We start from the raw sequence: 112295 nt of genomic DNA on the forward strand, positions 1-112295 counted from the left end.
ATGATCAGCGTTCCGGCATAGTTGGCGTCGAGATAGCGCGGGTTGGTGGCATGGTGGACGCGGTGGTGGGACGGCGTGTTGAAGATCAATTCGAACCAGCCCCACATCTTGCCGATGGTCTCGGTGTGGATCCAGAACTGCCAGACCAGGTTGAAGCCGAAGGTGAAGGCGATCACCGCCGGATGGAAGCCGAGCAGCACCAGCGGCGCCTGCAGCACGAACATGAAGGTGAACAGCCCGGTCCAGCTTTGCCGGAGCGCCGTCGACAGATTGTAGTGCTGGCTCGAATGATGGTTGACATGCTCGGCCCACACCCAGCGCACCCGGTGCGCAATGCGGTGATAGACATAGTAGCGCAGATCATCGAGCAGGAAGGCGGCCAGGAACACCCAGGCCGACAGGCCGAGATTGAAGACGCGGAACTGCCATACACACAGCAGCGCCCAGTAGGAGACGACACCAAGCAGCAGCCCGGCGACGACATTACCGGTACCCATCATCAGGCTGGTCAGCGTATCGCGCGTCTCGAACGAGCCCTTGGCGCGGCCGCTGCGCACCAGCCAGAGCTCGATCAGGATCGCGGCGACGAAGAACGGAATGGCGAGTTGGGTGACCTGCGGGAAATCATAGCTCTCCGTCACGCGGCCTCCCCAGCGGAATTTGAATGATGCGATCCGAAAGCCATCAGCAAGGCCCGGGCATCGGCGGCACTCGCGAAGCGGAAGCGGCCGCCCTTCCAGGTGAAATCCGTCAGCCGGACCAGAATCGTATGCGCCTCGTCGGCGCCGCAGACCTTTGTGTCTGCAGGCGTGACGATGCGGGTCAAAAACCGATCGCCGATGCCGTGAACAATGCCGACACGCCCTCGCCCAAGATCGATAAATGCCGTCTTGGCATCCGCCGTCAGGCGGACCGTCACAGCCGTCTCGTCAGGATAATCTTCGGCGAAACGGCGCAACGCCTGATCCGGGCCGGCCAGTGTGGCCGTCTTGCTGCCGCCGGTGAAATGCACCGCGGCAACCGACAGCGCAATGCCGAAGGCGACGATCGCGACCAGCACGGGCAAGCTCATGGATTTCCTCCGGGCCGGGCCTGTCGTCTTCGGCGACAGTTTTCGGGGTCCGCCGGATCCTTAACATGATTGACGTTTACGTCAAAGCGCCGGCCAGCCCTTGCTTGCGCGCCGCAACAGGAGCCAATGCCGGCGCAAGGCAGAGAGCCGCGCGACGCTGTCGAGCGGTGAACGGCCCAACCCTTCCATCTTGTCGAGATAGGCGCGCGACAACGCCAGCGGCAGGAATGCCGGGCGCAATGACGCCGGCAACTCCGCGGCGCCCCGCTCGAAGGCTGAAAGGTGTTCGCGTGCCAGCGCGATCATCGCCGCCACGGCGCGCTGCGCTCCAGGCCCGCCATCGCCGGCAACAAACTCTTCCGGCGATGATCCCGCCGCCGCCAGGATGTCGGCCGGGACAAAGCATTGCCCGCGCTTGCGGTGCAGCGGTAACAGCAGAAGCAGGCCGGTCATCGCCTGCGCACAGCCCGCCCTGCCCGCCAATTCCGCAAAGCGCGGCGCGTCGACGGGATCGAGCACCATCGCCGCAAGCTGGATGAGCGCGGCTGCCGTCTCGCCGCAATAGCCTTCCAGATCCGTGCGCGACGGCATCGGATCGTCGTAGAGATCGAAGATGCGCGCTTCGAGCATGTTCTCGAAGGCCAATTTCGGCAGGCGATGGACGGAAATTGTCGCCTTCAGCGCGTCGGCGGTGGGATGACCGATGCCCGCGCCATCATTGTCGGCGGCGATGAGATCGCGCCACCATTGCAGCCGTACCTCACCCGGCAACGCTTCATGGATGCGGTCGCGAATGCCCGCGACCTCGGCATTGAAAGCGTAAAGCGAAAATAGCGCATCGCGCTTGTCGGCCGGCGCGTAGAGCGCCGTGAGATACCGGTCATGGTCGGCGGCGCGCACCGCGTCCATGACGATTTTGGCATTCTGGGACATATCAATCGACGGCGATGAGCGCGGCAGCCACGGCGCGGTCTTCCGCCAGAAGGACATTGTAGGTTCGCACCGCCGCTCCGGTCGACATCGGATCGGACGCTATGCCCGCCTCTTTCAGCGCCGCCCGCAACGCTGCCGGCAACGGCCGGAGATCCCTGCCCATGCCGACCAGCAGGATCTCGACCTTGTCGGCCTCGGCCAGAAGTTTGTCGAAATCCGCCACCGTCAGCGCCGCAGCGTCCGCCGGCTCCCAGCCATGGATGCCGGATGGTAGGCACAGTAACGAGCCGCGATGCGACATGTCGGCAAAGCGAAACCCGCCATTGCCATAGGCCTCGATCGGAGCGCGGCCTGGGAAATGCGCCTCGCGGATGACGATCCCTTTGCCGGTCACCACTCTGTCACCCCTTCGGGGCCGCGCGTCAGGTCGCGACCGCCTTGCCGCCGCCGACCGGCTTCTCCTCGTCGGCCGTGGCCTGCGGCCGCAGCTTGAACAGGATCAGCAGCGGTGCGGCGATGAAGATCGACGAATAGGTGCCGAACACGACGCCGAACAGCATCGCCATGGTGAAGGAGCGGATGACCTCGCCGCCGAACAGCACCAGTGCCAGCAAGGCCAGGATCGTCGTCACCGAGGTCAGCGTCGTTCGCGACAGCGTCTCGTTGATGGCGTTGTTCAACAGCTGCGGTAGCGGCATTCGCTTGTATTTTCGAAGATCCTCGCGGACGCGGTCATAGACCACGATCGTGTCGTTCAGCGAATAGCCGATAATGGTCAGGATCGCCGCCAGCGACGACTGGTTGAATTCAAGGCCGGTGATGACGAAGAAGCCGAGCGTCATGACCACGTCGTGCACGGTCGCAACGATGGCGCCGACCGCGAACTGCCATTCGAAACGGAACCAGACATAGACCAGGATGCCGACCAGCGCGACCAGCATGGCGATGGTGCCTTGCTTGGCAAGTTCGCCGGAAACCGTCGGTCCCACAACCTCGACGCGGCGGAAATCATACTGGTCCTGCAGCTCGCCACGCACCTTGTCGATGACCGTCTGCTCGGCATTCTCGCCGCCATCCTGCGTGCCGACGCGGATCAGCACGTCGTTCGGCGCGCCGAACTGCTGCACCTGCACCTCGCCGATGTTGAGTTCCATCAGCCTGGCGCGGATATCGCCGAGATTGGCGTCGCCGCTCTTGGACTTCACCTCGATCATCGAGCCGCCCTTGAAGTCGATGCCGTAATTGATATCGACCGTCATGAACAGCACCACGGACAACACCGACAGGAAGCTCGACAGCGCGAACGTCCAGCGACGGATGCCCATGAAGGGGATCTTGGTGCCTGGCGGAATGAAGGTCACCGGCGCCTTCGGCAGCTCCTTCGGGCGAGCGCGGCGCAGCCAGATCGATACCAGCAGGCGCGTGAAGGTGAAAGCGGTGAAGACCGTGGTCAGGATGCCGATGGCGTAAGTGATGGCAAAGCCCTTCACCGGACCGGTGCCGAGATAAAACAGCACCACGGTGGCGATCAGCGACGTGACGTTGGAATCGACGATGGTCGCCAGCGCCTTCGAGAAGCCGGTGTCGATCGCCTGGATCACTGAGCGGCCAGCTCGTCGCTCCTCACGGATACGTTCGTAGATCAGCACGTTGGAATCGACGGCCATGCCTATGGTCAGCACGATACCGGCAATACCGGGCAGGGTCAGCGTCGCCCCAAGCAGCGACAACAGTCCGACGATCATCGCCACGTGCACCGCCAGCGCGATGTTGGCGAGGAAGCCGAGGAAGCCGTAGGCGACGAACATGAAGGCAACGACGAGGATCGAACCGATGATGCCGGCGACCTTGCCGGCATGGATCGAATCCTGGCCAAGGCCCGGACCGACAGTGCGTTCCTCGATCACCGTCAGCGTCGCCGGCAGCGCACCGGCTCGCAAAAGCACGGCGAGATCGTTGGCGCTCTGGGCGGTGAAATTGCCTGAAATCTGGCCGGTGCCGCCGAGGATCGGCTCACGGATCTGCGGCGCCGAAATCACCTGGTTGTCGAGGATGATGGCGAACAGCTTGCCGACATTCTGCGACGTCGCCTGGCCGAAGCGCGCGGCCCCCTTGGAATCGAAGCGGAATGAAACCACCGGCTCGTTGTTCTGCGAATTGTACGTCGCTTGCGCATCGACGAGGTTTTCGCCCGAAACGATGACACGGTTTTCAATCAGATACGGAACCGGCGGATCGTCCTGGGAATAGAGCACCGAGGAGCCGGCGGGCGGGCGACCCTTGAGCGCGTCCTGCACCGGCATCGACTGGTCGACCATCTGGAAGGTCAGCTTCGCGGTCTGACCGAGGATTTCCTTCAGCCGCTGCGGATCCTGCAGGCCAGGCACCTGAACAAGGATGCGGTCGTCGCCTTGCCGCTGCACGATAGGCTCGGTGGTGCCGAGTTCGTTCACGCGGCGCTCAACCACTTCGATCGATTGCGCCAAGGCGGTCGACGTGCGGTACTTGATTCCGGCGTCGGTGACGGTGAACTTGAGCAGGCCCGGCTCGGAATCGTCCAGCGACATTTCCTGGATCGACCCGCCGGTGAACAGGCCGGCCGCGACCGGATCGGTCAAGGTCTTCAACGCCTTCTTGGCGGCATCGAGTTGCGCCGGATCCGTGATGCGAACCTGCAAGGTACGCCCCGTGCCGCCAAGGCCGGTATAGCCGATCTTTGCGTCACGCAGCAGCGTGCGGATTTCGTCACGCGTCGTCTCCAGCCGATCCTTGATCAGATCGTTCTGGTTCATCTCGAGCAGGATGTGTGAACCGCCCTGCAAATCGAGGCCGAGCGTCATCTGCCGCTTCGGCACCCAGCTCGGCAGCTGGGCCAGCGTGCTGGCGGAGAACAGATTGGGCGCGGCGAGGATCACTGTGATGGCCACGGCCACCCAGATCAGGATCATCTTGAAGCGCGAAAAATACAGCATATGGCGTCGTCCGTCAGAGCGTGTCCGCGGATCGCTCCGCCTGGAATTAGGTTATTTCTTGGCGTTCTGGTTCGCCACGGGTTCGCCCTTGACGCGTACGTCGGCGATCGTCGAGCGCAGCGCCGTCACCTTGGTGCCGCCGCCTAGGTCGATCTCGAGCTCATTGTCGTCGATCACCTTCGTCACCTTGCCGACGAAACCGCCGCCGGTGACGACAGTATCGCCGCGACGGACCGCCGCCAGCATCTCGCCGCGCTTCTTCAGCTGCGTGCGCTGCGGGCGGATGATCAGAAAATACATGATCACGAAAATCAGGACAAACGGCAAAATGCTGATGAGCATATCGGGAGAGGTGCCGCCGATGCCTTGGGCGTATGCCGGTGTCACGAACATCGAGAGTACTCCTGAATTTTGAAAACAGCCGCCAACCGTCCTGCGGAGTTTGGCGGCCCCTTGAAATTTGGCCGGAATATAGTCGGTAAAGTTGTCAATGCAACTGCGCGGCCGGGCAAATCGGCTGCTTTTCCGGCCTGCCGGGCCGTGTTAGAGCATGATCGCGAAAAGCGCGAGCCGGTTTTCGGAAAAGATCACGCTCGAACAAAAGGTTGGAACCGGTTTCGAACCTGACGGAATCGAACGGGTCCTACCTGCCCGCCCCATGGAAACGAACCAAAAGACCTGAAATGACCGACAGCACCATCGACGCCCTCAACAAGAAACTTGACCGCCTGATCGAGGCCGTCAGCCGCCTCGCCCCGCCGCCCGTGCCCGAAACCGACCTTGGTGAGGCCGATTGCTTCGTCTGGCAGGCGGAGCCGGGCTATCTGGAGCCGGTGCGCAAGGTCAACCGCGTCGATATCGGCCTGATCCGGGGCGTCGACCGTGTCCGCGACATCCTTGTCGACAACACCGAGCGCTTCGCCGCCGGCCATCCGGCCAACAACGTGCTGTTGTGGGGCGCGCGCGGCATGGGCAAATCGTCGCTGGTCAAGGCCGTGCATGCCGAGATCAATGCCAAGGCCAGATCACACAACGCCAAATCCGACCTGCCGCTGAAGCTGATCGAGATCCACCGCGAGGACATCGACACGCTGCCGAAGCTGATGGGTTTGCTGAAGGCAGCCCCCTTCCGTTTCATCCTGTTTTGCGACGATCTGTCCTTCGATCACGACGATACGTCCTACAAGTCGCTGAAGGCAGCTCTTGAGGGCGGCGTCGAGGGGCGCCCGGCCAATGTCATCTTCTACGCCACCTCGAACCGCCGCCATCTGTTGCCGCGCGACATGATCGACAATGAGCGCTCGACAGCCATCAACCCGTCCGAGGCAGTCGAGGAAAAGGTCTCGCTGTCCGATCGTTTCGGACTTTGGCTCGGCTTCCACAAATGCTCGCAGGACGACTACCTCGAGATGGTCAACGGCTATGCCAGCCATCATGGCCTCGACATCGATCCCGAGCAGCTGCGCGCCGAGGCGCTGGAATGGGCGACGACACGCGGCAGCCGCTCGGGTCGCGTCGCCTGGCAGTTCACACAGGACCTAGCCGGCCGGCTTGGCAGGCCGCTGAAGGATTGAGGCATCGCCAAGGCAAATTCCGGGATGTCACTTGGGCAGCCGCGCCCGTCGCAAGTCGCGCGGCGTCTGGCCAATCTCGCGGCGCATCCAGTGCGCCAGGTGTGACTGGTGCGCGAAGCCCGTCAGTTCCGCGACCTCGCTTGTGCTGAGATCGTCCTGCTGCAGCAGAACGCGCGCGCGTTCGACGCGGCGTCGCAACACATAGCGATGCAGGGTGATGCCCATTGCCACCTTGAACCATGTCCGCAAGTGCGAGCTGCTCGCGCCGGCAACCCTGCTCAGGCGATGAATCGAAAGCGGCTCATGGAGGGCGACTTCAATGTGCTCCAGGACGCGCTTGAGCTGGGTATCCGACAGCCGGTTTGTTCGATCGATGTCTGAAACATCAAGGCCAAGCAGCCTGACCGCGAGTGCGGCGCCAATGCTGTCGGCAAACAGAGAGCCGCTCGGCGCGCCGGCATTGAGATCGCTCTGGAGTGCTCGAGCAAGATGTTCGATGCGTTGGTCACGAAGCAAATGGCGTGTGTCGAGCCGCGTTGTCAGCGCCTTGCCGCCAAGTTCCGCCGCCACCCTTTCCATCAGGGCTGGCTGCAAGACAATCTCAATCGTGTCGAACGGGGTTTCAGCCTCGAAGCCGCCCTCCTCGCCAGCCGGCACCAGGTCGATGTCGCCGGCGCGCCTGACGAAATATCGCCCAACCTGATTGCAGTAGGAGCGCGTCGCCGCGCTTGCATGCACCATGATGCGGTGGTGTGGCGCCCGCGGCAGACGATGGACACCGGCCTCGATATGCCGGGAGATCATTGTTACGTCGGAGGAGGATCGGGCCGGAGCGAATTGCGGACGCATGCTCTCTCGATTCATGGCAAAACCTGTCCAAGATTTGGCAATTCCCGCGCGATTTTCAATGCCGGCAACCGGTACTCACGCCTCTCCATCAGCTTGAAGAGAGGTTGCCATGAGTTTCTATGTTGTTGTCGGCGCGGGCCCGGTTGGACGCGAGACCGCTCGCCTTCTTGGCGAAGAAGGACATGACGTCGTGCTCACGAGCCGAAGTGTCGGCTCGAACGCACTGCGCAACGTGCGGGCCATACAGGCCGACGCCACGGATGCCTCGGAACTGGCGCGTATCTGCCAGGGCGCCGAGGCCATATTCATGTGTGCCATGGCCACATATCATCGGTGGCCGACCGACTTTTTCCCCATCATCGACGGCACCGTGCGCGCGGCGGAAGCGGTCGGCGCGAAGCTCATCGTGCTCGGAAACCTCTATGGTTACGGGGCAAATGCCGATAGCCCGCTTCGCTCCGACCTATCTCTGGACCCGACTTCGAAAAAGGGAACCGCCCGGACGATCATGTGGCAGCGGGCGGTCCGCGCCAATGTACCGGCCATCGAAGTACGGTCCAGCGACTATCTCGGACATGGCGCAATCAGCTATTTCTCACTGGTCGCGCTGCCCTCCATCATCGAGGGCAAGCCTACCGCCTTCATTGGAGACCTCGACGCAACCCACGCCTGGGCCTTCACCAAGGACGTCGCCAGGACACTGGTCGCGGCCACCCGCTACACGGGTGAATGGGGACGGGCGTTTCACGTTCCCTCGCAATACGCCTCCCCTCGGGAACTCATCCAGAAAACCGCGGCGATGCTCGGGCAAGAGATCCCAGAGACACGTTCCTACTCCGTCCCCGAGATGGAGGCTCTGGGCATGCACGAACTCATCGAAATGAGCTACCTCTTTGAACGTCCCTTGCTGGTCGACTCCTCGGACGCCGAGACGCTTCTCGGCGTGAAGGCCAGCAGCCTTGAGGAGATGATCGCCGACACGCTCCTTGATCATCTCTGAGGCTTGCGGGCGGGCATTTTTCACAACTGAAAAAGCCCGCTCCTCGCGGAACGGGCTGAGCCGGCGGGCCGGACTGGAGGTCAGACGGCCCGCAAATCGCTTTTTTTATTCTATTCGAGATAGGTCGAAGGATCGACCGGCGCCGAGTTCTTGCGCACTTCGAAGTGCAGCTTCGGCGAGTCCGTCGTGCCGCTCATGCCCGAAAGCGCGATTTCCTGGCCGCGCTTGACCTTCTGGCCGCGCTGCACCTCGATCGAGCTGGCATGGCCGTAGACGGTGACCAGGCCGTTCTCGTGGCGCACCAGCACCGTGTTGCCGAATTCCTTGAGACCGTCGCCGGCGTAGATGACGACGCCGTTTTCGGCCGCCTTGATCGGCGTGCCCGTGGGCACGGCGATGTCGACGCCATCCTTGCCGGATCCGAAGCCTGAGATCACCCGGCCGCGCACCGGCCAGCGCATCTTGCCGATACCCGTGGCGTCGGGCGCCACCGCTTCATCGTCCTCGGCCTGCTGGATGACTTTCGCATCCTTCTTCGGCGGCGTGTAGGACGCCAGCGTTTCCGACGGCGTGGTCTTTGCAGGAGGCTGCGTGGTTGCCGTGGTCACCGGATCGACTTTCGCCGGCTTTGCACTGGCGACCGTCGCCGTTCCGCCGGCCGGCACTTTCAGGGTCTGGCCGATCTTGAGCAAACCGTCCTTCATGCCGTTGGCCTGCTTCAGCGCCACGACGCCAACGCCGGTCTTCCTGGCAATCGAGGACATCGTGTCGCCCGACTGGACCGTGTAGGTGCCGGCGCCGCCGGTTGCCTTGGCCACTTGCGCGGGCTTGGGCTCCTTGGGCTGGCTCGCGGCGGCCGAAGCATCGACCTGAGCGGCGGACTTGCCCTCCTTGAGTTTCGGCTGTTGCGGCAGAACGGCAACCTTGTCCGGCGCGGTGGCCGGCAAGTCGTGCTTGCCATCCTTTACCGGCTTCCCATCAGCGACTTTCGGCTCAGCCTTGCTGGAATAAGCATAGGCCGGGATAACGATCTTCTGGCCGGTCTTCAGCCCCTTGGTCGGGCTCAGGCCATTCACCTTCATGATGACATCGGCCGGCACCTTGTAATGCGCCGCCAGGCCGGAAATGGTCTCGCCGTCCCTGACGACGATCTCGGTCGCATGCGGTGTGCCGGCCTGCGCCATCCTCGGCGCGTCGGGCTGGGCACTCTTGAATGGCTTCGCGGCCGGCTCGACAGTGCTGGTCGTCGTCCTGTCGAGATGAGGAGCGGGCCGAACCATGGCCGGCGCCGATGCGACACGCACGGGATTGGCCGCAGGCGCGAGTGCCGGAGCGGGTTGCGCCTGGGCTGAAACGGGCGGAGGCAGCGGCCGGCTGGAGACCGGCTCTAGACTGGAGCGGCTGACCGACTGCGTGTGGGTGCCGTCGAGCGGGGCTGCCGAGACATCGCCCGGATAGGGCTGCACGGCATCCTGCTTGTTGATGATGGTGCGCTGATTGTTGGTCGAGGAAGTGAAGACGTCGTCGACACTGTTGAACCGCGACGCCTGGGAACTGCACCCGGCGGCCGCGCCTGCAATCATGAGAACGGCGCAGCCCCGCGCCAGATTGCGACCATTTGCCTTCAAAACATTGAGTTGCATCGCACTAACCCGCACAAACTCTGCACCAACTGAGACAGGATTAAAGCGCGTTAATGTTACTGGGCGGTTAACCCATTAGAATCCGACGAAAATTTTCTTAAAACATTTTCGAGTGCGCCGGAGGCGCCTAGATCACCGCGGCGACGCTGCGCAGGATCGGCTGCAGCCGCACGAGACCGATATCCTCACGCTCGAAACGGCTGCCGACCTTGGTGAGCTTGGCCAGCACCTGCTCGCCCTCTTCCGGCCCGATCGGTGCGATGACGATGCCGCCGCTCGACAATTGGTCGAGCAGGAAGCGCGGCAGGCTGTCGAAGGCAGCCCAGGCGACGATGCGGTCGAATGGCCCCTCGGCAGGCAGACCGCCGGAGCCGTCAGCCTGGCGCGCTATGGCGTTGCCGATGCCAAGCGCCTCGAAGCGCTGCCTGGCCTGTTCGACAAGCGTCTTGTAGCGGTCGATGGTGACGATCCGTGCCGCCAGCCGCGACATCACCGCCGCCGTGTAGCCGGAGCCGGTACCGATCTCGAGCACGCGATTGCCGGGCTCGATGGCAAGCGCCGCGATAACAGCTGCTTGCATATCCGCGCCTTCGATCGCCTCGCCGCACTCGATCGGCAGCATGCGGTCGGACCAGGCGATCTGGTGGAACTGCGCCGCCAGGAAACCTCGCCGTGGCGTCGCCTCGAAAGCCGCGATCAATGCCTTCGGCACGGTTCCCCTGCCGCGCAGGCGCAGGAGGAAAGCGGCAAATCCTTCGCGGTCATCGATTGGCAGGTTCATGCAAGCGCCTTGCTCAGCTGGTCACGGATCTCATGCGCGGTGAGGTCGAGCTGCAAGGGCGTCACCGACACCAGGCGATTGCGCAGGGCGTAGAGATCGGTGCCTCGCTTGCCCTCGACTGGCTCGCGGCCAAATCGCAGCCAATAGTAAGGCAGCCCGCGCCCATCACGGCGCTCGTCGACCCACAGGCTGTGCACGAGCTTGCCCTGCGAGGTGACCACCGTGCCGGCAACCTCCTCTGGAAGGCAGTTCGGAAAATTGACGTTGAGCAGCACACCGTCCGGCAGCGGCGTCGCGACGAGCTTCTTCAGCAGTGCCGGCGCCAGCGCTTCGGTGGTCTCGTAGGGGACGACGCGATCCTCGCCGACATAGGAGTAGCCCTGGCTGAGCGCGATCGAGCGGATGCCGAGCAGCGCGCCTTCCATGGCGCCGGCGACGGTTCCCGAATAGGTCACGTCGTCGGCGATATTGGCGCCGGAATTGATCCCGGACAGGATCAGGTCGGGCGCACCGGGCAGGATCTTCTTCACCCCCATGATGACGCAGTCGGTCGGCGTGCCGCGAACGGCAAAATGCTTCTCGCCGATCTTGCGCAGCCGCAACGGCTCCGAGATCGACAGCGAATGCGCATAGCCTGACTGGTCCTGCTCCGGCGCCACCACCCAGACATCGTCGGAGAGCGTGCGGGCGACGCGTTCGAGCGACGCCAGGCCCTCGGCATGAATGCCGTCGTCATTGGTCAAAAGAATGCGCATTATTTCGATTCGATCTTTTCCAGACCGCCCATGTAAGGCCGCAGCACTTCAGGAATGGTTACGCTGCCATCCTCATTCTGGTAGTTTTCGATGACAGCTATGAGAGCGCGGCCAACAGCGGTGCCCGAGCCGTTGAGCGTATGGACGAAGCGATTGCCCTTGCCATCCTTGTCCTTGTAGCGGGCGTCCATGCGGCGCGCCTGGAAATCGCCACAGACCGAGCAGGACGAGATTTCGCGATAGGCGTTCTGGCCGGGCAGCCAGACCTCGATGTCATAGGTCTTGCGCGCGCCAAAACCCATGTCGCCGGTGCACAGCACCATGGTGCGGAACGGCAGTTCGAGCCGCTTCAGCACTTCTTCGGCACACTCGGTCATCCGCTCATGCTCGGCAAGCGATGATTCCTGGTCGGTGATCGACACCAGCTCGACCTTGTAGAACTGGTGCTGGCGCAGCATGCCGCGCGTGTCGCGTCCGGCCGAGCCTGCTTCCGAGCGGAAGCAAGGCGTCAGCGCCGTGTAGCGCAGCGGCAGTTTTTCATGCGCTGTGATTTCCTCCCGCACGAGATTGGTAAGCGGCACCTCGGCGGTGGGGATCAGACCAAGCCTGCCCTCCCCGTGCGGCGTGAAGAACAGATCCTCCTCGAACTTCGGCAGCTGGTTGGTGCCGAAAAGCACCTCGTCGCGGACCATCAGTGGCGGGATGACTTCCTCATAGCCATGCTCGGTCGTGTGCAGGTCGAGCATGAACTGGCCGATCGCGCGTTCCATCCGCGCCAGGCCGCTCTTCAGCACCGTGAAGCGCGAGCCCGACAGCTTTGCCGCCCGCTCGAAATCCATCATCCCGAGCGCTTCGCCGATCTCGAAATGCTCCTTCACCCAGTTCGGCCGCGTCGGCACCTTGCCGACGATGTGCTTGACGACATTGTCGTGCTCGTCCTTGCCGACCGGCACGTCATCGAGCGGCACGTTGGGCAGCACAGCCAGCGCGTCGTTCAGCGCCTTGTCGAGCTCGCGCTCGCGCGCCTCGCCGTTCTGGATGAAGGTTTTTATCTCGCCAACTTCGGCCTTGAGTTTCTCGGCAAGGGCGGCATCGCCCGAACGCATCGCGTTGCCGATCTCCTTGGAGGCGGCGTTGCGGCGCTCCTGCTTGGTCTGCAGCTCGGTGACGTGCTCGCGCCGCGCCTCGTCCCTGGCGATCAAATCATCGACCGTGGACTGCGCCTCCGCCGCCGACCACGAGCGCTTGGCCAGCGCCTCGACAAGGGCCTTCGGGTTGTCGCGAATCCATTTGATGTCAAGCATGGTCTATCCGTCCTCGGGTGGCATGTCGCCCAAAAGTGCGCAGCGGTTTGGGACAACGACATGCTCAAAACAAAAACTGAAACGCACCGCCTTGATGGCGATGCGTTTCAGTCAGAGGGCGTAAACCGCATCCTTGATCGATGCAAGATGAGGCTGGGCGGCGGTTGTCGTTTTCCGCGGCAGCCGATGTCTTACGAGGCTGCCGGCGCCGGAGGTTCGTCCGGTGCCTTGTCCGCCACGGTCTCGCCGGCTTCCTGTTTCTCGCGTGCCAGGCGCTCGCGCTCTTGGCTGCGCTCGATCAGCCGGGCCGACCAGATGGCGACCTCGTAGAGCAGGATGGTCGGGATGGCGAGACCGATCTGGCTCATCGGATCGGGCGGCGTCAGCACCGCCGCGACGACGAAGGCGATGACGATCGCCCATTTGCGCTTCTCGGCCAGCGCCTTGGACGACAACATGCCGACGCGGGTCATCAGGCTGGTCACCACCGGCAGCTGGAACACCAGGCCGAAGGAGAAGATCAGCGTCATGATCAGGCTGAGATATTCCGACACTTTCGGCAGCAGCGAAATCTGCACCTGCTCGTCGGTACCGGCCTGCTGCATGGCGAGGAAGAACCACATCACCATCGGCGTGAAGAAGAAATAGACCAGCGAGGCGCCCATCAGGAACAGGATGGGCGACGCGATCAGGAACGGCAGGAAGGCGTTGCGCTCGTTCTTGTAGAGGCCGGGCGCGATGAATTTGTAGATCTGCGTGGCGATCAGCGGAAAGGCGATCACCATGCCGCCGAACATGGCGAGCTTGACCTGCGTGAAGAAGAATTCCTGCGGCGCGGTATAGATCAGTTCGACTTTGTGCGGATCGAGACCCGCCCACTTGGTCGCCCATTTGAACGGAACGACCAGAAGGTTGAACAGCTTCTTGGCGAAGAAGAAGCACACCAGGAAGGCGACGAAGAAGCCGCCAAGCGACCAGATCAGCCGGCGGCGCAACTCGATGAGATGCTCGATCAGCGGTGCCGACGACTTCTCGATCTCGTCCTTTTCCTTGTCCGAAACGCTCACTTGGCGGCTCCAGCCGTCTTCTTGGTCGCCGGCTTCTTCGCGGGCGCGGGTTTCGGTTCGGCTTTCGCCACGGCCTTGGCGGCAGTCGCCTTGGCGGCGGCGGGCTTCTTCGCAGCGGCGGTCACAGGCTTTGCTGCTGTCGCGGCCTTTGTCGCTGGTGCGGCTTTTGCCGTCACAGTCTTCGCGGATGTCGAGGCCTTGGCCGGCGCTTTTGCCACCGGTGCCGACTTGGAAGCCTTCCTGGCCGCGGATGCCTTTGGCGCCGCGGCCGCTTCCGTGGGTGCCGATACGACCGATTCATCGGTCATCGCCGGGAAAATCGGTGTTGGCGCCGCGGCTCCCGCCACACTGACGCCAGGCATTTCCGTTGCACCATTCTTCAACGGCTCGGCCGGCAGCGGCGTCGAAGCTGCTGGCGTGGACGGATCGGCGGCAGGCTTCGGCTTCATCGCCGCATCGACGCCGGCGCGCACATCGGCCGCCGCCTGCTCGAACGGGTTGAGCTGCTTCTTGATCTCGGCAATAGGGCTGAGGCCCCTGAGTTCGTCGACCGACTTCTTGACGTCGTCGAGCTCGGCTTCCTTGAGCGCGTCGTTGAACTGTTTCTGGAAATCGGCCGCCATGGCGCGCAGCTTCGCCGTCGTGCGGCCGAAGGTGCGCAGCATATTGGGCAAATCCTTCGGCCCGACGACCACGATCATGACGATCGCGATCACCAGCATTTCGGTCCAGCCGACTTCAAACATGGCACTTTGTTCCGACTAGAACTTTTTGGCTCAGCTCTTGCTGGCTTTTTCCTTCACGGCCGAAACGGTCTCGTCGGCACGGTGTTCGACGGTACGCTTGTCGTCGGCGACGTCATCGTCGGCCATGCCCTTCTTGAAGCTCTTGATGCCTTTGGCCATGTCACCCATCAGCTCGGGAATCTTGCCGCGGCCGAACACCAGCAGCACGATCACCAGCACGATCATCCAGTGCCAAATCGAAAATGAACCCATAGCAAATCTCTCTCGAATGTTTTCCCTGGCGATGATCTATGCGTTTTCGCGTTGGGATTCAAACACAACAGCGACAGAGTTTATGAAAGGGTGACGGATGTCACGCTTTTTCGACTCACTGGCCCGCTACCAATCGGCGCATCTACGATCTATCGGCGCGCTTGGACAGAGCGCCAGTGGTCAATCTTCCGTGACGCGCGGCGTCAGCAAGCCGAGTTCCTCGAGGTCGATATCGGTCAGCGGATCCTCGTCCTCGGTGAGCGTGTCGGGGTCGGCCGGCGGCTGCGGAATGGAGAAATTCGACGGCATGCGGCCCGAAAGCAGGCCGGCGCCCTTCAGTTCCTCCATGCCGGGAAGATCGCGGATTTCCTCGAGCGCAAAATGGTCGAGGAAGGTTTCGGTGGTGCCGTAGGTGACGGGACGGCCGGGCGTTTTGCGACGGCCGCGCATGCGCACCCATTCCGTCTCGAGCAGCGTGTCGAGCGTGCCCTTCGAAGTCTCGACACCGCGGATATCCTCGATCTCGGCGCGCGTCACCGGCTGGTGGTAAGCGATGATCGCCAGCACTTCGAGCGCCGCGCGCGACAACTTGCGCTGCTGCACCGTGTCACGGCTCATCAGGAAGGCGAGATCGCCGGCGGTACGGAACGCCCAGGCGTCGCCGACCCGCACCAGATTGACGCCGCGCCGGGCGTAGATCTGCTGCAACTCGTCCATTGCGAGGGCGATGTTGATGCCGTCGGGAAGGCGCGCGGCGAGCTGCTTTTCGCTTACCGGTTCGGCGCTGGCGAACACGATCGCCTCGGCCATGCGCACGGCCTCCGACATATGCAGGCGCTCGGCCGGATTCTGGGGCTGATTCTGGGGCGAAGCCTGGTCGAGATCGCCCTCATCCGGCCCATCATCCACCTTGAAGGGGATAACCGAAGCGTTGGCGCGTTCGCTCATGATGCAACCTCGACTGCCTTGATTGCCGGTGCGCGGTGATCGCGCAGATAGATCGGCGCGAACACTTCGTCCTGCCGGACATCCATCTTGCGCTCGCGCACCAATTCCAGTGTCGCCGCGAATGAGCTGGCGATCGCCGTGCGCCGCTCTTCAGGGCTGGTCATATATTGGATGAGGAAGCTGTCGAGAGCCGTCCAGTCCCGCAACGAGCCGATCAGCCGGGTCAGGATGTCGCGCGCGTCCTTGAGCGACCAGACCCCGCGCCTGGCGATCGTCACATTTGTGATCGCCTGCTTCTGCCGCTGCTGGGCATAGGCGGTCAAGAGGTCGTAGAGCGACGCCGAATAGGTGTTGCGCTTCTCGATAATGACCATTTCGGGCATGCCGCGCGCGAACACGTCTCGACCGAGCCGGTTGCGATTGACGAGACGCGACGCCGCGTCACGCATGGCCTCTAGCCGCTTCAGGCGGAATTGCAGCACCGCCGCCAGTTCCTCGCCGCTTTCGCCCTCTTCGCCAGGCTGCTTGGGGATCAGGAGCTTCGACTTCAGGAACGCCAGCCACGCCGCCATCACCAGATAATCGGCGGCAAGCTCGAGGCGCAGCGTCCTCGCCGTCTCGACAAAGGCCAGATATTGCTCTGCCAGCGCCAGGATGGAAATGCGCGCCAGGTCGACCTTCTGGTTGCGGGCAAGATGCAGCAAGAGATCGAGCGGACCTTCGAAGCCGGCGACGTCGACGACCAGCGATGGGTCGCCGGTCAGCCGTGAATCATCGTTCTCGGCCCACAGGCGGTCCATCGGTGCGGCCTTCGCGGCCTTGCTCTCCAATGTTTCCGCCACAGCCTTGTCACTTCCTTGTCGTTAGGCCACCGCATCGAAATAGGTGGCGAATTCGGCGCGTATCTCGTTTTCCTCGGCCGCGTCGCATTTCCTTATATAGGTCAGAGCCCGCTTTGCACGCTCCAGAGACTTGCCTTCAAGCCCCGTGGTGCGCGATGCGATGCCCACCATCTCCTCGAAAACGCCGTTGCAGTGAAGGACCAGATCGCAGCCCGCCGCAAGGATCGAGGCCGCCTTTGTCGGGAAATCCCCAGAAAGTGCCTTCATCGAGGTGTCGTCGCTCATCAGGAGCCCGTCAAAGCCGATGTCGCGGCGGATGATCTCGTCGATGACCTTGCCCGATGTCGTCGCCGGGTTCTTCGGGTCGATGGCGCTATAAACGACATGCGCCGTCATTGCCATCGGCAGGTCGTTGAGCTCCCGGAACGGCGCAAAATCATGCCGCTGCAGATCGCTGAGCGAAGCATCGACCGTCGGCAGCTCGAAATGCGTGTCGGCAAAGGCCCGGCCATGCCCCGGAATATGCTTCATCACCGGCAGGACCCCGCCTGACATCAGGCCTTCGGCGGCGGCACGACCGAGTTCGATGACCGCGCGCGGCTCCTTGCCATAGGCGCGCGCGCCGATCACGTCGCTGGCGCCTTCGATCGGCACGTCGAGCACCGGCAGGCAATCCGCCGTGATGCCGTAGCGCAGCAGGTCGAAGGCGTGCAGGCGCGCCATCAGCCATGCGGCACGGGCGCCGGCGTCGTGATCGTCGCGCCACAGCGCGCCAAGCGCCCCGCCGGCCGGATAGTTGGGAGCCAGCGGTGGCCGCAGGCGTTGCACCCTGCCGCCCTCCTGATCGATGAACACCAACGCGTCGGGGCGTCCGATGCAATCACGCATCTCGGCGACCAGATCGCGGATCTGCTCGGTCTCGCCAATGTTGCGGGCAAACAGGATGAAGGCCCACGGGCATTCATTGCGATAGAAATTGATTTCTTCGCGGGTGAGCGATTTCCCGGCACAGCCGAGGATCATGGATTTTGATTCGGTCATGTCAGGAGTTTAGGGCTTCGCGCGATCAAAGGGAATCGCTTGCGATCACATGCGGCCCAACGCCGGAACTGCTTCCACATGAAAGCGCTGGGCACATGAAAACGCTGGGCGCATGAAAACGCTGGGCGCATGAAAAAGCCGGCGCGGTCAAAGACCACGCCGGCTTGATTGATTGATCGGCGCCTAGCGGGAGACGAAGCAGTTGCCGCCAGCCGCCTTGTAGCTGGTGCACAGGTTGATGGCATCGTTGCGCGACTGGGCCGCGACGCGGACACGGTAGAACGTGCCCTTGCCGGCGATCTCGGCCTTGACGATGTTGGCGGTGCGGCCGGCAAGCACGCTGCCGTAGCGGCGCTGCAGATCCTGGTAGGTCGACTGGGCGCTTTCCACCGTCGGCTGCGAAGCAACCTGCATCGACCACGAACCGCCACCGGTCGCCGTCGTTGCCGGATCGATGGAAGCGACCTGATCGGGCTTAACCTCGCCGACGACGTCGACCGGCTGGTCGGACGGGCGCTGCGGTGCGATCGCAACCTTGGCCGGGGTGTTGGCCGACTGCGCCTTGGCCGGTTTGGCCGCCGGCTTGAGGGCCGGCTCGTCGCCCGACTGGGCGGCGGCAGGCGCCACGGTGCCGGTCTGATCGGTATCGGCAGAGGGTGCGACATGCTGCGGCGCCGGATCGGTCGGCTCAGCGGCCGCGACCTGCGGCGCGGCCGGCGCCGGGTCCTCGCGCGGCACCAGCGAGCCATCCGACTTGACAACCATGGTCCTCACCTTGCGCGGCGCGACGGCGACGACATCGGTGTTGGTGCCCTTGTCGGCATCCTGCAGCACCTGCGCGATGCGATCCTCGGACTTGGGCGCCGGCGCCGCATTGGCGGCCGGAGCCGCATTGGCGGTTGGGGCCGCATTGGCGGTGGGCGAGGCGTTGCCGTCATCGGCTCCGCCAACGGCGGCACTCTGGTCAGGAGAAAGATCTATGGCGCGAGCCGGATCCTTTGCCTGCACGTCCACTGGCACCTCGGTGTTGGTGACAAGCTTCTGCTGCACCGGTTCGGCGGGCTTCGCGCCCTTGACCACCGCGTCGTAAACCTTGTTGTCCTGGTTCGGCACCACGGTGCCGCCCGGATTTTCCGGCTTGACCTTGATCGGTGAATTGTCGGCCTTGACGATCACCGGAGCTTCGCTGCCGCCCTTGCCGCCGAAGGACAGCGCAAAGGCGCCAAGACCGCCCGCGACCGCAACGGCGCCGACGATCGCGGCGATGAACAGGCCGCGGCGGCCCGACGAGCTGGCCGCTTCGCGCTCGCCGAGACCCGGAACGGACATCGCCTCGTCCAGTTCAGGATCATAGTCGAGTTCATCGACGGTGAAATCGTCCGCCTGCGAGACCGGCTGGTTGCCGGGCAAATTGTCGAGGTCGAAGCCGTCCGCGGCATCGGCATAGCCAGTGTTCGCGGCCGCACGAGCAGGCGTTTCGGTCGGCCGCGCCGCATAGGTGCGCGCTTCAGGCTGGTAGGCAGGCTTGGGCTCTTCGTATGCCGGCGCCTGGTATCCCGCGTTAGACTTCTCATATCCCGGATTGAGACTCCCATATCCCGGATTGAGCCCCTCATATCCCGAACTGTATCCTGCATTGTAGGATTCGTCGGCGTAGGCAGCGCTGCTTGCGGGAGCAGCTGGAGCAGGCGCGACTTCCACCGAATTCATTTCCGTCAGAAGGCTGGCGAACTCGGCGTCGAGATCGTCATAGCCAGGCGCGGCCGGCTCGTCTTCCTCGAAATGCAGTTCCGGAATGTCGAGATCGTCCGCCAGCGCCACGACGCGCTCCGGCACATCGACCGTTTCGACATCAGGCATCTCCTCATAGCGCGACGGCTGTCGCGGCTGCAGCGCTGATACAGGGGCCGCATGGGGAGCAGCCGCAACCGGCTCGGGTGCACGATAGGTCGGCACCACAGCCACTGCCGGGGCCACTTCCGGCGCGGCGGCCCTGGCCGCCATCGAAGCGGCCGGCTGCGTGGCAAATGCCGGCTGCTGGGGAACCGGTGTCACGCGGCTCCACGAACGGGTTGGCTCCGTCGGCGCCGAGCGTTCGGCCAACCAATCGAGGGAATCGGCCCGATCCTGCTGGGAAGCCGTCTCATGGCGCGCATCGAGACTCCTGGCAAGGGCCGCATCGAACGCATCATCGTCGAGATCGATATGATCCGCGGCATCCGAACCAAGATCCTGGTCCTGAAGTTCGTCGAGCTGCAGATTGTAGAGATCGGCATCGGCGGCGTGGGCGGCACTCGAACGATGCGGATCCTCGGGCGCATGGTCGTCGAGATCCCAGTCGAGATCGCCAACGAGATCGGCATTTTCCTCCGCGCTCTTCGCCGGTGCGGCGGCATGGACCTGGGCGGGAGCAATATCCGGTTGGGCTACAACAGGCCGAGCAACGACAGGCTCGTTGACCGCCGGCGGCGTGCGCGCCGTCATGGCGCCCAGAAGCGCGTTCAATTCGTCTTCGAGGCTCCGTTCGTCCGCCGCGTGGGCCCGCACGGGCTCGGCGATGACCGCTGCCGGAGCCATCGGCTGGACCGCAGCCGCAACCTCGGCGACCGGCTCTTCGGCAGGCTCGGCGAACGCATCGCCCAAATTCAGGTCGAAAGCGTCATCATCCGAAGCGGCATCGGGGCTTGAGAACTCCCCTTCCGTGTCCACGGCATCGGCGAGCACGTCGTGCGCTTCCGCTGCATCAAAGGCCACCGGCTCGTCTGCCTGAACGTCAAAATCCATATCGACATCAGCCATGGCGTCGTCGAAATGACCCGCGAAATCCTCGTCGGAAGTCGCCTGGACCTCATTCGCAACGGCCAGTGCCGGCTCAGGATAGTCGACGGCGGATGCGGCCACATGGCGCTGATCCGCCGGATGGTCGTCAAGCATCAACTCGTCTTCGAGCGAAAGCGCGACCGCATCGTCGAATTGATGATCGGGCTCGACAGCCGCCGGCGCTTCGGCCACCGCGTGCCGAGCCTCGACGGTATCGCCCTCGATGTGGAAATCCTGATCGAGCGACGCGGCAAGCTCGTCCTCCATCGGCAGATCGTCTTCGAAGGGCGAAACGTCTTCGAGCGAACTGGCAACGGCATTGTCGAAATCGGCGTCGAAGGCAGGTTCGACGGATGGCGTGGCTTCGGCAGCGTGAGGGTTGGCATGGCTGGCGACCAGCCCCTGATCATCGGCACCCGTGAAGTCCAGATGGAAATCGTCGTCGAGGGACAGCGCAAGATCATCGTCGGCCGCGTGCGTGGCCGCCGTTTCGAATGCCGGCTCATGAACATCGACGGATGGAGCGGCCGCACCGTCGCCGGCGTCGAACTCGCCCATCAACTCCTTTTCGAGGTCGATATTGAAATCGTCCTCCTGCACGGGCTGGCTGGCGACAGGAGCCTGGGCCGGCGCCGGTTGCTTGACCGGCTGGCGCGGGTCGAATCCCATGATCCTGGTCAGTTCCGCGAACGGATCATCGTCAGCGATGTCGTTGTTGTCGGCTACTCTCAGCTGGGTTCTGTCTGCCATTATTGTTCCCGAACTCGCACTCATTCGGACGCCATGGACGTCGCGCAGGGTTGGCCCTTACCAGCGCAATGTGGGCAAAAGGTGACAGGTTTTTTAGTCAAACCTAACGCATTTCGGTGGGCGCTGCCGCTCCGATCAACGTCAGGCCGGACGTCAGAACGTCCGAAACAGCCTGCACCAGCCCTAGTCTGGCATGCGTCAATTGTCGGTCGTTAACCTTAACAAAACGTAAGTCCGGATTATCCGTGCCCCGGTTCCAGTGTCCGTGGAAACTGGAAGCCAGATCATAGAGGTAAAATGCCAGCCTATGCGGCTCCAGCGCAAGAGCGGCGGATTCGATCAGGCGTGGATATTCGGCGAGTTTGCGGATCAGGCCGATCTCGCCCTCGTCGGTCAGCGATGCGACGGCGGCCGCCAGGCTGTTGCGGTCGAAATTCGCCTCGCCCAATTGCTCGCTTGCCTGCCGGAACACCGAATGGCAGCGCGCCGAAGCGTACTGCACGTAAAACACCGGATTGTCCTTGGACTGCTCGGTCACCTTGGCGAAGTCGAAATCGAGCGGCGCATCGCTTTTGCGGTAAAGCATCATGAAACGGATGGCGTCGCGGCCAACCTCTTCCACCACTTCCCGAAGCGTGACAAAATCACCTGACCGCTTCGACATGCGGACCGGCTCGCCGTCACGAAACAGCTTGACCAGATTGCACAACAGGACGGTGAGCTTGACCTCGTCGCCCGCGATGGCCCGTGCCAGCGCCTCCAGCCGCTTGACGTAACCGCCATGGTCGGCGCCAAGCACATAGATCAGGTCGACGAAGCCGCGATCGACCTTGTCCTTCAGATACGCCACGTCGGCGGCGAAATAGGTGAACGCGCCATCGGACTTGACCAAAGCCCGGTCCATGTCGTCGCCGACCGCGGTCGAGCGGAACAGCGTCTGCTCGCGGTCTTCCCAGTCGTCCGGCTTCTCTCCCTTGGGCGGCGGAAGCTTGCCCTTGTAGATATGGCCCTTCAGCGTCAGGTCGTTGATCGCCGAGCGGATCTTCCTGGCATTGTCGGCATGCAGCGTGCGTTCGGAGAAGAACACGTCGTGATGCACGTTGAGCAGCGCCAGATCCTCGCGGATCATCGCCATCATCGCGTCAATGGTCCGGTCCTTGACGATGGCCAGTGCTTCGTCATCCGGCATCTGCAGCAGCGAACGGCCGAACTCCTTGACCAGCGCATGACCGACCGGGACCAGGTAGTCGCCGGGATAAAGCCCGGGCGGAATCTCGCCGATATCCTCGCCAAGCGCTTCGCGGTAGCGAAGGAAGGCCGAGCGTCCGAGCACATCGATCTGCGAGCCGGCATCGTTGATGACATATTCCTTGGTCACGTCGTAACCGGCAAACGCCATCAGATTGGCGAGCGCGTCGCCCACCACGGCGCCCCGGCAATGGCCGACATGCATCGGCCCCGTCGGGTTGGCCGAGACATATTCGACATTGGTTTTCCGGCCGGCACCGACCGTGGAGCGGCCATAATTGCGTCCCTCGCCCAGAAGGGCCGCCAGATGGGCCTGCCAGAAGCCGTCCTTGAGGCGGAGATTGACGAAGCCAGGGCCTGCAACTTCGGCGGCGGCGACATCCTTGTCGTCGCGCAGCGCCAGCGCCAGCCTTTCGGCCAGCGCACGCGGGTTCTGGCCGGTGGGCTTGGCCAGCACCATTGCCGCATTGGTCGCGAGGTCGCCATGGCTGGCGTCGCGCGGCGGTTCGACTGCGATGCGCGACAGGTCGGGCGAAACGCCATCCTTGTCTTTCAGATCGAGCGCTTCGACAGCCTTTGTGACTCGCGCGGTGAAATCGGCGAAGATGTTCATGGGTATTGCTCTGGCGGCTTTATGGCGAATCCGGCTCGTTGGCCGGCAAAATCGCGCCCGCCCTAGCTCAAATCCGGGGTGCGGTCAAACAAACGCCGATGTTCCTTGAGTGCGTAGGTATCGGTCATCCCTGCCAGGAAATCGGCCACGCTGCGCGCCTTGATGCGATCCTCGGCCCGGTCCAGCCCCTCGCGCCAGCCGTCGGGCATGGCGCGCGGGTCGGCGAAATAGACATCGAACAGGTCCCTGACGATCTGCTCGGCGCCGGCGCGCACCCGCATCACCTCCTTGTGCCGATAGAGGTGCTTGTAGAGAAAAGCCTTGAGTTCCTTCTCGGCCGCGGCCATCTCGGTGGAAAAGGTCACCATCGTCTCGCCGGCCGCCCTCACCGCATCGGCGCTGCGTGGGGCGATACGCTCCAGATTGGCGGTCGCGGAAACGATGACATCCTCGACCATCGCGGTGATCTGCCGCCGCATCAGTTCGTGGCCGGTGCGCACGCCATCAAGCGCCGGATAGCGTTGGCGCACGCCCCGCAGGATCGCTCCCGGCAGCGAGACGTCCTCCAGCATGTCGAGCGTCAGCAGCCCTGCCCGCAAGCCGTCGTCAATGTCATGTGTGTTGTAGGCGATATCGTCGGCGATGGCGGCGCATTGCGCCTCGATGCCGGCGAAGTGGTCGAGTTCGAGATCCTGCAGCTCCGAGTAGTCGCGGATCGCCTGCGGCACCGGCCCTTTCAGGCCCTTGCCGCGGCTGTCCGTCAGCGGGCCATTGTGCTTGACCAGGCCCTCCAATGTCTCCCAGCTCAGGTTCAGCCCGTCGAATTCGGCGTAGCGCGCTTCCAGCCGGGTCACGATGCGCAGCGATTGCGCGTTGTGATCAAAACCGCCCCAGGCAGCCATCTTGTCGTTCAGCGCGTCCTCGCCGGTGTGGCCGAAGGGCGTGTGGCCGAAATCATGCACCAGCGCCACAGCCTCGGCCAGATCCTCGTCGCCGCGCAGCGCCCGCGCCAGGGCGCGCGCGATCTGGGCCACCTCGATCGAATGGGTCAGCCTTGTGCGGTAGTGATCACCTTCGTGGGCGATGAAGACCTGGGTCTTGTGCTTGAGCCGCCGGAACGCCGTCGAATGGATGATGCGGTCGCGGTCGCGCTGGAACGGCGTGCGGGTCGGGCTTTCGACCTCGTCGAACAGCCGGCCGCGCGAGCGCGCCGGATCCGTGGCATAGGCCGCGCGCGGCCGGTAGCCGAATCCGATGTCGCCCAACTCGTTGGTCATGGTCGATGCCGCAGGTTGACTGGTCTAGTTGACTTGGCCGCTTGCGCTTCATACCTATCATGTGAAACCGAAAGCAAGGTGACGCCCATGGGCGCGGATGCCAAGACTGCCATGAAAGTCGATATGACCGAGGCTGCCGCCAAGCGGATCGCCAGGATTGTCTCCAACGAAGCCGGCAAGACGGCGTTGCGCGTTTCCGTCGAAGGCGGCGGCTGCTCCGGCTTTTCATACAAGTTCGATCTGGTCGATACGCGCAACGACGATGACGTCGCCATCGAGAAGGATGGCGCCACTGTGCTGATCGACGATTTGTCTCTGGTCTATATGGGCGGGTCGGTAATCGACTTCGTCGACGATTTGATGGGCCAGTCGTTCCAGATCCGCAATCCGAACGCGGTCGCCTCCTGCGGCTGCGGCACCAGTTTCTCCATCTAGCGGCATGCCTGCCGTCGGCGCGGTCCGTCAGGTCGCGCTGTCGGCCGGACGCGATCTTGATTCGACGCTCGCCTTCTGGCGCGATGTGCTCGGCATGAATGTGCACGCGCGCTTCGACCCACCGGGTATCGCCTTCATCATGGCAGGCAGCGTGCGGCTGCTGTTCACCGACGGCATACCGGCCGGCACCGTCTATCTCGACATAACGGGCCTCGAAGCCTTCCACGCCGGGGCGAAAGCCGCGGGAGTCCCCTTCACCGCGCCGCCGACGCTGGTGCATCGCGACACGGAGGGCCAGTTCGGTCCGGCGGGGGAAAGCGAGTGGATGGCCTTCCTAAAGGACCCGGCAGGCAATACGATCGGCCTGGTCGAACGCCACCCGCCTCAGGAAGAATAGACCGTCATGAAAATCGTCACCTGGAACATCAACGGCGTCCGCGCCCGCATCGGCAACCTCACCCACTGGCTGACCGAAAGCGCGCCCGACATCGTCTGCCTGCAGGAGATCAAGACGGTCGATGAGCAGTTCCCGCGCGCCGAGATCGAGGCGTTGGGCTACAATGTGGAAACCCATGGCCAGAAGGGTTTTAATGGCGTCGCCATCCTGTCGAAGCTGCGCTTTGATGAAGTGAACCGCGGCCTGCCGGGCGACGACACCGACGAACAGGCGCGCTTCATCGAAGGCGTATTCTCGACCGACAAGGGCGCGCTGCGCGTCGCCTCGCTTTATCTGCCGAATGGCAATCCGATCGATGACGACAAGAAGTTTCCCTACAAGCTGTCCTGGATGGCCCGGCTGGAACGCTGGGCCGAGGAACGGCTGAGGCTCGAAGAAGCACTGGTGCTGGCCGGCGACTACAACGTCATTCCCGAGCCGATCGATGCGCGCTTTCCGGAGAACTGGCTGGGCGACGCGCTGTTCCAACCGCAGACGCGGCAGGCCTTCCGGCGGCTTCTCAATCTCGGCTTCACCGAAGCGGTGCGCGCGGTGACCGATGCGCCCGACACCTACACCTTCTGGGACTATCAGGCCGGCGCCTGGCAGAAGAACAACGGCATCCGCATCGACCATCTGCTGCTGTCGCCGGAAGCCGCCAACCGATTCTCGTCGGCCTCGATCGAAAAGCATGTGCGCGCCTGGGAAAAGCCATCCGATCACGTGCCGGTGGCGATCGATCTCGCGCTGCAGCCAGCCTGACCGGCCCCTTCCGCCGTCGAATCGCCGGGCTTGTTTCGCCACGACGACGTTGTGTCGCCACAAATCAGGCTCATGATCGAAAATCATCATGGCGGCCGGGGTTCCCATGACTATTCGATTTGTTGCTTGTCCGATCGGCCTGGCATTCGCCACGGTCGTCATGCCGCCGGCCTTCGCCGCTCCGGAATGTCTCGCCAATGGAAAATCCTATCCGGTCGGTCAGGTCGCCTGCCTGACTGTTGGCGACCAGAGCCATCTGGCGCGCTGCGACATGGTGCTCAACAACACGTCATGGACCAAGGTCGGCGACAGCTGCCCCGAAAACAAGGTGGCGCCACATCTGCATGTCACGCCGATCTCGACACCCGCGCCAAGCATGGTGCCGACCGAACCGACCGAGAACTGATTTTCTCATCAGGCTATCGACCTCGCCGCCGACTATTTTCATCGTTATGTCTTATGTTAAAGACGCAGACCTCGGATCGGTACAAGGTGCGCCAGTCAGCGGCCAGTTAAATGGGCTCCGCTGCTTGGGAGCGACCATCGCACTCTCGCCCTTACCGGAGCGTAGAGATGTTTGGACAAGACAGCAGCCAAATTCTGTATCCCGAGGATATCGACCGTCTTTGTGCCGTGTTTGAGGCTGTGTGTGACCGTTACCGGATTTTGCCGGATCCCGAAGCCGCTCTCGACCTAGCCGCGGATTTGGTGCGCTTGTTCCAGTCCGGCATGACAGGCGAAACGGCGCTCAGAATTGCGGCGGAGGCGCGCCTCACGGAACCCTATCGTCTCGCGGGCTGATCTGGCGTCGGCTGCTGGTGACTTCCATGATCACCGCCCGCCGTTCGGCCTCGACCTGGGCGACGTTGACCAACGTGTCTATGTCCAACATCTCATGAAGATGACCGGATTGCACAACCATGTTTCGAACGGTTTTCAACGTTTCGCTGGTGGCTCGAAGCGTCGCGGCGAGCGTAGGCATGTCAGTCATTTGCTACTCCCGGAGAAATCACGCGTCGAGACAACCACTCAACCATAGATAGATCTCCACATAAAGTTCAACCGCAGGTTTATTCATTATCGGCCATCGCTAATTTCACAATTCAGGCGCAGCCGCTTGCGCAACCGTGCGGCATTTTATTTGCCAAAATTGGCTCTGATATTTATCAGCCCGCGACGAAGCCAAGTCCGCATCGTGTTTATCGGCACGTCATGACGCTCGGCCAATTGCGCGTAAGAGAGGCCCTCGATGTAAGCGCCTCGCACGGCTTCCGCCTTTTCCCTTCCCAGTGCATCGATGCATCGATGCACGCGCTTCGTATCGTCGGCTGCGATTAGCAAAGCTTCGGCCAAAGGGGTCGGATCGGCGACATCGTCCGCGGCAGCGAGGTCGGCGGTAGCTGGCCGGCGCGACCGGACCCGATCTATCGCATGGTTGCGAGCGATTGCCGCAAGCCATGAAATGGGACTGAGTTCCGAAATCACGAAGCGGTCTGCTTTGGACCAGATCTTGACGTAAACCTCCTGCAACGCCTCCTCCGCTTCGCACCGATGACCAAGTATGCCCAAGCAAATTCCGAATAGTTTCCCGCTCGTATGCCGATAGAGAAGATCGAACGCGGCCCGGTCTTGCATGCTTGTCCGCAGGATCAGCCTTGATATGTCATCACGATTCATCACGGGAATCGCTCGATCTCGACCGGAGGTGAAACAACCTTGGATCCGCGCGCGCCGCAAAAATCGCTTGGAAATGCCGAGTTGGGAATGTTCCTTACAGAAGATCTCCAGTGACCGTCGATTTTAGAGAGAGAGACTCCATCGAAGTCCGAGATACTTTCCCAATACCGCCCATTTTGGACAAAATAGCCAAGCTCACTTTCGAGCCTGATGGCGTTCTCCATCGACGTATCGTCGATCGCCGATCTGAACTTCGCCCTGATGGCTTTGATGCGGGCGGAGGTAAGCCGCTCGATTAAAGGCAGCGTCACGCGCGGTAGGGCAAGACGCGTTACCGGAAGCTCAGACAGGTTGAGGCACAGCGTTCCGTGACGCAGGGCTTGGGCGAACAGCCTTGCCGACTTCGCCTTCAGATCCCTCAGAGTTACGTCGTTCCTCAGCGGATCTGCCGTGCCAACCCCGTAGAAGTGCGTAGGCGCGTTCGCGGGATACACCATATCGCAGCCTAAAAAGGCTATGATGTCGGGCTTCAGCGCCTTCAGCGCCCAGTAGCCCGCGGTAAATGCCATTGTCCCGCCGGCGTAGACGAATCCACCGAACAGGTTCTGCGCGGGCACGAACTCGGCGGATGTTATGATCGATGCAAACCGCGGGCTCGGGCTATCCGGCAACCGTCCCTCGGGAAAATCGTCTGGGTGGATCAGATAGTCCCAATCGGGCCGCACGGCCCAGGCGTTGTTTATCGCGACGATGTCGGTGAAGGCCGAGCGATCCCAGTCCCTGGCCCTGACCGCGTCGGGCGCGCTGCCGATTATCAGCGAGATCTTAGGCATCTCACGCGGGCTCCTGACTGCTGGTCGCTTGCGAAGCGATTGATTTGTTCTGGTTACGGCTCAAGAACCGAATTGGATCACTGCCGATCAAACGAACAAAAATCATTTTGCCTGGGAATGTGATCCGAACCCGCGCGCAGTTCGTAAAAAGACCAACGACCCAAAGAGCTGCCTGGTCAGCCGGAGCAAGTTTGAGCGTATACTGCAAGGCGATGGTTGAATTCGATCCAGCCTGGTTAATCACTCGCGTTGCGGCAACCCAGGATCGGGATGCTTTCGTGAGCCTATTCGAGCACTACGCGCCACGCGTGAAATCCATGATGATCCGACGCGGCGCAAGCCCCGACCGTGCGGAAGACCTCGCGCAGGAAACCCTGCTCAGGCTCTGGCGAAATGCCAGCCAGTTCGACCCCGGACGCGCTACGGCATCGAGCTGGGTCTATGCCATCGCGCGCAATGTAGGCATCGATCTCGGCCGTCGTGACCTTCGAGCCGCCAAATGGTTGGAAGACGAAGCCGTTCAGGAAGAGGCAGATCCGGACGAGCCAGAAGGGCAGCTTCTCGCGGCCGAGCGCGAAGACCTGGTCAGGACCTCGATCGCAACGCTGCCCAGCGACCAATTGCGCGTTGTCCGATTGTCGTTTTTCGACGGCCTGGCGCATGCCGAGATCGCCAAACTGCTTGGGATACCGCTCGGCACCGTAAAGTCGCGGATGAGGCTGGCTCTGCATCGATTGAGAGGGAAGCTTAGTGAGCTGAGATGACGAACGACATTACCCACCATCCGAGCGACGAGACTCTGGCCGCCTTCGCCTCCGGCACGCTTGATGAAGCGCGTAGCCTGGTCGTCTCGATCCATCGATCCTTGTGCGCCGCCTGTGGCCACGCGGTCGATCAATATGAAGCGATCGGTGGAGCGCTCCTTGAGCAGGCATTGCCAGTGTCGATGAGGCCCGGCGCGCTCCAGGCGGCGCTGGGATCGATCGGTACGAGCGCCCAGGGCGCGGAGATCGCATCCGAGCAGCTGCTCGACCGTCATAAGCTCGGTCCATGGCGCCGGGTGTGGCCCGGTCTGCAGCAACGCGCCGTCTCCGTCGCCGGCGATTCCGATATCAAGGTCTTCATGCTGAAGGCGGCACCCGGAATCACGCTTCCGCACCACAAGCATACCGGTGACGAATGGACGTGTGTTCTGGAGGGCGCTTTTGAACACCAATTCGGCCGTTACGGTCCTGGCGACTTCGACGAGGCGGACGAAACCGTCGACCACAAGCCACGCATTTGCAGTGACGTGCCCTGCGTCTGCATAGTCGCGCTTCAAGGAAGCATCAGGCTTCAAAGCTTTTTGGGCCAGTTGATACAGCCAATCCTCAGGTTCTGATCGCTGCTGGGAGTGCGGCAATCGTTACCGTTCGCGGGCCTGATGCATGTCGCCCAGAAGTGTGCAGCGGTTCTGGGACGACGACATGAACCAAAACAAAGACTTTAAGGCGCGTCGCCTGAATCGGCTTCAGGGCGACGCGCTTTAAAAGCCGCGACCCGGCCTTTGTCGCATCGAACGCAATCGCCATCTTACCGACGAAAGAATCGAAGCAAGGATCAGGAGAATAGGGTGTGGGCGTGCCGCAACGGTGCTCGACAGCTTACCGGGAAGAAGAGTAGGACCCAGGTGTCCGGATTGCACCAGAAACAGCACCTTCTGATCGGTCGTCATGCCATTTCCTTCTGCCACCTCTCGAAGTTGCGGATCGCTGAACATGACCATGAGGACACCATTGAGAACTCGATGTCACATAACGTGATCGAACCTCACGCGTTCCAATCATTTGTGATGTCAGGGAGTTCGCCAACGTGAACGGAGGGCGCGAAAGGTCGCTACCTCGAGCCAAGACGCGGTCAGCCGCTATTGGTCGGCGTTGGTGGAGCCCTTGGTAAGGATGTCATCCGCCAGCGAAATCGCCGTGCGCCGGTCGGCTTCGCCGGCCGCGGCGAAAGCCTCTTCCTGCATGCCTCGGATCCAGGGCTGGTCGGCCGGCGACGCGCGTTCGAGCGCCGCGGTCATCATCGCCAGGCCGCGAACGATCTTGCCGCTCTGGAACAGGAGATGGCCGAGCGTCGCCTGCGCGCCGGCATGGCCCTTCTCGGCGGCGAGCTGGAACCAGCGCCCGGCCTGCTTGACGCTGGCCTTCACGCCGCCCTCGCCTTTCAGGAACATCTGCCCCATCTCGAACTGGGCGTTCGGGTTGCGATAGTTGGCGGCGGCGCGCATGTAATATTCCTGGGCCGCCACCTCGTTCTCGGTGACCGGACTGCCGGGAATGCCCTTGCGCAGATAGTCGCCGAGCGCCACCAGCGCGTCCGAGACGTAGCTTTCTTCCGGAGAACCGGGCTCGACATCCTGGTCGACGATTTCCGAGAAGAACTTGAACGCCTCATAGTCGTCGCGGGCCACGCCATCGCCCTCGGCATACATGCGGGCAAGCTTCCAGGTGGCGCCGATCTGGCCGTTTTCGGCGGCGTATTTATAGGCCTCGGCGGCCTGTTCCTTGTGGCCGTTCTTGTAGGCGGAGAAGCCAAACTGGAACACCGCCCAGGGACTGGACTGCGGCTTCACGCCGGTCTTGTCGTCGAACACCTTGTCGTCGAAGGCCAAAGCCTGGCCCACGGCGCCAAAGATCGCAACAGCGACCAGTGCCGGAAGGACAGATGACCTCAACAACTCTGGTGTTGACTTCAACAACTCAGATATCCGCATAACAGTGTGTTTCTTTCGCACCGCCCGGATGGGTGACAGCACCATCCCTGGCAGACCCGACCGTCTGTGCGTATTTCCATATCGCGCCCGACTGGTAGTCGGTCGTGCGCGCCTTCCATGTCTTTGCCCGCGCCGCCAGTTCGGCGTCGGTCAGCCCCACTTCGATCGTACCGTTCACGGCATCGATCGAGATCACGTCGCCATCCAGGATAAGACCGATCGGACCGCCAACCGCCGCTTCCGGCCCGACATGGCCGATGCAGAAGCCGCGCGTCGCGCCCGAGAAGCGGCCGTCGGTGATCAGCGCCACCTTGCCACCCATGCCCTGGCCGTAGAGCGCCGCCGTCGTCGACAGCATCTCACGCATGCCCGGGCCGCCGCGCGGCCCTTCGTAACGAATGACGAGAACCTCGCCTTCCCTGTAGTTGCGATGCGTCACCGCCTCGAAACATTCCTCTTCCGAATCGAAGCAGCGCGCCGGGCCGGAGAATTTCAACTCCGCCATGCCCGCGACCTTCACGATCGCGCCTTCGGGGGCAAGGTTTCCCTTCAACCCCACGACACCGCCGGTTTGGGTAATTGGTCTGTTGGCCGGGCGGACCACATCCTGGTGTTCATTCCAGGCAACGTGCTCCATGTTTTCGGCCAAAGTACGGCCAGTGACCGTCAGGCAATCGCCATGCAGATAGCCGTGGTCGAGCAGCGTCTTCATCAACAGCGGAATGCCGCCGGCCTCGAACATGTCCTTGGCGACATATTTTCCGCCGGGCTTGAGATCGGCGATGTAAGGCGTTTTCTCGAAGATTTTCGCCACGTCGAACAGATCGAACTTGATGCCCGCCTCATGCGCGATCGCAGGCAGATGCAGCGCTGCGTTGGTCGAGCCGCCGGTGGCCGAAACCACGGTCGCCGCATTCTCCAGTGCCTTCAGCGTGACGATGTCGCGCGGCCGGATGTTCTTGGCGATCAGTTCCATGATCTTTTCGCCGGAGGCGAAATTGAAACGGTCACGCATCTCGTAGGGGGCCGGCGCGCCGCAGGAATAAGGCAGCGCCAGGCCGATCGCCTCGGCAACGGTAGCCATGGTGTTGGCGGTGAACTGGGCACCGCAGGAGCCGGCCGAGGGACAGGCGGCCTGCTCGATCTCGAGCAGTTCGGCATCACCGATCGTGCCGACCGAATGCTGGCCGACAGCCTCGAACACATCCTGCACGGTGATCTGGCGGCCGCGATAGCTGCCGGGCAGGATCGAACCGCCATAGATGAAGATCGATGGCACGTTGAGCCGCACCATAGCCATCATCATGCCTGGCAGCGACTTGTCGCAGCCGGCGAGGCCGACCAGCGCATCATAGCAATGGCCGCGCATGGTGAGTTCGACCGAATCGGCGATGACCTCGCGCGACACCAGCGAAGACTTCATGCCCTGGTGGCCCATGGCGATGCCGTCGGTGACAGTTATGGTGCAGAATTCGCGCGGCGTGCCGTTGGCGGCCGCCACACCCTTCTTGACCACCTGCGCCTGGCGCATCAGCGAGATGTTGCAGGGGGCGGCTTCGTTCCAGCACGAGGCTACGCCGACCAGCGGCTGTGCGATCTCGGCGGCGGAAAGCCCCATGGCATAGAGATAGGACCGGTGCGGCGCGCGCGCCGGACCGACAGTCACATAGCGGCTAGGGAGCTTAGCCTTTGAAATGACCTTGGCGTCCATTCTCATCCTTGCCGCGGGCGGTGCGGCCTGCCTCGTCACCGGGCCTTCTTGGCACGTGTCCCGAGACAGGTTCGAGGTGCGCCGGGTTTATGGCGGGAAATAGGCAATTTCCCCGGCCTGACTTTTAGCGCGGGGGTTGTTCAGAAAGTGTTGCCAAAACGTCACAATTGCACGAGGCAGTCCCAGTGCGGCTTATATGCAACGCAGCTTGGATAGCGGCATCGCCAACAATGCCCGCCCAAACGAAGAAGGCCGGGCAATGCCCGGCCTTTTGCCAGTATTTTCATAAGCTTAGAACTTGATCTTGAGGCCGCCCGAAATCGCGGAGACCAGATCGTTCCCGAAGTCGTAGCTGACGTCCGTACCGGCTTGAAATCCGTTCTCACCGTTCACAACACCCGAGTGGCCGCTGGTCAGCACGCCGATCGCGCCGGCCAGGCGCAACTCGATGTTGGGCTTGGGGGTGTAGGCGATGCCGCCACCTATCGTCCAGGTATCGGTCTGGTCGCCATAGCCATGCGAGGTCCCGCGGTCCCATGAAATCTGGGCCGCGCCGCTCCACTGTTCGTTGAATTGGTGGCCGATGCCGCCGGTGACCGTCCAGCCGTCCCGATACATCAGATCCAGCGAGGTCACAGCCGCCGCCGAACCCGTAACGCACACGGAAGCCGGAACCCCCTGCGGGCAGATCGGGATGCTTTGCAGCAGGCTCCAGTTGACCCACTTGATTGAACCGAATGCGAGCCAGCCGGGCGCGATGCCCGATTGCAATTTCAGTTCCAGCGAATCCGGCATCGACTGCGTTGCGCCGTATATATCGCCGACAATATTCAAGGTGCCCGCGATGTTGTCGAGTTTCACCTGCGAATTGTAGACGAGGCTGGCGCGCAGCGCGATATCTGGAATTTCGTAGGCGACGCCAACGCGCCAGCCCCAGCCGCTGCTGCTCAGGTCGACACGGCCGATTGTGGTGCCCAAGGCCGGGTTCGCATAGCTCTCCTTGAAGCCGTAGACTTCCTGATAGAAAACGCCGCCGATGAAGCGAAGCTGCCCCTTGCCGACATCCATCTTGTAGGAGCACGTGCCGGCATAGTTGTTGCTTTTGATCTGGGTGTTGATGTTGGAATAGGAGCCGTTCCAGATACCGGGGTTTGAACTCGCACCCCATGGCTGCGAATAGTCAAGCATGCAGTCAACGCCATGGCCAACCGTTGCCTTGACGCCGACATACGGCACCCAGTAGCCCTCGGCGTTACGGGCGGTACTCTTGCCCGTTAGCCCGCCGCCGGACGTGTCCGTCGCGTTCTTGAGATCGCGCTGCGGCATGACATAGGTTCCACTGACGTCCGAAGCGAAGGGGCCCGGATCGAACAACAGGTCGATGTCGTAGCCGCCGCGCTCCAGGCCACCAGCATGCGCCGTGTCCATCACCGTGCCTATCAAAGCAAGCGAAAAGCACCCCGCCCCCAGCAGCGCTTTCAGACGCACATCGAACATGAATCTCCTCCCCGGATTCGAGTACAACCAAGCAAGACCGCTTTGTGCTGGTAGTGCAACAGCGATTTCGAGGGTGTACATGTACATGTTTTTCTTGGTGCCTTCTCCGTCGAGCCGCTTAAGGCCCTCACCGTCATAAAAACAGCCAATCTGCGTGCGCCAATTCGAAAAACCCAAAAAAACAGCCAACATCTTCGCAAAAAATAGCGTCCTGACGGCCGGTCTGCCCGCTGTTACATTACAGCAACATCGCGGCAGAAACTTCCGTTTACGTCAACGACAACATTTGCGCGCAAGCTAATGTATTGCCACGGAGTACGTGGTCCACGGGAAAGACCTGGCCACCCAAAAAGGCCGGGCATTGCCCGGCCTTTTTTTGGTCGACAGTGTAAGGACTTACCACTTGACGCTGTAGCCACCCGACAGCGCGTAGCCCCAATCGCCCTGAACGGTACGATTGAGCAAAGAAGGCGTGTACTGGGTCTCGGACACCGATGCGAGATAGATGGCGGCAACGCCAAATCGAAGCTCCCCACCGAGCTTGTCCTTAAGCGCAACGCCGGTACCGATCGTGTAGGTGTCTCCGGTCAAATCCCAACCCGTGCTTACGCCCCGGTCATAGGAAGCAAACACAGTTCCGGACAACTGATCATTGAACTTGTGGCCAACACCGCCAGTGACGGTCCAGCCATCGCGCCAGAAATAGTCGTTGCCGTTCTCGATGCCCAAGGACGGGATATGAAGATTGAGCTGCTTGGTAACCGACCAGTCAGTCCACTTCACACTGCCATAGACCAACCAGCCTGGTGCGACACCGGTCTGAGCCTTGAACTCCAGCGACTGCGGGAACTTCGTGTCACCCGTCGCGTCCACCGTGACCGGCCCTGGGACCGGGAATGGAATCAGAGCTGGACTTGCGACCGCAGACCCGGACGCGTCGATGGACACACCTGAGCGATACATCAGCTGGGCGCGTAACGCGATCTCGGGGATCTCGTAAGCAACGCCTGCACGCCACCCCACATTGCTGTCTTTCAGACCGACATCAAGCAATCCTGCGACCGCAAGAAGGTTGTAGTCAACATCCTCATGGTAGACGCCACCGAGTATCCAAATGCGACCTTTGCTCAAATCGAATTTTATGCCGCAGGTGACAGCACCTTCGTAGATTGTGAAATTTTCTCTCAGCTTGGCAAGAGTCCCACTCGGCGAGGGCCATGTCGCTCCGCCACCATAAGACTCTGTGTAGGTACCTGCGCAAGACAGGTTGTCCGACAGCTTGAATTTTACCGCGGCCGAAGGGACAGCGTAGCTGTCGGAATAGTTCACGCCCACCAAATTGGGATTGAGCTGGTCCACCGAATATTTTCGCGTGGGCGCGACATAGGTCACGCTGGTGCGCATGTTGAAATTGCCGTCTTCAAAAAGAATATCGGTATCAGCCGTGCCGCGCGAAAAGCCGCCAGCGTGCGCCGAGCCCATCAAAGCAAGTGAAAAGCACCCCGCCCCCAGTAGCGCTTTCAGTCGCAGATTGGTCATGAATGTCCTCCCCGAATTCGAGTGCATCAAGCTAGAACCAATTCAGGTTAACGGCGCAACAACGAATTAGCGGGCGTACATGTACATGCTCGGCGAACGCACTTTCGACAAAATGCAGATAAGCACCGTAAGGCCGAAAAACGGATCGAGGCGTGCCTGTCCGAACAGAAAATAACCAAAATTCGCCCCAAAAGGCTCAAAGACAGCCACTTTTAAGGGGGCTATGGCCCCATTGTTACATTATGGCAACAATGGACGCAAAGTTTCCGTTTACGTCAAAATTAACGTAGCGGAATGCCTGTTTTCGAGGCAGCTGACGTTTGGGCACACCCCTCATGTCCTGCACGAATCTGTCCTTCAACCGGCGTCGCGAACCCTGGTCAAAGCCACCGAAAGCTTGTCCTGCGCATCGCGGTATTCGGCGAGCTTTTCGCGCTCGGCCTCGACAATCTCGGCCGGCGCGCTGGCAACGAACCGTTCGTTGGACAGCTTCTTGTGCAAGCGCGCGATTTCCTCTGTGACCTTGGCCAGTTCCTTCTGCAGCCGCGTGGCCTCGGCGGCGAGATCGATCAAGCTGCCAAGCGGCAGGCAGATCGTCGCCTCGTTGAGCACGATCTGCGCCGCGCCCTTGGGCGCTGCATCGGCGAGCGAGATGTCACCGACGCGCGCCAGCCGCTTGATCGCCGAGTCCTCGCGAACCAGCCGCTCACGCGTGAGATCGTTGGCGCCGACCACGACCAGCGGCGCGATGGCCGCCGGCGGCACATTCATTTCCGAGCGCACCGAGCGGATGCCGGAGACGAGGTCGACCAGCCAGTTGATGTCGGCGGCGGCATCCGCGTCCTCGAAATCCGGCGCCGGCCAGGCGGCGTGGCAAAGCAGCGACTCGCGCTCCTTGCCCTCTCCCGCCGTCTGCGCCCACAGCTCTTCCGTCATGAACGGCATCATCGGATGCAGAAGCTTGTAGATCTCGTCGAGCACGAAGGCTACGCAGGCGCGGCTTTCGGCCTTGGCCGCCTCGTCCGTGCCCATGAACACCGGTTTCAGCAGCTCGAGATACCAGTCGCAGAACAGGTTCCAGACGAAGCGGTAGGCCGCCCCGGCCGCTTCGTTGAAGCGGTATGAGGTGATGCCGTCCGTGACCTCGCGCGCAGCGCGTGTCAGTTCGGTCAGGATCCAGCGGTTCACCGCCAGCTTGGCATCGTTCAGCCAGAAATCGTCATTGCGGGCGACTTCGTTCATCTCGGCGAAGCGCGTTGCGTTCCACAGCTTGGTGCCGAAATTGCGATAGCCGGCGATGCGTGCCGGATCGAGCTTCACGTCGCGCCCCTGTGCCGCCATCACCGCCAGCGTGAAACGCAGCGCGTCGGCGCCGTACTCGTCAATGAGGTCGAGCGGGTCGATGACGTTGCCTTTCGACTTCGACATCTTGGCGCCGTTCTTGTCGCGAACCAGCGCGTGCACATAGACGGTATGGAACGGCTCCTCGTCCATGAAGTGCAGTCCCATCATCATCATGCGGGCAACCCAGAAGAAGATGATGTCGAAGCCGGTCACCAGCACGTCGGTCTGGTAGTAGGTTTTCAGCTCCGGCGTCTGGTCAGGCCAGCCAAGCGTCGAGAACGGCCACAGCGCCGAGGAGAACCAGGTATCGAGCACGTCCTCGTCGCGGGTCAGGATCTCGCCGGGCTTGAAGTTTTCCAGCTTGTCCTCGACCCAGGCCTTCCACGGGCCTTCAAGCGCCAGATAATATTCGATAGCCGCACTCAGCGCCTCTTCTTCCGACTTCTCGACGAAGACGCGTCCGTCCGGCCCGTACCACGCCGGTATCTGGTGACCCCACCACAGCTGACGCGAAATGCACCAGGGCTGAATGTTCTCCATCCAGTCGAAATAGGTTTTTTCCCAGTTTTTCGGCACGAAGTTGGTGCGGCCCTCGCGCACCGAGGCAATGGCCGGCTTCGCGAGTTCGGCGGCATTGGCATACCACTGCTCGGTCAGGAACGGTTCGATCGGCACACCACCGCGGTCGCCATGCGGCACGGCATGGCGATGCGGCTCGACCTTGTCGAGGAAGCCGCCGGCTTCCATCAGCTCGACGATCTTCTTGCGCGCGACGAAACGGTCGAGCCCTTCAAGCTCGGCCCAGACAGCCTGGCGTTCCGGCGTGACCTGGAGGCCGGCGAGGAAGTCCTCATTGTCCTTCAATTTGATGGCGGCTTCGACGGTCAGGATGTTTATCGCCGGCAATTTGTGACGCTTGCCGACCTCGAAGTCGTTGAAATCATGCGCTGGCGTGATCTTGACCGCGCCCGAACCCTTTTCCGGATCGGAATATTCGTCCGCCACGACGGGGATTTTTCTGCCGACGATCGGCAGCACAACGTTTCTGCCGACCAGATGCCGGTACCGCTCGTCGTCCGGGTGCACCGCGACGGCCGTGTCGCCCAGCATCGTTTCGGGCCGTGTCGTCGCCACGGTGATGAAGGTCTTCGGATTTTCCGGGTCGAAGGTCTCGCCCTCGATCGGGTAGCGGAAATGCCAGAGGTTGCCGTTGACCTCCTGCTGCTCGACCTCGAGGTCGGAGATCGCGGTCAAGAGTTTCGGGTCCCAGTTCACAAGGCGCTTGTCCTTGTATATCAGGCCTTCCTTGTAGAGGGTGACGAAGACTTCAAGCACGGCCTTGGACAGGCCTTCATCCATGGTGAAGCGTTCGCGGGACCAGTCGGCCGAGGCGCCGAGCCGCTTCAGCTGATTGAAGATGGCGCCGCCGGATTCGGCCTTCCACTCCCAAACCTTCTCGATGAATTCCTCACGCGTCAGGTCGCGGCGATGGATCTGCCTCTCCATCAGCTGGCGCTCGACCACCATCTGCGTGGCGATACCGGCATGGTCCATGCCCGGCTGCCACAGCACGTTCTTGCCGCGCATGCGCTCGAAGCGGATCAATATGTCCTGCAGCGTGTTGTTCAGCGCATGGCCCATATGCAGCGAGCCGGTGACATTGGGCGGCGGGATGACGATGGTGAAGGCCTCGGCCCCCTCCTCGGCGCCGGCGCCGGCGCGAAACGCGTCGGCCTCTTCCCACACTTTGGCGATCTTCGGCTCGACGGTCTTTGCGTCGTAGGTCTTTTCAAGCATGGGAAAACGGTCCGCGCTGTCGGGATTTTTGCTGGTTCGGTGTAAATCGGAAGGTCTTGGCCAAGTCAACCGCAAGGGCCGCTTCGGTTCATGAGAAGCAGATAGGCGCGGCGGTGTTCATTTCAACGGGAGCCATGCCGCACGGCACCGCGCCTTGACCCGCGGCCGTCCCGGCAATACCTTGTCGATGCTGCTGTAGGGCGCATCGGCTTCCGGCCGGAGGGGCATTGCCCGCCTACGCCACCTCAACCCCACAGTGCGCCCATGCCGACTCTCGAACACCACAAGAAACAGGCCAAGCTCTATCTCAAATGGCACCGCGAGCGGTATTACCCCGTCGCCGCTGTGATTGGATGGCTCTTGCCGCGATTTCGCCATTTCAGCGACAGCCAAATCCTCGATCACGACTTCAAGCTGACCGATGCCCAGGAACTCGTCGCCAGGAAGTCAGGTTTCGAGAGCTAGCAGGCGCTGAAGGAAGGCCTTCAAACCGTGACCGATCATGCAGCAACAGACGCCGCAAAACCGCATCTCGCCTTTGCCGAGCCACAGCTCTTTGTCTGCGACATCGCAGCGGCCTGTAATTTCTACCGGGAAAAGCTTGGCTTCGAGACGCGCTTCACATATGGCGAGCCGCCCTTCTACGCCCAAATCATTCGCGATGGCGCACGGCTCAACCTGCGCCATGTCGACAAGCCTCCACTCGCCGCCAATTCGACCGATGACCTGCTGGCGGCGACGATCGTCGTCGACAACATCAAGGCTCTGTTTCTGGAGTATCAGAAGGCCACGGCCCCGTTCCATCAGACATTGCGGACCGAACCCTGGGGGGCCCGCACGTTCATCGTCACGGATCCCGACGGCAACCTTGTCTGCTTCGCGACCAGCGCGGGCTGACCTCATCGACAAAAACGCCGCCTCATGGCGGCGTTTCGAAAATGATCGTTGGAGGAGATTACTGCGCGCCGCGTGCGACGCGCTCGATTTCTTCGCGCACCAGGCGCTCCACCAGCGTCGGCAGATTGTTGTCCAGCCAGTCCTGCAGCATCGGCCGCAGCATCTCCTCGGCCATCTCGTCGAACGTTTTCTTGCTGCGGCTGGCAAAGGCATCGGACAGCTCGCCAAAGGCCGCGGCGACCTGCCGGCCCGTGTGTTCGGAAAGAATTGCCGGACGAGCCGAAGGCGCTTCATTTGTCGCCGCATATGCCTGAGCGGCGCCGGCCGAAGCGTCGCTTGAAGAAGGCTGTCCGAACGCGCCCTCAACCACCGATTCGCTCGCCGGGGCCTCGGGCTTGCGGATGCTCCTGTCCGGCATCGCCTTCGCCTGCTCTCCAACCGCGGCGATCTCGCGCCGCCAATCGGCAACGATGCTATCGCTTGTCGCGCTGGCCTCTGGCGCCGCTGGCGCGTCGATCCTGGCGACAGGCGCCGGCTCGGCGGCGACCCTGGCACTGACCTCCGCAAGCGTCATCGAAGGCCTGGCCGGAACGGGATCGGCGCGCGTCTGCGATTCCATGCGCGCGATCACCGGCTCTGGCGACGGTGCCCGGACTTCCGCGAGCGCGACCTGCGTCCTGACTTCGGGGGCAGCATGCAGTTCGGCGCGAAACGCATCGACGTCCGCCGCCGGAGCTTCGCCCGGCGACGGCTCCAGGTCCTGCCGCAGCTCATCGGTCTCGCCCGGCTGCTTGCGGCCGTTATCGCTATCCTCGATGATCCTCCTGATGGAAGCCAGTATCTCTTCCATGGAAGGTTCGCGCTGTGCGCTGCTTGCCGTTGCCATCGTCACATCCGCCGCCCTGGTGACCCTGCAGATTTCCACTCCGGCAAAGCCGGATTCGAATCATGGCGACAGCGTAACCGACGGATCGCCGAACGAGAATCCCCAATCTGGGGACACGTGGGATTTCAACAGATTAGAGCGTGAAGCCGAAAAAAGCCGGACGGGGTTTTCAAAAAATCCCGTCCCGGCGGAAGGCGAGAATTCCAGCCGATGGCCTTATCGGCCATCCGGCGTCCGCACGCCGATCCACTTGTCCTTGACGGCGTTGTAGTGCTCTTCGGGCTTGTACTTGGTCACCGGCAAGCCAAGCCGGTCGACCGACAGGCGGCCCATCGCCGACAGGATGGCATAGCTTGCCACGACCACATCGTGTTCGGAATTGGCCTGGTTGATCTTGGCGGTGATGACGGCGGCCTGCGCGTTGAGCACGTCGAGCGTGGTGCGCTGGCCGACATTGCGCTCCTCGATGACGCCGTTCAGAGCCAGTTGCGCGGCATCGATCACCTGCTTGTTGGCGGAGACGCTCTGCTGGGCGGCGGTGTATTGCGACCATGCGGTGGCAACGGCCTGGCGCACCTGGTCACGGCTGACATCGACCTGGATGCGGGCCTGGCCAAGCGATTCCTTGTTCTGCCGCACCACCGCCGATGTCCGCCCGCCCGAATAGATCGGAATGGTCAGCGTCGCGCCGATATTGGCCGACGTCGAATTGCCGTTCGTTCCGACGTTCGGATTGCGGTTGAGATAGTCATCCGAGATGCCGGCCGATGCGGAAAGCTGCGGCAACAGCGCGCCTTCCGCCGACTTCACCGAAAACGCGGCCGCGTCGACCAGATGCTGGGTGGCGAGGATGGCCGGATGTTCGGCCGAACCAATGGCAATCGCCGAATTGAGGCTCGCCGGCAACAGTTTCCCCAATGGCGAAGCGGGCTTGAGCTTACCCGGCTCGTCGCCGACCACCTGGTGATAGGTTGCAGCGCTCGCCAACGCCTGCGCGCGGGCGGCACTGAGCGAGGCCACCGCCGAGGCGCGCGACGCGTCGGCCTGGGCGACATCGGTGCGCGTACCCTCGCCAACCTCGAAACGCGAGCGCGCGGCGCGCGCCTGTTCGGTCAGGAACTGCAGGTTCTGTTCGGTCAGCACGGCGATCTGCCGATCACGGATCACATCCATATAGGCCGTGGCCGCGCTGAACAGCGTGTTCTCTTCGGTGTTGCGCAGGCTCTCCACCGACGCCTTCACCTGGGATTCCGCGGCCGCCACATTGTTCCTGGTCTGAAAGCCGTCGAACAGGGTCTGGTTGATGGTGATGCCGACGCTGGCCGACGACGTCTTGCTGTTGGCACCGCTGGCGCGCGTGTTCACATAGTTGGCGTCGGCGGACCCGGCGATGGTTGGACGCCAGCCGGACTTGGCGATGGCCACGCCTTCATCGGTGACGCGCACGCCGGCACGGGACGCATTCAGCGAGGAATTATACTGATAGGCCTTGGCGAGGGCGCCGGTGATGGTTTCCGCGGAGGCGGTCAGTGGAGACAGCGCGGTCGCGGAAACAAGGACAGCGGCAAAAAGGATCTTGGATACAGACGGCACGGGTATATCCCTCATTCGTTTTCCATGGGAACCGCGCCGCGCCAGCTTCTCGCTAGAGTAGCCGGAGTGACGTGTTTCGATGTTCCCTGTCGCTCGGTCCCAAAGTGCCCCCAGTCCGGGATCAGCAACGATTGTTCAAATGCAAGCGACCATGACAAAGCCTTTGCTGCAAGGCCAAACCATTCAGAATTCGAAAGCATGCTCACGTTCGAATCCGGGTAGTGGCTTAATTGCCGCATTAAATGCCCGTCTCCCGGTTGCAACCCCCCCAGCCTTGAAAAAAAGTCGCGCCACGCCGGCATTACCCTGCCCTTCGACCGCGACGAGTCGGCCGCCATCGGCGAGCTGATCGAGCAGCGGCGCCGGCACTTTCTCGACACTGCCGCCGATGAAGATGACGTCATAGGGGGCCTTGGCCGCGTGACCTTGCGCCAGCGCGCCCTGGACCACGGTCACATTGCCGCAGCCCAGGCGGGAAAGGGTCGACGCCGCGGTTTGCGCCAACACCGAATCGCTTTCGAGCGCAACGACGGATCTCGCCAGCCGCGACAGGATGGCCGAGGCATAGCCGCTGCCGCTGCCGACATCGAGCACCGAATCGGTCGGGTTGATCTCGGCCAGTTGCATCAGCTTGGCCAGCGGCGATGCTTCCATGAGATAGCGCGCGCCATCGGCGCCGCCGCCGATGCGGATGTCCTCATCGATATAGGCGAGATCGCGCTGTTGGTCGCCGACGAAGAGCTCGCGCGGTACGGAAAGCAAGGCTTCCAGCAACGGGGCGCTGGTCACGTCGGTGGTGCGAACCTGGCCGTCGACCATCTTTACGCGAAGCTCGGAGAAATCAGCGCTCATGTCCCAACCAATCCGCTTGCCGCGTCAAGAACGCGGCTCATTTCGACTGGAACTTCAGCCCCCGGCGCTTGTGCGCGGGAGCCTGGGGCATTGGAGGCCTCGCCCGGAATCGAACCGGGGTGCAAGGATTTGCAGTCCTCTGCGTAACCACTCCGCCACGAGGCCTCATTGCTCCCGGCGTTCCACCCGGTTCCAATAGGTTGCGGCGAAAATGGCGTCAAGCGGCCTCCATGCATTCCTCGCGGTTTCCTCTGAATGAATCCTTACCCCCGTATCGAGCGTCGCGGCCGCGATGACCACGACGCATATTAGCATGGCATTAGGTATAACAGCAGATCACGCGAAACTCCACGCCCCGGCCGCCGTTGGGAAACGGGAGGACTGTTCCATGCGGTCTGCAAGCCCGAACAACGGAATGAACGCCTCGGACGGCTTGTCGCGATCGGGATGCGACGCATTGCTGCGGCATGCCATCGACTGCCTTGCGATAGACGGCGCCGCCAAGCTTTCACCGCGTGACCGCGCGCGCCTCGCCTCGGCCGCCGCCATTCTCAGGGAAATCCGCGAGGACCTGGAAAGAAGTGCGGACCGACGAGCGGATTCGCGAAAATCCGAAACTCGAACAAGGGCATGACGCGCCTGCAAGACCCGATCAAGGACACGGCTGGTGGCGACGTTCAGTCCGGACGCCGCCGCCGCTCCCACCAGACGACGAGGCGACGGCGATGGCGCCGCACCATGGCGAATTCATAAGAAAGCACCAGCAGTCCGATCGGAACCATCCAGAAGCCAAGAATCGGCAGAAACCCGAGAATGCCGCCGATGGTCAAAAGAATGCCGATCGTGATCCTGAGGCCCCGCGATTGCGGCATGGTGAATTCGCGCCCGAAAATCGAGATCTTTCGTGCCGGTATCCGGTTTTCGTCTGCTGCCGTCATCGCGAATGGCTGCCCATCTGGTGGCTCGACAATGTCAGTTTACGAAAGCCGCGACCGCCCTATCGGTTCCGCGCCCGTCGCCAAGACGGCTAATATGAGGACTGACACCGGCGATTGCGAGAAACCGCCGCGCGAAAAAGTCTCGGAAAAATACGAAATGCTTCTTTGCAAAGCCGAAAGGGGTTTGCTATAGGCTGCGCCACTTGCTGAAAGAGCCTCCGTTCCCCGGTAGCTCAGTGGTAGAGCAACCGGCTGTTAACCGGTTGGTCGCTGGTTCGAATCCGGCCCGGGGAGCCAATCATTTCCATGCACTTGTGATATTTTAGCGCACACAACAGTGCCAAGCTCTGCCTTGGGCAACAATCCAGTGCCGGCGCGAGAGAATCGACCAGTTTTCAGGGTACTCACCGTTACCCGAAACGTCAGGCGTCTCACTCTACAACGACACCAAGCACTGCCGCCTTCTTCAAGATCAGAGCTTTCAGATCCGCATCAGAACGTTGCGTTCCAGTCCTTTGGCGCAGCAATTCGATAAATTCGGCCATGGATTGGAGGTCATGTTCACCCAGCATCGTCTCGACCACCATGGCCACGTCGACTGTGTCGGGTCCAACCGCTGTTTCCATTTGCCACCTCCGCACAAGGTTGCATTAGCGATCAGTAAACTTCGAACTCCCGCTTCCGTTCCTATCGGCGCGATGTGACGCCTTGCATTTTAGCCAAATTAAATGTGGGAGATGGTCATGGAATTTCGAGCGGGGGCTCATGACCACAGACCTGTTTCTCGCCGCTGTCGCGGCATTCGCGATTCTCGTCCCGCTTTACTTCATCCTCAAGTGAGGCGTTAGGCCTCCGCCAGCCTCGCCAGCGCGCGGGATCGACCGTCGCGGCGTGTCGTGAGTTGATGCCGTCGCGCGCCATTCCGTCGAGACAAGCCCACGGGACGCATCGAGGGCTTCGATCTCGATCACCGAAGCCCTCGCGCTCAGCCGCTTGGCAGCTCAGACTTGCGCCAAGCCTCCGTCGACGAACACCTCGCCGCCGGTCATGAAACTGCTGTCCGAGGATGCAAGAAAGGCGGCCACGGCGCCGGTTTCCGACGGATCGCCCATCCGCCCGAGGACCGTGCTGGCCCCCAGAGCGGCTATGCCTTCGTCGCCCAGCACTTCCAGTGCCAGCTCCGTCGTGGTCGGTCCCGGCGACAGGACGTTGACGCGGATGCCCGTGCCCTTGAGGTCCAGCGCCCAGCTACGCGCCAGATTGCGGACAGCCGCCTTCGTTGCGCTGTAAATGCTGAACGCCGGGGTCCCCATCACGCCCGTGCTGGAACCTGTCAGGATGATCGACGCCCCCTCGCCCATCAGCGGCAGAGCCTTCTGCACCGTGAAAACCAGCCCCTTTACATTCAGATCGAAGATCCGGTCGTAGTGCTCGGTCGTGATCTCGCCGAGCGGCGCGAACGCTCCGGTCCCGGCGTTGGCGAGCAGGATGTCGAGGCCGCCCCGCTCCGCCTTCACCGTCTCGTACAACCGATCGAGGTCAGCCTGATCGGTTACGGACCCGCCCACCGCCCGCGCATTGGGGCCCAGCTGCTCCAAGGCCGCGTCGAGCGTCTTCTGCCGCCGCCCGAAGATGTAGACGAATGCGCCTTCATCGACGAACCGTTTGGCGGCGCCAAACCCGATGCCGCTTCCGCCGCCCGTCACCACGGCCGTCTTACCCTGTAGTCTGCTCATGATGTGCTCCTTCATTGAGGTTACACAGACTTGGCGACATACCCACCTATTGACAAGTATGCACCTTTTGGTAAGTACTATGGAATGTCGTTAGATCGCTCAGACCCAACCTCGTCGCCGATCGAGATTCTCTCGTCGGCCCAGAATTGCACGCCGACATTGCCAGGCTTCACCTGCGGCCTCGATGCCACCCTGAGAGTCATCGCGGGCAAGTGGAAGCCGCTGATCCTGTATTTCCTCGCGCAGGGCGGCCCCATCCGCTATGGCGCGTTGCGACGAGCCGTGCGCGACGTGAGCGACAAGATGCTGATCCAGCAGCTCAAGGAGCTGGAGACCGACGGCCTCGTGAAGCGGACCGACTACAAGGAGATCCCTCCTCGGGTGGATTACAGTCTGACCCCGCTCGGCCTCAGCCTGGCAGAGGCCCTCGTGCCGCTATGCATCTGGGGCACGGAAAACATGGCTGAGGTCACGCGCGTCTTCGCCCTGCGCGAGGCGTTGAACGGCAAGATACGGTGATCCTTCTTGGCGGAGACGATGGCCATCCGCTTTGCTCGGCGCGCCTTCAACAGCGCGGGTCGATGTCGTCGGTAGCCGACTCGTAATTCTCTGCTTCGTCGGCTCCGGCGCGCCGGCATTTCCAAAGGCCCGATCCGGAATATCCGCCAACGTCTGGCGGCGCTTGCGCGCGGTTGTCCGCCGCGCGATAGATGCGTCGGTTCAGGGAGGAATCATGCGGAAGATCCTGGCATCGGCGCTGCTGTCCGCAGCCGCACTTTATGCAAATTGTGCTCTCGCACTCGACAGCAGCGGCACGCCTGTCGTGGTGACACCGCTTGCATCGCGCACGACAACCGCGTCCGGCCAGCCGATCACGCTGCCGCAAAAGAATGTGCAGGTGCTGGTATCGACCTATGATATCGCGCCGGGCGCGACCTTGCCGGTGCACCGGCACCCCTTCCCGCGCTATGCCTATGTCGAGGCCGGAACGCTGAAGGTCACCAATGTCGAGACCGGCAACAGCAACACCTACAAGACAGGCGATTTCATCATCGAAATGATCGGGCAGTGGCATCAAGCCACCAATATCGGCGATGGCCCGGTCAAGCTGCTGGTGATCGATCAGGTCGAGGAAGGCGCCAAGAATACGGAATTGCGGCAGTAGCCGCCCATGCCTGAAAAGCGGAAAAGCAATCCGCTTTCCCCCGCCGTCGCGGACACCACCCTGCCCAAGCGTTTCAAAGAGCGCTCAGCTCCAGCTTCCGACCATCTGACGAGTCGTCGCGTTCAGCCGATTGAAGGCGTTGATCAAGGCGATCTGGACAACCAGGGCGGCAAGCGCCTTTTCATCATAGTGCCTGGCGGCTTCGTCCCAGACATCGTCCGGCACGGCGTCCGGGCGGTCGGCGAGCCTTGTGCCTGCCTCGGCCAGCGCCAGGGCCGCCCGCTCGGCTTCGCTGAAGTACGGCGTCTCCCGCCATGCGGCCAGCGCAAAGATGCGCTCGTCCTTTTCACCGGCCTTTTTCAGTTCGCGCGCGTGCATGTCGACGCAGACGGCGCAATTGTTGATCTGGCTGGCGCGCAGATGAATGAGCTTGCGCGTCACATAAGGCAGGTCGACCGCCTCCGTCGACTTGTCCAGGGCCAGCAGCGCTTGCAGGGCGCCCGGGATGAGCATGACCGGGTTCTTGATTCGAGCTTGCATTGTCTTTCTCCATTGAAGGCATTTCGCGGGCATGTCTTGCCGAGCCCGGATGCCGCGCATCCAGCTTCGACTCGATGGGATTTTCGGCTGCCGCCGCATCGCTGACGATCAATCGATAACCCTTCAGCTATGGGTTTAATTCATAACTACACGGTTATAAGACTGTCAAGCCGGGAAATGGCGCCTGGTCCAAATGGCTTTGTTTCGTTCACGCTTTCGCGTCAGCCGCTCGGGTGCTAGGGCATTGCCACCATCATGGACAGGATCGCCCCTTGACCACACAACCCCGCCCACCGCTGATCGAAATATGTGTCGAAGGCATCGATGGCCTGCTCGCGGCGCAGGCTGCCGGCGCCGATCGGGTCGAACTGTGCGCCAGCCTGGTCGAAGGCGGCATCACGCCGAGCCTGGGCATGGTGCGCGCGGCCCTGGACCAGGCGACGGTGCCGTTTCATGTCATGGTGCGGCCGCGCGGTGGCGATTTTCTTTACAGCGAGACCGAATACGGCTCGATGCTCGCCGACGTCGCGTCGCTGCGTGATCTCGGCGTGGCCGGCGTGGTGTTCGGCTGCCTGAACGCCGACGGCACCATCGACGAAAAGCGCATGGGCGAGCTGACGCAGGCTGCCGGGTCCTTGAATGTGACCTGCCACCGCGCCTTCGACATGACACGCGATCCCAGCGCGGCGCTGGAAGCGCTGATCCGCTGCAAGGTCGGCCGCGTGCTGACCAGCGGCCAGCGAGACACCGCGATCGAAGGCCTGCCATTGCTGGCCGATCTGGTGCGGCAAGCGGGCGACCGCATAATCATCCTCGGCTGCGGCGGGCTCGATCTCGCCAACATCGCCGAGGTGCGCAAAAAGACCGGCCTGGCGGAGATGCATTTCGCGGCGCTGAAGGATGTGCCAAGCGCCATGGGTTACCGCAATCCCAAGGTCGGCATGGGCGGCTCCGATCTCGACCGCGAATACCGCAACACATTGACCGACACACCGCTGGTGGCAGCGACGATCGCGGCGGCCAAGGCATGACCTCTCCGATAGACCGCATAGCGCAGGACGACGAAGCGGCCATACTGGCGCTCAACAACGAACATGCGGCGGAACTCTCCTGGCTCGAAGCCGAGCGGCTGTCGTTCCTGCTTGGCGAGGCATTCTACGCGCGGCGCATCGGCGATCTCGAAGCCTTCATCATGACCTTCGACCAGGACGCGAACTACGACAGCCCGAACTTCGTCTGGTTCCGCGAACGCTACGAACGCTTCATCTATGTCGACCGCGTGGTCGTGGCGGCGCACGCAAGGGGCCGCGGCCACGCGCGCCGGCTCTATCAGGATCTGTTCGACCATGCCGAGCGCGCCGGCTACGCGCTGGTCACCTGCGAGGTCAACATCGACCCGCCCAACCCGGCCTCGGATGCCTTCCACGCCGCTCTCGGTTTCGCCGAAGTCGGCGACGCGGTCATCCATGGCGGCAAGAAAGCCGTGCGCTACTACGTCAGGCGGATCGTCGCCTGATCCGCTGGCGCTGGCCACATGAAAAAGCGACAACTAAGATAGCCGTTCCGCCAACCAGGGGAACCGCGATGCCAAGCTGGCGCGATCGGCACCGCTCTGAATATCTCCGCCGGTTGATCTAAGCGGGCCTCAGAGTCTTCTCACGCTGACCACGAAGCGCATTCAAAAGCGGCTTCTCGACCCTGGTGTGAACCGCCCATCCAAAGAGCACACAGGCGAGCGTCGACAGGATGATGATCAGGTCCGGGGCGATCGGGAAAGCAAGCCAGAATTGCAGTAGGGTCAACAGGATCAGGATGTGCGTGAGGTAAAGCGAATATGAGGCGTCGCCTTGCGCAGTCCAGAAACTAGGGCCAGCCTTGATTTGCATCGTCCCATACACGATCAACGCTGCCGGGATGCCGTAGATCAGCAGCCGCGGTCCTACGCCAACGCCAACCAGATAGTCGATAGGATCGCCCGAGGGGGCGAACCCGATTGGGCCGGCCAGCACGATCATCCCCGCGCCAACGACTATAGCCCATCTGGCCGATCGCCACTCCGGCAATCGAGCGATAGCGACACCGAGCAGAAATTCCAGAATGATCGGGTTGCCGAGGAACTGGAACACCGGACCTATCGGGCGAAGCAGCATCGCGCCGATGAATAGTCCGAGCAGGACATAGAGCGCGTTTCGGTTCCAGAGCACCAGGGTTGCCGCAGCATAGAACAGCGTTTCGAAACAAAGGGTCCATGCGACCGTCAACAGGGGCGCTGTCATTACGTCGGTCGCCGGCCAAAGCAGGAATGTGGCGAGCACATCGCGCCAGCCGAAGCCATCCTTGGCCGCGATCACAACCGTTGGAACGCAGGCGACGAAATAGATCGGGACAACGCGGCGGAGTCGCCGCCACGCGAATTCCTGCCACGACAACCCGATCGATACCCGGCTGATGATGACGCCGGAAATGACAAAGAAGATATCGACACCGGCCCGTCCGACCATCTGTACGCTCAGGGGCAAAAGGCCATTCGATCTCGTCACCTCGACGGCGATCTTCACCGAATGGGAGTAGACCACCATCAGCGCCGCGACAAAGCGAAGGATCTGCAACGACCAAATCATAGCCGCGCCAGTCGGACCGGCCAGATAAGACCGTCAATCAGGCATTCGCCGAATATCCTCGCCACGAACGATGCGCGCGCCGGCACCATGCTGGCCGCCGCCACGCTCAATGCCCATGCTACCAGGGCACTCATCGCGTAGACGACGATGACCAAGGTCAGTCGCTCGCGCCATGCTCTGTTCAGGATTGGCTTCAAAAGAACCCCCGCCAAAATCAAACCACTCCTCCGCCGGTCGCGCAAGGACATGGTTTCCGAGCGGTTAACGGGGGAGCGCAGGTGAAGGTGGACGCTTAACGGTTGGTGCGAAGCATGCCGCTAGCCCCGGCGGCCGCCAGGAACGCCTTCCGGCTTCGCTTGACCGCAACACGAAATTTGGCCGGCCGGTTGCAGTCACCATGTCCGCTCCGCCGCAACTGCGTTGCCGTACTCACCAGTTGCGGTTGAGCCATTCGCGCGCCGGGCGCTCGATGAGGTAGTAGCTGCAGAGCGCGCAGGCAAAGGCGCCGGCCAGCATCGGCCAGGGGTTGCTGCCTTGCTCATAGACGAATTTGTAGAATGGCTGCTGCCACAGATAGAGCGAATATGACCACAGGCCCAATGTCGTCATTGGCCAGGACGACAGCAGACCGGAAAAAAGCCGGTTGCTGAAATCGAGCGCGTTGACGGCCAGCGCCAGCAGGGGCGTGGCCAGGAGATAATGGATCGGCGTCGGCATCGGGTCCACGAACAGGAAAACCGCGCCAACCGCCGCTGCAAGGGCGACATAAGGCCCTTTCAGCACGTCCGGCAGCCTGCCCTCGGCCTTGAGCAGGCAGATGGACGCCGACAGCAGGATTGATGCGATGTGCACATCCGTGCGCCAGTAAGTGGCCTCGTAGTCCAGGTTGAAGACCCAGTACGACACCGCGCCATTGGCCATGGCAAGCAAGGCCAGCGCTACCAGCAATGGGAGGACGCGGTCGCGGCTGACGACCGTGGCGCTGATCAGCGCCAGGATGACATAGGCATGCTCCTCGACACAGAGCGACCAGATATGGTCAAGCGCCCCGGCGCGGGTGACGAGGATGCCCGCGTAATTGTAGGTGAATGTCAGCGCCGTCAGCGCCGCCTTCCACTTGAAGGCGATGAATGTGCCGGACAGCGCGATCATGGCAATGATGACGAAAACCAGGAGCGCCGGATAGATGCGCGAGAAACGGCGCTTGAAGAACTTCTTCAGCGGATACCGTTCGATGAACAGGATCTCGGCCATCAGCCGGCCGCTGAGCACGAAGAAGAACTCAACGCCGAGCACGCCGAGGTTGATTCCGGGGACCGGGAAAAAATGGCCGATCAACACCAGGGCGATCGACAGGCCGCGCCAGCCATCGAGATAGGCCAACCTTGTCCTGGCCGATCTGTCTACGACGGCCCGGGACGGAACCATGTGGGTCGCGGAAATTTCGGACATGCCGATCCTTTCGCATTGGCATGCGAAAGGGCACGGCGGTACGCATTCCGAACCCGGCTCGCATTCCCGCCCCCGTCCATACTGCAGTGCAATATAAATTTGTGCAAGTGCGAGATTGCCGCCGACACGGTTTTCAGGCGGTATGGCCCGGAATTGCTTCAAGCAAGGGATGTTGCGCTGCGGCTGAATCCATCAGCAAGTGGCCACTACAGGCCACCACGAAAAAGGGGCCGCCATGGCCCCTTTCCGTGAAACCATGAAACGCGCCGGTGTCAGGCGTTGGCGGCTGCCACGGCGCGCTTGGCCATGACCGCGATCAGATTTGCGCGATAGTCGGCGGAAGCGTGGATGTCGCTCATCAGGTTCTTGGCCGGCACCTTGACGCCGGCAAGCGATGCGGCGTCGAAATTCTTCGCAAGGGCCGCCTCGATTTCCTTCGAGCGAAAGACACCGTCATCGCCGGCGCCGGTGACGGCAACGCTGACGCCATCCTTGCCCTTGGCCACGAACACGCCGACGATCGCGTAGCGCGAGGCCGGGTTGCGGAATTTCTCGTAAGCGGCCTTTGCCGGAGCGGTGAAGCTGACCGCGGTGATGATCTCGCCGTCCTTCAATGCCGTTTCGAACAGCCCCTTGAAGAACTTGTCGGCTGATATCTCGCGCTTGTTGGTGACGATGGTGGCGCCCAGCGCCACCAGGGCCGCCGGATAGTCCGCCGCCGGATCGTTGTTGGCGATCGAGCCGCCGATCGTGCCCTTGTAACGCACCGCCGGGTCGCCGATCAGCGACGCCAGATGGGCAAGCGCCGGACACGCCTTCCGCAGCTTCTCGTCATTGGCGACATCATAGTGGGTCGTGGCGGCACCGATGGTGACCGTCTTGCCCGACACCTTGACGCCATGCAGTTCCTTGATGCGCGAGAGGTCGACGAGATCCGAAGGAGCCGCCAGACGCGTTTTCATGGCGGGGATCAAGGTCATGCCCCCCGACAAAAGCTTGGCGTCGCCGCTCTTCACAAGCTTGGCGGCTTCAGTGACCGAGGCGGCACGGTGATAGTTGACCGAGTACATGTTTGTTCCTCCTCAGTGCTTCGTCGCGGCGCGGATCGCGGCCCACACGGTGGACGGCGAAGCGGGCATGGCGATATCGGCGATGCCGATGGCGTCGGTGATGGCGTTGATCACCGCCGGCGGCGAGCCGATGGCGCCGGCCTCGCCGCAGCCCTTGATCCCAAGTGGGTTGCCCGGGCATGGGGTGTTCGAGGTCGAGACCGTGAACGACGGCAGATCGCCGGCGCGCGGCATGGTGTAATCCATGTAGCTCGCCGTCAGCAGCTGTCCGCTGGCGTCATAGTGGGCGCCTTCCAGCAGTGCCTGGCCGATGCCTTGCGCCAGTCCGCCATGCACCTGGCCTTCGACGATCATCGGGTTGATGATGTTGCCGAAATCGTCGGCCGCAACGAATTGAACAATCTCGGTCAGGCCGGTTTCCGGATCGATCTCGACCTCGCAGATGTAGCAGCCCGCCGGGAAGGTGAAATTCGACGGATCGTAGAACGCCGTCTCCTTCAGCCCGGGCTCCATGCCGCCGGGCAGATTGTGGGCGGTGTAGGCGGCGAGCGCCATCTGGAACCACGGCACGTTCTTGTCCGTCCCGGCGACTTTCAGCGCACCATTCTCGATGACGATATCGCCCTCGTCTGCTTCGAGCAGATGAGCCGCGATCTTCTTGGCCTTGGCTTCCACCTTGTCGAGCGCCTTGACGATGGCCGACATGCCGACCGCTCCCGAGCGCGAACCGTAGGTGCCCATGCCCATCTGCACCTTGTCGGTGTCGCCATGGACGATCGAAACCGAATCTATCGGCACGCCAAAACGCTCGTTGACCAGCTGCGCGAACGTCGTTTCGTGGCCCTGGCCGTGGCTGTGCGAGCCGGTCAGCACCTCGATCGTGCCGACGGCGTTGACCCGCACCTCCGCCGATTCCCAAAGACCAACGCCGGCGCCAAGGCTGCCTACCGCCGCCGACGGCGCGATACCGCAGGCCTCGATGTAGCAACTCATACCAATGCCGCGCAGCAGCCCCTTCTTGGCGGCAGCAGCCTTGCGCTTGGCAAAGCCGGCATAATCCGAAGCCTTCATGGCCGCGTCGAGCGAAGCCGCATAGTCGCCGGCGTCATAGCACATGATGACCGGCGTCTGGTGCGGGAACGAGGTGACGAAATTCTTGCGCCGCAACTCGGCCGGCGACACGCCGAACTGGCGAGCGGCGGTTTCCATCATGCGCTCCATGACGAAGGTCGCTTCTGGACGCCCCGCTCCGCGATAGGCGTCGACCGGCGCGGTGTTGGTGTAGATCGCCTTCACATTGGCGTGGATCGCCGGAATGTTGTACTGGCCCGACAGCAGCGTCGCGTAGAGGTAGGTCGGCGTCGCCGACGAGAACAGCGACATGTAGGCGCCGAGATTGGCTTTGGTCTCGACCTTCAGGCCAAGTATCTTGTGGTTCGCATCAAAGGCCATTTCGGCATGGGTGTGATGGTCGCGGCCATGCGCGTCGGTGAGGAAGCTCTCCGTGCGGTCGGCTACCCATTTGACCGGCACACCGGTCTTCTTCGACGCCCACAGGCAGACGATCTCTTCGGGATAGATATAGATCTTGGAGCCAAAGCCGCCGCCGACATCCGGTGCTATGACACGCAGCTTGTTCTCCGGCGCGACATTGTAGAAGGCGCTCATCACCAGCCGCGCGACATGCGGGTTCTGCGACGTGGTCCAGCAGGTGTAGTGATCCTCGGCCTTGTCGTAGTGGCCAAGAGCCGCCCGCGGCTCCATGGCGTTGGGAACCAGCCGGTTGTTGATGATGTCCATCTTGACGACATGGGATGCTTTCTTGAAGGCAGCCGCCGTCTCGTCGGCGTTGCCGATGTCCCAGTCGAAGATCAGGTTGTTGTCGGCCTCCGGGTGGATCTGCGGCGCGCCCTTGTCCATCGCCTTCGAGGCGTCGACGACCGCCTTCAGTTCCTTGTAGGTGATCTCGACCGCTTCGGCCGCATCGCGTGCCTGGCCCTTGGTCTCGGCGACGACGATGACGACCGCGTCGCCGACATAGCGAACCTTGTCGAAGGCCAGCGGCGACCATGCGCCCATCTTCATCGGCGAACCGTCCTTGGAGTGGATCATCCAGCCGCAGATCAGGTTACCGATGCCATCGGCCTTGAGCTCCTTGCCGGTCAGCACCCCGATGACGCCGGGCATGGCTTGCGCCTTCTTGACGTCGATCTTCTTGATCTGAGCATGCGCGTGCGGGCTGCGCACGAAGGCCGCATGCTTCATGCCGGGCACCACCATGTCGTCTACATAGCGGCCGGCGCCGGTGATGAATCTTTTGTCTTCCTTGCGCGCGACCCGAGCGCCAACACCTTCAATGCCCATAGAAATTCCTCCCGAAATGGTGAGTATGAAGTAGCGAGTACCTGAATAGTGAAGATCGCCGCCGGTTCAGACCGGCAACTGACCACTCACTACTCTACCGCTCACTCTTCACGCAGCCTGCTTCGCCTTGCCCTTGGCTCCCTTCGACATCGTCTTCGATGCGGCGAGGATCGCCTTGACGATGTTGTGGTAGCCGGTGCACCGGCAGATGTTGCCTTCCAGTTCGGCCCGCACCGTCGCCTCGTCGAGGCCTTCGGGGTGGCGGTTGATCATGTCGGTCGCAGTCATGATCATGCCTGGCGTGCAGAAACCGCACTGCAGCCCGTGATGTTCCTTGAAGGCCGCCTGCACCGGATGCAGGTCGGCGCCGTTGGCGAGACCTTCGATCGTCACGACGCTCGAGCCGGACGCCTGGACCGCAAGCATGGTGCAGGACTTCACCGCCTTGCCGTCGACATGGACGACGCAGGCCCCGCATTGCGAGGTATCGCACCCGACATGAGTGCCTGTAAGGCCGAGATTCTCGCGCAGGAAATGGACCAGAAGCGTTCGATCCTCGGCAACGCCGCTGACGCGCCTCCCGTTCACAACAAACGAAACGTCCGACATGGTCCCTCCCTGGGTATCAACCTTGGTCCTCACCTGCCGACACGCCGCTGGCGCTTCGGCCATGCGTTATTCGTACACCGCACAACGCACAAAAAACAGCGCGACGGAAAAGGCGGATCATTGTACTTTCGGTCATGGCCAAGGCCAAAGGCGCACTCCCCTCGCCCCCATTGCCAAAACGCCTATTGGAAGCAACAATATCTTCGACGCCGCGCGCCAGAAGCTTGGTAAAAACAGCCGCGCATAAAACAGCGTTGGAGGAAGTGCGGGAGGACGCCGCTGACCAGTTCACGGACGCGCTACGCATGCGGCTTGTCGGCGCTGACCACGGACGAGCCCAACCCGGATGTTTTCGCGCGCGCGGTGGCCGCCGAGGCCGCCGCAATCAACGCCGGCTTTGCGCTGCTGTTCTTTTCCCAGAGCCTCGTCGAGGCCGGTGCCTTGTCGCGGGCGCTTTCTGCCCACGCGCCGGGGCTCCATCATGCGGGCTGCTCGACAGCCGGCGAGATCACGCCGCAGGGGCTCGAAGAAGGCCATATGCTGGCAATGCTGCTGCCGTCGGCGTCGTTCACCGCGGTCAGCACCATGGTCGGCAACCTGTCCACATCGGGCATGGACAGGATCACCGGCGAGGTCGAGGCCTTGCGGCGCACGCTGCGCGGCCGGCTCGGCGGTGAGCAGACCAGGAACACCTTCGCGCTCTGTTTCATCGATGGGCTATCCTATGCCGAGGAAGCGGTAAGCTCCGCCATCCACTGGGGACTTGACGACATACCGCTGCTCGGCGGGTCGGCCGGCGACGATCTGAAGTTCGAGACCACACGCCTGATCTCGAACGGCAGGGTCACCTCTGACAGCGCCATCATCGTGCTGATCGCCACGGAGATTCCGTTCCACGTCTTCAAGACCGACAATTTCGTTCCGACCGACGAAAAGCTGGTGGTGACGGCGTCCGATGCCGATCACCGCATCGTGCGCGAATTCAACGCCACCAATGCGGCCGAGGAATATGCCGCTTCCGTTGGAATCGTCGCGCAGACCCTGACGCCGCTGAGCTTCGCCTCGCATCCGGTGGTGGTGAAGGTGGGCGGCGAATATTATTGCCGTTCCATCCAGAAGATGCACCCGGACGGTTCGCTATCGTTCTTCTGCGCCATCGACGACGGCGTCGTGCTGTCGATCGCCCAGCCCAAGGATATGGTGGAATCGACACGCGCCGCCCTGCGCGAGGTCGAGGAGAGGCTTGGCGGTATCGACATGATCCTCGGCTTCGACTGCGTGCTGCGCCGGCTCGATGCACGCAACCGCCAGGTCTTTCGTGACATTTCGGAGCTCTACCGGGTCAACAACGTCATCGGCTTCGGCACTTATGGCGAGCAGTACCGGTCGATGCACCTCAACCAGACCTTTACCGGCATCGCTTTCGGCGAACGGCAAGCGGCAGAATAGGGCGGCGAAATAAGATGCCGCTCAGGGACATAAACGATCTCGAAAAGCTGAAGAAGATCAACGCCGCCCTGGTCAGCCGCGTCGAACGGTCGATGGACCAGCAAGGCAATGCCTTCTCGCTGTTCCAGACCGCGATCTCGCTCGAAAACCGCGTGCGCACGCGCACGGAGGAGCTGCACTCGACCTTGCGACGGCTCGAGCAGTCCAACATAGATCTCAGTGCCGCCAAGGAAAACGCCGAACTGGCGAACCTGTCCAAGACAAGGTTCCTCGCCGCCGCGAGCCATGACGTGCTCCAGCCGCTGAACGCGGCCCATCTCTCCGTCTCCGCACTCGCCGAGGTGCAGACCAGCGACGAGGGCAGGAAGCTGGTGCGGCAGGTCGAGCGCTCGCTGGAAACGATGGAGGACCTGCTGCGCACGCTGCTCGACATTTCCAAGCTCGATGCCGGTGTGGTGCAGCCCGACATTGGCGATGTCAGCCTCGAGGCGCTGTTCTCGTCGCTGCGCTCGGATTTCCAGCCGGTCGCGGAAATGAAGGGGTTGTCGCTGAAATTCCGGCCGGTCAACGCCGTCGTCCGCTCCGACCGGACGCTGCTGCGCCGCATCCTGCAGAACATTCTCTCCAACGCACTGGGCTACACCCGCTCGGGCGGCGTCCTTGTCGGCACCAGGCATCGCGGCGACACGATCCGCATCGATGTCGCCGATACCGGCTGCGGCATTCCCGAGGACCAGCGCGAGGCGGTTTTCGAGGAGTTCCATCGCGGCACTTCGCCGACCAGCGCCGAACTCGACGGCGGCGGCCTTGGGCTCGGACTTGCCATCGTGCGCCGCATGGCCGGCGCGCTCGGCCACCCCGTGACTTTCTCGTCGAAGGTCGGGCGCGGCACGATCTTCCACATCGATGTCCCCGTCGGCATCGGGGCGCCCGCCGACGCCATCGCCAGCGCCACCGGCCTTGAGCGGTCGCGCGGCTACGGCCTGTTCGGCACCAAGGTGCTGCTGGTCGAGAACGACATCGAGGTGCTGGAGGCCATGACCTTCCTGCTCGAGCGCTGGCAGTGCCTGGTGCGGGCCGCGACCTCGACCGACGATGCGCTCGACCTGCTCGGCGACACCGACTGGGTGCCGGACATCGTCATTGCCGACCAGCATCTCGACGGCGGCGATCTTGGCACCGCAACCATATCGGAAGTCCGCGATTATCTCGGCCGCGCCGTGCCGGCGCTCATCGTCACCGCCGACAGTTCCGAAGCCGTCGCCAAGGCGGCACGCGCCGGCGGCATCGAATTGATGCGCAAACCGCTGAAACCGGCGCAGCTGCGCGCGCTTCTGGCGCATTTGCTGGCTTAGGGGTTTACCCTCCCCTTGATAGGGAGGGTAAAAGCTCAAAAACCCGCCTGATCCCTGAACAGCTCCGCATTATCCAGCTTCGAAACCTCGATCACCGCTTGCGTGCGGCTGTAGACATTGAGCTTGCGCAATATCTCCGAGACATGCGCCTTGACCGTGGTCTCGCCGACCTGCAGTTCGTAGGCGATCTGCTTGTTGAGCAGGCCCTGGCGCAGCATCTGCAGCACGCGCAGCTGCTGTGGCGTAAGCTTGGACAGGCGCTGGACCATGTCGGCGCGGTCGATGCTGTCGGCGTCCGCCGGCTGGCCCTCATAGGTTTCCGGCACATAGATCGCACCGTCCATTACCGACCGGATGGCGGCGGCCAGATCGCTTTTGCGGGCCGATTTCGGGATGAAGCCGGCGGCACCATAGGAAAGCGCTTCGGAAATGATCCTTGGCTCCTCATATCCAGACACGATCACCACCGGCAGGCGCGGATAGCGGGTCCTGAGCTGGAGCAGGCCCTCGAAACCGTGCACGTCGGGCATTGAGAGATCGAGAAGCGCAAGATCGAACGGCTTGGCGCCCGCCAGCAATTCCACCGCCTCGGTGATCGAGCGCGCTTCCACCGTATCGACTTCCGGATAGGCCATCTGGACGGCGCTGTGCAGCGCCTCGCGAAACAGCGGATGGTCGTCGATGATCAGGAACCGGGCGCGATCGTTGGGTGCTGTCATGTGGCTCGTTCCGGTTTACCCGCCACACCATAGTCCCGCGACCATGGCCGGATTATTGGCAAATAGTCTATCGCCAATTGCCAGGATGCACCGCTGTAAAAGCAATGGAAACCCTGAATTCCTCATACAGCCCAGGCAAAGCCCTTGCTTTATGAAAGGCGACGCCTTGCCCGCCCCCCGAAATCGGTCGAAGGTACCGCCATTCATCCCGATATCCAAACGCAGAGACCACCATGACCGCCTTTGTCCTTCCCGTGCCGCCAACACCTTCCGTCGCCGTCAGCGGATCGGCCGAGCGCTTTGCCGTACGGCGCATTTTCTGCGTTGGCCGCAACTATGCGGCGCACGCGCGCGAGTTCGGCAACGACGAACGCGATCCGCCCTTCTTCTTCACCAAGCCCGCCGACGCCGTGGTCGATTCCGGAACCGATATCCCCTACCCGCCGCTGACGGCCAATCTGCACCACGAAATCGAACTGGTGGCCGCGATCGGCAGGCCTGGCTTCCGCATCGCGCGTGACCAGGCGCTGGATCATGTCTGGGGTTATGCCGTCGGCATCGACCTCACCCGCCGCGATCTCCAGGATGAGGCCAAGAAGGCGGCGCGGCCGTGGGACTGGTCAAAGGCCTTCGACCGTTCAGCCCCTTGCGGCCCGCTGGTTCCCGCGCAGAAATCCGAGCACCCGACGAAGGGGCGTATCTGGCTCGCCGTCAACGGCGCGGTGAAACAGGATGCCGACCTCGCCGAATTGATCTGGCCAATCGCCGACATCGTCTCGATCTGCAGCGAAGCAGTCGAACTGCAACCGGGCGACCTGATCTTCACCGGCACGCCTGCCGGCGTTGGCGCGGTCAAGCCCGGCGAGACGATGACCGGCGGCGTCGACGGCATCGGCACGATCGAAGTGACGATCGGCCAGCCGCAATCTTGAACGACAGAGCCATGAGCGACATCGTCCTGCACAACTACTACCGCTCCTCCACCTCGTATCGGGTGCGGATCGCGCTGGAGATGAAGGGGATGAGCTACGACTACGTCCCGCATCATCTGCGCCATGGCGAGCATCTTGAGCCGGCCTATCTCACGGTCAACCCGCAGGGGCTGGTGCCGGCATTGGTGCTCGACGACGGCACGCTTTTAACGCAGTCGCTGGCCATCATCGAATATCTCGACGAACTCCAGCCCGCGCCGCCGCTGCTGCCGAAAGACGCACTTGGCCGGGCGCGCGTCAGAATGCTGGCACAGACGATCGCCTGCGACATCCACCCGGTGAACAATCTGCGCGTGCTGACCTCGCTGCGCACTTTGTTCGGCGCCGGCGACCAGGACATCACCAACTGGTTCCGCCACTGGGTGAACGAAGGCTTTCAGCCGCTTGAAAAGATTCTGGCTTCGTCGCCCGATACCGGAACTTTCTGCCACGGCAAGGCGCCGGGGCTGGCCGATATCTGCCTGGCCGCGCAGGTCACCAACAATGCCCGCTTCGGCGTCGACATGGCGCCTTACCCGACAATCGCCCGCATCCATGCCGCCTGCATGGCACTGCCAGCCTTCCAGAAAGCCGCGCCGCAGAACCAGATCGATGCCGAATAGGGCCTCTACCGACCCACGCGCAGCGTGAGCGCCCAGAAAGCCAAAGCGAACAGGCCGATGCCCACCCCAAGCAGACAGACGCCGCTCCAGCCAAAGGCGCCGTAAGTCATGGTCGAAGCGATCGAGCCGAGCGCGCTGCCAAGCGAATAGAAGATCATGTAGCCGCCGACCAGCCGGCTGCGCGCATCCGGCCGGCGCGAAAAAATCAGGCTCTGATTGGTGACATGGACGGCCTGGATCGCCAGGTCCAGCATGACGATGCCGGCGACAAGCAACCACAGCGACAGACCCATGAAGGCGATCGGCAGCCAGGCGGCCGTCATCAGAAGCAGGCTGAGGCCGGTGACCAGGTGCCCGCGCCCGCGATCGACCAAGCCTCCCGTCCAGCGCGCGCCCAATGCGCCGGCGACGCCGGCAAGGCCGAACAGCCCGATCTCGGTATGCGAGAGTGAAAATGGCGCAGCGCTCAGCGGCAGCACCAGCGGCGCCCACAGCACGTTGAAAGTGGCGAAGATCAGCATGGCCAGCACCGCACGCACGCGCAGCAGCGGTTCCTGCACGAACAGCAGCACCACCGAGCCCAGCAGGCGCGGATAGGATGTGTGGGGCCGCGCCGCCTCGTGGCGCGGCAGGATAAGGTAGAGAACCACCGCCATGACGAGCGTCAGCGCCGCCGAGACAAGATAGACCCAGCGCCAGCCGGCGAAGTCGGCGACGACGCCGGCGACGAAGCGTGCAAGCAGGATGCCAAGGATGACGCCGCTGGTGACGGTGCCGACCGCCCGCCCCCGCTCGGATGGCACGGCGAGATCGGCGGCGTAAGCCACCAGCACCTGCACCACTACCGCAAGGAGCCCGACGATCGCGAGGCTTGCCAGCAGCATCGCGGCGCTCGGCGCGATTCCGACCGCACCCAGCGCCACGGCGGAAAGCACCGCCTGCCCGGCGATGAGCTTGCGGCGATCGAAGAGATCGCCAAGCGGCACGATGAAGAACAGGCCGAGCGCGTAGCCGATCTGCGTGACCGTCACCACAATGCCCACCGAGGCCGGCGCGATGGCGAAATCATGCGCTATGGCGTCAAGCAGCGGATGGGCGAAATAGACGTTGGCGACGCTCAGGCCACAGGCAATGGCGAAGACCAGCGCCGTCATTCCCGACAATCCCGGTGGCGAAGCTGGTATTGCCCGCGGCAGCCTGTCAGCCCGCTCCGCTCCTGTTGCCACGCCGTTCACAACCTGCAGATTCATGTCGCTCTCCACAATAGGTTTCAACTTGAAACCACTTGCTGGATAGCCAAATCAGTTTTATCTTGCAACCGACATGATTGTTCTGGACCAACGACTGCCATGGTGAAACGAACGAGCCACCACCAAGCGGATTGCCTGATCGCGCGGCCGCTGGATGCGATCGGCGACTGGTGGTCTCTGCTCATCGTGCGCGACGCCTTCGACGGCTTGCGCCGCTTCGGCGAATTCCAGAAGAGCCTCGGCGTCGCCAAGAACATCCTGTCGGCGCGGCTGCGCAATCTGGTTGCGCACGGCATTCTCGAGACAGTGCCGGCTCCCGACGGCAGCGCGCACCATGAATATGTGCTTACAGAAAAGGGGCGCGGCCTGTTCTATGTCCTGGTCGCCCTGCGGCAATGGGGCGAAACCTATTTCTCCGGACCGGGCGAGCCCTATACTTTCATGGTCGATACGCGGAGCGGACGGCCGATCAGGCGCTTGGAAGTGCATGCCGAGGATGGTCGGGTGCTTGTTCCCGGGGACACCAGACTTGCCGATTTCCGCGACCGCGAAAACGGCTGAGCGCCCGGGCTGGTTCGGCGGGCTGGCAAGGCTGGCGGAATCGATTTCCGCTTGACCGGACAGGGAATCGGCTATCGTTTCCACGGACAGTACGCAGGGTGGAGTGACCGATGAAAGCCGTCGTCTTCGAGAAATTCGGCGAAGCGCCGACGATCCAGACCGTCCCAGATCCGAAGCCGGCCGCCGATGGCGTCGTGATCAAGGTCGAGGCAACCGGGCTCTGCCGCAGCGACTGGCATGGCTGGATGGGCCATGACGATGATATCCGGCTGCCGCATGTGCCGGGCCATGAATTGGCAGGCGTCGTTGTGGCGGCCGGCAAGCGCGTGACGCACTGGAAGGCAGGCGACCGGGTCACGGTGCCTTTTGTCGGCGGCTGCGGCCACTGCTTCGAATGCACGTCCGGCAACCATCAGGTCTGCGAGCATCAGTTCCAGCCCGGTTTCACCGCCTGGGGCTCTTTCGCCGAATATGTCGCCATCGACTTCGCCGACACCAATCTCGTACGCTTGCCGGAAGAGATGGAATTCGCCACCGCTGCCAGCCTAGGCTGCCGCTTCGTCACGTCGTTCCGGGCGATCGTCGACCAGGGACGGGTCAAGCCCGGCGAATGGGTTGCCGTGCATGGCTGCGGCGGCGTCGGGCTTTCGGCGATCATGATCGCCAGCGCCATGGGCGCCAATGTCATTGCCATTGATCTCACCGACGAGAAACTGGAGTTTGCCCGCAAGATCGGCGCGGTGGCGACCATCAACGCATCGACCACCCCCAATGTGGTGAAAGCGGTCAAGCAGCTCACCAATGGCGGCGTTCATATGTCGATGGACGCGCTCGGCCATCCGACCACCTCGTTCAACTCCATCTCGAACCTGCGCCGGCGCGGCCGCCATGTGCAGGTCGGCCTGATGCTGGGCGACCATGCCAAGGCTGCGGTGCCCATGAGCAAGATCATCGCTTTCGAGTTGGAGATCCTCGGCAGCCACGGCATGCAGGCTTACCGCTACCAGGCGATGATGGAGATGATTCGCACCGGCAAGCTCAAGCCCGAACTGCTAGTCGGCAAGAAGATCAGCCTCGACGAAGCGCCCGCCGCCTTGATGGCGATGGGCGGTTTCGAAGGCATCGGTATCGGCGTGGTGACGAAGTTCTAGAGGCGGGCGTCGTTTGCCGAACTAGCGCGCGAACTTCTTCGCCCCGAACACGCACGCCACGACGCCCAGCGTGACTACCACCATCAGCGGGCTGACCTGCTCGTGCAGCAGGCTCGCCGCGAGCGCCAGGCCGAAGAAGGGCTGCAGCAATTGCAGCTGGCCCACCGCGGCAATGCCGCCTTGCGCCAGCCCCCGATACCAGAACACGAAGCCGATCAGCATGCTGAACAGAGAGACATAGGCGAGCCCGATCCAGGCGTGGGCGCCGACGGCGGCAAAGGACGGCGGCAGCGTCGCGAAAGTCAGCACCAGCATGATCGGCAGCGACAGCGTCAGCGCCCAGCAGATCACTTGCCAGCCGCCGAGCCTGCGCGACAGCGCGGCGCCCTCGGCGTAGCCCAATCCGCACACGACGATGGCGCCCAGCATCAGGCTGTCACCGAGCGGTGACGCGGTCACGCCTTGCATCAACGCAAAGCCAGCGACGAGCGCGCTGCCGATGCACGAAAACAGCCAGAACGCCGGTCTTGGCCGCTCGCCGCCGCGCAGCACGCCGAAGATCGCCGTTGCCAGTGGCAGCAGGCCGACGAAGATGATCGAGTGGGCTGAGGTGACGTGCTTCAGCGCCAGCGCGGTCAGCAAGGGAAAGCCGACCACCACCCCAAGCGCGACGATCGCCAGCGACAAGAGATCGCCCCGTTCCGGGCGTTTCTGCCGGAACAAGAGCAGCATTGCCAGGCCAAGCAGTCCGGCAATCGCGGCGCGGGCTGACGTCACGAATGTCGGATCGAAATCCATCACGGCAACGCGCGTCGCCGGCAGCGAGCCTGAGAAGATCAGCACGCCGATAAATCCGTTCAGCCAACCGTTCGCGGTCTTGTCCATTCCAGGCTCCATGTCTTTCGCCCTGTATCTGGCAGATGCCATGGCACAGCCAGAGACAATGGGGTACAATTCAGCGAAACTGTAATGGCATCACGGGCAGTACGGATGAGCAACCTCGCCTTGGAAACTGATGGCGCGCGCGCCCTGGGCGCCCCCACTCTGGTCGAAAGCGTCATGGCGGCCATCCGCCAAAGGATCGCCGCGCGCAGCCTGACGCCGGGAGCCCGGCTGCCGTCGATCCGCGCCTTCGCGCAATCCATGCAGGTGTCCAAGTCCACCGTGGTCGAAGCCTATGAGCGGCTGGCCGCCGAAGGCACGATCCGCTCCCGGCCGGGCTCAGGCTTCTATGCCGCCGGCTCGCTAGCGCCGCTGTCGTTGGCCGAGATCGGTCCCCGGCTCGACCGTGCCGTCGATCCGCTCTGGGTCTCGCGCCAGTCGCTGGACGCAGGCGACGAGGTGCTGAAACCTGGCTGCGGCTGGCTGCCGGCCGCATGGATGCCCCAGGCCGGACTGCGTCGCGCGCTACGCACGGCAGCGCGCGCCGATGATGCCGCGCTTGCCGACTACGGCACGCCGCTCGGCCTGCCGCCGCTGCGGCAACTCTTGGCGCGGCGCATGGCCGGGCATGGCATCGACGCCTCGCCTGAACAGATCATGCTGACGGAATCGGGCACGCAGGCCATTGACCTCCTGTGCCGGTTCCTGATCGAGCCCGCCGACACGGTGCTGGTCGACGATCCCTGCTACTTCAATTTCCACGCTTTGCTGCGCGCCCACCGCGCCAAGGTCGTCAGTGTTCCTTACACGCCGTCGGGGCCTGATATCGAGCTGTTCGCGCAGGCGCTCGCCGAACACCGGCCGCGCCTCTACATCACCAACTCCGCCATCCACAACCCGACCGGCGCAATCCTGTCGCCGGTCACCGCGCATCGTCTGCTCAAGCTCGCCGACCAGTCGGACCTGACCATAGTCGAGGACGACATCTTCGCCGATTTCGAGCACACCCCTGCCCCCAGGCTGGCGGCCTTCGATGGGCTGAATCGCGTCGTCCAGATCGGCAGCTTCTCCAAGACGCTGTCGGCCTCGGTCCGCTGCGGTTTCATCGCAGCGCCCCGGGACTGGATCGAGGGCCTGACCGACCTCAAGATCGCCACCACCTTCGGCGGCGGGCGGCTGGCGGCCGAACTGGTGCTGACGCTGCTCAAGGACGGCAGCTACCGCAAGCATATGGATCTGCTGCGCGCCAAGCTTGCGCGCGCCATGGCCGAGACCGGCACTCGCCTGAAGGCGATCGGCGTCACGCCCTGGATCGACCAGCAGGCCGGCCTGTTCCTGTGGTGCGGCCTGCCCGACGGCGTGGACGCGGCCGACGTTGCACGCCATGCCCTGGCCGACAACGTCGTGCTGGCGCCCGGCAATGCGTTCAGCCTGTCGCAGACGGCCAGCCGTTTCCTGCGCTTCAACGTCGCCCAGTGCGAAGACCAGCGGATCTTCAAGGTGCTTGAGGCCGCGATGGCACGCTGATCTCAGCGCCCCGTACAGACCTCCCGCACGCAGTCGCGCATCCAGCGCTGCGCCGGATCGGCATCGAGGCGCGGATGCCAGAGCATCGAAATGGTGACCTCCACGGTGGTGACAGGCAGTGGAAAACTGTGCATGCCAGCGCGCGCGCCGGCCGTGTGCCGCTCGGGCACGCTGGCGATCAGATCCGAGGCGCGCGCCATGGCGAGTGCCGCCGAGAAACCCGAAACCATGCACACGACCGTCCGCTGCAGGCCAAGCGCGCTCAGCGCCTCGTCGATCGGCCCTTTCTCGCGGCCACGCCGCGAAACACTGATATGCCGGCCCGCCGCATAACGCTCGGGCATCACCGTGCCTTCGCTCAAGGGATGCCCTGCTCTAACAGCACCAATGAAGCGGTCGCGAAACAAGGCCTGGATGCGCACTTCGGGCCCGGTTTCGCCGGCGACGCCGATTTCCAGGTCGATCGCCACGTCGCGTAGCGACAGCACATCCTTGTCGGATTTCGGCGCGAAACGCAGCCGTACTCCTGGCGCATCGACCTCGATGCGCGCGACGAGACGAGGACCGAATTCCTCGACGAAACCCTCATTGGTGCGCAGGGTGAAGACCTTGTCCAGGCTTGCGGGATCGAGCAACTCAGCAGGACGCAGCAGCATCTCCGCGTCCTGGACGACGGGGCCGACCTGCCGCCGCAATTCCTCCGCACGCGGCGTCGCCACCAGGCCGCGCCCGGCCCGCACCAGCAGAGGATCGCCCGTTGCCTCGCGCAGCCGCGCCAGCGTCCGGCTCATCGCCGAGGGGCTGAGCCGCAGACGGCGCGCGGCGCGGGCCACGCTGCCTTCCGCCAGCAGCACGTCGAGAGCAAACAGCAAATTGAGATCAGGAGACGCCATCTTTGGATCATAACATGATGTGGCGTTTGACGCATGAATATGATGCAAATGCTGCGCCTTCCGCCATATCAACCACAAGACTAGATCTCCGATGGCTCCGGTTCCGGAGCGAATGAAAGGAGATCGCCATGGCAGTCGCCACACAAGGTCGAGATGGGCTGACATCGGCCCCGCAAGAGAAAGAAGCGGTCGGCTGGGCCTTGGCAAGCCTGTCGCTCGCCACGCTGCTGTCGTCGCTCGGGACCAGCATTGCGAGTGTCGGGTTACCCTCGCTGATGCAGACGTTCGGGGCGTCGTTCCAGGCCGTGCAATGGGTGGTTCTGGCCTACCTCCTCGCCATCACCACGCTGATCGTCAGCGCCGGGCGGCTGGCCGACATGTTCGGACGCCGGCCCCTGCTGCTTGGCGGCATCGCGTTGTTCACATCGGCATCGGCGCTCTGCGGCCTGGCGCCGACGCTCTGGCTGCTGATCGCCATGCGCGCCGTGCAGGGGCTTGGCGCCGCATTGATGATGGCGCTGACGCTGGCCTTTGTCGCCGAAACCGTCAGCAAGGAGCGGACCGGCAGCGCCATGGGCCTGCTCGGCGCCATGTCGGCGATCGGCACCACCCTCGGTCCCTCGCTCGGCGGCCTGCTGATCGCCGGCCTCGGCTGGCGCGCGATCTTTCTCGTCAATGTGCCGCTGGGTCTCCTGACCTTCGCCCTCGCCTGGCGTGGCTTGCCCGCGAGCAACAAGAACGCGCAGACCGCTCAAGGCGGGTTCGACGCGATAGGCACTGTCCTGCTGGCCCTGACCCTGGCTGCGTATGCACTGGCCATGACGCTTGGGCGAGGCAATTTCGGCGCGCTCAACATTGGCCTGCTTGTTGCGACCGGCATCGGCGTTGTTCTCTTCGTCGTCACGCAATCAAGAGTGAAAACCCCGTTGATCCAGCTTGCCAGCTTCCGGGATCCGCAGCTCAGCGCCAGCCTGGCCATGAGCCTGATCGTCGCCACGGTGATGATGGCAACCTTGGTGGTTGCCCCGTTCTATCTGTCGCGAGGGTTGGGGCTCGATGCCGCGATGGTCGGCTTGGTGCTTTCAACCGGGCCGCTGGTCTCGACCCTGTCGGCGCTGCTGGCTGGGCGGCTTTCCGATCGCTTCGGGGCCAACAGGATGATGGTCGCCGGGCTCACCAGCCTTGCCGCGGGCACGTTCCTGCTCTCGCTCGCCATGACGAAACTCGGCATTGCCAGCTATGTCGTTCCGATCACCGTCACCTGCTTCGGCTATGCCCTGTTCCAGACCTCCAACAATGCGGCCGTCATGACCGGTGTCGGCGCCGGCGAACGCGGCGTCATGTCGGGCCTGCTCAACCTGTCGCGCAATCTCGGCCTCATCACCGGCGCATCCCTGATGGGCGCCATATTCGCGGTTGCGTCGGCTGGTGCTCAGAATGTTCTCGGCTCCGCCTCGGCCGCGCGGGGCATGCAGGTCACTTTTGAGACGGCAACGGCCCTGGCGCTGGTTGCGCTGCTGCTCGCCCTGTTCTCGCCCCGCTTTGCCGGCCGTGCCCGTCCCAGGAATTCCTGACCTGCCCGGGCGGTTGCCGAGCCGATCCCGGGCTGTTACTGAACGGCGCGCAGGCGAATGCCTGCAACGTCAATTTCGGGACAGCGGTATGGGAACCACAAAGTCAGCAGACAAATAAGCCGCGACAACATCTCGTTGTTGCGGCCTTCTGCCCCGTCAAATCAGACCATCCAGGAAACGGCAGATCGCCGCCAAATCTCACCATTTGTGCGGATGCTCAATCATGCCTTTTCCAAAGCGCCCGATATGGGCCTATTCCTTGCCGTCAGCGCTGCTGCTGATGGCGCCTTTCGATATCCTGGCCTCGCTGGCCATGGACATCTACCTGCCGGTCGTTCCGCTGATGCCGGAGGCTCTCGGGACATCGCCTTCGGTCATTCAGCTGACGCTGAGCCTCTACATGATCACCCTTGGCCTCGGCCAAATCGTCTTCGGCCCGGTCTCCGATCGGATCGGCAGGCGCCCGGTGCTGCTCGGCGGCGGCCTCCTGTTCGCAAGCGCTTCCATCGCGCTTGCCGGCACGTCACTTGCCATTGCCTTCGTCGTGCTCCGCGTCATCCAGGCCATGGGTGCGTCCGCCGTACTGGTCGCGACCTTCGCCACGGTTCGGGATGTGTACGCGGAGCGATCTGAAGGCACGGTCATCTATGGTCTGTTCAGCTCCATGCTGGCCTTCGTGCCGGCGCTGGGGCCGGTCGCCGGCGCCGTGATCGCCAAGGGTTTCGGCTGGCGTGCGATCTTCGTCACACTCTGCATTCTGGCCACGGCTGCCACACTTAATGCCTGGCTTCGCTGGCACGAGACGCGCGCCCTGAATGACTCCGGAACGCGACCGGCTTTCGGCCCGATCTTGCGCAGCTTTGCCTTCTGGACCTATACGCTCGGCTTCGCCGCGGCCATGGGCACGTTCTTCGTGTTCTTCTCGACGGCACCGCGCGTGCTCATCGATCGTGCCGGTTTCACGCAGGTCGGTTTCAGCCTTGCCTTTGCGACGGCGGCACTGGTGATGATCGCAACCACCCGGCTTGCCAGGCCATTCATCGCGCGCTGGGGCACCGCGGGCAGCCTGGCACGCGGCATGGCGATGTTGCTTCTCGGCGCATCGATGCTGGTGATCGGACAGGTATTCGCCGCGCCCTCTTTCGTCACCTTCGTCCTGCCGATGTGGGTGATGGCGGTAGGCATCGTCCTTGCTGGATCGGTCACCGCGAACGGCGCGCTCGAAGCGTTCGGGGATGTCGCGGGAACCGCTGTGGCGCTCTATTTCTGCGCCCAAAGCCTGATCACGGGCACCGCAGGCACGTTCTTCGTCATCCTGCTGGGCGGCGATACGGCATGGCCGCTGGCCTTCTATGCCACGGTGCTCGCGGCGACGACATTGTGCGCGCTCAAGCGTTTGCAGAGCCGGCAAGGCGCAGTCAGCTGAAAAACCGCAGGGGCTTGGGCGGGTGCGCTCAGGCCCCCGCGCGTTTGCGGCGCTCGTAAAGCATGACCAGCGTTTCGGCCGTCAGTGCCGGCTTTTCCTCGCCTTCGATCTCAACGGTGTTGGCTGCCTTCATCAGGTATTGGCCGGGCCCTCTGTCTTCCATGGAAAGCAGGACCGTGCGCAGCCTGATGCGTGCGCCGACCTTGACCGGCGCGAGGAAGCGCACCTTGTCGAAGCCGTAGTTGAAGGCGGCCTGCGTATTCTCGGGCACTATGCCCATGCCGAGCGCCAGCGCGCCGATGATCGACAGCGTCAGGTAGCCGTGCGCGATCGTCGTGCGGAACGGGCTTTGCCGCCGCGCCCGCTCGGGATCGACATGGATCCATTGATGGTCGCCGGTGCATTCGGCGAACTGGTTGATACGGTTCTGGTCGACCGTGGTCCATTCCGAGACGCCCAGTTCCTGCCCGGACATCGTCCTCAACTGCTCGTAGGTCGGCGGCGTTTTAGGCCGTACTTCAGTCATTCCTGCTTTCCCGATAGCTTGCAGTGCCTCCGGACCACGAACGGACGGCTCCTGTCAATTCGCCTTGCGTGAATCCGTTCCGCCGAATTCCGGCTGAATCGTGCCATGCCGCCTGACGCGTGGCGCCGATGCAACTATGCGCAAGCGGGTAAGGAGTGCCGACGATCCGCGTGGAGAATGCGGACAACGGCCCACGCAGACCTATTTCTTCTCGTAGCCGGCGCGGATTTCCTCCATCGCCTCCTTGATGCGCGCGCGCAGGATGTCGATCGATTCGCTGCCGGATTTCCGGGCCAATTCAGCCACTTCGCCTGCATTCTTGAGCGCCGCCTCGAATGATTTCCTGGCGAACTCCGTCTGCTTGGCCATGAGTTCCTGCGGATTGCCCGGCGCCCTGTAGCCCTGCGCCACGTCGGCAACCTCGCGCAACGTGTCCTGCAGCATCTCGCGTTGCCTTGACAACAGCGAGGTCGCTCCGGCTGCGCTGGCTCGCGCCGCCTTCTCCAGCGCTTCCAGGTTCTTGCGGTGATGGGCGAGGATCGCCTCGACATCGACATTGGGCACCTTCAGGTCCCGGCCGAATTTGCCGAACATGTCCATGAAGGAATCGGATTCCGGTTGTTTTGCCATGACGTCTTCTCCCCTGTCGCCGCGGATGCGGGCGCCCTCGCCGGAGAATAGCACTCGCGTGTCCATTCGGACACAGGCATGGCGATGGACGCGGAATCAATTGACCGGGAGCAGCAACTCGATCGTATAAAGCACTATGCCCGCCAGCCCGCCGATGATCATGCCGTTGAAGCGGATGTACTGCAGGTCTCGGCCAATGTTCATCTCGATCAGCCGCGTCAGCTGGCCAAGGTCCCAGCGCTTGACCTGGTCGGCTATGAATTTCGACACGCCGCTCTTCTGGCTCTCGACGAAGGAGGCCAGCGCCACGACGAACCCCCGGTTCATGTCGGCCCGGATCCGCGCATCGCCGGCAAGATGGCGGCCGACCTCGACGAACATGTTGGCGAGATGCGCGCGGATCACCGAATTCGGCGCCTTGGCGTCCTGCTCGATGAACAGGCTGAGGCTCTGCCACATGTCCCCGGCCAGCGCCCTGACTTCGGGGCGGGCGAGGAAATCGTGTTTCATCTTCTCGGCACGCTTTGCATATTGCTTGGACGTCCGCAGCCGTTCGACGAAGCCTTGCGCGAAACGGTCGAACTCGGCGCGCATTGGATGGTCCGGATCGGCGCGCACTTCCTCTAGCAGAGAGCTCGCAGACGCGACGATCTTCTTCAGAAGATAGGCGTCGGCTCTGAACAGGTTGAACAGCGACGGCAATTCCTCGCGGATTTTCTCACGCATCGTCGCCAGCGCCTGTTCATCATTGAGGAAGCGGCCGACCACCTTGATGAACTCGTCGAACAGTTTCTGGTGGCGGCGGTCGTCGGTGAGCGCCGACAGGAGCTCCGCCGCCAGCGGCGCCAGCGGCACCTTTTCGATCTGTTCGAGCATGCGGCTGGTGACGAAGCCGCGCAGGCCGGATTGCTCGACGGCGGCCAGCGTCTGTGGCACCAGCCGCAAGACGAAGCGCGACAGGCCGGCGGCGCGTTCGACATCAGTCAGCCAGTCGGCGACGAGTGCGGCAAAATCCACCTCGGCGAGTTTTTCCCGCACCGGCTCCGGCGCCAGGAAATTGGCCTCGATGAAGCGGCCGAGATTGTCAGCGATGCGGTTCTGGTTTTCCGGGATGATGGCGGTGTGCGGGATCGGCAGCCCGAGCGGCCGCCTGAACAGCGCCACCACCGCGTACCAGTCGGCCAGGCCGCCAATGGTCGCCGCCTCGGCGAACGCGGCGACGAACCCCAGCCATGGATAGGAGCTCTCGAACGACTTGGCCAGGGCGAACACCAACACGCAAAGCGCCAGCGCGGCCGTGGCGATGAATTTGGTCCGCCGCAGCGCCGAGAGCTTGGCTGCCGCATCGGCATCGAAACGGACAGGCGCCAGGGACGAAGCCGATTGTGACATGGACGAACTGCTCCTCGCCGATCTCTGGTCAACCGCTGGTCGATCTCTGGACGACCACCGATCGGTCTCTGGTCGACCACTGGTCGATCTCCGGCCTATCTAGGGTTTCATCAGCCGAAATGCCCGTGACGACCGGTTTTCCCCGCGTTCCGCCCGGTTGCGCACATAAAGTTGACGAGAATATTCATCTATAACGCGAAGCTAGTCTGGAATTATTCCAAGGTATAGGCCATATTCGCTCGAGGCCAGTGTGGCGACTCCGAAATTCCGGGTCACAGCCGCGTCGGCAAAGTTCTGGAATCTGGCGTGGTCGCACCACGCCGGCGCCTAGCGAGGACGAAATGCGGCTTACCCGCCAGACCAACTATGCCATGCGTATCCTGATGTATTGTGCCGCCAACAATGACCGGTTGAGCCGCATTCCCGAAATCGCGACCGCCTACTCCGTTTCGGAACTTTTCCTGTTCAAGATCCTGCAGCCGCTGGTCGAGCATGGCCTGGTCGAGACCGTGCGCGGCCGCAATGGCGGTGTCCGGCTTGGCCGTGCCGCCGAGGCGATCAGCCTCTTTGACGTCGTGCGCGTCACCGAGGAAAGCTTCGCCATGGCCGAATGCTTCGAGAACGATGCGGCCGAGTGCCCGCTGGTCGACAGCTGCGCGTTGAATTCAGCGCTGCGCGAGGCGCTCAACGCCTTCTTCGCCGTGCTTTCCCGCTACACGATCGCCGATATGGTGGCGGCAAGGCCGAATGTGCGCAACCTGCTTGGCATCGACATGCTGGAACGCCGCGCCCCGGCCGCCTGAGGGTACGTGAGTACCGGAAGCGCAGGAAACCACCGTTCGCAGGCCGGCCTCACCTGAATATCAACCGACCGAGGATTGCGGCAGCACGAACGGCATATTGCCGGCTGGCAACACACCGACCCTGAGCCGGCAATCGAACACTTTTTCGATCAAATCGTCGCTCAGCACCTCTTGCGGCGAGCCGGTCGCGGCCAGCCGGCCGAGATGCATGACGAAGATGCGGTCGGCATACATGGCCGTCAGGTTGAGGTCGTGCAGGATGGCGACCACGCCGCCTCCCCTTCTGGCGAAGTCGCGGGCGATGTTCATGATGATCAGCTGGTGCTTGATGTCGAGGCTGGAAACAGGCTCGTCGAGGAACAGGTAGCGCGGCTTGCCGTCGAGCACCGGTGCCCAGACCTGGCACAGCACGCGCGCAAGCTGGACGCGCTGCTGCTCGCCGCCCGAAAGCTCCTGGTAGAACCGCCCCGCGAAACCGTCGAGGTCGACGCGTGCCAACGCCCGTTCCGGCAGCCGCGCATCCTCGCCAGGCAAGGCACCCGAGCGGCCGCCGACAAGCCCGAGCTTGACCACCTCGCGCACGGTGAATGGAAACGACAGCGTCGTCGCCTGTGGCAGGACCGCGCGATGGACGGCAATCTCGACCGGCTTCATCGCCGCAAGGTCGCGGCCGTTGAGGGCGACGCGCCCGGCATGGGCAAGCTCGCCGGACAACGCCTTCAGGAAGGTCGTCTTGCCCGAGCCGTTGGGGCCGACGATTGCCGCGATTTCGCCGGGTCGCGCATCGAAATCGACACCGCCGACGATACGTTTGCCGGCGATATCAACCGAAACATCCCTTGCCTCGATCATCCCAGCCTCACAAATCCCGAACTTCACAGGTCAACGACGCCTCGCTTGCGCAGCAGGATCCATAGGAAGAACGGCGCGCCGGCGACCGCGGTGACAATGCCGATCGGCAGTTCCGCCGGCGCCACGATGGTACGTGCGACGGCATCGGCAAGCAGCAGCAGCGAGGCCCCAAGCAGTGCCGAGGCCGGCAAAAGATAACGATTGTCTGGGCCGATCAGCAGGCGCAGCAGATGCGGCACGACGATGCCGACGAAGCCGATGCCGCCGCTGACGGCGACGGACGCACCGACCGCCGCCGAGACACCGATGATGGCGGTGTATTTCAACCGCTGGACGGGTATGCCGAGATGGCCGGCGGTCGCCTCGCCAAGCGCCAGGGCGTTGAGACCCCGCGCCAGGAAAGGCATTGCCGCCAGAGCCAATATGATGATCGGCCCGACGGACGCGATCTTCGCCCAGGTTGCGCCGCCAAGGGATCCCAGCGACCAGAAGGTCAAGTCCCGCAACTGACGATCGTCAGCCATGAAGATGAGGATGCCGGTCAGCGCCATGGCAAGCGCTGCCAGCGCGATGCCGGCGAGCAGCATGGTGGCTACCGAGGTCTGCCCGCGCCGCGTGGCGACCTGGTAGAGCACCAGGGTCGTGGCGAGACCGCCGAAGAACGCCGCCATCGGCAGGGCAAGCGTGCCGAACAAAGCCGTTACCGGCGCCAGAATGGTGGCGCCAAGCACGATAATGGCCACGGCGCCGAGGCTGGAGCCGGCCGAAACGCCGATCAGGCCGGGATCGGCCAGCGGATTGCGGAACAGCCCCTGCATGACGGCACCCGAGACCGCGAGCGCCGCGCCGACCAGTATACCGAGGATGATGCGCGGCAGTCGGATATCGTAGACGATCAGGCTGTCACGCGCGCTCAGCGCCGCATCAAATGGAACAGCTCCGGACAGCCAGTCCCTGATGACATTGACGGCCGATGCGTCCGATGCGCCTGACGTAAGCGATAGAAATACGGCGGCGGCGAGCCCGAGGCACAGCAGCACGATGACGATACGGGCGCGGCCCGAGCGATCGCCTTCGGATACACTCATCGCCTTCACCGGGCCGGCGATCGATTGATCGACCATGATGCGCACGCTCAGTCCGTGACCTGCCCGCCATAGAGCGAGACGGCGAGGTCGTGGATGGCGTCGGCCGTACGCGGCCCGAAGCCGAGCAGATAGGCGCCATCGATGCGGATCAATTTGCGGGCGGCACCTGCCGGCGTCGAGGCGACGGACGGATTGCCGAACAATTCATCGTCCGATACCGGCGGCCCGGCATTGCTCATCATCAGGATCACATCCGGCCTGGCGGTGATGATCGCCTCGTCGGACATCTGCTTGTAGCCGGAAAAGCCTTCGACGGCATTGACGCCGCCGGCCAGCCTGACCATGCCGTCGGCCGCGGTTTCGCTGCCGGCCGCCAGGATCTTGCCGCCCTGGACCGACAGCACGAACAGGACCCGCTTGCGTTCCTTGATCGAGGCAGTCTGCTTTTCGGCTGATGTCAGCCTGTCATCGAGGTCCCTGGCGAGCACCTCGGCCTTGGCGTCGGCCCCCAGCGCCTTGCCGATGATACGGACCTTCTCCAGGATGCCCTCACGGCTATAATGTTCAGGCACTTCGATGAAGGGGATGCTCGTCTTCTTCAGCACGTCGACCGCTTCCTTGGGACCGCTGCCCTGCAACGCCAGGATGCCGGTCGGATTGACCGACAGCACGCCCTCCGGCGACAGCGCGCGCATATAGCCGACATCGGGCAGGTCGAGCACCGCCTTTGGATATCGGCTGGTGGAATCGCGCGCCACCAGATGCTTCTCCTCGCCAAGCGCATAGACGATTTCCGTGATCGAGCCGCCTATGGCGGCGATCTTCGACGGATCGGAGAAAACGGAAACGCCCTCGGCGGCATCAGCCGGTTGCAGCGCGGTAAAAGCCAAGGCAAGGCCGACCATCGGGCCGGCGACGATCCTGGAAAAACAGCCCATTGTCGTTCTCCTCAGGCTGCTGTCGGATTTGGGATACGCGGCAGATTTTCTGCCAGGAATCGCCAATCGTCGCGCTCGCTTTCGCCTTCATGGCGCTTGCCGAAGAACTGGATGATCATCTCGCCGTCGGCGGCATAGACCTCGAGCGAGGTGACATGGCCATCCTTGGTCGGCTTGCGCACCGCCCAGACTTCATGGATGTGGTCGGTGCGCAGATGCAGATGGAAGGTCTCGTCGAGCACATTGATCCACGGCCCCATCGGCTTGATCGACCTGACCGGTCCGGAATGGATCTGGATGCAGCCGCGGTTGCCGACAAAGCACATGATCGGCATCTCGCCTTCGGAAGCGTGATGGAACATGGCGCGGACCGCGTCATTGTCGAGCGGCCAGGCATAGTCCGTTCCGACCATGCGAACTGCCTGGCGGCGGCTGAGCTTCAGTGTCTTCAGCATGCCGAAGAACTGGTGCACATCGGTCAGCCGACTCCAGCGGTCGCGCAGGTCGTCAAGATTGGCGGTGGTTGCTTCGGCCTCGCTCTCATCATCGGGGATTGGCCCCGAAATATCGATCGTCGGCTCCTGGTTCGACGATGCCAGAGCGGCGACCAGCTTCTGGTAGGCGTAGAGGCTGGAAGCCGGACGCAGATGCACCTTGTGCACCGCCTCGCCCGCCGCGTCGAAGAACTGCAGGCTGCGGCGGATCTCTTCGCCGTCACGCTTTTCCACAGCGAAGCCATGCGCCCAGACTTTCGGGAAGATGCGCAGGTCGATGTTCTCGCCAAGCACCATGGCATTGTGGTTGCCGGTAACCACCTTGTCATAGACGCCGGTCTTTTCGTGCACCGCGCTTTCGTTACGTGTCAGCGCCATAACCTCGCCGACGGCCTCGAGGCCGGTCAGAAGATCGTTGACGCGCGGCTCGACGCGCACGACGCCGTCGCCGCAATGCGCGGCCACCAGTTCGGCCTCCGAAATGCCGAGCTGGGCCGCCAGGTCACGCTCGCGCGCTTTCGGATTGTCGGTCCGTGCCCGCCGGATTTCATGCGGGGCGGGTTTTACGCGCTGGTCCATGTCTTAACCCCTGATACCTTTTTACTTGTTGAGAATGAGCTTGCCCTGCCGGGTGATCTTCAGCCGGTAGAGCGCACCATGATGCTCGATGCCGATCTCGTGCTCGCCCTGGAACAGCGTGTTGCTCGACAGCGTTCGCACGGCCAGCGGGATCCGGTCGAAGCGGGTGGAGGCATCATCGGAACGCCGGACGCGATAACGAAAATCGTTGGGATTGTGCGTGTTCATCTGGGTCGATCCCTTTCCTGTGCCGGGCATCTGGCTAGGCGTTGCATATTGCCGATTCATTTCTTGACTCGAATAATCATGTTTATTAGTCAGTGCAATACCGGAGCAAATGAGTCAACATTTAACACGCCGGACACGATGAAAAATGCCAGCCAGCCCCGGGCCAGCCAGCATGAAACCTGGAATTTGGAGTTGGGGCATGGGGTTGGTGAACTGGGAATCGCGCGGCCGGTCGGCGGCGAGCGGCATGGCGGCTTTGTTGGCAAGCGTGGCGGTCATCGCCCTGTCCGCGCCAGCAGCCTACGCCCAACAGGCAACGCAGCCGGCGGGCGATCAAACGGATCAGTCGAAGAAGGCTGACCAGGAAAAAGCAGCACCCGCGGGCGCGACGCTGCTCGACAAGATCCTGGTGCTCAGCCGCACCGGCGAAACAGCGATCGAATCACTGGCCTCGGCCAGCCATATCGATCAGGAACAGCTGGACCGTCGCATGGCGACGACGCCGAACGAGATGCTGCTCGGCGTGCCCGGTGTCGCCGCGCAGGCCGACGCCAGGCGTGTCAGCACCAGCATCAACATCCGCGGCTTGCAGGATTTTGGCCGCGTCGCGGTTATCGTCGACGGCGCACGCCAGGATTTCCAGCGGTCCGACCACGGCACGCAGTCGACCTTCTATATCGATCCCGAGCTCGTCAAATCGGTCGATGTGATCCGTGGTCCTGTCGCGAACACCTACGGTTCGGGCGCCATTGGCGGTGTCGTCTTCTTCGACACAAAGGATGCCTCGGATTTTCTCAAGCCCGAAGAGACGTGGGCCGGCTCCATCACCGGACGTTACGAGAGCAACGGCAAGGGCTGGACCACCAGTGCCACCGGCGCCTATCGTCTCAACGAGAATTGGGATGTGTTGGGCAACATCGTCTACCGCGACTATGACGACTACAAGGATGGCGGCGGCGACACCGTCAAGGGCACCGGCTTCGACGTGCTGAGCGGCCTGCTCAAGACCACCATCCGCCCGACCGACAACAGCGAGCTGAAACTGGGCTGGGTCGGCTCAAGCGACGGCTGGAGCGAGATCAGCGGCGGCGTGCCGACCAACGATGCGGATCTGAAATCCAACACTTTCACGGCTCGCTACAACATTACCGACGAAGACAAGAGCTGGCTCGATCTCCACATCAACACCTCCTACAACAAGACCAATCTCGGCCTGACCAGCCTTGTTCCTCTCAGCCGATTCGATCCCACCACGGGTGATTCCATAATCCTTCCGGCTGGATCGACATCGACATTCGACGTCGGCACGACGGCGATAGACATCTGGAATACATCGAGATTCGAGACTAGGGGCGTGGCGCACGAACTGACCTATGGCGGCGATTGGGTCAATGATGACGTCAAAACCGGCGGCACCGCGGGCGGAGACAGTTTCTACACCCCTTCGGGAAAGCGTAACGTCTCTGGAGCCTACGTTCAGGACAAGCTCACCTGGGAATGGCTCGAAGTCATCGCCGGGCTGCGCTACGACAGCTACAGCCTCAAGGACGGCACCCATGAAACGTCAGGTGAGCGTCTTTCGCCGCGCATCACCGTCGGCGTCACGCCGTTCGACACGCCAAGCCTGTCGGGGTTGCAGTTCTACGGCACCTATGCTGAGGGCTACCGCTCTCCATCGCTGACCGAGACGCTGATCAGCGGCAACCATCCGGCGGGGGTTACTTTCCCGTTCCTGCCCAATCCCAACCTGAAGCCCGAGACCGGCAAGACCGTGGAATTCGGCGTCAACTACAAACAGAATGACATCCTTGAAGCCGGCGACGCGCTTCGCATCAAGGCGGCCTACTTCAACAACAATGTGGACGACTACATAGAGGGTACATCCTTCGGGGCTTCCTTTACCAATCCAGCGAGCGCTTGCCCGGTCGATTGGGACCAGCTCATGAACAACCCCGGCTACATCCCGATCTGCTACCAGTATCAGAATTTTGCCAAGGCCAAGATAAACGGCTTCGAGTTTGAAAGCGTCTATGACGCCGGTTGGGGATATGCTGGCCTCTCTGCCTCGATAACAAATGGTCACACCATTTCCTACGCGGGCGTTCGAGCAGACCTCGCCACGATACCGTCCTCCCAGGTCACGGCCCAGCTTGGTCTGCGTTTCCTCGAGGACAAGCTGACCGTCGGCGGCGAAGTGCAATACAATGGCAAGCCGAAGGGCAATGCCGTGGCCACCGACTATACGCTGGTCAACGCCTTCGCCAGCTATCAGGCGACGGACAATCTGAAGGTCGATTTCCGGGCCGACAATCTGTTCGACGTCAAATACGCCAACCCGTTGAACGGCAGTACGACAGTTGCGGTCTATGAGCCGGGCATAACGTTGAAGTTGGCGGCAACCATGCGTTTTGGAGGCTGATGATCATGAAGAGCTCGGCGACATCCCTTCGTCTGCTGACCTCGACGTTTGCGATGTCGCTGACGATGGTTCCGGCGTGGGCTGAAGGGTCCGCGCCGGTCCCCGCACTGACCCTCGAATTGAACGCCGCGCAACCTTCCGACAAGGGTTGCCGGCTGACATTCGTGGTCAACAACAACCTTGGCGCCGGCCTTTCCAAGGCGGCATTCGAGATCGCGCTGTTCAACGAGGCCGGCGTCGTCGACCGGCTGACCGTGCTCGACTTCAAGGATCTGCCGGAAGGCAAGACCAAGGTGACGCGCTTTGATCTCGCCGGCACCGATTGCACCAAGGTCAGCCGCGTTCTGATCAACAGCGCGACCGAATGCGCCGGCACCGGCGTCGAGCCGAATGCCTGCATGCGCAAGCTGAAGACCGAGACCAAGACCGGCATCGCTTTCGGCGTCTGAGGTGGGGCTGCACACCACCTTCGCACAAGACACCGCGGCATGGTCCGTGGCCGGCTGCGGTCCGCTGCCGTGCGGGGCAAACGATCTTGATTTGACAACACTGCGTGGGCCACTGCAGTTTCCGGCCCGCAACATGCAGGAAGTCAGTCCCCTCCCCGACGCTGGCGGCGAGCTGGCGATAGCGCCGGCCGAGCCGCTTGCCCAGACGCCACCGCAAGCCGGCAACGGCAAGTGGGCGATGGCGATTGTCATCTCCGGTCTGCTCCATGCCGCGGCAGCGGCGGCTTTTCTGATCTCGCCCGCCGGCACATTCGATTTCCAGGACGCGGAGCAATCGGAAGGCAGCGATCGGACAGGTGACAAGGTCGCCGGCAGCGCATTGGACAAGGACCCCTCGGCAGTGAACGTCAGGCTGGTGCCAAGCCCTCAGCCGGCCAAGCCACAGGCAGAGGCCGCCAGACCAGCGCCGCCGGCAAAACCTTCGCAGCCCAAACAGGAAGCCGTGAACCAACCTCCCGAACCGACAAAGGAAGCGGCAAGGCAACCGCCCCAGCCTTTGCCGGAAGCTGTCAAACAGCAAGCGGTCACGCCGGACATACTGGTGGCGGCGGCCCCGCGCCCCGATGACCAAAGCGTGGCTGCCAAGGCCGAAGCGCCGGCTCAGCCAAGCGCTCAGCCTGAAACCACCGAAATGCCTGTCGCCGTTCCGAACCAGCCGCCGATCCCCAGCGCCAGGCCAACGCCGGTGGCGCCGCCTTCAAAAGCGGAGGACGAGAAGCGCGGCACCGCTGATGGCCAGGACCGGCTGGCGCAGGCGGCCAGCAAGGGCAAAAAGCAGGAAGAGCCAGGCAGCGCCGCGGAAGACAGCTATCGCGGCGATGTGATCAGGAAGCTCAGCCGCGTCAATCGGGCCGTACCGCCTTCCCTGCAACTGACAGCGCGCAACAATGCCGTTGTGACATTCGTTATCAGCAGCAAAGGCGGCATTGATGACCTGCGTATCCTGGAAAGCTCCGGATCGCCAAACTTCGACCAGATCGTGCTTGGCATCGTCCGCAAGGCGGCGCCGTTCCCGCCTATTCCGCCCAAAATCGGCAGCAGCCTGGAGTTTACCGGCGCTATCGGGCCGTTTTGAATGTCCCGCCTTCAACCATCAACAGTCCACGATCCATTGATTGAAAAAGGAAACCCCATGTACATCGCCATGAACCGCTTCAAGGTTCAGAACGGCTCGGAAGCCGATTTCGAAGCCGTATGGAAGAACCGCGATTCCAGCCTTGCCGAAATGAAGGGTTTTCGGGAATTCCACCTGCTGCGCGGCCCTGTCAACGAGGCCGAAGGCTACACGCTGTTTGCCTCGCACACCGTGTGGGCGAGCCAGGACGATTTCGTCGCCTGGACAAGATCGGAGAATTTCCGCGCGGCCCACAGGAATGTCGGCACGACGAAAGTCCACTATCTCGGCCATCCGCAATTCGAGGGCTTTTCCGTCGTCGAGGGTGCCTGACGTCCCTTTGCCCGAGCGACTGTGACGATCTCTGCCACCATCGTCATGATCGCGTGGAACCGCGCCCACCCAGCCGACGCAGCCATTGGGCAATGTGCATGCGCATTCATCTGATCGGTTGCCCCGCTCGAATTGCCGGCCGTGTTTATCCCCGGCAACTCGACATAAGGCAAGCGAGGTGCGAACAGTCCCTATGCCGCCGCCAACAGGCTGGCATTGCCGCCGGCCGCGGTCGTGTCGACGCAGACGGCCCGCTCATGCGCATAGGCCGCCGGGTTGAGCACTTCGCTGACCAGCGGCACGATCGGACCAGTCCTCTCGGCGATGACCTTGCGCACGATGCGCGCGGCTTCCGGTGTGCCTGAAAAAGCAACGACATCGACGCGCAGCGAGCGCGCCTCGACCGGATCAGGCAGGCCATCTATTGCAGCGAGCGGCAGCCCCTTGCCGGTCAACGCCGAAAGCGCCGCTGGCGCCCCGGGCGCAACGGCCAGCACCGCATTGCCGGCGGCAAGCGCCTGGATCGTCTGGGCAAGCAGCGTGTCGGCATCCGGCCCCAGGCACAGCACGCGGCCGCGCGGCGACAGCGACAGCGTGTTGGCCTCGCCGGTCGGCCCGGGCAGATCGACCTGACCGAAATCGATACTGGCGGCGGCTCCGATGGCGGCAGCTCCCTTGCCGCGCAGGTGCTTCCTCAGAATGGCGATCCGGTCTGGGCGCGTCGACCAGCCGCCCAGCGTGGGATCGGGCAGATTGTCGGCCAGCTCGGTCGCCGTCACCTTGTGGCCATCCTGCAAATGGGTGCCCGCGTCCGGCCCCTTGCGGAAGCGCCGGAGATAATGCGGTCCGCCGGCCTTCGGCCCGGTGCCAGACAGTCCCTCGCCGCCAAAGGGCTGCGAACCGACGACAGCGCCGATCTGGTTGCGGTTGACATAGATGTTGCCGGCGTGAATGCCGTCGACGAAATGCTGCACGCGACCTTCGATGCGGGTGTGCAAGCCGAAAGTCAGGCCATAGCCCTTGCGGTTGATCGCGGCGATCACCGCGTCGATCTCATCGGCGTCGAATGTCGCGACATGCAGCACCGGCCCGAACACCTCGCGCTCCATCTCCTCTATGCCCTTGACCCTGAACACATGCGGCGCGACGAAGCGGCCATCCTTCGGCGCCTCGAGCTTGGCGATCAGCCGGCCCTCGAGGCCCTTCTTGGTGCAATAGTCGCGGATCGAAGCCTGTGCCTCATCGTCGATGACTGGGCCGACATCGGTCGAAATTTGCCAGGGATCGCCGATGTTGAGCGCCTCCATGGCGCCCTTCAGCATCTCCAGCATCTTCTTCTCGACATCCTTCTGCACATAGAGCACGCGCAGTGCCGAACAGCGCTGGCCCGCGCTCTGGAACGCAGAGGCCAGGATGTCGCGCACCGCCTGCTCGGGCAGCGCGGTGGAATCGACGATCATCGCGTTGAGGCCGCCGGTCTCGGCGATCAGCATGGCGTCCGGTGCCGCGGTCTCCGCAAGCTGCTTCTCGATCAGCTTGGCGACCTCGGTCGAGCCTGTGAAGCAGACGCCGGCAATGCGCGGGTCGGCGGTCAGCGGCGCGCCGACCGACGGGCCGTCGCCGGGCAGGAGCTGGATGACGTCTTCCGGAACGCCGGCCTCGCGCAGCAGTTCGACGGCGCGGAAGGCGATCAGCGGTGTCTGCTCGGCCGGCTTGGCGATCACCGAATTGCCGGTGACCAGCGCTGCCGCGATCTGGCCGGTGAAGATGGCGAGCGGGAAATTCCACGGCGAGATGCAGACGATGGCGCCCCGCGCCTGCGTGCCCGTCTCGGCGTTTGCCGACTCGGTCGCGTAATAGCGCAGGAAATCGACGGCTTCGCGCACTTCCGCCACACCGTCGGCCAGCGACTTGCCGGCCTCGCGGGTGGCCAGCGCGAAGAACTCCACGGCATTGGCCTCGTAGAGGTCGGCGGCGCGGTTGAGAATGGCGGCGCGCTCGGCAACGGGGCGCTTTGCCCAGGCCGGCTGCGCTTCCACCGCAATGCGCACGGCGGTCGCGACTTGCTTGGCCGCGGCCTCGTGAACGGTGCCCACCACTTCGGCAGGCTTGGCCGGATTGACCACCGGGCGCTGCTTGCCATAGCCGGCGGCCCGCGTAATCGGCTTGGCATGCCAGCGGTCCGGCCCCGCAAAGGCCGCCTTGGCCCTGTCGATCGCCGCCAGCGTCACCGTGTCGGTGATATCGAATCCCTTCGAGTTGCGTCGGCCAGCGCCAAAAATCTGGGAAGGCCGGACTATCGCCGGATTGGCGGCGGGGCCCTGGCTTTCGATCGTTTCGACCGGATCTCGCGCGATGTCCTCCGGCTCGACGTCTTCGTCGGTCAACTGGTGGACAAAGGAAGAGTTGGCACCGTTCTCGAGCAGCCGGCGGACCAGATAGGCAAGCAGGTCGGAATGCGCGCCGACCGGCGCATAGATACGGCAGCGCGTGCCTTCGGCCTGGCGCACCGTCTCGTGCAATGCCTCGCCCATGCCATGCAGGCGTTGGAACTCGAAGGAATTGCGATCGCCCGCCATCGACAGGATGGCGGCCACGGTATGGGCGTTATGGGTGGCGAATTGCGGATAGATTCGGTCGGTCATGCCGAGCAGTTTTTTCGCGCAAGCCATATAGGAAACGTCGGTGTTGGCCTTGCGCGTGAAGACGGGATAGCCGTCAAGCCCGAGCGTTTGCGCCCGCTTGATCTCGGTATCCCAATAGGCGCCCTTGACCAGCCGCACCATGATGGTGCGGTCGTACTTCTTCGCCAGCGCGTAGAGCCAGTCGATAGCGAAGGCTGCACGCGGGCCATAGGCCTGGACGACGACACCAAAGCCGTTCCAGCCGGCGAGTTCCGGCTCGGCCAGAACCCGCTCGATGACGTCAAGCGAGAGGTCGAGCCGATCCGCCTCCTCGGCGTCGATATTGAGGCCCATGCGCGAATGCCGGGCCGCGAGCGCCAGCGACAACAGCCGCTCGGCCATGACAGGCAGCATCTCCTCTTTCTGCGCCACTTCGTAACGTGGATGCAGCGCCGAGAGCTTCACCGAGATGCCATGGTTCTGCCTGATGTCAGGACCGTTCGAGCCGGAATCGAGCGACGAGATCGCATCGGCATAGGCCTTGTGGTAGCGCAGCGCGTCAGCCTCGGTGCGGGCCGCCTCGCCCAGCATGTCGAAGGAATAGAGATAGCCCTTCTGGATCATCTGCCGACCGCGCTTGACGGCTTCGGCGATGGTGCGGCCAAGCACGAACTGCTCGCCCATTTCACGCATGGCGGCGGCCACCGCCTTGCGGATGACCGGCTCGCCCAGCCGCCGCACCATCGAGCGCAGCGTGCCTTCGATACCGCCCTCGCCCTCGTCGAGGACACGACCGGTCAGCATCAGCGCCCAGGTCGAGGCGTTGACGAAGATCGAGCTCGAACCACCGGAATGCGCGGACCAATCATGCGGCGCGATCTTGTCGGCGATCAGATCGTCCATAGTCTCGGTGTCCGGCACGCGCAGCAGCGCCTCGGCCAGGCACATCAGCGCCACGCCTTCCTTGGTGGAGAGACCGTAGGCCGAGAGAAAGACCTCCATCAGCCGGGGATCCGACGAGCCGCGCACCGCCCGCACCAGATCGGCGGCGCGGGCCGAGATCGCATTCCGATCTTCTGCCGAGAGTCCCGTCGCTTCGGCCAGCCGCTTCACGGCTTCGTCTTCGTCAGGCAAATAGTTGGCACGGATCTGCTGGCGGATGGTGTCGAGCGGCATGGCGGTCCTGCGGAACGAGCATCGGGGAGCGGGCCGGCGGTCACCGGACCGAATGGCGCAAGCTAGCACAGCTGCGAATTTCCATCGGTCCAAAGAAATCGACAAGATAAACCAATCGATCTATCATCCTGCCAATCTGACAAAGTTTGGACTGCGATTTCCATGACAGAAGACCAATTGGACCGCATCGACCGGAACATCCTGTCGGCGCTGGCAAGCAATGGCCGGCTTTCCATGTCGGAATTGGCGGCAAAGGTGGGGCTGTCGAAGACACCGGTGCAGGCGCGGGTGAAGCGACTGGAGAAGGACGGCTATATCAGGGGCTACCAGGCAATCATCGACCGCGAGCGCATGGGCGAAGGCCATGTCGCCTTCGTCCAGGTGAAATTGTCCGACACCCGTTCAGCGGCACTCGACGCATTCAACCGGTCGGTACAGTCCGTGCCCGAGATCGAGCAGTGCCACATGATGGCGTCGAGCTTCGACTATCTGCTGAAGGTCCGCACCAGGGATATCGCCGCCTACCGCCGTGTGCTGGGCGAGCGCATCTCGGCCCTTCCCCACGTCGCCCAGACCTCGACCTTCGTGGCGATGGAGACGGTGAAGGACCGCTGACCATGATCCCGAAACACGGACGCCGGTTACCGGCCGGGATCATGGTCAAGCAAGAAAACAGGGCCTACTCCGACAGCGTCTTCAGGAACGCCACCAGCGCCGCACGCTCGCGATCCGACAGCTCCAGCGGATGGATCTCGGATGTCCCCTCGACGCTGGGAGCCGCCTTGGCGTAGTGCGCCACCACGTCGTCCAGCGACGAAAACTGCCCGGCATGCATATAGGGTGGCCGCGTGGCGGCGCCGCGCAGCGACGGCGTCTTGTAGGCGCGGATCAATTGCGGTCCGTCCTTGACCATGAAGCGCAATTCGCCGCAGGCGCTCACATCACCGTCGCGATAGGCGCCGAGACAATTGAACGGGTCGGCCTCGACCTGAGCAACCGCGTCGACACGCCCGCGATCCGGCGGCAGATCCGCGACGGGCGGTACACCGGTGTTGTGAAAACCGTTGTCGGTGAAGCGCGGGCCGTTGTGGCAGGTCACGCAATTGGCCTTGCCGATAAACAGCTTCAGCCCGAGGATCTCCTCCCGGGAAAAGATGGCATCGCCTTTGGGCTCGGCACCGGTGGCAAGGTCAAGCGCAAAGCGGTCGAAACGCGTCTGCGCCGGCTCGATCGAGCGTTCAAAGGCAGCAATCGCCTTGCCGATATTGGCATAGACGCGGTTGATGGCGTCGCGCTGTCCATCGCTCATTGCATTCCAGGCGGCCTTTTCGGCATCGGTTCCCAGCGGGCTGGCATTGGAAGGAATGCCGGAAAAATCGGGCAGCGGCCCGAAGATCCGCTCATAGCGCTCGCCGAAGCGCGCCTTGATGTAATGCGCGTAGGCGGCGCGGTTTCCGGCCTGCTCCAGCGGGTTTTCCAGCGGTGTCAGCGCTTGGGCCCACAGGCTGTCGCGTCGGCCGTCCCAGAAGAAAAAGGGATCGCGCGCCACGCCCGCCAGCGGCATGGTGCGCCGGTTGGTGCGGCCGACGCCAACGGCTCGCGGCAGGTCGTCCTGGAACTGGCGGTCGATCTTGTGGCAGGTCGAGCACGACACGGTGCCGTCGCGGCTCATGCCCAGATCGAAGAACAGCGTCGAGCCAAGCGCCGCCGCGGCCGGCACGTCGGCGAAGCGATTGGTCGTGTCGGGCTTCAGCAACGGCAAGGTGTTCAGGGCCAGCGAAGCGATGGTCTTCTTCTCGGCGTCGGAAAAATCCGGCTTGCCGCAGCCAACGAGGATGACGGCGGCCGTCAGCGCCAGAAAACAGAAAAGGCGCGTCATCGATCGCTCACAGCACCACGTTGAACAGCACCGTGTCGGAGCCAGCGCCGGACGAGATGGCGAAACGAAGTTGCCACCAACCGCTCATGGTGAATTTCAGCCCCTCGATGCGGTAACGGCCCTCGCCCAGATAATCGGTCACCTGCGGGCTCGTCGGCAGGCCGTGATTGTGTTGCGGCATGCCGCCGGAGATGGCGATCGCGGCTCGCTCCACCGAAGCCCCTGTCTTTGTTTTCAGCGTCAGCAGCCAGGATTCCAGTTCGCCCTGCCGCACCACGCCCCGTTCCGGCACGAAGCTCGCAATGTACAGCCCGTTGTCGGTTTTCTTCGTCCGAGAGAGATCCGGGCCGGCAAGCTGCGCGCTTTGCGGCGCGGTCAGGTAGACGACCGCGAGAACGCCGATCAGCAGAGCAGCCAGACCAAGACCCGCCAGGAGATAACGCCATATCGATGCCAAACCGGTTCCTCTTCTGCAGACAACGTTCTCCCGGGTGGATCGCTTCCCGCCAGCCTGTGGGAAAACGCTGTGGCGCAAAAATGCCTGCTTGCCAAGCATGGCGCCGCCACCGGCAAAAAGCTACAGCACGGAAATCACTGGAGGATAGCAGATGGCGGGAAACGGCGTCGCCTCGATCGGCGAATGCATGCTCGAACTGTCGGGCCAGACCGGCACGAACTGGTGCATGGGCTTTGCCGGCGACACGTTCAACACGCTGTGGGCGCTGCATGCGTTGAGCCAGGACCGGCCGGCGACCTATGTCTCGGCCTTCGGCGACGACCCCTTCTCGCAAGGCCAGATCGGCTTCTTCGCCGAAAACGGCATCGGCATCGGCTCCAGCCCGGTGATATCGGGGGCGCGCCCCGGCCTCTACGCGATAACGCTGACCGGGGCCGAACGCTCCTTCACCTACTGGCGCGGCGACGCCGCCGCCCGGCAGCTTGCTTCCGATCCAGCCGCACTGTCGAAAAACCTTGAGAATCAGGCGCTTGTGTATTTTTCCGGAATCACTTTGGCAATTCTGGACGATGCCGCGCGCGCCACACTGCTGAGCGCTGTGGCCAAGGCGCGCACGGCGGGGTCGCTGATCGCTTTCGACCCCAACTACCGGCCGCGGCTTTGGCGTCGGCGCGAGGACGCGCAAACGGCCATCGTAGAGGCGCTTGCCGTTACCGACATCGCACTGCCGACCTTCCCCGACGAGCAGATGCTGTTTGAGGATGCAACGCCGCAGGCGACCGCCGAGCGGCTTGGACAATGGGTCAGCGAAATCGTCGTCAAGAACGGCGAACAGCCGGCGCTGATTGCCAAAAACGGAACGTTGCACGACGTGCCGGCGATCCATGTCGCGGCCGCCATCGACACCACCGGAGCCGGCGATTCCTTCAACGGCGCCTATCTGGCGGCGCGTCTTGCCGGTCATGGCCCCCAGGAAGCTGTCCGCCGAGCCCATCGCGTCGCCGCCGCCGTGGTGCAGGTTCGCGGCGCGCTGGCGCCGTTCGAGACATTGCGGACTGCGTTTGAAAACTAGCGCTTGGAGAAACTATGGAAGGCGGAAACGATATTCCGTCACGTGGTGATAAATTGCACCTGGCCACAGCGTCGCCTGTGGAAAATACGGCCGGTTCGGCGCATCCGGCCATATCTGAGGTTCCAGGCAGAAGCCACTAAAGGCTTTGTAATCCCGCCCTTCCAGGCCCTTGCGGGGCGTCACATACTGGCCTGTATAGAGCTGGACGCCGGGCTCCGTCGTCCAGACCTCCATCTCGACGCCGGAGCTTGCCCCTTGCGTCCATGCCGCTTGCCGCAGCGGTCCGCGCGCCGAGGCGAGGCAGAAATTCTGGTCGTAGGGCAGTTGTTCGCCCTCGGTCTCCATGCGCAACGGCCGCGCCTGGCGGAAATCGAAAGGCGTGCCGTCAACCGGCTTGACCACGCCGGTCGGGATCATGTCGCCATCGACCGGCAGATAGGCACCGGCGTTCAGCATCAACCTGTGATCGAGAATGTCGCCGGCCCCGCCATCATCCAGGTTGAAATAGGAGTGCTGCGTAAGATTGCACAGCGTCGGCTCCTCGCAGGTCGCCGTCAGTTCGACGCTGAGCGTGCCGGGTATCTTCAGCCGGTAGGTGCAGGTGACGTCGAGCGCGCCGGGAAAGCCCATCGCGCCGTCGGGATCGTGCAGCGTCAGCGTGACGAAGTCCCGGCCGTGCAGCGAAACCGCCCATGGCCGGTGCGAATAACCCTGCGAGCCGCCATGCAGCGTGTGCTTGTCGAGGAAATTCGGCTCGGTCTGGTAGCGGTTGCCGCCAATGGTGAAGCGGCCGTCGCGGATGCGGTTGGCATAGCGGCCGACCACCGCGCCGAAGAAGGCGTTGTCGGCCTCATACTCTTGCAGGGTGCCGTAGCCGAGCACCAGCGGCGCATCGTGGCCGGTCAGGCGCAAATCCTGGATGATGGCGCCGAGACCGATGATGTTGGCGGTGAGGCCGCCGCCCCTGATGGCGAAGCGGCGCACGGGCTCGCCCGTCTGTGTCGTGCCGAAGACCTCGCCGTCCTTCATCGCCATGCCCGCAAATGCCAGTTGATCCAGAGGACTTCGGTAGGATTTCCCAGAAGAGATGGGCCGCCCGTTGGCCTGCCCATCTCAAGACCAGTCTATCAGAGGCCGAGGCCGCCAATGCAGACATATTTGGTGTCGAGATAATCCTCGATGCCCTGATGTCCGCCTTCCTTCCCGAGACCCGATTCCTTGACGCCGCCGAACGGCGCCTCTGGCGTCGTGATGAGGCCTTCATTGACGCCGACCATGCCGTATTTCAGCCCTTCCATGACCCGGAAGGCACGGCCGAGATCACCGGTGTAGAAGTAGCAGGCAAGGCCGAACTCGGTGTCGTTGGCCAGTTGCACCGCCTCTTCCTCGGTCTCGAACTTGAACACCGGTGCGACCGGGCCAAAGATCTCTTCCTTCATGAAGCGCATCTTGGGCGTGGCATTGGCGATGACCGTCGGCTGGAAAAACGAGCCGCCGAGCGCATGACGCTTGCCGCCGGCGACGATCTTGCCGCCCTTTGAGGTGGCGTCGGCGATCAGTTCCTCGACCTTCTCGACCGCCTTCTCGTCGATCAGCGGTCCCTGCTGCACGCCTTCCTCGAGGCCCGAACCGACCTTCAGCCCGTTGCTGGCGGCGGCCAGTTTCTCGACGAACTTGTCATAGACGCCGGCCTGCACGAGGAAGCGGTTGGTGCACACGCAGGTCTGGCCGGAATTGCGGTACTTGGCGGTTATGGCGCCGGTGACGGCACGGTCGATATCGGCGTCGTCGAAGACGATGAACGGCGCGTTGCCGCCGAGTTCCATCGAGACTTTCTTGACGGTGACCGACGACTTCTGGATCAGGATCTTGCCGACTTCGGTCGAGCCCGTGAAGGTGATCTTCTTGACCAGCGGATTGGCGCAGATCTCGTCGCCGATTTCTCCGGCGGCACCGGTCAGGATGTTGACGACGCCCTTGGGGAAGCCGACTTCCTCGGCCAGCGCGCCCCAGGCGAGGCCCGAATATGGCGTCTGCGAGGCCGGCTTGACGACGGCGGTGCAGCCCGCGGCCAGTGCGGGACCGAGCTTGCGGGCCAGCATCGAGGACGGGAAATTCCACGGCGTGATGGCGGCGATGACGCCGACCGGTTCCTTGGTTACCAGGATACGGCGATCCGCCCATGGTGACGGCACGACGTCGCCATAGGTGCGGCGGCCCTCCTCGGCGAACCACAATATATAAGCCGCGGCCGAGCCGATCTCGCCCTTCGATTCGAACAGAGACTTGCCCTGCTCGATGGTCAGCAGTTCGGCCAGCACGTCCTGATTGTCCATCATCGCGTCATGCAGCTTGCGCAGCAGCTTCGAGCGTTCGAGCGCGGTGGTCTTGCGCCACGACTTGAAGGCGGCATCGGCCGCCTCGATGGCGCGGCGGGTCTCGGCCTTGCCCGACTTCGGCACGGTGCCGATCTTGAGGCCGGTGGCGGGATTGTTGACGTCGACCGTCTGGCCGCTGTCGGCCTGCACCCATTCGCCGTTGATGAGATTGGCCTGCCGCATGAAATGGCTGGTTTTCTGAAGCATGGTCTAGCCTCCGCTCGGCGCACTGACGGGCCGGTATCTGGATTTTCTTCGATGGGCGTGCCCGATGATATCGAGGCCGGGACACTGGAGCCAGTGCTCTTTACCTAGGGCAAGCCACGCAATCAATTGCAAGATGGCATATAGGCTTTGGGCCAGCACGAAACCAGCCGAAGACGAACTAACCGTAGACGTGGAGAACCACGGTCAGCCAGAAAGCCGTGGTGATGGCGGCACAGGCCGTGGCGATGGTCATCTGGTTCGAAGCCAGCGCCTGGCCGGTGTTGAACTGCACGGCGATGAGATAGGAATTGATCCCGGATGGCAGCGCCGCGACCACGACCGCCACCTTGGCGGTCATCGGCGGCAGGCCGAGCAGCCATACGAAGGCGAGAACCAGCGCAGGCATCAGGAACAGCTTCAGCGCCGAAAGCGCCAGGGCCGGCCTGACATTGCCGGAAACGCCGAAGCGACGCAGGCTGAGCCCCATGGCAAACAGCGCCACCGGCCCGGCCGTGTCGGCCAGCGCATCGACCAGCCGCATGGCGAGGTCAGGCAGCGGCACGCCGCTGAGGCGCCATGCCAGCCCCAGCAGAATGCCGATGATCAGCGGGTTCATGAACAGCCGCCGCAGGAAGCTGCGCAGCACCCGCAGCGGATGGACATGGTCGCCGCTGCCGCGGCCAAACATCTCGAACAGCACGATCGAGGCCATCATCATGACCGGCAGATGCACGGAGACCAGAAGCGACAGCACTTCGAAGCCGCTCGGGCCGAATACGCCAAGGATGAACGGCGCGCCGAGCAGCACGACATTGGAATAGGCCGACGACACGCCCCCGACGACGCCGGCGCGCGCATCACGTCCGAAGATCCTCGTGGTGACGAGATGGCCGACGGCCCAGGTTATCGCCACAGCCGTGAAATAAGCTCCCCACAGCGGCCATGGCGCCACGCCGTGGAAATCGGCATTCACCATCGTCTGGAACAGAAGCAGCGGCATCGCCACCGAGACCGCGAAGTCCGATATCCCCTCACCGCTCGCCGGCCTGAGATAACCGGTGAGCCCGGCGAGATAGCCGAGCGCGACGAGGCTGAAGACGAAAAGGACGGTTTCTGTGAGTGGGGACATTTTTCAGGGATAGGCGAGCCACGCCCGTGGCGCAATCGCGCCCGAATTTGATCATGCCCGAATTTGATCATGGTCTGCTGGCAGCGTTATAGAGGGTTTGGAATATCAGGGCGGACACGAACGACAAATGACCTTTGTCGAAACCTCAGGACGCAATCTTTTTGCGCGGATGTGGCTGACGGCCTTCGTCGCCGCGCTGTTTTGTCTTGCCGCGACGGCGTTTGCGCTTGCCGAACCGAAAAACCTCAAGGGCGTGGCGCTGATTATCGGTCAGTCGAAATATGAACACATCGCCGCCCTGCCCAACCCGGCCAACGACGCCCGCGACATGGCCAAGATGCTGACAGACCTCGGTTTCGACGCCCGCAACGTCACCGATCGCGATGCCGCCAGGTTGAAGCGCGACCTCGAACGGTTCGTCGAGGATGCCGAAGGCGTCGACGTCGCCTTCATCTACTATTCCGGGCACGGCATCGAAGCCGGCGGCGAGAACTATCTGGTTCCGGTCGATGCCGACGTCTCGTCGCTCAAGGATGCCGGTCAGGCGCTGGTGCCGATGTCCGCCGTCATGGATGAATTGAAGAAGACCGTGCCGGTGACGATCATGCTGCTCGACGCCTGCCGCACCAATCCGTTTCCCGCCGACGCCGTGGTGCGGCGCGCACCAACCGCTTCCGCCGAGCCGATCGGTGCCGGCGGGCTGGAACCGGTCCGTGGCGCCAAGGCCCTCGGCAACGCACCGGCGGCCGATGCGAGCCTGGGCACTGTGGTCGGCTTCGCCGCCGAACCGGGGCGCCCGGCTCTGGATGGTGCCCCCGGGGAAAACAGCCCTTACGCAGCCGCGCTGCTACGCCACCTCGCGGCGATGAAAGGCACGGAGTTCGGCTCGGTCATGCGCATGGTGACCGAGGAAGTCTATCTCGACACCAAGGCGAAGCAGCGCCCCTGGGTCAATGAAAGCCTGCGCCGGCTGCTCTATTTCGGCGTCGCGCCACCGGAACCGACAGGCGATGACGGGCTGATCACCGGCGAACGGCGGCAACTGCTCCTGACCATTTCCGACCTGCCCGATCCCAAAAGGGCGCAAGTGGAACTGGCCTCGCTGCAGGACGGGGTGCCGCTCGACGCGCTCTATGGGGTACTCAGGGCACTCGGCACGGAAAAGATCCCCGAGGATCCGGCCGACCTGCACAAGGTGCTCGACGCACAGGCCGAGCGGCTGAAGAAGATGATGTCCGAGCGCGCGGCGTTGCGTACGGACGATCCGGAGATCAAGCGGCTGGTCGCGTCCGCCGACAAGGCCATCAGCCAGGGCGCAATGGTGACGGCGCGCAAATTCCTCGATGACGCGGTCGGCAGGGTCGAGCAGAACGGCGACGCTGTTGACGAGGCCGAGGACCTGGTCCGGCAGAAACGCATCGCCGACGCCGCCATCTACGCCAAGCGCGCCGACGCGTCGGCGCTGATCTTCGACTACAGATCCGCCGCCAACGACTACGCCAAGGCGTTCTCGCTGGCCGAGAAATGGGACGAGAAGCTGCGCTGGAACTACAAGAACCAGGAAGCCGAGGCACTCAATGCCCATGGCTATGCCACCGGCGACCTCGATGCGCTGCAGCACGCGATCGAAGCCTATCGCGTCATCCTGAACTTCATCCCGAATGGCGAGCAGAACCGTGACTGGGCCATCACTCGCAACAACATGGCGGTGGTGTTGCAGACCATCGGTGAACGCGAGACCGAAACCGCCCGTCTCGAAGAAGCGGCACGGATCTTTCGCGATTCGCTTGTCGTTTTCGAGCACGAGAAGGACGACCGCAACTGGGCGGCCGCGCAGAATAACCTCGCCAATGTGCTCCTGAAGATCGGTGAGCGGGAAAGCGATCCGAAACGACTCAATGAAGCGGTGGCGGCGATGCACGCCACGCTCGAAAAGCGCCCACGCGACAAGCTGCCGCTCGACTGGGCCGCCTCGCAGAACAATCTCGGCCTCGCGCTCTACGCCCTTTCCGAGCGCGACCCTGCCGGCGAGCACCTGAAGGAAGCGGAAGCCGCCTACCGGCTGGCGCTCGAGGAATACACGCGCGAGAAAACGCCGGTGGAATGGGCGATGGTCGAGAATAATCTCGGCAATACCCTTGTGACTTCAGGCATCCAGCTCAACGACAAGGCCAAGATCAACGAGGCGGCCGATGCGTTTCGCGCGGCGCTGAAGGTGCGGACCCGCGAGACCTTCCCGGTGTCATGGGCAACCAGCCGGCTCAATCTCGGCAACGCGCTGAGCGGGGTTGCCCGCTTCGATATCGGCACGGGCACGCTCGAAGAGGCCGCCGCGGCTTATGATGACGCGCTCACCGTGTTTACCCGCCAGCGGTTCCCGATGGATTGGGCGTCGGCGCAGAACAATCTCGGCTCGATCTATCAGACGCTTGGCCAGCGAACCCGCGATGCGGCCAAGCTCGAACAGTCGGCGGCAGCCTTCCAGGCCGCCCGGCAGGTCTATGTCAGGCGGAAATTCCCGCAGGATTGGGCCATGAGCTACTACAATCTCGGCAACACGCTGCAGCTTCTTGGCGGCGTCACGGACAAGCCCGAGCACTACAGCGAGGCGGTCGACGCCTATCGGAATGCGTTGCGCGAATACAAGCGCGAGACGAACCCTCGGCAATGGGCGCTGGCCCAGGCCGGTCTGGGCTCGACGCTGCACTGGCTGAGCATGAGCAATGCCGATCCGAAAACCTTGCAAGATTCTATCGCGGCGCGGCGGGCGGCACTTGAAGTGCTGTCCATCGAGTCCGCACCGGTCGACTGGGCCAACGCCCAGAACGGCATCGGCATGAGCCTGCTCAACCTCGGCAACATCGAACGGACCGGAAAATATCTCGACGAGGCCGAGGCGGCCTTCACCGCGACACTGAAGGTGTTCACGCGCGAAAGTCAGCCCATGCAATGGGCCTTTGAACAGAACAATCTCGGCGACATCCACTGGAACCGCGCCAGCTATGGCGGCGGCAAGCCCGAATATCTCAGGGCCATCGAGTTCTTCGAGAACGCCAAGCAGGGCTTCACCGAAGCCGGCTACACCATACCCATCCCGCTCACCGACCAGAAGATCGATCTGGTGAAGCAGCAGCTCGCCAAAAAGTGAGGCTGGGACGTCCGCGACGCCCGCTTGTCTTTGTGCCGGCCTTCCGATCCCTATATGCGAATGGAGTCTGATGCCAGGCTCATGGAAGGACCGCGATGATTCGATTTGCCCTGGCCTTGTTCCTGCTCGTCATTCCCTTCGCGGCGCATGCCACGGATGCCGGCTGGGCGTTGCTGCGCGATGGCGGCCATGTCGTGCTGCTGCGCCATGCCATGGTCACCGGCACCACCGATCCGGTCAATTTCGACATCGACAGCTGCGCCACCCAGATCAACCTCTCGGCGCGCGGTAAGCAGCAGGCGAGCAAGATCGGCGCGTTGTTTGCCGCCCGCGCCGCGCCGGTCGAACGCGTGCTGTCGAGCCGCTACTGCCGCTGCCTCGACACCGCCCGCATCGCCTTCGAGGCCGAGCCGGAGCTGTTTGCGCCGCTCGATCTGCTGAAAGGCGACGATGCGCAGAAGGCCGCCCAGATCGCGGCCATCATGAAGGAAATCCGCGCCTATTCCGGTTCCGACAACCTGATCATGGTCACCCATCTGGAAGACATCGTGGCGCTGACCGGGGTTTCGCCGCGAGAGGGCGAAGCCGTGGTCGTCGAGCCGCAGGGCGACGGCCTGCGTGTGCTCGGCCGTGTTACGTTCTAATCATGGCCGGAGCCGGCTGACGAACCGGTGAGCAACCACGTATCGATGCGGACTTTCCACGCCTCGATCATGTGTACGAACGCGTCCTCGGTCAATTCCGACAGATACGCGTCCCCTGCTGCCGTCAGAGCCGTGAACGTGTAGGCAATCGATGCCTGCGTGCCACCGTCGGCGGCCGGGCGGCAGGCCACCTCGACAAATCCGAAACGTGAATCCGGCGTAACCCTGACATAGCGGACGCGATGCGCGACAGGATCCCAGTCGGCGCAGGCCCAGAGCGTCGTCTCGTCGCTGTGGACAGTCCGGAAGACCATGCCTTGCCGCGTATCTCCATTTTGCGGGTGCAGAAATTCCGGATCCCAGCCCTCCACCCAAAGGGTCTCGCCGATCGGCGTGAACAGCGGGAAGACGCGGTCGACCGGACCGGAAAGGACGATGCTGTGGCTGCGCTCAAGATGGCTCGTCATCCGCCTTTCCTTCCCTTTCCACTCCGTCCGACGGCGGCGCTTCAGCCAGACCGTGGCTGTCCGCGGCGCCAAGCTCCAGCCCGTAGATGCGCTTCAATTGGCTGATCGTTTCCAGGGTCGCTGGCGAAAACGGCGCCTGCCCTTCGAAGGCATGCAGCACGATGCCTTCGATGAGATCGCCAAGGCTCATGTCGCGATGCTCGGCCAGCGCCTTGAGCACCTTCACCAGCCGCTTTTCCAGGCGCACGCCCGTCTGCACGCGTTCAATGTTCATGGTGAATTGGTATCATGGTACATTGGTACCATCAAGCCTCTCGCGACATCTGGCGGTGTTGCCGAAGGCCACCGCTGAAAAAAGCCGCGAACTTGCCCCGACAGCCGCCTGCGACAACCCGCGACAACTGATGCGTATCGTCCAAAATTGGTTCCGGTTTTGGGAAAACGACAGGCATCGAAACAGCGACTGACGTGACGTAATGGGAAGGGCCGCCGGGTTGACCGGCGGCCCTTCTTGCGTTTCTTGGGCAGCCTACCCATCTGCGCCCGGCTTATCAGGCCTTTTCCTGCCGGGAAAAACCGATTAGACAGCGCCCAAACAAGATGCGGACAGATTCCGCCCGCAAAGAAGGAAAAGCCCTTGTCCACCACGTTCGACAAAGTCGCCAAGATCATTGCCGACACCAGCGAGATCGATATCGACACCATCACACCCGAGAGCCACACGATCGACGATCTCGGCATCGACAGCCTCGATTTCCTCGACATCGTCTTCGCCATCGACAAGGAATTCGGCATCAAGGTGCCGCTGGAAAAGTGGACCCAGGAAGTCAATGACGGCAAGGCGTCGACCGACGACTACTTCGTCATGAAGAACCTGTGCGCCAAGATCGACGCACTGGTCGCCGCCAAGACCGCCTGATGTCAGTTGAGCGCGCGACCTTGACGCGCTCTGCCGCCTGACCCACAAAGCCGCTCATGAGCAGCCCCCGCGACGTCGTCATCACTGGTATCGGCCTTGTCTCCTCGCTGGGAGAAGGTCCGGACGCCCACTGGCAGAAGCTGGCGCAGCCGGGCCTGCAGCCGGTGCTCGAAGCCGCGCGCTTCGCGCCCTACACCGTCCACCCGCTGCCCGAAATCGACTGGAACCTGCAGATCGCCAAGCGTGGCGACCAGCGGCAGATGGAAACCTGGCAGCGGCTCGGCACCTATGCCGCCGGGCTTGCGCTCGACGATGCCGGCATCAAGGGCAATGACGAGCTCTGCGCGACCATGGACATGGTGGTGGCCGCCGGCGGCGGCGAGCGCGACGAGGCGGTTGACGCCGCCATTCTCGCCGCATCCGAGAGCCGCAATGACCGCGACGTGCTGCTCAACGAGAAGCTGACCACCGAGTTGCGGCCGACCCTGTTTTTGGCGCAGCTTTCCAACCTGCTCGCTGGCAACATCTCCATCGTCCACAAGGTGACAGGCTCGTCACGCACCTTCATGGGCGAGGAAGGTGCCGGCGTCGCCGCCGTCGAAACGGCCGCTGCCCGCATCCGCTCCGGCCAGTCGACGCACATTCTGGTCGGCGGCGCCTTCCAGACCGAACATTCCGACATGCTGCTCGGTTACGAGCTTGCCGGCTATTTGCATCGCGGCCCGTGGAAACCTGTGTGGCAAAGACAGGGTGCCGAGGGTGGCGGCGTCGTCACGGGATCCGGCGGTGCCTTCCTGGTGCTGGAGCAGCGCGAACACGCCGTGAGCCGTGGGCGCAAGATCTACGCCGAACTCGGCCCGGTCGTTTCAGGCCGCGCCAGGCGGCCACGCGGAGAGCTCGATGCCGAGATCGCCGCGCTGCTCGGCCAGGCGGCGCTGCCGAACGGCAAGCTGCTTGCCCTGTCGGGTGCCTCGGGCGCGCATGCCGCAACCACCGCCGAGAAGACGGTGCTCGATGCCAATCCCGGGATCGCCGCGCGCGGCTTCTCGACACTGACCGGGCACATGAAGGAAGCGCAGTTTCCTTTCGCGGTGGCGCTGGCGGCACTCGCCGTCGACCGCAAGGCCGCTTACCCTGTTTTCGATGCCGCCGCCGAGAAGCCGTTCGAAGGCATTCCCGCAAGCGTCCTTGCAACGGCGATCGGCTATCACCAATTCGAGGGCATGGCGCTGGTCAACGCCGCATAACGCGGCGCTCGCGATCCATGCTGCAACGATAAACGCTCGAGGGCTCCCGGATGGCCAATCTGAACGATCACATGGGCAGGCCAATTGTCGCCGTCACCGGCATCGGCGTTGTCACCTCGCTCGGCGTCGGCAAGACCGACAATTGGGCGGCGTTGACCTCCGGCAAGTCGGGCATCCACCCGATCACCCGCTTTCCCATCGATCAACTGAACACCCGCATCTCCGGCATGGTCGATTTCCTGCCGTCGAGTTCGAAAGGTGCCAGCCCGCTCACCTATGAGCTGGCCGAGCTTGCCGGCCTCGAAGCGGTGACCGAATCCGGTCTTGATTCCAGCGACTTCGGCGGACCGCTTTTCCTCGCATCGCCGCCGGTTGAACTCGACTGGGCCGAGCGCTTCTCGCTCTACAATTCCGACAAGGACAAGGACGACACCGCCGCCGAAAGACTGCTTCGGGTGGCGCGTAGCTTGAAAGAGCTGGATATTTTCGAAACCACCCAGTTCGGTTCTATCGCCGACCGCCTTGCCGACCGCCTTGGCACACGCGGTCTGCCGATCACCCTGTCGACGGCCTGCGCTTCGGGTGCCACCGCGATCCAGCTCGGTGTCGAGGCGATCCGACGCGGCGAATGCGACCGTGCGCTATCGATCGGCGCGGACGGTTCTGCCACCGCCGAGGCATTGATTCGCTTCTCATTGCTTTCGGCGCTCTCCACGCACAACGACATTCCCGAAAAGGCATCGAAGCCTTTCTCCAGGGATCGCGACGGCTTCGTATTGGCCGAGGGGTCCGGGGCGCTGGTGTTGGAATCGCTTGAGGCGGCATTGGCTCGCGGCGCGACCATTCTTGGCGTCCTCAGCGGTTGCGGCGAGAAGGCCGACGACTTCCACCGCACCCGCTCGAAGCCGGACGCTTCGCCCGCCATCGCCGCGGTTCGCGCCGCCCTCGCCGATGCCGGCCTGGGTGAAGACGAGATCGACTATGTCAACGCCCACGGCACGTCGACCCCCGAGAACGACAAGATGGAACATCTGGCACTGTCGACCGTATTCGGCGAGCGCATAAGCTCCATGCCGGTGTCGTCGAACAAGTCGATGATCGGCCACACCCTGTCGGCGGCCGGCGCCGTCGAGGCGGCGTTTTCGCTGATGACGATGCGCGAAAGTGTCATTCCGCCGACCATCAACTACGACAATCCCGATCCGGCGATCGTGCTCGACGTGGTGCCCAACAAGAAGCGCAATGCCGAGGTTCGGAGCGTTTTGTCGAACTCCTTCGGCTTCGGCGGCCAGAACACTTGCCTTGTCATGACACGGGAACCGGTCTAAGCGACCTTTTTCAGTCCCACTGAACCGACAGGCCCAATGCGCGCATTGCAACTTATCGAGGACCGCCGTCTTGAGACGGTGGACCTGCCGCCCCCGCCGCCCCCCGCACTCGGCGAAGTCACGCTGCGCATCAAGGCGGTGGCACTGAACCATATCGACGTCTGGGGCTGGCGCGGCATGGCCTTCGCCAAGCGCAAGCTGCCGCTGGTCGTCGGCGCCGAGGCCTCCGGCGAGGTCGAGGCGGTCGGCCCTGGCGTTTCCAGCCTGCTGCCCGGACAATTGGTGTCGATCTATGGCGCGCGCACCTGCGGCCTTTGTCGCGCCTGCCGCGAAGGCCGCGACAATCTGTGCGAACATGTTTCCGGCGTTCACGGTTTCCATCTCGACGGCTTCGCGCAGGAAAAGATCAACCTGCCCGCACGCCTGCTGGTCCCCGCTCCACCCGGCGTGACCGACATTGGCGCCGCGGTGGCGCCCGTTACCTTCGGCACGGTCGAGCACATGCTGTTCGACAACGCCAGGCTTCAGCCGGGTGAAACCATCCTTGTCCATGCCGGCGGCTCCGGCATCGGCTCGGCCGCCATTCAGCTGGCCAAGCGGATGGGTTGCACCATCATCACCACGGTCGGCTCGAACGACAAGATCGACAAGGCCAAGGCGCTCGGCGCCGACCATGTCATCAACTATCGCGACGACCGCTTCGAAGGCGTCGTGCGCAAGCTGACAAAGAAGAAGGGCGTCGACGTCGTGTTCGAGCACGTCGGCGCCGACACCTTTGCCGGCTCGATGCTGTGCCTGAAACGCGGCGGCCGCCTGGTGACCTGCGGCTCGACCTCCGGCGTGTCGACGCAGATCAACCTGATGCAGCTGTTCCAGCAGCAACTGAAGCTGCTCGGATCCTTCGGTTGCCGCATGGAAAACATGGCCAACGCCATGCAGAAAATGGCGGCGGGACAGGTCGCACCGGTCATCGACACCGAGGTCGGATTCGATGATATCGACGCCGCGCTGAAGCGCATGGAAGGCCGCGACGTCTTCGGCAAGATCATCCTGCGCGTCGCCTAGGGCCTTGACCTCGGTGCTCAAGAAGCTTCGCCGCGACGTCAAATTTCGCTATGGTCGGCAGTTGCGCCAAGCGAACTACTGCCTGGTTGCGCGTGCGGCGATGATCATCCTTTCGGTGCTGCGCCTGTTGCCGGTCGACAGCGCATTGAATTTCGCCGACCGGGTCGCGCGCCTCATTGGCCCCCGGGTCGGACGCCATCAGGTCGCCATCGACAATCTGCGCAAGGCCTATCCGGAAAAGAGCGAGGACGAAATCGAGGCCATCGCCTCCGACATGTGGGGCAACATGGCCCGGCTCGCCGCCGAATACATCTTCCTCGACGCCCTGTTCGACTATGATCCGGCCGCCAGCAAGCCCGGCCGCGTCGAGGTCAAGGGAGTAGAACATTTCGTCGAGATCGCCGCCGAAAAGCAGCCGCATATCGTCTTCACCGGCCATCTCGGCAATTTCGAACTGCTGCCGGTGGCGGCGGCCACTTTCGGCATGAACATCACGGCGCTGTTCCGCCCGCCCAACAACCCGTACCTTGCCGACTACATTCTTTCGACGCGGCGCTCGACCATGGGCGCGCTGCTGCCGTCGATGGCGGGGGCCTCGTTTGCCCTGGCCTCCGTGCTGGAAAACGGCGGCAATATCGGCGTCCTTGTCGACCAGAAATTCTCCAACGGCCTGGAGACGACCTTCTTCGGTCGCCCCTGCCAAAGCAACCGGGTGCTCGGCACCCTTGCCCGCCACTATGACTGCGACGTCTATCCGGCGCGTTGCATCAGATTGCCAGGCAACCGTTTCCGGCTCGAGATCGAGGACAGACTGGTCTTGCCGCGTACCGCTGACGGCACCGTCGACGTCCACGCCACCACCCAGATGCTGAACGATGTGGTCGAACGCTGGGTGCGCGAGGATCCCGGCCAGTGGATGTGGTTTCACAAAAGGTGGGAAATCAGCAACTGGCGGCGCAAGAAGCGGCCGAAGCCGGCTCCTGCCGCAAGCGCCTAGCCCAAGCTGCTGGCGAGAAAGCGACTCTGCGCCAGCGATTGATGCCACCGGCGAGTCCGGGACGTTTCAGTTCGCCACGACAATGCGCGTGTTGCCGAAGCCCACTTCCCGCACCATCGAATAAAAGGCAGCCGCATTGGCCGTGTGCAGCCGCACGCAGCCATGCGAGGCCGGACGGCCGAGTTGCCTGACAGCGCCCGTCCCATGGATGGCATATCCACCATGGAAGAACACCGAATAAGGCATCGGCGACATGTCGTATTTGCGCGAATACCACATCTTGGCGGTTCGCTGCGGCCGATATGTGCCACGCGGGGTGAAATAACCCGAGCGGGCGGTCGACACGGCCCAGCGATAGACCTCCGACCCGTACCGCACCGTCATCGTCTGCGACGACACGTCGATCTTCGCTTCCAACATCGCCGCGTAACTTGCGGACGGCGTACCCAACAGCGCGGTTGCCAACATCGCCGCTGCCACGAGAAAGAACTTCTTCATGCGATCAAACCCCTTTGATTGCCCCTTGCCGGCTCGCCATCACGTTGTTTTTCACCATTTTTAATGGCAGTGAACGGATAACACACACTCCTTGATCAATTCCCCAATCCAAAGCAGCGAATTTGAACGATTTCCCGCGATAGTTGCCGCAACGACACGTCGCACGGACTTGATGGTCGGTGGGCTTGCAAAACCGCCGGGATCGCTGCTCAACTCAGCGGATGAACGAACGACTCCTCAAGGCAATCGATGACAGGCGCGACGATGTCGTCGCGCTGACCGCCGACCTCATCCGTTTTCCGACCATCAACCCACCGGGCGAAGCCTACCGGCCATGCGCCGAATATCTTGGCGCGCGGCTGAGAAAGCGTGGTTTTGAAACCGAATTCATCCGCGCCGAAGGCACGCCCGGCGACACCGACCGCTATCCGCGCGTCAATGTCGTGGCCCGTTTCGACGGCCGCTCGCCCGGTGCCTGCGTCCACTTCAACTCGCATATCGACGTCGTCGAGGCCGGCGACGGCTGGACCGTCGATCCGTTCGCCGGCATCGTCAAGGACGGCAAGGTCCATGGACGTGGCGCCTGCGACATGAAGGGCGGCCTGGCCGCGTCGATCATCGCGGCCGAAGCCTTCATGGACGTTTATCCCGATTTCCCCGGCGCCATCGAAATATCGGGCACGGTCGACGAGGAATCCGGCGGCTTCGGCGGCGTCGCCCATCTGGCCGGCCTCGGCTATTTCTCCAAGCCCAAGGTCGACCACGTCATCATCCCCGAGCCGTTGAACAAGGACCGCATCTGCCTTGGCCACCGCGGTGTCTGGTGGGCGGAGATCGAGACCAAGGGCGAGATCGCGCATGGCTCGATGCCGTTTCTGGGCGACAATGCGGTGCGCCATATGGGCGCCGTGCTGAAGGCTTTCGAGGACGAGTTGTTCCCGGCGCTCGACCGCAAGGTGACGCGCATGCCGGTCGTGCCCGAAGGCGCCAGGCGCTCGACCATGAACATCAATTCCATCCATGGCGGCCAGACCGAGGATTTCCGGCCTGGCCTGCCCTCGCCCAACGTGCCCGACTCCTGTCGGCTGACCATCGACCGCCGCTTCCTGCTCGAGGAAGATCTCGCCACGGTCAAGGGCGAAGTGACCGGCATTCTCGAGCGGCTGAAGCGCGAGCGCAAGAAATTCGACTACGAGATCCGCGACCTGATGGAAGTACTGCCGTTGATGACCGAGCGCGACGCGCCGGTGGTCAAGGCCGTGGCGCAAGGCATTCACGCGATCTTCGACCGCGAGCCCGACTACGTCATCTCGCCCGGCACGTACGACCAGAAGCACATTGCCCGCATCGGCCATATTTACGACTGTATCGCCTATGGACCGGGCATTCTCGACCTCGCCCACCGGCCGGACGAGTGGGTCGGCATAGAGGACATGGTGGAAGCGGCCAAGGTGATGGCGATCGGGCTCAACGTGCTGCTGCGCGGCACAACCGGATGATCGGCCTGCGGCGCAAAAAACATTTCTCCTGGCGCGACGCGACAGCACGAAACGCAATTTACTCCCGCGCCAAATCACGCTTCTATCCGCTGGCTTGAGCATTTGAGCACATGGGGAGTTCAGCGATGAAACTGTGGAAGACCCTTCTGGCCGCTGCCGTGCTGGCGGTCGCAACCGCCACTTCGGCGTTTGCCGCTCGGGCCGATCTTGTCATCGGCATTCCGCTTGAACCACCGCATCTCGACCCGACGGCGGGAGCGGCCGCGGCAATCCGGGAGGTCACCTACGCCAACGTGTTCGAGGGCCTGACCCGGATCGGCCCCAATGGCGAGGTTCTGCCGGATCTCGCCGAAAGCTGGACCATTTCCGATGACGGCAAGGTCTACACCTTCAAGCTGCACGCCGGCGTGAAATTCCACGACGGCGCCGATTTCAGCGCCGACGACGTGAAGTTCTCGCTCGACCGTGCCCGCGCGGAAAACTCCGTCAACGCGCAAAAGCAGCTCTTTGCCGCCATCGACAAGGTCGACGTGGTCGACCCCGCCACCGTGAAGGTGACGCTCACCCACCCGCAGGGCTCGTTCCTCTACAATATGGGCTGGGGCGATGCGGTGATCGTGTCGTCGAAATCCGCCGACACCAACAAGGAAAAGCCCGTTGGCACCGGCCCCTTCAAATTCCAAAACTGGGCCAAGGGCTCGTCGATCACCCTGGTGAAATCAGATCATTACTGGGGCACGCCTGCTTTCCTCGAAAAGGTCGAATTCCGCATCGTTCCCGATGCCGCGGCCGCGGTGCCGGCTCTGCTTTCCGGAGACATCCAGGCTTTCCCCTTCTTCGATCCCGACAGCGTTTCCCAGGTCAAGGATGATCCGCGCTTCAAGGTGGTGGTTGGCGCGACCGAAGGCGAGACCATCCTGTCCATCAACAACAAGAAGCCACCCTTCGACAAGCTGCAGGTCAGGCAGGCGATCTCCTACGCGCTCGATCGCAAGGCGATCGTCGATGGCGCCTCGGCCGGGCTCGGCCTGCCGATCGGCTCGCATATGTCGCCGGCCAACAAATATTATGTCGACCTGACCGGCCGCTATCCGCACGACGTGGCCAAGGCCAAGGAACTCCTCAAGGAGGCGGGACTGGAGAACGGCTTCAAGGCCACGTTGAAGCTGCCGCCGACGACCTATGCGCGGCTCGGCGGCGAGATCATCGCCTCGCAGCTCCGCGATGTCGGCATCAACCTGGAAATCATCCCCGTCGAGTGGGCGCAGTGGCTGGAACAGGTGTTCACCAAGAAGGACTACGACCTGACCATCGTCTCCCATACCGAGCCGAACGACATCGATATCTACGCGCGCAAGGACTACTACTTCAACTACGACAACCCCGCCTTCAACAAGGTCATTGCCGATCTGGAACTGACGTCCGACGAAGCCAAGCGCAAGGAATTGTATGCCGAGGCACAAAAGATCCTGGCCGACGATGCCGTGGTCGGCTTCCTCTACGAACTGCCCAAGGTCGGGGTCTGGGACGCCAAGCTGCAAGGCTTGTGGGAAAACGCCCCGATCCCCGCCAACGACCTGACCAAGGTGAAGTGGAGCGAGTGAGGCTCTCTCGGTTTCGTCATCCTGGGGCAAAGCAGGCGCGCAGCGGCTGCGTGGACCCCAGGATCCATTCCGTGACTTACGAGCGCCCCCGCGGCGCAGAATCTGGGAGATAGCTTTGAAGGTAGAGAGAGGTGACGCTGGCTTTGCACCGTCGCGCCCTTCGATCTCTTTCACAGCATGGATCCTGGGGCCTCCGCGACATCGCTTCGCTCCTGCTCCACCCCAGGATGACGACGCTAGTAGCGTCGACCTCCCATGACAGCCTACCTGCTCAAGCGCCTCGCCATCTCCCTCGCCACGCTGGCGCTGGCTTCCATCGTGGTGTTCGCGGTGCTGGAGATCCTTCCCGGCGATCCGGCGCGGCTGATGCTGGGCATGAATGCGAGCGCCGACCAGGTGGAGCTTCTGCGTAACCAGATGGGTCTCAACGCGCCGCTGGCTTGGCGTTACCTTCACTGGGCCGGCGGCCTGCTCAGCCTCGATTTCGGCCGCTCCTACACCTACTCGGTGCCGGTCATCGACCTCGTTCGTGAACGCTTGGCCGTCTCCCTGCCGCTGGCGCTGATCGCGCTCGCGCTCTCCACCCTCATCGCCATTCCGGTCGGCCTGTTTTCCGCCAGCCGGCGCGGCCGCGCCGGTGACACGATTTCCATGGGCGCGGCACAGCTTGGCGTCGCAGTGCCCAATTTCTGGTTCGCGCTGATGCTGATTTATGTCTTCGCCGTCTGGCTGCGGCTGGTGCCGGCCGGCGGGTTTCCCGGCTGGGGTGCCGGTATCTGGCCTGCGCTGAAATCGCTACTGCTGCCGGCGATCGCCCTTGCGCTGCCGCAAGCAGCGATCCTGGCGCGCGTCACCCGTTCTGCCCTGATCGAAGTGCTGAACGAGGACTACATCCGCACCGCCCGCGCCAAGGGCCTGCCCTATCGCGCCGTACTGTGGCGGCATGCGCTGCGCAACGCCATGATCCCGGTTCTGACCATCCTTGGCTTGCAATTCGCCTTCCTGCTTGCCGGCACCATCATCATCGAGAACGTCTTCTATTTGCCCGGCCTCGGCCGGCTGGTGTTCCAGGCGATCACGCAGCGCGATTTGATCGTCGTCGAAAGCGTCGTCATGCTGCTGGTCGCCGCCGTCATTGCCGTCAACCTCGTTGTCGACCTTTCCTACGCGGTCGTCGATCCGCGCTTGAGAGGCCTGCAATGACCTTGCACCTCGATATCCCCGAGGAGACATTCAGCTCCATTCTGGCCAAGGCGTTCCGAAACACGGCTTTCGTCACCGGCTTCGTCGTCACCGTATTGATCCTGGCGATGGCTTTAGTCTCCTATGTCTGGACGCCATACGACGTGACGAAGCTGATCATTGCGGACAAGACGCAAGGCCCCTCGCTGGCCCACTGGTTCGGCACCGACCATTTCGGCCGCGATATCCTGTCGATGGTCATGGTTGGCGCCCGCAATTCGATCGCCGTGGCGCTGGTCGCGGTCGGCATCGGCATGGGTATCGGCGTGCCGCTCGGCGCCTTTGCCGCGGCACGCGGCGGCTTGGTCGACGAGGTGCTGATGCGCGTCAACGATCTGGTCTTCGCCTTCCCGGCGCTGCTGTCGGCGATCATGATCACCGCCATCTTCGGGCCGGGCGCGGTCAACGCCATCATCGCCATCGGCATCTTCAACATCCCGGTCTTTGCCCGTGTCGCTCGCGCCGGCGCGCTGGCGATCTGGCCGCGCGAATTCATCCTCGCCGCGCGCGCCGCGGGCAAGAGCAGCACGCAGATCAGCGTCGAACATGTGCTGCCCAACATCGCCACGCTGCTGCTGGTCCAGGGCACCATCCAATTCGCGCTGGGTATCCTGGCCGAGGCCGGGCTTTCCTATCTCGGCCTTGGCGCGCAGCCGCCAATGCCGAGTTGGGGCCGCATGCTGTTCGACGCCCAGACCCGCATGGTGGTGGCGCCCTGGATGGCGATCTTCCCCGGCATGGCGATCGTCATCACCGTGCTTGGGCTCAATCTTCTGGGCGACGGCATTGCCGATATTCTCGACCCGAAATCACGGCGGCAGCGATGAGCCTGCTGGAGATCGAGAACCTGTCGTTGTCCATCGGCGACACCCAGATCCTGAAGGACATCGAGCTTTCCGTCGCGCCCGGCGAGGTCATGGGGCTGGTTGGCGAATCCGGCTCCGGCAAATCGATGACCGCGCTGACGATGATGCGTCTTCTTCCCCATGCAGCGCGCGCCACCGGGCGCGTATCGTTCGACGGCATCGATATCCTCGCGGCAAGCGAGGACCAGATGTGCGCGCTGCGCGGCGACGACATCGGCATGGTTTTCCAGGAGCCGATGACGGCGCTGAACCCGGTCAAGACCATCGGCGAACAGGTAGCCGAGGGCATACGCTGGCACACCAGGGCGACGCGCGCGCAAGCCGAAGAGCGGGCGCGCAAAATGCTCGACCGGGTCGGTCTGCCCTCGGCAGAATTCCCGATGTCGCGCTATCCGCACGAACTGTCCGGCGGCCAGCGCCAGCGTGTCGTCATCGCCATCGCCTGCGCCTTGAAACCGAAGCTGCTGATCGCCGACGAGCCGACGACGGCGCTCGACGTCGTGCTGCAGGCGCAAATCCTGGACCTTCTGCGTGACCTCGTCGCGGAGAGCCGTATGGGCCTGCTGCTGATCTCGCACGACCTCGCCGTGGTGACCGAGATGGCCGACCGCATCACCATCCTGCGCCGCGGCGAGGTGATGGAGGCCGGAGACACCGCGCGCACGCTGTCCGAACAACTCCACCCCTACACGCGCCAGCTGGCGCAAGCCTCGATGCATGTGCCGGCACGCGCCAGACGACATGACGCCAGCCAGGGCAAGCCCTTGCTTCAGGTGGAAGGTGTAACCCGCGACTATCGCGGCCGCCGCGCCTCGCTGTTCCGCCGCGCGCCTGACATCCGCGCCGTGGACGATATCTCGCTGTCGATGACGCCAGGCCAGTCGGTGGCGCTGGTAGGCCGCTCCGGTTGCGGCAAGTCGACGCTCGCGCGCATGATCCTGGCACTGGACCGGCCGAGTTCAGGCACGATCCGGTTTCGCGGCGAAACGATCACCGGCAAGAGCGAGGCCGATTTGAAGCCGGCCCGGCGTGACATGCAGGTTGTCTTCCAGGATCCCTACGGCTCCTTCGACCCGCGCCAGAAGGTCGAGAAACTGGTCTCGGAACCCTTGCATGTGCTGGAGAAAAAACCGACACGCGCCGAGCGCCGCGAGATGGTGGCGCATGCACTGCACGAGGTCGGCCTCGACCAACGCGACATGGAGAAGTACCCGCACGAGTTCTCCGGCGGCCAGCGCCAGCGCCTGTCGATTGCCCGCGCCATCATCACCCGCCCCAAGCTGGTCGTCGCCGACGAGCCGGTCTCGGCGCTCGACGTCTCGATCCGCGCCCAGATCCTCGATCTCTTCGCCGAGCTCAACCAGAAGCTCGGCATCGCCTATCTCTTCATCACCCATGACCTGACCGTCGCCCGTGCCATCACCGACGAGGTGCTGGTGATGCATGAAGGCAAGATCGTCGAGCGCGGCAAGACGCACGAGGTGCTGGACCATCCGCAGTCCGAGGCCGCCAGGGCATTGGTTACCGCGGCCCCCGATTTACACCGAGCGATCGCTCGGAAGATGCAGGAGCAAGGGTGAGCGGGATGACAGCCCCTATTCTTCCGGCTTCACCACATCGACCGGGCTGATGTCGAGCAGGTCGAGCGTGCGGCGCAAGAGGCGCACCTCGCTCTCGGCCAGTTGCGAATCCGCCTTGGCGATTTCCGCCATGTGCCGGGCCAATTGCTTGCGCCGTTCGACGTCGAGATCGCGAAACAGCGCCATCGCTTGCGAGCCGTTGGTCTCGTAGCCGAACTCGTTGAGATATTCGATGACGGCGTCGATGCTGGTTTCCTGGATGCCGAAGGCATCCTTGCAGATGCGGCGGAAGGCAACCATCTCGCTCTCGCTGACCGTTCCGTCGGCCAGGATCATGCGGAAAAGCATCAGAAGTTCGGCCGACAGCACCGGATCGTCCGCGACCTTGCGCACACCGGGGTCGCCGTCGAAGATTGAGCGTATCTGGTCCAGCAACGCGAATGCCATGGGGCGGTCCCTTTCCGATTCCTCTTCAATAGAGTTAGCGCGGAATCGGCCTTGCGCAAACGGGGCCGTCGTGGTCGAACGCCCCGCTATCTCCAGTCTACCAGACATCTCCACACATCAGATGATCGACCTCACCACCCAGACTGTCGCCATGCTCGCCTTGGCCGCCTTTGCGGCGGGCTTTGTGGACTCGATTGCCGGTGGCGGCGGACTGATCACCATCCCCGCACTGCTGCTTGCCGGGCTCTCGCCGGTCGAAGCGCTTGGGACCAACAAGTTGCAAGGCATGTTCGGCTCCGGATCGGCGACGATCCACTATGCCTCAAAGGGTCATGTCGACCTGCGCCGACAATTGCCGTCGGCCCTGCTGGCGGTCGCTGGGGGTGTCGTTGGCGCCTTGCTGGCCACCATTGTTCCGGGCGACCTGTTGCGCGCCCTGTTGCCGCTGGTGCTGATCGCCATCGCACTCTATTTCGCGCTCAAGCCCAATATGAACGATGTCGACCGGGCCGAGCGCCTGTCGCCGTTCCTGTTCGGACTGACCCTGGTGCCGGCAATCGGCTTCTATGACGGCCTGTTCGGCCCCGGCGCCGGTTCCTTCTACATGCTGGCCTTCGTCGCTCTTGCCGGCTACGGCGTGCTCAAGGCGACGGCGCATACCAAGCTGCTCAACTTCGCCTCCAATATCGGCGGCTTCATCGTCTTCGCTGCTGTCGGCGTCATCTCCTGGAAGATCGGGCTGATGATGGGCGTTGCCCAGTTCCTCGGCGCCCGCGTCGGTGCGAGCCTCGCCATGCGCATCGGCGCCAGATTGATCAAGCCGCTGCTGGTGGTCGTCTGCCTGGCGCTGGCGGTGAAACTGCTGGCCGACCCGGCCAACCCGCTGCGCGTCATGATTGGTGTGTGATCACGCGCCTGTTACCATGCCGTTGTTCGAATCATGTTGGAGGAGCCCGGACATGAATCTCAGCGCGCCTACCCAGATTGTTTTCATCATTTCTCTCGTCATTGCCATCATCGGCATTCTCGCCGCCCTTGGCGTTCTCGCCTTTATCCCGCTCGCATCGGTGTGGATCATTCTGATTGCCTACATCGTGCTCGCCGCCGGCTGCCTGATGCGCGGCGCCTGACAAGTCCCCTTGAAGTGGGGACGGAGAGCGCCCGGCCAAAAGCCGGGCGCTTTTGATTCTGACCTTCGGTCTGCTAGATTCCCGAGCAGAAGGATGGCCGATGCCGATCGAGATGCAGCTCCGCAAGGAACAAGACCGCTCCATCGCAGGGCGCTTCGAGATGCGCCGGCGCCTTCCCGATCCAGTGTTTGATGGGATCGTCACCGAAATTTGCGGCTACCGCGAAACGGCACCCGGCCATTTCCGTAATGTCGAATACGCTTCGCTCACCGTGCCGCTGGTGATCAGCTTCGCCGAACCCTTCGCCATCGGCCTCGGCAAGGCGCCCGGCGACAATGACCGCATCGCCAGTTTCGCCGCCGGCCTCTTCGCCGGACCGGTGATGATCGAATCCTTCGGTGCCGCCTGCT

The 112295-nt window shown here is 63.0% G+C and carries 107 protein-coding genes, 2 tRNA genes and 1 pseudogene (2 of these 110 only partly in view); 46 read left to right on the forward strand and 64 right to left on the reverse strand.

What is annotated here, in order from left to right:
• The 6 genes from AC07SZ_RS06005 to yajC form a co-directional block, all read right to left on the reverse strand.
• Positions 1-641 carry the 5' portion of a sterol desaturase family protein gene (locus tag AC07SZ_RS06005; protein WP_494913730.1) on the reverse strand. Its footprint begins 313 nt before the window's first position, so the window shows 641 of its 954 coding nt (coding positions 1-641); it begins with the start codon at positions 639-641; its stop codon lies off the left edge, out of view.
• The gene (locus AC07SZ_RS06010) at positions 638-1072 is read right to left on the reverse strand and encodes a hypothetical protein (protein WP_494913731.1); all 435 of its coding nucleotides are present in this window, start codon (positions 1070-1072) and stop codon (positions 638-640) included. The genes AC07SZ_RS06005 and AC07SZ_RS06010 overlap by 4 nt, the downstream gene beginning before the upstream one ends.
• Positions 1073-1153: 81 nt before the next feature.
• Positions 1154-2005, reverse strand: a complete 852-nt coding sequence (locus AC07SZ_RS06015; RefSeq protein ID WP_494913732.1) for a phytoene/squalene synthase family protein — start codon at positions 2003-2005, stop codon at positions 1154-1156.
• A gap of 1 nt (position 2006) precedes the next feature.
• Positions 2007-2399 (reverse strand): Mth938-like domain-containing protein, encoded by a 393-nt coding sequence (locus AC07SZ_RS06020; RefSeq protein ID WP_081295109.1) that lies wholly within the window; start codon positions 2397-2399, stop codon positions 2007-2009.
• A 28-nt stretch (positions 2400-2427) separates the two neighbouring features.
• The gene (gene secDF / locus AC07SZ_RS06025; RefSeq protein WP_056572352.1) at positions 2428-4977 is read right to left on the reverse strand and encodes a protein translocase subunit SecDF; all 2550 of its coding nucleotides are present in this window, start codon (positions 4975-4977) and stop codon (positions 2428-2430) included.
• 51 nt (positions 4978-5028) lie between these two features.
• A complete protein-coding gene (yajC, locus tag AC07SZ_RS06030) occupies positions 5029-5370 on the reverse strand; it encodes a preprotein translocase subunit YajC (RefSeq protein ID WP_056572354.1) in 342 nt (113 codons plus the stop codon).
• 290 nt (positions 5371-5660) lie between these two features.
• Between yajC and AC07SZ_RS06035 the strand changes: the two genes are divergently transcribed.
• Positions 5661-6551 carry an ATP-binding protein gene (locus tag AC07SZ_RS06035; RefSeq protein ID WP_056572356.1) on the forward strand — a complete coding sequence of 297 codons (891 nt, stop codon included), beginning with the start codon at positions 5661-5663 and terminating at the stop codon, positions 6549-6551.
• A gap of 27 nt (positions 6552-6578) precedes the next feature.
• On the opposite strand, the gene AC07SZ_RS06040 is transcribed toward AC07SZ_RS06035, so the two are convergent.
• Positions 6579-7400: a helix-turn-helix transcriptional regulator gene (locus AC07SZ_RS06040; protein WP_494913733.1), complete on the reverse strand. Its 822-nt coding sequence runs from the start codon at positions 7398-7400 to the stop codon at positions 6579-6581.
• Positions 7401-7509: 109 nt separating this feature from the next.
• On the opposite strand from AC07SZ_RS06040, the gene AC07SZ_RS06045 reads away from it, so the two are divergent.
• A complete protein-coding gene (locus AC07SZ_RS06045; RefSeq protein WP_172373542.1) occupies positions 7510-8400 on the forward strand; it encodes an NAD-dependent epimerase/dehydratase family protein in 891 nt (296 codons plus the stop codon).
• A gap of 110 nt (positions 8401-8510) precedes the next feature.
• Here AC07SZ_RS06045 and AC07SZ_RS06050 read toward each other — a convergent pair whose 3' ends face one another.
• The 13 genes from AC07SZ_RS06050 to AC07SZ_RS06110 all read right to left on the reverse strand — a co-directional run bounded on the left by AC07SZ_RS06050 (position 8511) and on the right by AC07SZ_RS06110 (position 24487).
• Positions 8511-10043 carry a peptidoglycan DD-metalloendopeptidase family protein gene (locus AC07SZ_RS06050; RefSeq protein WP_056572362.1) on the reverse strand — a complete coding sequence of 511 codons (1533 nt, stop codon included), beginning with the start codon at positions 10041-10043 and terminating at the stop codon, positions 8511-8513.
• A gap of 127 nt (positions 10044-10170) precedes the next feature.
• A complete protein-coding gene (locus AC07SZ_RS06055) occupies positions 10171-10824 on the reverse strand; it encodes a protein-L-isoaspartate(D-aspartate) O-methyltransferase (protein WP_056572364.1) in 654 nt (217 codons plus the stop codon).
• Positions 10821-11579 carry a 5'/3'-nucleotidase SurE gene (gene surE / locus AC07SZ_RS06060; RefSeq protein WP_056572365.1) on the reverse strand — a complete coding sequence of 253 codons (759 nt, stop codon included), beginning with the start codon at positions 11577-11579 and terminating at the stop codon, positions 10821-10823. Before surE ends, AC07SZ_RS06055 begins: the two co-directional genes overlap by 4 nt.
• Entirely contained in the window at positions 11579-12883 is a 1305-nt protein-coding gene (gene serS, locus AC07SZ_RS06065; RefSeq protein WP_056572367.1) for a serine--tRNA ligase, read from the reverse strand. The genes surE and serS overlap by 1 nt, the downstream gene beginning before the upstream one ends.
• Before the next feature lie 191 nt (positions 12884-13074).
• Positions 13075-13950: a twin-arginine translocase subunit TatC gene (tatC, locus tag AC07SZ_RS06070; protein ID WP_019858559.1), complete on the reverse strand. Its 876-nt coding sequence runs from the start codon at positions 13948-13950 to the stop codon at positions 13075-13077.
• Positions 13947-14696, reverse strand: coding sequence for a Sec-independent protein translocase protein TatB (tatB, locus tag AC07SZ_RS06075; RefSeq protein WP_056572368.1), 750 nt, complete (start codon positions 14694-14696; stop codon positions 13947-13949). The genes tatC and tatB overlap by 4 nt, the downstream gene beginning before the upstream one ends.
• Positions 14697-14726: 30 nt before the next feature.
• Positions 14727-14948, reverse strand: coding sequence for a twin-arginine translocase TatA/TatE family subunit (locus AC07SZ_RS06080; protein WP_010909892.1), 222 nt, complete (start codon positions 14946-14948; stop codon positions 14727-14729).
• A 180-nt stretch (positions 14949-15128) separates the two neighbouring features.
• On the reverse strand, positions 15129-15896 hold the full coding sequence (gene scpB, locus AC07SZ_RS06085) for an SMC-Scp complex subunit ScpB (RefSeq protein ID WP_056572370.1): 768 nt from the start codon (positions 15894-15896) through the stop codon (positions 15129-15131).
• A complete protein-coding gene (locus tag AC07SZ_RS06090; protein ID WP_056573419.1) occupies positions 15893-16696 on the reverse strand; it encodes a segregation and condensation protein A in 804 nt (267 codons plus the stop codon). Before AC07SZ_RS06090 ends, scpB begins: the two co-directional genes overlap by 4 nt.
• Before the next feature lie 63 nt (positions 16697-16759).
• On the reverse strand, positions 16760-17779 hold the full coding sequence (gene nagZ / locus AC07SZ_RS06095) for a beta-N-acetylhexosaminidase (RefSeq protein ID WP_494913734.1): 1020 nt from the start codon (positions 17777-17779) through the stop codon (positions 16760-16762).
• Positions 17780-17962: 183 nt separating this feature from the next.
• Positions 17963-21349 (reverse strand): SPOR domain-containing protein, encoded by a 3387-nt coding sequence (locus AC07SZ_RS06100; protein ID WP_494913735.1) that lies wholly within the window; start codon positions 21347-21349, stop codon positions 17963-17965.
• Positions 21350-21452: 103 nt separating this feature from the next.
• Complete coding sequence (gene argS, locus AC07SZ_RS06105) at positions 21453-23210, reverse strand: arginine--tRNA ligase (protein ID WP_056572374.1); 1758 nt, start codon at positions 23208-23210, stop codon at positions 21453-21455.
• 62 nt (positions 23211-23272) lie between these two features.
• A complete protein-coding gene (locus tag AC07SZ_RS06110; RefSeq protein WP_056572376.1) occupies positions 23273-24487 on the reverse strand; it encodes a deoxyguanosinetriphosphate triphosphohydrolase in 1215 nt (404 codons plus the stop codon).
• 87 nt (positions 24488-24574) lie between these two features.
• Between AC07SZ_RS06110 and erpA the strand changes: the two genes are divergently transcribed.
• The 5 genes from erpA to AC07SZ_RS06135 all read left to right on the forward strand — a co-directional run bounded on the left by erpA (position 24575) and on the right by AC07SZ_RS06135 (position 26921).
• Positions 24575-24922 (forward strand): iron-sulfur cluster insertion protein ErpA, encoded by a 348-nt coding sequence (erpA, locus tag AC07SZ_RS06115; RefSeq protein WP_013531288.1) that lies wholly within the window; start codon positions 24575-24577, stop codon positions 24920-24922.
• Between the two features lie 4 nt (positions 24923-24926).
• Positions 24927-25319 (forward strand): VOC family protein, encoded by a 393-nt coding sequence (locus AC07SZ_RS06120; RefSeq protein WP_494913736.1) that lies wholly within the window; start codon positions 24927-24929, stop codon positions 25317-25319.
• Positions 25320-25325: 6 nt separating this feature from the next.
• A complete protein-coding gene (xth, locus tag AC07SZ_RS06125; protein ID WP_056572380.1) occupies positions 25326-26120 on the forward strand; it encodes an exodeoxyribonuclease III in 795 nt (264 codons plus the stop codon).
• Positions 26121-26208: 88 nt separating this feature from the next.
• Positions 26209-26526 (forward strand): hypothetical protein, encoded by a 318-nt coding sequence (locus AC07SZ_RS06130; RefSeq protein WP_494913737.1) that lies wholly within the window; start codon positions 26209-26211, stop codon positions 26524-26526.
• Positions 26527-26693: 167 nt separating this feature from the next.
• Entirely contained in the window at positions 26694-26921 is a 228-nt protein-coding gene (locus AC07SZ_RS06135) for a hypothetical protein (RefSeq protein ID WP_172373520.1), read from the forward strand.
• On the opposite strand, the gene AC07SZ_RS06140 is transcribed toward AC07SZ_RS06135, so the two are convergent.
• The 3 genes from AC07SZ_RS06140 to AC07SZ_RS06150 form a co-directional block, all read right to left on the reverse strand.
• Positions 26893-27111, reverse strand: coding sequence for a hypothetical protein (locus AC07SZ_RS06140; protein WP_056572386.1), 219 nt, complete (start codon positions 27109-27111; stop codon positions 26893-26895). The two genes, AC07SZ_RS06135 and AC07SZ_RS06140, sit on opposite strands and share 29 nt — an antisense overlap.
• 146 nt (positions 27112-27257) lie before the next feature.
• Positions 27258-27797 (reverse strand): sigma-70 family RNA polymerase sigma factor, encoded by a 540-nt coding sequence (locus AC07SZ_RS06145; protein ID WP_056572389.1) that lies wholly within the window; start codon positions 27795-27797, stop codon positions 27258-27260.
• The gene (locus tag AC07SZ_RS06150) at positions 27797-28630 is read right to left on the reverse strand and encodes a hypothetical protein (RefSeq protein ID WP_056572391.1); all 834 of its coding nucleotides are present in this window, start codon (positions 28628-28630) and stop codon (positions 27797-27799) included. The genes AC07SZ_RS06145 and AC07SZ_RS06150 overlap by 1 nt, the downstream gene beginning before the upstream one ends.
• A 212-nt stretch (positions 28631-28842) precedes the next feature.
• Here AC07SZ_RS06150 and AC07SZ_RS06155 point away from each other — a divergent pair, with 212 nt between their 5' ends.
• A complete protein-coding gene (locus AC07SZ_RS06155) occupies positions 28843-29394 on the forward strand; it encodes a sigma-70 family RNA polymerase sigma factor (RefSeq protein WP_494913738.1) in 552 nt (183 codons plus the stop codon).
• Positions 29391-30011 (forward strand): ChrR family anti-sigma-E factor, encoded by a 621-nt coding sequence (locus AC07SZ_RS06160; protein ID WP_056572395.1) that lies wholly within the window; start codon positions 29391-29393, stop codon positions 30009-30011. The genes AC07SZ_RS06155 and AC07SZ_RS06160 overlap by 4 nt, the downstream gene beginning before the upstream one ends.
• Before the next feature lie 522 nt (positions 30012-30533).
• Here AC07SZ_RS06160 and AC07SZ_RS06165 read toward each other — a convergent pair.
• The 5 genes from AC07SZ_RS06165 to AC07SZ_RS06185 all read right to left on the reverse strand — a co-directional run bounded on the left by AC07SZ_RS06165 (position 30534) and on the right by AC07SZ_RS06185 (position 39273).
• The gene (locus tag AC07SZ_RS06165; RefSeq protein ID WP_494913739.1) at positions 30534-31385 is read right to left on the reverse strand and encodes a tetratricopeptide repeat protein; all 852 of its coding nucleotides are present in this window, start codon (positions 31383-31385) and stop codon (positions 30534-30536) included.
• Positions 31372-33096 carry a dihydroxy-acid dehydratase gene (ilvD, locus tag AC07SZ_RS06170; RefSeq protein ID WP_494913740.1) on the reverse strand — a complete coding sequence of 575 codons (1725 nt, stop codon included), beginning with the start codon at positions 33094-33096 and terminating at the stop codon, positions 31372-31374. The genes AC07SZ_RS06165 and ilvD overlap by 14 nt, the downstream gene beginning before the upstream one ends.
• Before the next feature lie 291 nt (positions 33097-33387).
• Positions 33388-34593, reverse strand: a complete 1206-nt coding sequence (locus tag AC07SZ_RS06175) for an outer membrane protein transport protein (RefSeq protein ID WP_494914154.1) — start codon at positions 34591-34593, stop codon at positions 33388-33390.
• A 396-nt stretch (positions 34594-34989) separates the two neighbouring features.
• Positions 34990-36132 (reverse strand): OmpP1/FadL family transporter, encoded by a 1143-nt coding sequence (locus AC07SZ_RS06180; protein ID WP_056572403.1) that lies wholly within the window; start codon positions 36130-36132, stop codon positions 34990-34992.
• Between the two features lie 357 nt (positions 36133-36489).
• Positions 36490-39273: a valine--tRNA ligase gene (locus tag AC07SZ_RS06185; protein WP_056572405.1), complete on the reverse strand. Its 2784-nt coding sequence runs from the start codon at positions 39271-39273 to the stop codon at positions 36490-36492.
• A 264-nt stretch (positions 39274-39537) separates the two neighbouring features.
• On the opposite strand from AC07SZ_RS06185, the pseudogene AC07SZ_RS06190 reads away from it, so the two are divergent.
• A pseudogene (locus AC07SZ_RS06190) lies at positions 39538-40170 on the forward strand (bleomycin resistance protein).
• 58 nt (positions 40171-40228) lie between these two features.
• On the opposite strand, the gene AC07SZ_RS06195 reads toward AC07SZ_RS06190, so the two are convergent.
• The 5 genes from AC07SZ_RS06195 to AC07SZ_RS06215 all read right to left on the reverse strand — a co-directional run bounded on the left by AC07SZ_RS06195 (position 40229) and on the right by AC07SZ_RS06215 (position 44439).
• A complete protein-coding gene (locus tag AC07SZ_RS06195) occupies positions 40229-41056 on the reverse strand; it encodes a PopZ family protein (RefSeq protein ID WP_494913741.1) in 828 nt (275 codons plus the stop codon).
• A gap of 216 nt (positions 41057-41272) precedes the next feature.
• Positions 41273-42649, reverse strand: coding sequence for a TolC family outer membrane protein (locus AC07SZ_RS06200; protein WP_056572411.1), 1377 nt, complete (start codon positions 42647-42649; stop codon positions 41273-41275).
• Between the two features lie 183 nt (positions 42650-42832).
• Complete coding sequence (locus tag AC07SZ_RS06205; RefSeq protein WP_056572413.1) at positions 42833-43501, reverse strand: protein-L-isoaspartate O-methyltransferase family protein; 669 nt, start codon at positions 43499-43501, stop codon at positions 42833-42835.
• A gap of 91 nt (positions 43502-43592) precedes the next feature.
• Positions 43593-43666, reverse strand: a tRNA-Cys gene (locus AC07SZ_RS06210).
• 512 nt (positions 43667-44178) lie between these two features.
• Positions 44179-44439 (reverse strand): PGPGW domain-containing protein, encoded by a 261-nt coding sequence (locus tag AC07SZ_RS06215; RefSeq protein WP_056572415.1) that lies wholly within the window; start codon positions 44437-44439, stop codon positions 44179-44181.
• 222 nt (positions 44440-44661) lie between these two features.
• On the opposite strand from AC07SZ_RS06215, the gene AC07SZ_RS06220 reads away from it, so the two are divergent.
• A tRNA-Asn gene (locus tag AC07SZ_RS06220) sits at positions 44662-44736 on the forward strand.
• 134 nt (positions 44737-44870) lie between these two features.
• Here AC07SZ_RS06220 and AC07SZ_RS06225 read toward each other — a convergent pair.
• Together AC07SZ_RS06225 and AC07SZ_RS06230 are read right to left on the reverse strand one after the other, a co-directional pair.
• Positions 44871-45065: a hypothetical protein gene (locus AC07SZ_RS06225; protein WP_056572417.1), complete on the reverse strand. Its 195-nt coding sequence runs from the start codon at positions 45063-45065 to the stop codon at positions 44871-44873.
• 375 nt (positions 45066-45440) lie between these two features.
• Complete coding sequence (locus AC07SZ_RS06230; RefSeq protein WP_056573422.1) at positions 45441-46175, reverse strand: SDR family NAD(P)-dependent oxidoreductase; 735 nt, start codon at positions 46173-46175, stop codon at positions 45441-45443.
• Positions 46176-46334: 159 nt separating this feature from the next.
• Here AC07SZ_RS06230 and AC07SZ_RS06235 point away from each other — a divergent pair, with 159 nt between their 5' ends.
• Both AC07SZ_RS06235 and AC07SZ_RS06240 read left to right on the forward strand, forming a co-directional pair.
• Positions 46335-46694 carry a winged helix-turn-helix transcriptional regulator gene (locus AC07SZ_RS06235; protein ID WP_056573425.1) on the forward strand — a complete coding sequence of 120 codons (360 nt, stop codon included), beginning with the start codon at positions 46335-46337 and terminating at the stop codon, positions 46692-46694.
• A 214-nt stretch (positions 46695-46908) separates the two neighbouring features.
• The gene (locus tag AC07SZ_RS06240) at positions 46909-47340 is read left to right on the forward strand and encodes a cupin domain-containing protein (RefSeq protein WP_056572418.1); all 432 of its coding nucleotides are present in this window, start codon (positions 46909-46911) and stop codon (positions 47338-47340) included.
• Positions 47341-47424: 84 nt separating this feature from the next.
• Here AC07SZ_RS06240 and AC07SZ_RS06245 read toward each other — a convergent pair whose 3' ends face one another.
• On the reverse strand, positions 47425-47880 hold the full coding sequence (locus AC07SZ_RS06245) for a carboxymuconolactone decarboxylase family protein (RefSeq protein WP_494913742.1): 456 nt from the start codon (positions 47878-47880) through the stop codon (positions 47425-47427).
• 272 nt (positions 47881-48152) lie between these two features.
• On the opposite strand from AC07SZ_RS06245, the gene AC07SZ_RS06250 reads away from it, so the two are divergent.
• Both AC07SZ_RS06250 and AC07SZ_RS06255 read left to right on the forward strand, forming a co-directional pair.
• Complete coding sequence (locus tag AC07SZ_RS06250; RefSeq protein WP_494913743.1) at positions 48153-48911, forward strand: copper homeostasis protein CutC; 759 nt, start codon at positions 48153-48155, stop codon at positions 48909-48911.
• Positions 48908-49396 carry a GNAT family N-acetyltransferase gene (locus AC07SZ_RS06255; protein WP_172373509.1) on the forward strand — a complete coding sequence of 163 codons (489 nt, stop codon included), beginning with the start codon at positions 48908-48910 and terminating at the stop codon, positions 49394-49396. The genes AC07SZ_RS06250 and AC07SZ_RS06255 overlap by 4 nt, the downstream gene beginning before the upstream one ends.
• A gap of 118 nt (positions 49397-49514) precedes the next feature.
• On the opposite strand, the gene AC07SZ_RS06260 is transcribed toward AC07SZ_RS06255, so the two are convergent.
• The 6 genes from AC07SZ_RS06260 to AC07SZ_RS06285 form a co-directional block, all read right to left on the reverse strand.
• Entirely contained in the window at positions 49515-50501 is a 987-nt protein-coding gene (locus AC07SZ_RS06260; RefSeq protein WP_172373508.1) for an acyltransferase family protein, read from the reverse strand.
• Entirely contained in the window at positions 50498-50749 is a 252-nt protein-coding gene (locus tag AC07SZ_RS06265) for a hypothetical protein (protein ID WP_056572428.1), read from the reverse strand. The genes AC07SZ_RS06260 and AC07SZ_RS06265 overlap by 4 nt, the downstream gene beginning before the upstream one ends.
• 181 nt (positions 50750-50930) lie before the next feature.
• Positions 50931-51953 carry an acyltransferase family protein gene (locus tag AC07SZ_RS06270; protein WP_494913744.1) on the reverse strand — a complete coding sequence of 341 codons (1023 nt, stop codon included), beginning with the start codon at positions 51951-51953 and terminating at the stop codon, positions 50931-50933.
• Between the two features lie 272 nt (positions 51954-52225).
• The gene (locus tag AC07SZ_RS06275; protein WP_494913745.1) at positions 52226-53023 is read right to left on the reverse strand and encodes an FAD binding domain-containing protein; all 798 of its coding nucleotides are present in this window, start codon (positions 53021-53023) and stop codon (positions 52226-52228) included.
• 12 nt (positions 53024-53035) lie between these two features.
• Positions 53036-55387: a xanthine dehydrogenase family protein molybdopterin-binding subunit gene (locus tag AC07SZ_RS06280; RefSeq protein WP_056572434.1), complete on the reverse strand. Its 2352-nt coding sequence runs from the start codon at positions 55385-55387 to the stop codon at positions 53036-53038.
• A gap of 108 nt (positions 55388-55495) precedes the next feature.
• On the reverse strand, positions 55496-55996 hold the full coding sequence (locus tag AC07SZ_RS06285) for a (2Fe-2S)-binding protein (protein ID WP_056572436.1): 501 nt from the start codon (positions 55994-55996) through the stop codon (positions 55496-55498).
• A gap of 312 nt (positions 55997-56308) precedes the next feature.
• Here AC07SZ_RS06285 and AC07SZ_RS06290 point away from each other — a divergent pair, with 312 nt between their 5' ends.
• Together AC07SZ_RS06290 and AC07SZ_RS06295 are read left to right on the forward strand one after the other, a co-directional pair.
• Positions 56309-57445: an FIST N-terminal domain-containing protein gene (locus tag AC07SZ_RS06290; protein WP_494913746.1), complete on the forward strand. Its 1137-nt coding sequence runs from the start codon at positions 56309-56311 to the stop codon at positions 57443-57445.
• A gap of 14 nt (positions 57446-57459) precedes the next feature.
• Positions 57460-58800, forward strand: coding sequence for a hybrid sensor histidine kinase/response regulator (locus AC07SZ_RS06295; RefSeq protein WP_056572439.1), 1341 nt, complete (start codon positions 57460-57462; stop codon positions 58798-58800).
• A 35-nt stretch (positions 58801-58835) separates the two neighbouring features.
• Here AC07SZ_RS06295 and AC07SZ_RS06300 read toward each other — a convergent pair whose 3' ends face one another.
• Positions 58836-59519 carry a response regulator gene (locus AC07SZ_RS06300; RefSeq protein WP_140773104.1) on the reverse strand — a complete coding sequence of 228 codons (684 nt, stop codon included), beginning with the start codon at positions 59517-59519 and terminating at the stop codon, positions 58836-58838.
• A gap of 233 nt (positions 59520-59752) precedes the next feature.
• Between AC07SZ_RS06300 and AC07SZ_RS06305 the strand changes: the two genes are divergently transcribed.
• Together AC07SZ_RS06305 and maiA are read left to right on the forward strand one after the other, a co-directional pair.
• Positions 59753-60451: a fumarylacetoacetate hydrolase family protein gene (locus AC07SZ_RS06305; RefSeq protein WP_494913747.1), complete on the forward strand. Its 699-nt coding sequence runs from the start codon at positions 59753-59755 to the stop codon at positions 60449-60451.
• 11 nt (positions 60452-60462) lie between these two features.
• Positions 60463-61113 carry a maleylacetoacetate isomerase gene (gene maiA / locus AC07SZ_RS06310; protein WP_494913748.1) on the forward strand — a complete coding sequence of 217 codons (651 nt, stop codon included), beginning with the start codon at positions 60463-60465 and terminating at the stop codon, positions 61111-61113.
• Between the two features lie 5 nt (positions 61114-61118).
• Here the strand turns inward: maiA and AC07SZ_RS06315 are convergent, their stop codons facing one another.
• The gene (locus AC07SZ_RS06315) at positions 61119-62363 is read right to left on the reverse strand and encodes an MFS transporter (protein ID WP_494913749.1); all 1245 of its coding nucleotides are present in this window, start codon (positions 62361-62363) and stop codon (positions 61119-61121) included.
• A gap of 99 nt (positions 62364-62462) precedes the next feature.
• Here AC07SZ_RS06315 and AC07SZ_RS06320 point away from each other — a divergent pair, with 99 nt between their 5' ends.
• Positions 62463-62924 (forward strand): winged helix-turn-helix transcriptional regulator, encoded by a 462-nt coding sequence (locus AC07SZ_RS06320; protein WP_056572450.1) that lies wholly within the window; start codon positions 62463-62465, stop codon positions 62922-62924.
• A gap of 110 nt (positions 62925-63034) precedes the next feature.
• Complete coding sequence (locus AC07SZ_RS06325) at positions 63035-64075, forward strand: zinc-dependent alcohol dehydrogenase family protein (RefSeq protein ID WP_056572452.1); 1041 nt, start codon at positions 63035-63037, stop codon at positions 64073-64075.
• 21 nt (positions 64076-64096) lie between these two features.
• On the opposite strand, the gene AC07SZ_RS06330 is transcribed toward AC07SZ_RS06325, so the two are convergent.
• The gene (locus tag AC07SZ_RS06330; protein WP_494913750.1) at positions 64097-64960 is read right to left on the reverse strand and encodes a DMT family transporter; all 864 of its coding nucleotides are present in this window, start codon (positions 64958-64960) and stop codon (positions 64097-64099) included.
• Positions 64961-65065: 105 nt separating this feature from the next.
• On the opposite strand from AC07SZ_RS06330, the gene AC07SZ_RS06335 reads away from it, so the two are divergent.
• On the forward strand, positions 65066-66484 hold the full coding sequence (locus AC07SZ_RS06335) for an aminotransferase-like domain-containing protein (RefSeq protein ID WP_494913751.1): 1419 nt from the start codon (positions 65066-65068) through the stop codon (positions 66482-66484).
• A 2-nt stretch (positions 66485-66486) separates the two neighbouring features.
• Here the strand turns inward: AC07SZ_RS06335 and AC07SZ_RS06340 are convergent, their stop codons facing one another.
• The gene (locus AC07SZ_RS06340; protein ID WP_494913752.1) at positions 66487-67377 is read right to left on the reverse strand and encodes a LysR family transcriptional regulator; all 891 of its coding nucleotides are present in this window, start codon (positions 67375-67377) and stop codon (positions 66487-66489) included.
• A 128-nt stretch (positions 67378-67505) separates the two neighbouring features.
• On the opposite strand from AC07SZ_RS06340, the gene AC07SZ_RS06345 reads away from it, so the two are divergent.
• Both AC07SZ_RS06345 and cml read left to right on the forward strand, forming a co-directional pair.
• Complete coding sequence (locus tag AC07SZ_RS06345; protein ID WP_494913753.1) at positions 67506-68951, forward strand: MFS transporter; 1446 nt, start codon at positions 67506-67508, stop codon at positions 68949-68951.
• 223 nt (positions 68952-69174) lie between these two features.
• A complete protein-coding gene (gene cml / locus AC07SZ_RS06350) occupies positions 69175-70377 on the forward strand; it encodes a CmlA/FloR family chloramphenicol efflux MFS transporter (RefSeq protein WP_494913754.1) in 1203 nt (400 codons plus the stop codon).
• A gap of 28 nt (positions 70378-70405) precedes the next feature.
• Here the strand turns inward: cml and AC07SZ_RS06355 are convergent, their stop codons facing one another.
• From AC07SZ_RS06355 to AC07SZ_RS06365, 3 genes are all read right to left on the reverse strand, one after another.
• Positions 70406-70903 (reverse strand): MaoC family dehydratase, encoded by a 498-nt coding sequence (locus AC07SZ_RS06355; protein ID WP_027043813.1) that lies wholly within the window; start codon positions 70901-70903, stop codon positions 70406-70408.
• 201 nt (positions 70904-71104) lie between these two features.
• On the reverse strand, positions 71105-71533 hold the full coding sequence (locus AC07SZ_RS06360) for a phasin family protein (RefSeq protein ID WP_056573427.1): 429 nt from the start codon (positions 71531-71533) through the stop codon (positions 71105-71107).
• A 96-nt stretch (positions 71534-71629) separates the two neighbouring features.
• Positions 71630-72925, reverse strand: a complete 1296-nt coding sequence (locus tag AC07SZ_RS06365; protein WP_494913755.1) for a DUF445 domain-containing protein — start codon at positions 72923-72925, stop codon at positions 71630-71632.
• 341 nt (positions 72926-73266) lie between these two features.
• On the opposite strand from AC07SZ_RS06365, the gene rirA reads away from it, so the two are divergent.
• Positions 73267-73728: an iron-responsive transcriptional regulator RirA gene (gene rirA / locus AC07SZ_RS06370; RefSeq protein WP_056572465.1), complete on the forward strand. Its 462-nt coding sequence runs from the start codon at positions 73267-73269 to the stop codon at positions 73726-73728.
• 60 nt (positions 73729-73788) lie between these two features.
• Here rirA and AC07SZ_RS06375 read toward each other — a convergent pair whose 3' ends face one another.
• From AC07SZ_RS06375 to hemP, 5 genes are read right to left on the reverse strand one after another with little or no spacing between them, the layout of a single operon-like run.
• Positions 73789-74580 carry a heme ABC transporter ATP-binding protein gene (locus AC07SZ_RS06375; protein WP_172373504.1) on the reverse strand — a complete coding sequence of 264 codons (792 nt, stop codon included), beginning with the start codon at positions 74578-74580 and terminating at the stop codon, positions 73789-73791.
• A gap of 23 nt (positions 74581-74603) precedes the next feature.
• On the reverse strand, positions 74604-75704 hold the full coding sequence (locus AC07SZ_RS06380) for a FecCD family ABC transporter permease (RefSeq protein WP_056572469.1): 1101 nt from the start codon (positions 75702-75704) through the stop codon (positions 74604-74606).
• 11 nt (positions 75705-75715) lie between these two features.
• Positions 75716-76606, reverse strand: a complete 891-nt coding sequence (locus tag AC07SZ_RS06385) for a heme/hemin ABC transporter substrate-binding protein (protein WP_056572471.1) — start codon at positions 76604-76606, stop codon at positions 75716-75718.
• Between the two features lie 11 nt (positions 76607-76617).
• Positions 76618-77679 (reverse strand): hemin-degrading factor, encoded by a 1062-nt coding sequence (locus AC07SZ_RS06390; RefSeq protein WP_494913756.1) that lies wholly within the window; start codon positions 77677-77679, stop codon positions 76618-76620.
• Between the two features lie 21 nt (positions 77680-77700).
• Positions 77701-77907, reverse strand: a complete 207-nt coding sequence (gene hemP, locus AC07SZ_RS06395; protein WP_010909946.1) for a hemin uptake protein HemP — start codon at positions 77905-77907, stop codon at positions 77701-77703.
• A 199-nt stretch (positions 77908-78106) separates the two neighbouring features.
• Here hemP and AC07SZ_RS06400 point away from each other — a divergent pair, with 199 nt between their 5' ends.
• From AC07SZ_RS06400 to hmuQ, 4 genes are all read left to right on the forward strand, one after another.
• Complete coding sequence (locus AC07SZ_RS06400) at positions 78107-80326, forward strand: TonB-dependent hemoglobin/transferrin/lactoferrin family receptor (protein WP_494914155.1); 2220 nt, start codon at positions 78107-78109, stop codon at positions 80324-80326.
• A gap of 5 nt (positions 80327-80331) precedes the next feature.
• Complete coding sequence (locus tag AC07SZ_RS06405) at positions 80332-80775, forward strand: hypothetical protein (RefSeq protein WP_494913757.1); 444 nt, start codon at positions 80332-80334, stop codon at positions 80773-80775.
• Positions 80776-80866: 91 nt separating this feature from the next.
• A complete protein-coding gene (locus AC07SZ_RS06410) occupies positions 80867-81910 on the forward strand; it encodes an energy transducer TonB family protein (protein WP_494913758.1) in 1044 nt (347 codons plus the stop codon).
• A gap of 57 nt (positions 81911-81967) precedes the next feature.
• Positions 81968-82282, forward strand: a complete 315-nt coding sequence (hmuQ, locus tag AC07SZ_RS06415) for a heme-degrading protein HmuQ (protein WP_056572477.1) — start codon at positions 81968-81970, stop codon at positions 82280-82282.
• 191 nt (positions 82283-82473) lie between these two features.
• Here the strand turns inward: hmuQ and putA are convergent, their stop codons facing one another.
• On the reverse strand, positions 82474-86082 hold the full coding sequence (gene putA, locus AC07SZ_RS06420; protein WP_494913759.1) for a bifunctional proline dehydrogenase/L-glutamate gamma-semialdehyde dehydrogenase PutA: 3609 nt from the start codon (positions 86080-86082) through the stop codon (positions 82474-82476).
• A gap of 162 nt (positions 86083-86244) precedes the next feature.
• On the opposite strand from putA, the gene AC07SZ_RS06425 reads away from it, so the two are divergent.
• Positions 86245-86697 (forward strand): Lrp/AsnC family transcriptional regulator, encoded by a 453-nt coding sequence (locus AC07SZ_RS06425; RefSeq protein ID WP_056572481.1) that lies wholly within the window; start codon positions 86245-86247, stop codon positions 86695-86697.
• 64 nt (positions 86698-86761) lie between these two features.
• Here the strand turns inward: AC07SZ_RS06425 and AC07SZ_RS06430 are convergent, their stop codons facing one another.
• Together AC07SZ_RS06430 and AC07SZ_RS06435 are read right to left on the reverse strand one after the other, a co-directional pair.
• Positions 86762-87961 (reverse strand): cytochrome-c peroxidase, encoded by a 1200-nt coding sequence (locus AC07SZ_RS06430; RefSeq protein ID WP_494913760.1) that lies wholly within the window; start codon positions 87959-87961, stop codon positions 86762-86764.
• 7 nt (positions 87962-87968) lie between these two features.
• Positions 87969-88418: a FixH family protein gene (locus AC07SZ_RS06435; protein WP_494914156.1), complete on the reverse strand. Its 450-nt coding sequence runs from the start codon at positions 88416-88418 to the stop codon at positions 87969-87971.
• Positions 88419-88569: 151 nt separating this feature from the next.
• Here AC07SZ_RS06435 and AC07SZ_RS06440 point away from each other — a divergent pair, with 151 nt between their 5' ends.
• A complete protein-coding gene (locus AC07SZ_RS06440) occupies positions 88570-89490 on the forward strand; it encodes a sugar kinase (protein WP_494913762.1) in 921 nt (306 codons plus the stop codon).
• 12 nt (positions 89491-89502) lie between these two features.
• Here AC07SZ_RS06440 and AC07SZ_RS06445 read toward each other — a convergent pair whose 3' ends face one another.
• From AC07SZ_RS06445 to AC07SZ_RS06455, 3 genes are all read right to left on the reverse strand, one after another.
• A complete protein-coding gene (locus AC07SZ_RS06445) occupies positions 89503-90525 on the reverse strand; it encodes an aldose epimerase family protein (protein WP_056572488.1) in 1023 nt (340 codons plus the stop codon).
• 92 nt (positions 90526-90617) lie between these two features.
• Positions 90618-92075: an NAD-dependent succinate-semialdehyde dehydrogenase gene (locus AC07SZ_RS06450; protein WP_056572490.1), complete on the reverse strand. Its 1458-nt coding sequence runs from the start codon at positions 92073-92075 to the stop codon at positions 90618-90620.
• Between the two features lie 178 nt (positions 92076-92253).
• A complete protein-coding gene (locus tag AC07SZ_RS06455) occupies positions 92254-93204 on the reverse strand; it encodes an AEC family transporter (protein ID WP_494913764.1) in 951 nt (316 codons plus the stop codon).
• A gap of 127 nt (positions 93205-93331) precedes the next feature.
• Between AC07SZ_RS06455 and AC07SZ_RS06460 the strand changes: the two genes are divergently transcribed.
• Together AC07SZ_RS06460 and AC07SZ_RS06465 are read left to right on the forward strand one after the other, a co-directional pair.
• A complete protein-coding gene (locus AC07SZ_RS06460; RefSeq protein ID WP_494913766.1) occupies positions 93332-96352 on the forward strand; it encodes a caspase family protein in 3021 nt (1006 codons plus the stop codon).
• 95 nt (positions 96353-96447) lie between these two features.
• Positions 96448-96996: a histidine phosphatase family protein gene (locus AC07SZ_RS06465; protein ID WP_494913767.1), complete on the forward strand. Its 549-nt coding sequence runs from the start codon at positions 96448-96450 to the stop codon at positions 96994-96996.
• Here the strand turns inward: AC07SZ_RS06465 and AC07SZ_RS06470 are convergent.
• Positions 96993-97463 (reverse strand): hypothetical protein, encoded by a 471-nt coding sequence (locus AC07SZ_RS06470; protein ID WP_494913768.1) that lies wholly within the window; start codon positions 97461-97463, stop codon positions 96993-96995. The genes AC07SZ_RS06465 and AC07SZ_RS06470 overlap by 4 nt on opposite strands.
• The gene (locus tag AC07SZ_RS06475) at positions 97447-97737 is read right to left on the reverse strand and encodes a hypothetical protein (RefSeq protein ID WP_056572501.1); all 291 of its coding nucleotides are present in this window, start codon (positions 97735-97737) and stop codon (positions 97447-97449) included. Before AC07SZ_RS06475 ends, AC07SZ_RS06470 begins: the two co-directional genes overlap by 17 nt.
• A 363-nt stretch (positions 97738-98100) precedes the next feature.
• Between AC07SZ_RS06475 and AC07SZ_RS06480 the strand changes: the two genes are divergently transcribed.
• The 5 genes from AC07SZ_RS06480 to AC07SZ_RS06500 are packed head-to-tail and all read left to right on the forward strand — an operon-like array spanning position 98101 to position 103019.
• On the forward strand, positions 98101-98382 hold the full coding sequence (locus AC07SZ_RS06480; RefSeq protein ID WP_010909964.1) for an acyl carrier protein: 282 nt from the start codon (positions 98101-98103) through the stop codon (positions 98380-98382).
• 56 nt (positions 98383-98438) lie between these two features.
• Positions 98439-99629: a beta-ketoacyl-ACP synthase gene (locus AC07SZ_RS06485; protein WP_494913769.1), complete on the forward strand. Its 1191-nt coding sequence runs from the start codon at positions 98439-98441 to the stop codon at positions 99627-99629.
• Between the two features lie 50 nt (positions 99630-99679).
• Positions 99680-100957 carry a beta-ketoacyl-ACP synthase gene (locus tag AC07SZ_RS06490; RefSeq protein ID WP_056572506.1) on the forward strand — a complete coding sequence of 426 codons (1278 nt, stop codon included), beginning with the start codon at positions 99680-99682 and terminating at the stop codon, positions 100955-100957.
• Positions 100958-100993: 36 nt separating this feature from the next.
• On the forward strand, positions 100994-102022 hold the full coding sequence (locus AC07SZ_RS06495) for a zinc-binding dehydrogenase (RefSeq protein ID WP_056572508.1): 1029 nt from the start codon (positions 100994-100996) through the stop codon (positions 102020-102022).
• 13 nt (positions 102023-102035) lie between these two features.
• On the forward strand, positions 102036-103019 hold the full coding sequence (locus AC07SZ_RS06500) for a lipid A biosynthesis lauroyl acyltransferase (protein WP_494913770.1): 984 nt from the start codon (positions 102036-102038) through the stop codon (positions 103017-103019).
• A gap of 66 nt (positions 103020-103085) precedes the next feature.
• On the opposite strand, the gene AC07SZ_RS06505 is transcribed toward AC07SZ_RS06500, so the two are convergent.
• On the reverse strand, positions 103086-103517 hold the full coding sequence (locus AC07SZ_RS06505; RefSeq protein WP_056572510.1) for a L,D-transpeptidase: 432 nt from the start codon (positions 103515-103517) through the stop codon (positions 103086-103088).
• Positions 103518-103738: 221 nt separating this feature from the next.
• Here AC07SZ_RS06505 and AC07SZ_RS06510 point away from each other — a divergent pair, with 221 nt between their 5' ends.
• The 5 genes from AC07SZ_RS06510 (at position 103739) to AC07SZ_RS06530 (ending at position 110308) form a co-directional block, all read left to right on the forward strand.
• Positions 103739-105016, forward strand: a complete 1278-nt coding sequence (locus AC07SZ_RS06510; protein WP_494913771.1) for an acetylornithine deacetylase/succinyl-diaminopimelate desuccinylase family protein — start codon at positions 103739-103741, stop codon at positions 105014-105016.
• A gap of 125 nt (positions 105017-105141) precedes the next feature.
• On the forward strand, positions 105142-106620 hold the full coding sequence (locus AC07SZ_RS06515) for an ABC transporter substrate-binding protein (RefSeq protein WP_056572513.1): 1479 nt from the start codon (positions 105142-105144) through the stop codon (positions 106618-106620).
• 255 nt (positions 106621-106875) lie between these two features.
• Entirely contained in the window at positions 106876-107823 is a 948-nt protein-coding gene (locus AC07SZ_RS06520) for an ABC transporter permease (protein ID WP_056572515.1), read from the forward strand.
• Positions 107820-108689 (forward strand): ABC transporter permease, encoded by an 870-nt coding sequence (locus AC07SZ_RS06525; protein ID WP_494913772.1) that lies wholly within the window; start codon positions 107820-107822, stop codon positions 108687-108689. The genes AC07SZ_RS06520 and AC07SZ_RS06525 overlap by 4 nt, the downstream gene beginning before the upstream one ends.
• Entirely contained in the window at positions 108686-110308 is a 1623-nt protein-coding gene (locus AC07SZ_RS06530) for an ABC transporter ATP-binding protein (RefSeq protein WP_494913773.1), read from the forward strand. The genes AC07SZ_RS06525 and AC07SZ_RS06530 overlap by 4 nt, the downstream gene beginning before the upstream one ends.
• A 15-nt stretch (positions 110309-110323) precedes the next feature.
• Here AC07SZ_RS06530 and AC07SZ_RS06535 read toward each other — a convergent pair whose 3' ends face one another.
• Positions 110324-110755 (reverse strand): TerB family tellurite resistance protein, encoded by a 432-nt coding sequence (locus AC07SZ_RS06535; protein ID WP_056572520.1) that lies wholly within the window; start codon positions 110753-110755, stop codon positions 110324-110326.
• A gap of 121 nt (positions 110756-110876) precedes the next feature.
• Between AC07SZ_RS06535 and AC07SZ_RS06540 the strand changes: the two genes are divergently transcribed.
• The 3 genes from AC07SZ_RS06540 to AC07SZ_RS06550 all read left to right on the forward strand — a co-directional run.
• Complete coding sequence (locus AC07SZ_RS06540; RefSeq protein WP_056572522.1) at positions 110877-111662, forward strand: TSUP family transporter; 786 nt, start codon at positions 110877-110879, stop codon at positions 111660-111662.
• A 52-nt stretch (positions 111663-111714) separates the two neighbouring features.
• Positions 111715-111885 carry a hypothetical protein gene (locus tag AC07SZ_RS06545; protein ID WP_081295103.1) on the forward strand — a complete coding sequence of 57 codons (171 nt, stop codon included), beginning with the start codon at positions 111715-111717 and terminating at the stop codon, positions 111883-111885.
• A gap of 100 nt (positions 111886-111985) precedes the next feature.
• Positions 111986-112295 carry the beginning of a helix-turn-helix transcriptional regulator gene (locus AC07SZ_RS06550; RefSeq protein ID WP_494913774.1) on the forward strand. 521 nt of this gene lie beyond the right edge of the window, so 310 of the gene's 831 nt are visible here — the first part of the coding sequence; it begins with the start codon at positions 111986-111988; the stop codon falls past the right edge of the window.

The organism is Mesorhizobium sp. GW821-FHT07A06, assembly GCF_059419085.1.

Bases quoted from the DNA above. Each gene is read 5' to 3' on its own strand.
- AC07SZ_RS06145 (WP_056572389.1), bottom strand. From the start codon at position 27,797: ATGAATCGTGATGACATATCAAGGCTGATCCTGCGGACAAGCATGCAA.
- scpB (WP_056572370.1), bottom strand. From the start codon at position 15,896: ATGAGCGAACGCGCCAACGCTTCGGTTATCCCCTTCAAGGTGGATGAT.
- AC07SZ_RS06055 (WP_056572364.1), bottom strand. From the start codon at position 10,824: ATGAACCTGCCAATCGATGACCGCGAAGGATTTGCCGCTTTCCTCCTG.
- AC07SZ_RS06015 (WP_494913732.1), bottom strand. From the start codon at position 2,005: ATGTCCCAGAATGCCAAAATCGTCATGGACGCGGTGCGCGCCGCCGAC.
- AC07SZ_RS06430 (WP_494913760.1), bottom strand. From the start codon at position 87,961: ATGACGCGCCTTTTCTGTTTTCTGGCGCTGACGGCCGCCGTCATCCTC.
- hmuQ (WP_056572477.1), top strand. From the start codon at position 81,968: ATGTACATCGCCATGAACCGCTTCAAGGTTCAGAACGGCTCGGAAGCC.
- putA (WP_494913759.1), bottom strand. From the start codon at position 86,082: ATGCCGCTCGACACCATCCGCCAGCAGATCCGTGCCAACTATTTGCCT.
- AC07SZ_RS06270 (WP_494913744.1), bottom strand. From the start codon at position 51,953: ATGTCCGAAATTTCCGCGACCCACATGGTTCCGTCCCGGGCCGTCGTA.
- AC07SZ_RS06240 (WP_056572418.1), top strand. From the start codon at position 46,909: ATGCGGAAGATCCTGGCATCGGCGCTGCTGTCCGCAGCCGCACTTTAT.
- AC07SZ_RS06205 (WP_056572413.1), bottom strand. From the start codon at position 43,501: ATGAGCGCTGATTTCTCCGAGCTTCGCGTAAAGATGGTCGACGGCCAG.
- AC07SZ_RS06135 (WP_172373520.1), top strand. From the start codon at position 26,694: ATGTTTGGACAAGACAGCAGCCAAATTCTGTATCCCGAGGATATCGAC.
- AC07SZ_RS06295 (WP_056572439.1), top strand. From the start codon at position 57,460: ATGCCGCTCAGGGACATAAACGATCTCGAAAAGCTGAAGAAGATCAAC.
- AC07SZ_RS06515 (WP_056572513.1), top strand. From the start codon at position 105,142: ATGAAACTGTGGAAGACCCTTCTGGCCGCTGCCGTGCTGGCGGTCGCA.
- AC07SZ_RS06470 (WP_494913768.1), bottom strand. From the start codon at position 97,463: ATGACGAGCCATCTTGAGCGCAGCCACAGCATCGTCCTTTCCGGTCCG.
- AC07SZ_RS06440 (WP_494913762.1), top strand. From the start codon at position 88,570: ATGGCGGGAAACGGCGTCGCCTCGATCGGCGAATGCATGCTCGAACTG.
- AC07SZ_RS06255 (WP_172373509.1), top strand. From the start codon at position 48,908: ATGACCTCTCCGATAGACCGCATAGCGCAGGACGACGAAGCGGCCATA.
- AC07SZ_RS06040 (WP_494913733.1), bottom strand. From the start codon at position 7,400: ATGCGTCCGCAATTCGCTCCGGCCCGATCCTCCTCCGACGTAACAATG.
- AC07SZ_RS06315 (WP_494913749.1), bottom strand. From the start codon at position 62,363: ATGAATCTGCAGGTTGTGAACGGCGTGGCAACAGGAGCGGAGCGGGCT.
- AC07SZ_RS06475 (WP_056572501.1), bottom strand. From the start codon at position 97,737: ATGAACATTGAACGCGTGCAGACGGGCGTGCGCCTGGAAAAGCGGCTG.
- AC07SZ_RS06275 (WP_494913745.1), bottom strand. From the start codon at position 53,023: ATGTACTCGGTCAACTATCACCGTGCCGCCTCGGTCACTGAAGCCGCC.
- AC07SZ_RS06450 (WP_056572490.1), bottom strand. From the start codon at position 92,075: ATGCTTCAGAAAACCAGCCATTTCATGCGGCAGGCCAATCTCATCAAC.
- AC07SZ_RS06455 (WP_494913764.1), bottom strand. From the start codon at position 93,204: ATGTCCCCACTCACAGAAACCGTCCTTTTCGTCTTCAGCCTCGTCGCG.
- AC07SZ_RS06175 (WP_494914154.1), bottom strand. From the start codon at position 34,593: ATGTTCGATGTGCGTCTGAAAGCGCTGCTGGGGGCGGGGTGCTTTTCG.
- AC07SZ_RS06150 (WP_056572391.1), bottom strand. From the start codon at position 28,630: ATGCCTAAGATCTCGCTGATAATCGGCAGCGCGCCCGACGCGGTCAGG.
- AC07SZ_RS06260 (WP_172373508.1), bottom strand. From the start codon at position 50,501: ATGATTTGGTCGTTGCAGATCCTTCGCTTTGTCGCGGCGCTGATGGTG.
- AC07SZ_RS06050 (WP_056572362.1), bottom strand. From the start codon at position 10,043: ATGCAACTCAATGTTTTGAAGGCAAATGGTCGCAATCTGGCGCGGGGC.
- AC07SZ_RS06510 (WP_494913771.1), top strand. From the start codon at position 103,739: ATGAACGAACGACTCCTCAAGGCAATCGATGACAGGCGCGACGATGTC.
- AC07SZ_RS06130 (WP_494913737.1), top strand. From the start codon at position 26,209: ATGGCGGCCGGGGTTCCCATGACTATTCGATTTGTTGCTTGTCCGATC.
- AC07SZ_RS06345 (WP_494913753.1), top strand. From the start codon at position 67,506: ATGGCAGTCGCCACACAAGGTCGAGATGGGCTGACATCGGCCCCGCAA.
- AC07SZ_RS06400 (WP_494914155.1), top strand. From the start codon at position 78,107: ATGGGGTTGGTGAACTGGGAATCGCGCGGCCGGTCGGCGGCGAGCGGC.
- AC07SZ_RS06100 (WP_494913735.1), bottom strand. From the start codon at position 21,349: ATGGCAGACAGAACCCAGCTGAGAGTAGCCGACAACAACGACATCGCT.
- AC07SZ_RS06535 (WP_056572520.1), bottom strand. From the start codon at position 110,755: ATGGCATTCGCGTTGCTGGACCAGATACGCTCAATCTTCGACGGCGAC.
- AC07SZ_RS06375 (WP_172373504.1), bottom strand. From the start codon at position 74,580: ATGATCGAGGCAAGGGATGTTTCGGTTGATATCGCCGGCAAACGTATC.
- maiA (WP_494913748.1), top strand. From the start codon at position 60,463: ATGAGCGACATCGTCCTGCACAACTACTACCGCTCCTCCACCTCGTAT.
- AC07SZ_RS06465 (WP_494913767.1), top strand. From the start codon at position 96,448: ATGATTCGATTTGCCCTGGCCTTGTTCCTGCTCGTCATTCCCTTCGCG.
- ilvD (WP_494913740.1), bottom strand. From the start codon at position 33,096: ATGGACGCCAAGGTCATTTCAAAGGCTAAGCTCCCTAGCCGCTATGTG.
- AC07SZ_RS06140 (WP_056572386.1), bottom strand. From the start codon at position 27,111: ATGACTGACATGCCTACGCTCGCCGCGACGCTTCGAGCCACCAGCGAA.
- AC07SZ_RS06505 (WP_056572510.1), bottom strand. From the start codon at position 103,517: ATGAAGAAGTTCTTTCTCGTGGCAGCGGCGATGTTGGCAACCGCGCTG.
- surE (WP_056572365.1), bottom strand. From the start codon at position 11,579: ATGCGCATTCTTTTGACCAATGACGACGGCATTCATGCCGAGGGCCTG.
- AC07SZ_RS06355 (WP_027043813.1), bottom strand. From the start codon at position 70,903: ATGACTGAAGTACGGCCTAAAACGCCGCCGACCTACGAGCAGTTGAGG.
- AC07SZ_RS06300 (WP_140773104.1), bottom strand. From the start codon at position 59,519: ATGACAGCACCCAACGATCGCGCCCGGTTCCTGATCATCGACGACCAT.
- AC07SZ_RS06405 (WP_494913757.1), top strand. From the start codon at position 80,332: ATGAAGAGCTCGGCGACATCCCTTCGTCTGCTGACCTCGACGTTTGCG.
- AC07SZ_RS06320 (WP_056572450.1), top strand. From the start codon at position 62,463: ATGGTGAAACGAACGAGCCACCACCAAGCGGATTGCCTGATCGCGCGG.
- AC07SZ_RS06495 (WP_056572508.1), top strand. From the start codon at position 100,994: ATGCGCGCATTGCAACTTATCGAGGACCGCCGTCTTGAGACGGTGGAC.
- AC07SZ_RS06360 (WP_056573427.1), bottom strand. From the start codon at position 71,533: ATGGCAAAACAACCGGAATCCGATTCCTTCATGGACATGTTCGGCAAA.
- hemP (WP_010909946.1), bottom strand. From the start codon at position 77,907: ATGAACACGCACAATCCCAACGATTTTCGTTATCGCGTCCGGCGTTCC.
- AC07SZ_RS06045 (WP_172373542.1), top strand. From the start codon at position 7,510: ATGAGTTTCTATGTTGTTGTCGGCGCGGGCCCGGTTGGACGCGAGACC.
- rirA (WP_056572465.1), top strand. From the start codon at position 73,267: ATGCGGCTTACCCGCCAGACCAACTATGCCATGCGTATCCTGATGTAT.
- AC07SZ_RS06230 (WP_056573422.1), bottom strand. From the start codon at position 46,175: ATGAGCAGACTACAGGGTAAGACGGCCGTGGTGACGGGCGGCGGAAGC.
- AC07SZ_RS06520 (WP_056572515.1), top strand. From the start codon at position 106,876: ATGACAGCCTACCTGCTCAAGCGCCTCGCCATCTCCCTCGCCACGCTG.
- AC07SZ_RS06445 (WP_056572488.1), bottom strand. From the start codon at position 90,525: ATGGCGATGAAGGACGGCGAGGTCTTCGGCACGACACAGACGGGCGAG.
- AC07SZ_RS06080 (WP_010909892.1), bottom strand. From the start codon at position 14,948: ATGGGTTCATTTTCGATTTGGCACTGGATGATCGTGCTGGTGATCGTG.
- AC07SZ_RS06365 (WP_494913755.1), bottom strand. From the start codon at position 72,925: ATGTCACAATCGGCTTCGTCCCTGGCGCCTGTCCGTTTCGATGCCGAT.
- yajC (WP_056572354.1), bottom strand. From the start codon at position 5,370: ATGTTCGTGACACCGGCATACGCCCAAGGCATCGGCGGCACCTCTCCC.
- AC07SZ_RS06545 (WP_081295103.1), top strand. From the start codon at position 111,715: ATGAATCTCAGCGCGCCTACCCAGATTGTTTTCATCATTTCTCTCGTC.
- AC07SZ_RS06180 (WP_056572403.1), bottom strand. From the start codon at position 36,132: ATGACCAATCTGCGACTGAAAGCGCTACTGGGGGCGGGGTGCTTTTCA.
- AC07SZ_RS06155 (WP_494913738.1), top strand. From the start codon at position 28,843: ATGGTTGAATTCGATCCAGCCTGGTTAATCACTCGCGTTGCGGCAACC.
- AC07SZ_RS06195 (WP_494913741.1), bottom strand. From the start codon at position 41,056: ATGGCAACGGCAAGCAGCGCACAGCGCGAACCTTCCATGGAAGAGATA.
- AC07SZ_RS06425 (WP_056572481.1), top strand. From the start codon at position 86,245: ATGACAGAAGACCAATTGGACCGCATCGACCGGAACATCCTGTCGGCG.
- AC07SZ_RS06285 (WP_056572436.1), bottom strand. From the start codon at position 55,996: ATGTCGGACGTTTCGTTTGTTGTGAACGGGAGGCGCGTCAGCGGCGTT.
- AC07SZ_RS06265 (WP_056572428.1), bottom strand. From the start codon at position 50,749: ATGTCCTTGCGCGACCGGCGGAGGAGTGGTTTGATTTTGGCGGGGGTT.
- cml (WP_494913754.1), top strand. From the start codon at position 69,175: ATGCCTTTTCCAAAGCGCCCGATATGGGCCTATTCCTTGCCGTCAGCG.
- AC07SZ_RS06460 (WP_494913766.1), top strand. From the start codon at position 93,332: ATGACCTTTGTCGAAACCTCAGGACGCAATCTTTTTGCGCGGATGTGG.
- AC07SZ_RS06035 (WP_056572356.1), top strand. From the start codon at position 5,661: ATGACCGACAGCACCATCGACGCCCTCAACAAGAAACTTGACCGCCTG.
- nagZ (WP_494913734.1), bottom strand. From the start codon at position 17,779: ATGACCGAATCAAAATCCATGATCCTCGGCTGTGCCGGGAAATCGCTC.
- AC07SZ_RS06245 (WP_494913742.1), bottom strand. From the start codon at position 47,880: ATGCAAGCTCGAATCAAGAACCCGGTCATGCTCATCCCGGGCGCCCTG.
- AC07SZ_RS06340 (WP_494913752.1), bottom strand. From the start codon at position 67,377: ATGGCGTCTCCTGATCTCAATTTGCTGTTTGCTCTCGACGTGCTGCTG.
- AC07SZ_RS06530 (WP_494913773.1), top strand. From the start codon at position 108,686: ATGAGCCTGCTGGAGATCGAGAACCTGTCGTTGTCCATCGGCGACACC.
- AC07SZ_RS06380 (WP_056572469.1), bottom strand. From the start codon at position 75,704: ATGGTCGATCAATCGATCGCCGGCCCGGTGAAGGCGATGAGTGTATCC.
- AC07SZ_RS06490 (WP_056572506.1), top strand. From the start codon at position 99,680: ATGGCCAATCTGAACGATCACATGGGCAGGCCAATTGTCGCCGTCACC.
- AC07SZ_RS06090 (WP_056573419.1), bottom strand. From the start codon at position 16,696: ATGGACCGCCTGTGGGCCGAGAACGATGATTCACGGCTGACCGGCGAC.
- AC07SZ_RS06385 (WP_056572471.1), bottom strand. From the start codon at position 76,606: ATGGGCTGTTTTTCCAGGATCGTCGCCGGCCCGATGGTCGGCCTTGCC.
- argS (WP_056572374.1), bottom strand. From the start codon at position 23,210: ATGAACATCTTCGCCGATTTCACCGCGCGAGTCACAAAGGCTGTCGAA.
- AC07SZ_RS06525 (WP_494913772.1), top strand. From the start codon at position 107,820: ATGACCTTGCACCTCGATATCCCCGAGGAGACATTCAGCTCCATTCTG.
- AC07SZ_RS06390 (WP_494913756.1), bottom strand. From the start codon at position 77,679: ATGGACCAGCGCGTAAAACCCGCCCCGCATGAAATCCGGCGGGCACGG.
- AC07SZ_RS06215 (WP_056572415.1), bottom strand. From the start codon at position 44,439: ATGACGGCAGCAGACGAAAACCGGATACCGGCACGAAAGATCTCGATT.
- AC07SZ_RS06225 (WP_056572417.1), bottom strand. From the start codon at position 45,065: ATGGAAACAGCGGTTGGACCCGACACAGTCGACGTGGCCATGGTGGTC.
- xth (WP_056572380.1), top strand. From the start codon at position 25,326: ATGAAAATCGTCACCTGGAACATCAACGGCGTCCGCGCCCGCATCGGC.
- AC07SZ_RS06185 (WP_056572405.1), bottom strand. From the start codon at position 39,273: ATGCTTGAAAAGACCTACGACGCAAAGACCGTCGAGCCGAAGATCGCC.
- AC07SZ_RS06160 (WP_056572395.1), top strand. From the start codon at position 29,391: ATGACGAACGACATTACCCACCATCCGAGCGACGAGACTCTGGCCGCC.
- AC07SZ_RS06120 (WP_494913736.1), top strand. From the start codon at position 24,927: ATGCCTGCCGTCGGCGCGGTCCGTCAGGTCGCGCTGTCGGCCGGACGC.
- secDF (WP_056572352.1), bottom strand. From the start codon at position 4,977: ATGCTGTATTTTTCGCGCTTCAAGATGATCCTGATCTGGGTGGCCGTG.
- AC07SZ_RS06165 (WP_494913739.1), bottom strand. From the start codon at position 31,385: ATGCGGATATCTGAGTTGTTGAAGTCAACACCAGAGTTGTTGAGGTCA.
- serS (WP_056572367.1), bottom strand. From the start codon at position 12,883: ATGCTTGACATCAAATGGATTCGCGACAACCCGAAGGCCCTTGTCGAG.
- AC07SZ_RS06305 (WP_494913747.1), top strand. From the start codon at position 59,753: ATGACCGCCTTTGTCCTTCCCGTGCCGCCAACACCTTCCGTCGCCGTC.
- AC07SZ_RS06325 (WP_056572452.1), top strand. From the start codon at position 63,035: ATGAAAGCCGTCGTCTTCGAGAAATTCGGCGAAGCGCCGACGATCCAG.
- AC07SZ_RS06485 (WP_494913769.1), top strand. From the start codon at position 98,439: ATGAGCAGCCCCCGCGACGTCGTCATCACTGGTATCGGCCTTGTCTCC.
- AC07SZ_RS06330 (WP_494913750.1), bottom strand. From the start codon at position 64,960: ATGGACAAGACCGCGAACGGTTGGCTGAACGGATTTATCGGCGTGCTG.
- AC07SZ_RS06280 (WP_056572434.1), bottom strand. From the start codon at position 55,387: ATGGGCATTGAAGGTGTTGGCGCTCGGGTCGCGCGCAAGGAAGACAAA.
- AC07SZ_RS06540 (WP_056572522.1), top strand. From the start codon at position 110,877: ATGATCGACCTCACCACCCAGACTGTCGCCATGCTCGCCTTGGCCGCC.
- erpA (WP_013531288.1), top strand. From the start codon at position 24,575: ATGGGCGCGGATGCCAAGACTGCCATGAAAGTCGATATGACCGAGGCT.
- AC07SZ_RS06010 (WP_494913731.1), bottom strand. From the start codon at position 1,072: ATGAGCTTGCCCGTGCTGGTCGCGATCGTCGCCTTCGGCATTGCGCTG.
- AC07SZ_RS06335 (WP_494913751.1), top strand. From the start codon at position 65,066: ATGAGCAACCTCGCCTTGGAAACTGATGGCGCGCGCGCCCTGGGCGCC.
- AC07SZ_RS06110 (WP_056572376.1), bottom strand. From the start codon at position 24,487: ATGACCAACGAGTTGGGCGACATCGGATTCGGCTACCGGCCGCGCGCG.
- tatB (WP_056572368.1), bottom strand. From the start codon at position 14,696: ATGTTTGAAGTCGGCTGGACCGAAATGCTGGTGATCGCGATCGTCATG.